This is a genomic window from Mycobacterium sp. (assembly GCF_965229105.1).
Taxonomy (GTDB): domain Bacteria; phylum Actinomycetota; class Actinomycetes; order Mycobacteriales; family Mycobacteriaceae; genus Mycobacterium.
On sequence record NZ_OZ245858.1, the window covers coordinates 1,984,121 to 2,097,742 of the forward strand.

At 64.1% G+C, this 113,622-nt stretch carries 107 protein-coding genes and 1 pseudogene (2 of these 108 only partly in view); 63 read left to right on the forward strand and 45 right to left on the reverse strand.

Features of this window, described 5'->3' with window-relative positions:
- Positions 1-15: 15 nt before the first annotated feature.
- The 3 genes from ADBZ9O_RS09605 to ADBZ9O_RS09615 all read right to left on the reverse strand — a co-directional run bounded on the left by ADBZ9O_RS09605 (position 16) and on the right by ADBZ9O_RS09615 (position 3,224).
- A complete protein-coding gene (locus ADBZ9O_RS09605) occupies positions 16-1,149 on the reverse strand; it encodes a hypothetical protein (protein ID WP_526530597.1) in 1,134 nt (377 codons plus the stop codon).
- A 635-nt stretch (positions 1,150-1,784) separates the two neighbouring features.
- Positions 1,785-2,399, reverse strand: a complete 615-nt coding sequence (locus tag ADBZ9O_RS09610) for a hypothetical protein (protein ID WP_526530599.1) — start codon at positions 2,397-2,399, stop codon at positions 1,785-1,787.
- Positions 2,400-2,414: 15 nt separating this feature from the next.
- A complete protein-coding gene (locus tag ADBZ9O_RS09615) occupies positions 2,415-3,224 on the reverse strand; it encodes a WXG100 family type VII secretion target (protein ID WP_526530601.1) in 810 nt (269 codons plus the stop codon).
- Positions 3,225-3,588: 364 nt separating this feature from the next.
- Between ADBZ9O_RS09615 and ADBZ9O_RS09620 the strand changes: the two genes are divergently transcribed.
- The gene (locus ADBZ9O_RS09620) at positions 3,589-4,266 is read left to right on the forward strand and encodes a response regulator transcription factor (RefSeq protein ID WP_526530603.1); all 678 of its coding nucleotides are present in this window, start codon (positions 3,589-3,591) and stop codon (positions 4,264-4,266) included.
- Positions 4,267-4,277: 11 nt separating this feature from the next.
- Here the strand turns inward: ADBZ9O_RS09620 and ADBZ9O_RS09625 are convergent, their stop codons facing one another.
- The 3 genes from ADBZ9O_RS09625 to ADBZ9O_RS09635 all read right to left on the reverse strand — a co-directional run bounded on the left by ADBZ9O_RS09625 (position 4,278) and on the right by ADBZ9O_RS09635 (position 8,987).
- Positions 4,278-6,515 (reverse strand): DUF7159 family protein, encoded by a 2,238-nt coding sequence (locus ADBZ9O_RS09625; protein ID WP_526530605.1) that lies wholly within the window; start codon positions 6,513-6,515, stop codon positions 4,278-4,280.
- Between the two features lie 248 nt (positions 6,516-6,763).
- Positions 6,764-6,961: a hypothetical protein gene (locus tag ADBZ9O_RS09630; RefSeq protein ID WP_526530607.1), complete on the reverse strand. Its 198-nt coding sequence runs from the start codon at positions 6,959-6,961 to the stop codon at positions 6,764-6,766.
- A 355-nt stretch (positions 6,962-7,316) separates the two neighbouring features.
- Positions 7,317-8,987 carry a vWA domain-containing protein gene (locus ADBZ9O_RS09635; RefSeq protein WP_526530609.1) on the reverse strand — a complete coding sequence of 557 codons (1,671 nt, stop codon included), beginning with the start codon at positions 8,985-8,987 and terminating at the stop codon, positions 7,317-7,319.
- 906 nt (positions 8,988-9,893) lie between these two features.
- On the opposite strand from ADBZ9O_RS09635, the gene ADBZ9O_RS09640 reads away from it, so the two are divergent.
- The 4 genes from ADBZ9O_RS09640 to ADBZ9O_RS09655 all read left to right on the forward strand — a co-directional run bounded on the left by ADBZ9O_RS09640 (position 9,894) and on the right by ADBZ9O_RS09655 (position 16,506).
- A complete protein-coding gene (locus ADBZ9O_RS09640) occupies positions 9,894-10,580 on the forward strand; it encodes an RDD family protein (RefSeq protein WP_526530611.1) in 687 nt (228 codons plus the stop codon).
- Positions 10,580-15,007, forward strand: coding sequence for an FtsK/SpoIIIE domain-containing protein (locus ADBZ9O_RS09645; protein WP_526530613.1), 4,428 nt, complete (start codon positions 10,580-10,582; stop codon positions 15,005-15,007). Before ADBZ9O_RS09640 ends, ADBZ9O_RS09645 begins: the two co-directional genes overlap by 1 nt.
- A 42-nt stretch (positions 15,008-15,049) precedes the next feature.
- Positions 15,050-15,313: a WXG100 family type VII secretion target gene (locus ADBZ9O_RS09650; RefSeq protein WP_526530615.1), complete on the forward strand. Its 264-nt coding sequence runs from the start codon at positions 15,050-15,052 to the stop codon at positions 15,311-15,313.
- A gap of 272 nt (positions 15,314-15,585) precedes the next feature.
- On the forward strand, positions 15,586-16,506 hold the full coding sequence (locus ADBZ9O_RS09655; RefSeq protein ID WP_526530617.1) for a DUF6777 domain-containing protein: 921 nt from the start codon (positions 15,586-15,588) through the stop codon (positions 16,504-16,506).
- Positions 16,507-16,517: 11 nt separating this feature from the next.
- On the opposite strand, the gene ADBZ9O_RS09660 is transcribed toward ADBZ9O_RS09655, so the two are convergent.
- Both ADBZ9O_RS09660 and ADBZ9O_RS09665 read right to left on the reverse strand, forming a co-directional pair.
- The gene (locus ADBZ9O_RS09660) at positions 16,518-17,810 is read right to left on the reverse strand and encodes a protein kinase domain-containing protein (protein ID WP_526530619.1); all 1,293 of its coding nucleotides are present in this window, start codon (positions 17,808-17,810) and stop codon (positions 16,518-16,520) included.
- The gene (locus tag ADBZ9O_RS09665; RefSeq protein ID WP_526530621.1) at positions 17,807-18,508 is read right to left on the reverse strand and encodes a vWA domain-containing protein; all 702 of its coding nucleotides are present in this window, start codon (positions 18,506-18,508) and stop codon (positions 17,807-17,809) included. The genes ADBZ9O_RS09660 and ADBZ9O_RS09665 overlap by 4 nt, the downstream gene beginning before the upstream one ends.
- A 36-nt stretch (positions 18,509-18,544) precedes the next feature.
- On the opposite strand from ADBZ9O_RS09665, the gene ADBZ9O_RS09670 reads away from it, so the two are divergent.
- The 4 genes from ADBZ9O_RS09670 to ADBZ9O_RS09685 all read left to right on the forward strand — a co-directional run bounded on the left by ADBZ9O_RS09670 (position 18,545) and on the right by ADBZ9O_RS09685 (position 23,160).
- Positions 18,545-18,691 (forward strand): hypothetical protein, encoded by a 147-nt coding sequence (locus ADBZ9O_RS09670; RefSeq protein WP_526530623.1) that lies wholly within the window; start codon positions 18,545-18,547, stop codon positions 18,689-18,691.
- A gap of 111 nt (positions 18,692-18,802) precedes the next feature.
- Entirely contained in the window at positions 18,803-20,371 is a 1,569-nt protein-coding gene (locus ADBZ9O_RS09675) for a BamB-related PQQ repeat family beta-propellar protein (protein ID WP_526530625.1), read from the forward strand.
- A gap of 281 nt (positions 20,372-20,652) precedes the next feature.
- Positions 20,653-22,266, forward strand: coding sequence for a DUF7937 domain-containing protein (locus ADBZ9O_RS09680; RefSeq protein ID WP_526530627.1), 1,614 nt, complete (start codon positions 20,653-20,655; stop codon positions 22,264-22,266).
- Between the two features lie 63 nt (positions 22,267-22,329).
- Complete coding sequence (locus ADBZ9O_RS09685) at positions 22,330-23,160, forward strand: N-acetylmuramoyl-L-alanine amidase (RefSeq protein WP_526530629.1); 831 nt, start codon at positions 22,330-22,332, stop codon at positions 23,158-23,160.
- Between the two features lie 23 nt (positions 23,161-23,183).
- Here ADBZ9O_RS09685 and ADBZ9O_RS09690 read toward each other — a convergent pair whose 3' ends face one another.
- Positions 23,184-24,146, reverse strand: a complete 963-nt coding sequence (locus tag ADBZ9O_RS09690; protein ID WP_526530631.1) for a hypothetical protein — start codon at positions 24,144-24,146, stop codon at positions 23,184-23,186.
- Positions 24,147-24,293: 147 nt separating this feature from the next.
- Complete coding sequence (locus ADBZ9O_RS09695) at positions 24,294-26,033, reverse strand: hypothetical protein (protein ID WP_526530633.1); 1,740 nt, start codon at positions 26,031-26,033, stop codon at positions 24,294-24,296.
- 266 nt (positions 26,034-26,299) lie between these two features.
- On the opposite strand from ADBZ9O_RS09695, the gene ADBZ9O_RS09700 reads away from it, so the two are divergent.
- Positions 26,300-26,593 (forward strand): hypothetical protein, encoded by a 294-nt coding sequence (locus ADBZ9O_RS09700; RefSeq protein ID WP_526530635.1) that lies wholly within the window; start codon positions 26,300-26,302, stop codon positions 26,591-26,593.
- A gap of 97 nt (positions 26,594-26,690) precedes the next feature.
- On the opposite strand, the gene ADBZ9O_RS09705 is transcribed toward ADBZ9O_RS09700, so the two are convergent.
- From ADBZ9O_RS09705 to ADBZ9O_RS09720, 4 genes are all read right to left on the reverse strand, one after another.
- Entirely contained in the window at positions 26,691-28,388 is a 1,698-nt protein-coding gene (locus ADBZ9O_RS09705; RefSeq protein WP_526530637.1) for a vWA domain-containing protein, read from the reverse strand.
- Between the two features lie 198 nt (positions 28,389-28,586).
- Entirely contained in the window at positions 28,587-29,810 is a 1,224-nt protein-coding gene (locus ADBZ9O_RS09710) for a YncE family protein (RefSeq protein ID WP_526530639.1), read from the reverse strand.
- 360 nt (positions 29,811-30,170) lie between these two features.
- Entirely contained in the window at positions 30,171-30,986 is an 816-nt protein-coding gene (locus tag ADBZ9O_RS09715; RefSeq protein WP_526530641.1) for a M14 family zinc carboxypeptidase, read from the reverse strand.
- Positions 30,980-32,620, reverse strand: coding sequence for a hypothetical protein (locus tag ADBZ9O_RS09720; RefSeq protein ID WP_526533003.1), 1,641 nt, complete (start codon positions 32,618-32,620; stop codon positions 30,980-30,982). Before ADBZ9O_RS09720 ends, ADBZ9O_RS09715 begins: the two co-directional genes overlap by 7 nt.
- A gap of 867 nt (positions 32,621-33,487) precedes the next feature.
- Between ADBZ9O_RS09720 and ADBZ9O_RS09725 the strand changes: the two genes are divergently transcribed.
- The 4 genes from ADBZ9O_RS09725 (at position 33,488) to ADBZ9O_RS09740 (ending at position 38,070) form a co-directional block, all read left to right on the forward strand.
- The gene (locus ADBZ9O_RS09725) at positions 33,488-33,883 is read left to right on the forward strand and encodes a hypothetical protein (RefSeq protein ID WP_526530643.1); all 396 of its coding nucleotides are present in this window, start codon (positions 33,488-33,490) and stop codon (positions 33,881-33,883) included.
- Positions 33,884-34,502: 619 nt separating this feature from the next.
- Positions 34,503-34,766, forward strand: coding sequence for a helix-turn-helix domain-containing protein (locus tag ADBZ9O_RS09730; protein WP_526530645.1), 264 nt, complete (start codon positions 34,503-34,505; stop codon positions 34,764-34,766).
- A 1,172-nt stretch (positions 34,767-35,938) separates the two neighbouring features.
- The gene (locus tag ADBZ9O_RS09735; protein WP_526530647.1) at positions 35,939-36,376 is read left to right on the forward strand and encodes a hypothetical protein; all 438 of its coding nucleotides are present in this window, start codon (positions 35,939-35,941) and stop codon (positions 36,374-36,376) included.
- A 521-nt stretch (positions 36,377-36,897) separates the two neighbouring features.
- A complete protein-coding gene (locus ADBZ9O_RS09740; protein WP_526530649.1) occupies positions 36,898-38,070 on the forward strand; it encodes a cystathionine gamma-synthase in 1,173 nt (390 codons plus the stop codon).
- A gap of 62 nt (positions 38,071-38,132) precedes the next feature.
- Here the strand turns inward: ADBZ9O_RS09740 and greA are convergent, their stop codons facing one another.
- Together greA and ADBZ9O_RS09750 are read right to left on the reverse strand one after the other, a co-directional pair.
- The gene (gene greA / locus ADBZ9O_RS09745) at positions 38,133-38,627 is read right to left on the reverse strand and encodes a transcription elongation factor GreA (protein WP_526530651.1); all 495 of its coding nucleotides are present in this window, start codon (positions 38,625-38,627) and stop codon (positions 38,133-38,135) included.
- Between the two features lie 261 nt (positions 38,628-38,888).
- Complete coding sequence (locus tag ADBZ9O_RS09750; RefSeq protein WP_526530653.1) at positions 38,889-39,314, reverse strand: DUF4307 domain-containing protein; 426 nt, start codon at positions 39,312-39,314, stop codon at positions 38,889-38,891.
- Positions 39,315-39,435: 121 nt separating this feature from the next.
- Between ADBZ9O_RS09750 and mca the strand changes: the two genes are divergently transcribed.
- Genes mca through ADBZ9O_RS09770 form a run of 4 tightly spaced genes read left to right on the forward strand, consistent with a single transcriptional unit; the run spans position 39,436 to position 42,988 of the window.
- Positions 39,436-40,302: a mycothiol conjugate amidase Mca gene (gene mca / locus ADBZ9O_RS09755; RefSeq protein ID WP_526530655.1), complete on the forward strand. Its 867-nt coding sequence runs from the start codon at positions 39,436-39,438 to the stop codon at positions 40,300-40,302.
- Positions 40,302-40,613 (forward strand): hypothetical protein, encoded by a 312-nt coding sequence (locus ADBZ9O_RS09760; protein ID WP_526533005.1) that lies wholly within the window; start codon positions 40,302-40,304, stop codon positions 40,611-40,613. Before mca ends, ADBZ9O_RS09760 begins: the two co-directional genes overlap by 1 nt.
- Positions 40,540-42,609 (forward strand): thioredoxin domain-containing protein, encoded by a 2,070-nt coding sequence (locus tag ADBZ9O_RS09765; RefSeq protein ID WP_526533007.1) that lies wholly within the window; start codon positions 40,540-40,542, stop codon positions 42,607-42,609. Before ADBZ9O_RS09760 ends, ADBZ9O_RS09765 begins: the two co-directional genes overlap by 74 nt.
- A 10-nt stretch (positions 42,610-42,619) precedes the next feature.
- Complete coding sequence (locus ADBZ9O_RS09770) at positions 42,620-42,988, forward strand: nuclear transport factor 2 family protein (protein WP_526530657.1); 369 nt, start codon at positions 42,620-42,622, stop codon at positions 42,986-42,988.
- A 13-nt stretch (positions 42,989-43,001) separates the two neighbouring features.
- On the opposite strand, the gene trhA is transcribed toward ADBZ9O_RS09770, so the two are convergent.
- Entirely contained in the window at positions 43,002-43,736 is a 735-nt protein-coding gene (gene trhA, locus ADBZ9O_RS09775; protein ID WP_526530659.1) for a PAQR family membrane homeostasis protein TrhA, read from the reverse strand.
- Between the two features lie 70 nt (positions 43,737-43,806).
- On the opposite strand from trhA, the gene ADBZ9O_RS09780 reads away from it, so the two are divergent.
- The 3 genes from ADBZ9O_RS09780 to ADBZ9O_RS09790 all read left to right on the forward strand — a co-directional run bounded on the left by ADBZ9O_RS09780 (position 43,807) and on the right by ADBZ9O_RS09790 (position 46,511).
- Entirely contained in the window at positions 43,807-44,595 is a 789-nt protein-coding gene (locus tag ADBZ9O_RS09780; RefSeq protein ID WP_526530661.1) for a (2Z,6E)-farnesyl diphosphate synthase, read from the forward strand.
- A gap of 21 nt (positions 44,596-44,616) precedes the next feature.
- Complete coding sequence (locus ADBZ9O_RS09785; RefSeq protein WP_526530663.1) at positions 44,617-46,002, forward strand: hypothetical protein; 1,386 nt, start codon at positions 44,617-44,619, stop codon at positions 46,000-46,002.
- A gap of 101 nt (positions 46,003-46,103) precedes the next feature.
- Positions 46,104-46,511 carry a hypothetical protein gene (locus tag ADBZ9O_RS09790; RefSeq protein ID WP_526530665.1) on the forward strand — a complete coding sequence of 136 codons (408 nt, stop codon included), beginning with the start codon at positions 46,104-46,106 and terminating at the stop codon, positions 46,509-46,511.
- Between the two features lie 69 nt (positions 46,512-46,580).
- Here ADBZ9O_RS09790 and coaA read toward each other — a convergent pair whose 3' ends face one another.
- Positions 46,581-47,519, reverse strand: a complete 939-nt coding sequence (gene coaA / locus ADBZ9O_RS09795; protein ID WP_526530667.1) for a type I pantothenate kinase — start codon at positions 47,517-47,519, stop codon at positions 46,581-46,583.
- 94 nt (positions 47,520-47,613) lie between these two features.
- On the opposite strand from coaA, the gene ADBZ9O_RS09800 reads away from it, so the two are divergent.
- From ADBZ9O_RS09800 to ADBZ9O_RS09830, 7 genes are all read left to right on the forward strand, one after another.
- Complete coding sequence (locus ADBZ9O_RS09800) at positions 47,614-48,825, forward strand: DUF885 domain-containing protein (protein ID WP_526530669.1); 1,212 nt, start codon at positions 47,614-47,616, stop codon at positions 48,823-48,825.
- Between the two features lie 36 nt (positions 48,826-48,861).
- On the forward strand, positions 48,862-50,337 hold the full coding sequence (locus ADBZ9O_RS09805; protein WP_526530671.1) for a glycine hydroxymethyltransferase: 1,476 nt from the start codon (positions 48,862-48,864) through the stop codon (positions 50,335-50,337).
- A gap of 107 nt (positions 50,338-50,444) precedes the next feature.
- Positions 50,445-51,272, forward strand: coding sequence for an acyl-ACP desaturase (locus ADBZ9O_RS09810; protein ID WP_526530673.1), 828 nt, complete (start codon positions 50,445-50,447; stop codon positions 51,270-51,272).
- A 213-nt stretch (positions 51,273-51,485) separates the two neighbouring features.
- Positions 51,486-52,787, forward strand: coding sequence for an RNA 5'-3' helicase PhoH2 (gene phoH2 / locus ADBZ9O_RS09815; RefSeq protein ID WP_526533009.1), 1,302 nt, complete (start codon positions 51,486-51,488; stop codon positions 52,785-52,787).
- Between the two features lie 62 nt (positions 52,788-52,849).
- Positions 52,850-53,731: a polysaccharide deacetylase family protein gene (locus ADBZ9O_RS09820; protein ID WP_526533011.1), complete on the forward strand. Its 882-nt coding sequence runs from the start codon at positions 52,850-52,852 to the stop codon at positions 53,729-53,731.
- Between the two features lie 57 nt (positions 53,732-53,788).
- Positions 53,789-55,000, forward strand: a complete 1,212-nt coding sequence (locus ADBZ9O_RS09825) for a cation:proton antiporter (protein WP_526530675.1) — start codon at positions 53,789-53,791, stop codon at positions 54,998-55,000.
- Positions 55,001-55,029: 29 nt separating this feature from the next.
- The gene (locus ADBZ9O_RS09830) at positions 55,030-55,386 is read left to right on the forward strand and encodes a DUF732 domain-containing protein (protein WP_526530677.1); all 357 of its coding nucleotides are present in this window, start codon (positions 55,030-55,032) and stop codon (positions 55,384-55,386) included.
- A gap of 41 nt (positions 55,387-55,427) precedes the next feature.
- Here the strand turns inward: ADBZ9O_RS09830 and ADBZ9O_RS09835 are convergent, their stop codons facing one another.
- Entirely contained in the window at positions 55,428-56,291 is an 864-nt protein-coding gene (locus ADBZ9O_RS09835; protein WP_526530679.1) for an endonuclease domain-containing protein, read from the reverse strand.
- Between the two features lie 125 nt (positions 56,292-56,416).
- Here ADBZ9O_RS09835 and ADBZ9O_RS09840 point away from each other — a divergent pair, with 125 nt between their 5' ends.
- Complete coding sequence (locus ADBZ9O_RS09840; RefSeq protein WP_526528211.1) at positions 56,417-56,851, forward strand: hypothetical protein; 435 nt, start codon at positions 56,417-56,419, stop codon at positions 56,849-56,851.
- A 35-nt stretch (positions 56,852-56,886) separates the two neighbouring features.
- Positions 56,887-57,852 carry a DDE-type integrase/transposase/recombinase gene (locus ADBZ9O_RS09845; RefSeq protein WP_526524875.1) on the forward strand — a complete coding sequence of 322 codons (966 nt, stop codon included), beginning with the start codon at positions 56,887-56,889 and terminating at the stop codon, positions 57,850-57,852.
- Between the two features lie 43 nt (positions 57,853-57,895).
- Here the strand turns inward: ADBZ9O_RS09845 and ADBZ9O_RS09850 are convergent, their stop codons facing one another.
- Positions 57,896-59,302, reverse strand: coding sequence for a class II fumarate hydratase (locus ADBZ9O_RS09850; protein WP_526530681.1), 1,407 nt, complete (start codon positions 59,300-59,302; stop codon positions 57,896-57,898).
- An 18-nt stretch (positions 59,303-59,320) separates the two neighbouring features.
- Entirely contained in the window at positions 59,321-60,358 is a 1,038-nt protein-coding gene (glpX, locus tag ADBZ9O_RS09855) for a class II fructose-bisphosphatase (protein ID WP_526530683.1), read from the reverse strand.
- A 54-nt stretch (positions 60,359-60,412) separates the two neighbouring features.
- Between glpX and ADBZ9O_RS09860 the strand changes: the two genes are divergently transcribed.
- The 3 genes from ADBZ9O_RS09860 (at position 60,413) to ADBZ9O_RS09870 (ending at position 63,444) form a co-directional block, all read left to right on the forward strand.
- Complete coding sequence (locus tag ADBZ9O_RS09860) at positions 60,413-61,063, forward strand: DUF4245 family protein (RefSeq protein WP_526530685.1); 651 nt, start codon at positions 60,413-60,415, stop codon at positions 61,061-61,063.
- A gap of 34 nt (positions 61,064-61,097) precedes the next feature.
- Positions 61,098-61,898, forward strand: coding sequence for a dienelactone hydrolase family protein (locus ADBZ9O_RS09865; protein ID WP_526530687.1), 801 nt, complete (start codon positions 61,098-61,100; stop codon positions 61,896-61,898).
- 136 nt (positions 61,899-62,034) lie between these two features.
- Positions 62,035-63,444: an alpha/beta hydrolase gene (locus tag ADBZ9O_RS09870; RefSeq protein ID WP_526533013.1), complete on the forward strand. Its 1,410-nt coding sequence runs from the start codon at positions 62,035-62,037 to the stop codon at positions 63,442-63,444.
- 2 nt (positions 63,445-63,446) lie between these two features.
- On the opposite strand, the gene ADBZ9O_RS09875 is transcribed toward ADBZ9O_RS09870, so the two are convergent.
- From ADBZ9O_RS09875 to ADBZ9O_RS09890, 4 genes are all read right to left on the reverse strand, one after another.
- Complete coding sequence (locus ADBZ9O_RS09875) at positions 63,447-64,664, reverse strand: AI-2E family transporter (protein ID WP_526530689.1); 1,218 nt, start codon at positions 64,662-64,664, stop codon at positions 63,447-63,449.
- A 22-nt stretch (positions 64,665-64,686) separates the two neighbouring features.
- Positions 64,687-65,493, reverse strand: coding sequence for an SDR family NAD(P)-dependent oxidoreductase (locus ADBZ9O_RS09880; RefSeq protein WP_526530691.1), 807 nt, complete (start codon positions 65,491-65,493; stop codon positions 64,687-64,689).
- Complete coding sequence (locus ADBZ9O_RS09885) at positions 65,457-66,524, reverse strand: NAD-dependent epimerase/dehydratase family protein (RefSeq protein WP_526530693.1); 1,068 nt, start codon at positions 66,522-66,524, stop codon at positions 65,457-65,459. Before ADBZ9O_RS09885 ends, ADBZ9O_RS09880 begins: the two co-directional genes overlap by 37 nt.
- 66 nt (positions 66,525-66,590) lie before the next feature.
- Complete coding sequence (locus ADBZ9O_RS09890) at positions 66,591-67,475, reverse strand: formylglycine-generating enzyme family protein (RefSeq protein ID WP_526530695.1); 885 nt, start codon at positions 67,473-67,475, stop codon at positions 66,591-66,593.
- 78 nt (positions 67,476-67,553) lie between these two features.
- Between ADBZ9O_RS09890 and ADBZ9O_RS09895 the strand changes: the two genes are divergently transcribed.
- Positions 67,554-69,119 (forward strand): Na+/H+ antiporter, encoded by a 1,566-nt coding sequence (locus ADBZ9O_RS09895; RefSeq protein ID WP_526530697.1) that lies wholly within the window; start codon positions 67,554-67,556, stop codon positions 69,117-69,119.
- 5 nt (positions 69,120-69,124) lie between these two features.
- Here the strand turns inward: ADBZ9O_RS09895 and ADBZ9O_RS09900 are convergent, their stop codons facing one another.
- The 5 genes from ADBZ9O_RS09900 to ADBZ9O_RS09920 form a co-directional block, all read right to left on the reverse strand.
- Positions 69,125-70,033, reverse strand: a complete 909-nt coding sequence (locus ADBZ9O_RS09900) for an HAD family hydrolase (RefSeq protein ID WP_526530699.1) — start codon at positions 70,031-70,033, stop codon at positions 69,125-69,127.
- Positions 70,034-70,188: 155 nt separating this feature from the next.
- Positions 70,189-71,286 (reverse strand): 3-beta-hydroxysteroid dehydrogenase, encoded by a 1,098-nt coding sequence (locus ADBZ9O_RS09905; protein ID WP_526530701.1) that lies wholly within the window; start codon positions 71,284-71,286, stop codon positions 70,189-70,191.
- A gap of 72 nt (positions 71,287-71,358) precedes the next feature.
- Positions 71,359-71,571, reverse strand: a complete 213-nt coding sequence (locus ADBZ9O_RS09910; protein WP_526533015.1) for an exodeoxyribonuclease VII small subunit — start codon at positions 71,569-71,571, stop codon at positions 71,359-71,361.
- 19 nt (positions 71,572-71,590) lie between these two features.
- A complete protein-coding gene (gene xseA, locus ADBZ9O_RS09915) occupies positions 71,591-72,850 on the reverse strand; it encodes an exodeoxyribonuclease VII large subunit (RefSeq protein WP_526530703.1) in 1,260 nt (419 codons plus the stop codon).
- A complete protein-coding gene (locus ADBZ9O_RS09920; protein ID WP_526530705.1) occupies positions 72,847-73,416 on the reverse strand; it encodes a lipid droplet-associated protein in 570 nt (189 codons plus the stop codon). Before ADBZ9O_RS09920 ends, xseA begins: the two co-directional genes overlap by 4 nt.
- Before the next feature lie 54 nt (positions 73,417-73,470).
- Here ADBZ9O_RS09920 and ADBZ9O_RS09925 point away from each other — a divergent pair, with 54 nt between their 5' ends.
- Entirely contained in the window at positions 73,471-74,472 is a 1,002-nt protein-coding gene (locus ADBZ9O_RS09925) for a 4-hydroxy-3-methylbut-2-enyl diphosphate reductase (RefSeq protein ID WP_526530707.1), read from the forward strand.
- Here the strand turns inward: ADBZ9O_RS09925 and ADBZ9O_RS09930 are convergent.
- Positions 74,469-75,722: a DUF6542 domain-containing protein gene (locus ADBZ9O_RS09930; protein ID WP_526530709.1), complete on the reverse strand. Its 1,254-nt coding sequence runs from the start codon at positions 75,720-75,722 to the stop codon at positions 74,469-74,471. The genes ADBZ9O_RS09925 and ADBZ9O_RS09930 overlap by 4 nt on opposite strands.
- Before the next feature lie 83 nt (positions 75,723-75,805).
- Here ADBZ9O_RS09930 and ychF point away from each other — a divergent pair, with 83 nt between their 5' ends.
- Together ychF and ADBZ9O_RS09940 are read left to right on the forward strand one after the other, a co-directional pair.
- Positions 75,806-76,885 (forward strand): redox-regulated ATPase YchF, encoded by a 1,080-nt coding sequence (ychF, locus tag ADBZ9O_RS09935; RefSeq protein ID WP_526530711.1) that lies wholly within the window; start codon positions 75,806-75,808, stop codon positions 76,883-76,885.
- 30 nt (positions 76,886-76,915) lie between these two features.
- Positions 76,916-77,053 (forward strand): hypothetical protein, encoded by a 138-nt coding sequence (locus tag ADBZ9O_RS09940; RefSeq protein WP_526530713.1) that lies wholly within the window; start codon positions 76,916-76,918, stop codon positions 77,051-77,053.
- Positions 77,054-77,154: 101 nt separating this feature from the next.
- Here ADBZ9O_RS09940 and ADBZ9O_RS09945 read toward each other — a convergent pair whose 3' ends face one another.
- Positions 77,155-77,370, reverse strand: a complete 216-nt coding sequence (locus ADBZ9O_RS09945; protein ID WP_526530715.1) for a hypothetical protein — start codon at positions 77,368-77,370, stop codon at positions 77,155-77,157.
- An 8-nt stretch (positions 77,371-77,378) separates the two neighbouring features.
- Here ADBZ9O_RS09945 and ADBZ9O_RS09950 point away from each other — a divergent pair, with 8 nt between their 5' ends.
- Positions 77,379-80,087: a hypothetical protein gene (locus ADBZ9O_RS09950; protein WP_526530717.1), complete on the forward strand. Its 2,709-nt coding sequence runs from the start codon at positions 77,379-77,381 to the stop codon at positions 80,085-80,087.
- A gap of 287 nt (positions 80,088-80,374) precedes the next feature.
- Here ADBZ9O_RS09950 and ADBZ9O_RS09955 read toward each other — a convergent pair whose 3' ends face one another.
- Entirely contained in the window at positions 80,375-81,193 is an 819-nt protein-coding gene (locus ADBZ9O_RS09955; protein WP_526530719.1) for a hypothetical protein, read from the reverse strand.
- A 172-nt stretch (positions 81,194-81,365) separates the two neighbouring features.
- Complete coding sequence (locus ADBZ9O_RS09960) at positions 81,366-83,372, reverse strand: hypothetical protein (protein WP_526530721.1); 2,007 nt, start codon at positions 83,370-83,372, stop codon at positions 81,366-81,368.
- 296 nt (positions 83,373-83,668) lie between these two features.
- Between ADBZ9O_RS09960 and ADBZ9O_RS09965 the strand changes: the two genes are divergently transcribed.
- The 4 genes from ADBZ9O_RS09965 (at position 83,669) to ADBZ9O_RS09980 (ending at position 85,789) form a co-directional block, all read left to right on the forward strand.
- On the forward strand, positions 83,669-84,037 hold the full coding sequence (locus ADBZ9O_RS09965) for a zinc ribbon domain-containing protein YjdM (RefSeq protein WP_526530723.1): 369 nt from the start codon (positions 83,669-83,671) through the stop codon (positions 84,035-84,037).
- 204 nt (positions 84,038-84,241) lie between these two features.
- On the forward strand, positions 84,242-84,640 hold the full coding sequence (locus ADBZ9O_RS09970) for a VOC family protein (protein ID WP_526533017.1): 399 nt from the start codon (positions 84,242-84,244) through the stop codon (positions 84,638-84,640).
- Between the two features lie 68 nt (positions 84,641-84,708).
- Positions 84,709-85,281 (forward strand): dihydrofolate reductase family protein, encoded by a 573-nt coding sequence (locus ADBZ9O_RS09975; protein WP_526530725.1) that lies wholly within the window; start codon positions 84,709-84,711, stop codon positions 85,279-85,281.
- 73 nt (positions 85,282-85,354) lie between these two features.
- Positions 85,355-85,789, forward strand: coding sequence for a VOC family protein (locus ADBZ9O_RS09980; protein WP_526530727.1), 435 nt, complete (start codon positions 85,355-85,357; stop codon positions 85,787-85,789).
- A gap of 194 nt (positions 85,790-85,983) precedes the next feature.
- Here ADBZ9O_RS09980 and ADBZ9O_RS09985 read toward each other — a convergent pair whose 3' ends face one another.
- The gene (locus tag ADBZ9O_RS09985; RefSeq protein WP_526530729.1) at positions 85,984-86,349 is read right to left on the reverse strand and encodes an HNH endonuclease signature motif containing protein; all 366 of its coding nucleotides are present in this window, start codon (positions 86,347-86,349) and stop codon (positions 85,984-85,986) included.
- A gap of 74 nt (positions 86,350-86,423) precedes the next feature.
- On the opposite strand from ADBZ9O_RS09985, the gene ADBZ9O_RS09990 reads away from it, so the two are divergent.
- The gene (locus tag ADBZ9O_RS09990) at positions 86,424-87,413 is read left to right on the forward strand and encodes an Rv2253/PknI dimerization domain-containing protein (protein WP_526530731.1); all 990 of its coding nucleotides are present in this window, start codon (positions 86,424-86,426) and stop codon (positions 87,411-87,413) included.
- A gap of 6 nt (positions 87,414-87,419) precedes the next feature.
- On the opposite strand, the gene ADBZ9O_RS09995 is transcribed toward ADBZ9O_RS09990, so the two are convergent.
- Positions 87,420-87,677, reverse strand: a complete 258-nt coding sequence (locus ADBZ9O_RS09995) for a hypothetical protein (protein WP_526530733.1) — start codon at positions 87,675-87,677, stop codon at positions 87,420-87,422.
- 116 nt (positions 87,678-87,793) lie between these two features.
- The gene (locus tag ADBZ9O_RS10000) at positions 87,794-88,240 is read right to left on the reverse strand and encodes a PPOX class F420-dependent oxidoreductase (RefSeq protein WP_526530735.1); all 447 of its coding nucleotides are present in this window, start codon (positions 88,238-88,240) and stop codon (positions 87,794-87,796) included.
- Positions 88,241-88,312: 72 nt separating this feature from the next.
- On the opposite strand from ADBZ9O_RS10000, the gene ADBZ9O_RS10005 reads away from it, so the two are divergent.
- Positions 88,313-88,687 carry a MerR family transcriptional regulator gene (locus tag ADBZ9O_RS10005; RefSeq protein ID WP_526533019.1) on the forward strand — a complete coding sequence of 125 codons (375 nt, stop codon included), beginning with the start codon at positions 88,313-88,315 and terminating at the stop codon, positions 88,685-88,687.
- A gap of 106 nt (positions 88,688-88,793) precedes the next feature.
- On the opposite strand, the gene mspA is transcribed toward ADBZ9O_RS10005, so the two are convergent.
- Both mspA and ADBZ9O_RS10015 read right to left on the reverse strand, forming a co-directional pair.
- A complete protein-coding gene (mspA, locus tag ADBZ9O_RS10010; RefSeq protein ID WP_526530737.1) occupies positions 88,794-89,432 on the reverse strand; it encodes a porin MspA in 639 nt (212 codons plus the stop codon).
- 98 nt (positions 89,433-89,530) lie between these two features.
- Positions 89,531-90,205 (reverse strand): annotated as a pseudogene (locus ADBZ9O_RS10015) (guanylate cyclase).
- Between the two features lie 41 nt (positions 90,206-90,246).
- Here ADBZ9O_RS10015 and ADBZ9O_RS10020 point away from each other — a divergent pair.
- Entirely contained in the window at positions 90,247-90,411 is a 165-nt protein-coding gene (locus ADBZ9O_RS10020) for a hypothetical protein (protein ID WP_526530739.1), read from the forward strand.
- A 12-nt stretch (positions 90,412-90,423) separates the two neighbouring features.
- Here the strand turns inward: ADBZ9O_RS10020 and ADBZ9O_RS10025 are convergent, their stop codons facing one another.
- Positions 90,424-91,032 carry a TetR/AcrR family transcriptional regulator gene (locus ADBZ9O_RS10025; protein WP_526530741.1) on the reverse strand — a complete coding sequence of 203 codons (609 nt, stop codon included), beginning with the start codon at positions 91,030-91,032 and terminating at the stop codon, positions 90,424-90,426.
- A gap of 119 nt (positions 91,033-91,151) precedes the next feature.
- Here ADBZ9O_RS10025 and ADBZ9O_RS10030 point away from each other — a divergent pair, with 119 nt between their 5' ends.
- A complete protein-coding gene (locus tag ADBZ9O_RS10030) occupies positions 91,152-92,120 on the forward strand; it encodes a 2-hydroxyacid dehydrogenase (RefSeq protein WP_526530743.1) in 969 nt (322 codons plus the stop codon).
- Here ADBZ9O_RS10030 and ADBZ9O_RS10035 read toward each other — a convergent pair.
- On the reverse strand, positions 92,074-93,489 hold the full coding sequence (locus ADBZ9O_RS10035; protein ID WP_526530745.1) for a purine-cytosine permease family protein: 1,416 nt from the start codon (positions 93,487-93,489) through the stop codon (positions 92,074-92,076). The genes ADBZ9O_RS10030 and ADBZ9O_RS10035 overlap by 47 nt on opposite strands.
- Before the next feature lie 129 nt (positions 93,490-93,618).
- Here ADBZ9O_RS10035 and ADBZ9O_RS10040 point away from each other — a divergent pair, with 129 nt between their 5' ends.
- The gene (locus tag ADBZ9O_RS10040) at positions 93,619-94,233 is read left to right on the forward strand and encodes a TetR/AcrR family transcriptional regulator (protein ID WP_526530747.1); all 615 of its coding nucleotides are present in this window, start codon (positions 93,619-93,621) and stop codon (positions 94,231-94,233) included.
- On the opposite strand, the gene ADBZ9O_RS10045 is transcribed toward ADBZ9O_RS10040, so the two are convergent.
- Together ADBZ9O_RS10045 and ADBZ9O_RS10050 are read right to left on the reverse strand one after the other, a co-directional pair.
- A complete protein-coding gene (locus ADBZ9O_RS10045) occupies positions 94,230-94,673 on the reverse strand; it encodes a hypothetical protein (RefSeq protein WP_526530749.1) in 444 nt (147 codons plus the stop codon). The two genes, ADBZ9O_RS10040 and ADBZ9O_RS10045, sit on opposite strands and share 4 nt — an antisense overlap.
- A 74-nt stretch (positions 94,674-94,747) precedes the next feature.
- Positions 94,748-95,599 (reverse strand): alpha/beta fold hydrolase, encoded by an 852-nt coding sequence (locus ADBZ9O_RS10050; protein WP_526530751.1) that lies wholly within the window; start codon positions 95,597-95,599, stop codon positions 94,748-94,750.
- 778 nt (positions 95,600-96,377) lie between these two features.
- Here ADBZ9O_RS10050 and ADBZ9O_RS10055 point away from each other — a divergent pair.
- From ADBZ9O_RS10055 to ADBZ9O_RS10110, 12 genes are read left to right on the forward strand one after another with little or no spacing between them, the layout of a single operon-like run.
- A complete protein-coding gene (locus tag ADBZ9O_RS10055) occupies positions 96,378-97,088 on the forward strand; it encodes an MlaE family ABC transporter permease (protein ID WP_526533021.1) in 711 nt (236 codons plus the stop codon).
- Complete coding sequence (locus ADBZ9O_RS10060; protein WP_526530753.1) at positions 97,085-97,936, forward strand: MlaE family ABC transporter permease; 852 nt, start codon at positions 97,085-97,087, stop codon at positions 97,934-97,936. Before ADBZ9O_RS10055 ends, ADBZ9O_RS10060 begins: the two co-directional genes overlap by 4 nt.
- A 15-nt stretch (positions 97,937-97,951) precedes the next feature.
- Positions 97,952-99,439: an MCE family protein gene (locus tag ADBZ9O_RS10065; protein WP_526530755.1), complete on the forward strand. Its 1,488-nt coding sequence runs from the start codon at positions 97,952-97,954 to the stop codon at positions 99,437-99,439.
- Positions 99,440-99,494: 55 nt separating this feature from the next.
- Complete coding sequence (locus tag ADBZ9O_RS10070) at positions 99,495-100,523, forward strand: MCE family protein (RefSeq protein WP_526530757.1); 1,029 nt, start codon at positions 99,495-99,497, stop codon at positions 100,521-100,523.
- Positions 100,520-101,914, forward strand: a complete 1,395-nt coding sequence (locus ADBZ9O_RS10075; RefSeq protein ID WP_526530759.1) for an MCE family protein — start codon at positions 100,520-100,522, stop codon at positions 101,912-101,914. Before ADBZ9O_RS10070 ends, ADBZ9O_RS10075 begins: the two co-directional genes overlap by 4 nt.
- Before the next feature lie 50 nt (positions 101,915-101,964).
- Positions 101,965-103,263, forward strand: coding sequence for an MCE family protein (locus tag ADBZ9O_RS10080; protein ID WP_526533023.1), 1,299 nt, complete (start codon positions 101,965-101,967; stop codon positions 103,261-103,263).
- On the forward strand, positions 103,260-104,402 hold the full coding sequence (locus ADBZ9O_RS10085; protein WP_526530761.1) for a virulence factor Mce family protein: 1,143 nt from the start codon (positions 103,260-103,262) through the stop codon (positions 104,400-104,402). The genes ADBZ9O_RS10080 and ADBZ9O_RS10085 overlap by 4 nt, the downstream gene beginning before the upstream one ends.
- Positions 104,403-104,405: 3 nt before the next feature.
- Positions 104,406-105,863, forward strand: coding sequence for an MCE family protein (locus ADBZ9O_RS10090; protein WP_526530763.1), 1,458 nt, complete (start codon positions 104,406-104,408; stop codon positions 105,861-105,863).
- Positions 105,827-106,525: an Rv1363c family protein gene (locus ADBZ9O_RS10095; protein ID WP_526530765.1), complete on the forward strand. Its 699-nt coding sequence runs from the start codon at positions 105,827-105,829 to the stop codon at positions 106,523-106,525. Before ADBZ9O_RS10090 ends, ADBZ9O_RS10095 begins: the two co-directional genes overlap by 37 nt.
- Positions 106,526-106,578: 53 nt before the next feature.
- Positions 106,579-107,223 carry an Rv1363c family protein gene (locus ADBZ9O_RS10100; RefSeq protein WP_526530767.1) on the forward strand — a complete coding sequence of 215 codons (645 nt, stop codon included), beginning with the start codon at positions 106,579-106,581 and terminating at the stop codon, positions 107,221-107,223.
- Between the two features lie 5 nt (positions 107,224-107,228).
- Positions 107,229-108,161 (forward strand): alpha/beta fold hydrolase, encoded by a 933-nt coding sequence (locus ADBZ9O_RS10105; protein WP_526530769.1) that lies wholly within the window; start codon positions 107,229-107,231, stop codon positions 108,159-108,161.
- Positions 108,158-109,432, forward strand: coding sequence for a WS/DGAT domain-containing protein (locus tag ADBZ9O_RS10110; RefSeq protein WP_526530771.1), 1,275 nt, complete (start codon positions 108,158-108,160; stop codon positions 109,430-109,432). Before ADBZ9O_RS10105 ends, ADBZ9O_RS10110 begins: the two co-directional genes overlap by 4 nt.
- Positions 109,433-109,481: 49 nt before the next feature.
- On the opposite strand, the gene ADBZ9O_RS10115 is transcribed toward ADBZ9O_RS10110, so the two are convergent.
- Positions 109,482-110,081 (reverse strand): TetR/AcrR family transcriptional regulator, encoded by a 600-nt coding sequence (locus ADBZ9O_RS10115; RefSeq protein WP_526530773.1) that lies wholly within the window; start codon positions 110,079-110,081, stop codon positions 109,482-109,484.
- A 57-nt stretch (positions 110,082-110,138) separates the two neighbouring features.
- Between ADBZ9O_RS10115 and ADBZ9O_RS10120 the strand changes: the two genes are divergently transcribed.
- The 4 genes in view from ADBZ9O_RS10120 to ADBZ9O_RS10135 are tightly spaced (at most 54 nt apart) and all read left to right on the forward strand, a layout consistent with a single transcriptional unit that may run on beyond the window.
- Positions 110,139-110,672: a DoxX family protein gene (locus ADBZ9O_RS10120; protein ID WP_526530775.1), complete on the forward strand. Its 534-nt coding sequence runs from the start codon at positions 110,139-110,141 to the stop codon at positions 110,670-110,672.
- 6 nt (positions 110,673-110,678) lie between these two features.
- A complete protein-coding gene (locus ADBZ9O_RS10125) occupies positions 110,679-111,437 on the forward strand; it encodes a DUF427 domain-containing protein (RefSeq protein ID WP_526530777.1) in 759 nt (252 codons plus the stop codon).
- A complete protein-coding gene (locus tag ADBZ9O_RS10130; RefSeq protein WP_526530779.1) occupies positions 111,434-111,844 on the forward strand; it encodes a heme-binding protein in 411 nt (136 codons plus the stop codon). Before ADBZ9O_RS10125 ends, ADBZ9O_RS10130 begins: the two co-directional genes overlap by 4 nt.
- 54 nt (positions 111,845-111,898) lie before the next feature.
- On the forward strand, positions 111,899-113,622 hold the 5' portion of the coding sequence (locus ADBZ9O_RS10135; RefSeq protein WP_526530781.1) for a DUF3556 domain-containing protein. The gene runs 16 nt beyond the window's last position; the window shows 1,724 of its 1,740 coding nt (coding positions 1-1,724); its start codon is at positions 111,899-111,901; the stop codon falls past the right edge of the window.
- On the reverse strand, positions 113,608-113,622 hold the final stretch of the coding sequence (locus ADBZ9O_RS10140; protein WP_526530783.1) for an FAD-dependent oxidoreductase. It continues 1,458 nt past the right edge of the window; only the last 15 of its 1,473 coding nucleotides appear in the window; its start codon lies off the right edge, out of view; it ends in the stop codon at positions 113,608-113,610. The genes ADBZ9O_RS10135 and ADBZ9O_RS10140 overlap by 31 nt on opposite strands.

Genomic DNA, 113,622 nt, shown 5'->3' on the forward strand with positions numbered 1-113,622 from the left:
GAACTGTTGGGTACATCAATTGGTCGCAGTGTTACGAGCCCAGTCGGCAATCAGCTCGTGCTCGTACTGCTCCTGGCGCATCCGTAGGTCCGTGTACACCAGCAGTTGCAGCGTGCGCGTGAAAGCGAGCATGAATGACAGCGCAATGATCATGAACAGCAGCATGCCGATTGGACCGAGGACGAACGAGATTGCGAACGACGGGAGCATGAGGATCGGCATGACGCAGACCGCCCACAGCGCGTGAATCGCCAGGATTCGACCCCAAGCTGATTTCACCAGTTGCATGGACCGTTTGCACGAATCAACGACGCCTCGGTGTTCGATGACCAACACGATCGGCGCAAGGCTGAACATGATGCCCAGGACGAAGTTGGCGGCGAGCAAAACCAAGTAGAAGAAGATGCCCACGGCGTACGATGACGACATCACCGCGGCGATCACGATCGTGTACACCAGCATGTCGGTGACGATGAAGAAGCTGTAATAAGCAAGTGTCAGCCGCGTGACGGCGAACATCCGTTGCCTGGCAAGGGCAAACACTTCCGGCATCCTGATGCGCTCACCGCGTACTGCCTTGTCTGTGGTGATCACGCCCAAGGCGATGAGCAACGCGTCCAAAGGCAGCGAAACGGCATAGATCAGCAGTCCGAAGACCACGAACAGCGCCATGAACGAACCGGCACCTGCGCTCAAAAGCGAATCACCGCTTGAGAGAATGACTTGCACCATGATGTAGCCGAGAAGGCAGCCGGCTAACCCTGCTGCAAGCAGGAGCAGCAACGGAATCCCGACCAGCGTAGGCCAGTTCCGGCTCACCACCTTGAACGCTCCTGTGAAGATCTCGGGAAAGGTCATGGGGCGGAACGGGATATAGGGGACGGGGGCAATGCCGCCCGCAGCAGGTCCCGTCGAGGCGGGAGGTGCGGCAGCGAGTCCGAAACGGCTCAGCACGTCCCGCACGTCCGGCGGCCACTGGGCGCGGCGCTGCCCCAGATACCAGGCCCCAAAGGCGCATCCGCCCACTACCAGGATCCAGGCGACTCCTGATAGCAGTCCAATAAGCCCCGCGATGACGGTGAGCCCCCACATCGCGTGCGATGGCGATAGTTCGAAGCGTTGCGCCGATGCCGGTGTGCCGATCGGCATCCCCAGCTGCGGTGGTGAGGGCGGTGGCATCCAATATTGTTGTGGCGGAACACTCGGTGGTGGGGGCGGTGCGATTGGCATCCCAAATTGTTGTTGCGGAACACTCGGTGGTGGGGGCGGTGCGATTGGCATCCCAAATTGTTGTGGCGGAACAATCGGCGGTGGTGGTGGCATCACCGGCATCGCGTGTTGTTGCGGGGGCATGGGCGACGGCCGTGACGGAATCTGTTGTATGGGTGCAGTTGAGGGCGGCGCGATAACGGGCATCGACAGCTGCTGCGGGGGCGTCGTCGGCGACTGCACGGGAAGCTGTTGTGTCGCTGCGGGATCCGCGTCGGGGATACCGATTGGCATGACCCTCTGCGGTGTCGGCACCGCGGGCGCCGGGGTGGTACTGGTTGCATCGTGGCGTCCGCTGTACGTGGTACCGGCTGTGAAGCGGCTCACCGGTAGAACCGGCAATTGCTGCGTCCAACCAGACTCGACCGGAAGTTGTTCCGTGGCGGCCTCAGGGACGATGTCCGCTTCCCGGCTGATGCGCGGCATCTCCGGAGGCACGGCCGTTCCGAAGATCTGGTCGGTCTGTCGACGATATTCCTGATGCGGATCGTCGCTCGGATTCGTCACGTGGCTTCCTAGCGTTCTGTCGGAGTGAATAGCCCACGGACAAATTCGGAGTTCCATTTGGTGACTTCGATACCATTGACCGTGCCAGATACTGATCCCGCTGCCAGCGCGATGGTGTTCTCGGTGTCCTGCCCGAACCGGATGACGCAGACCCACGCGGTACCGTCCTCCGCGTTTTCGAAAAGTGCCCCGCTGTAGGCGGAATCGGCCAGCGCGAGCACCGCGTCTGCGGCTTCTCCCGCTGTAGCGTTCCGTAACGCATGGATTCCTGCGGCAGTAGCTGTGTCCAGTACCCAACCTTCCGCAGTGCGTGCCGCTGTTACCGCAGCACCGCCCAACACCGACTGATCGGACACGGGAGCTACGTAGGCGCCTACTCGCTCGGTTGCGCTCAGGAAGGCCGAGATGTCGCGGGCGATCCATTCGTGCGGGAGGACGCCCGGTGCGTCGGCGTCTCCGCCCGCTAGCCGACGCACCAGTAGCGATCGCATGCCGCGCACACCCGCACGGGTCAAAGCTTCGGTGGTCGGTTCAACCGTTGTGAGGCTGAGAGGCCAGGGTCGGCCGTCGGCAACGCATAGCGCGACGATCTCGTCGTCGGTGAGCAGCGCGGTGTCTTCCACGGGTATACCTTCCGGTCAGGGCCACAGGTTCGAGAGCAGCTTTGGCACGTAGCCGAGGACGGCGTCCTTTGCGGCATCGAAGGCACCGCCGGGATCGGAGGCAATATAATCCGATGTCGTCTTCACCGCAGCCGGACTGAAATCGGCTTTCGACGCCTCATAGGCCACATCGCCCCATTGAGTAACCGCAACGCCAGACAGATAACCGACTGGTCCGGGGATATCTTTGATAAGGCCGCCGGCGAGGTCGGTCAGTGAATGGTTTGCCTCGACGATTCTGTCGTCAGGGCTCAGGGTGGTATCGCCGGCCAGGCCCATCGCATCGAGCAATGGCAGCACCGGGCCGAGCTCGGGAATTAGGGTGCCGATGGCAAGGCCGTTGTTGATGGGCCACAACGAATTTGCGCCGAGGAAGTCACGAATATCGACGAACGGCGCCAGCGGGGCCCTGAACAAGTCGCCGAATGGATCTGCAGGCAGCCAGTGGGGAAGTAACGAAAAGGCGTTGTTCGGCAGCCCAAAGGACCCGTCTAACTTGCCAGTCAATCCGCCAGGACCCGTTCCCGCGCTGGCAAGTTCCTGTTCGTTCGCGTTGCGCTCGATTTCCGCCCCGGCGGCCCGCAACGCGTTCACCACAGCGCGCACCAACACCACGGATTCGCCCTGCCACTGTGAGCGGAACTGCATCGCGTCCTGGCCGTGCCACGGCGCGGACGACAAGCGTCCGTTCACCTCGCCGGTCATACCCTCAAGACGGTCGGCCGCCTGCGTCAGCTGGCGGGCGAGCGTCCGTAAGTGGTCGACATCGGCACCGACCATTCCCATGAACTTCCATCCCTCCGGCCTTGCGCTCTAGCTCGGGCCAAGTGTGATTGCTAGCACTCATCTCACCAGGTTTTCGCTGGCATTTCTGTCGTTCCACTGACCGACACACGCACATCCTAGGGCGCGCCGCTACCGGTCGATCGGATGAATTCTGCCAGTTGGCGTGCGCAATTGGCTCACCTCGGCGAGGCTGTACGTGTAGGCGTGTTTGTCGGCAGGGGGGCGTCTTAATGGGACCGGCGGTTGGAACCTGCTTAGCCGCTTGCGTATTACATCGCTGGGAGTCCCGATTCCTTACGGTAATTACGATGCGCAGAGTTAATGTAATCTGCGATAACGAAGGTTCGGCGCGGAAAGGGGCCGATTGGTGACCCTGGGGGATTTGCCGCGGCCTGCCACTACTACAGTGGCGATCGTCGACGGCCATGATGTCGTGCACGCGGGTATTGAAGCGTGGTGCGCTGCTGCCGAACCACCGATTCGCGTAGTCGGCGCTTATCACCGACCCGCCGAATGCTTGGCCCAGATATCGAGTGCGGCTGCAGATATCGTGATTCTTGACCTCCAATTCGAGGACATGCGCCCAGATTTCGATGCTGTCCGCCAATTGTGCCAACGAGGTCAGCGGGTAATCGTCTACTCGAACATCACCGCTGATGAGGTAATCCTGACCTGCCTGGACCTCGGCGCCATAACCTATCTTGCGAAGTCAGAAGGTAAGCGTCATCTGATCGACGCCATCAACGACGCGCACAGTTCCTCGCCGTATGTGGGTCCGAGGATGGGGCGGGCGGTGCTCAACGACAGCACGCTGGGCCGCGTCAAATTGTCTGATCGCGAACGCGAAGTACTCGTCGCGTGGTTCCAAACTGAGAGCAAGGAACTGGTCGGCAAGCGGCTGTACATCGCCCCCACGACCGTGCGTACTCATCTGCAAAGGGCACGTGCCAAGTACGCGCTCGTTGGCCGCCCCGCACCGACTAAGTCGGCGTTGTTGGCCCGCGCCATCGAAGACGGCATACTCGGTCCAAACGACCTCTGACGTCCTGTCCGTCACGGCGAACTGAGGACGGTCGTTTCCGGCGTCGAATCGGATGTCCCTGAGCTGGACGAAGACTTTGAATCGCTGGAGCGCGACCCGCTGTCCGAACTTTCGGTGCTGGGTGGTGCAGCGGGCTCCGTTGTGACGACTGGGGCTGGCGCGGGAGGTTCGACTACCGGCTCTGGCGCGGGGGCTTCGACGACGGGCTCGGGCGGCGGTGCGGGTGCCTGTCTGGGTACCGGCGCGGGCTCCGGCGGAGCAGGAGCAGGAGCAGGCGGGGCGGGAGCGGGTGGTGCCGCCGAGGTGACCTTCGGTTCGACGGGAGCGGGCGGTGCTGCCGAGGTGACCTTCGGTGCTGCGCTCGGTAGCTGCGATGAGGTAGTCGGCGGCGTTGTCACCGGCGTCGTCGACGTCGGTGTGGTGCTGGAAGTCGTTGTGGTGCTCGTCGTTTCAGTCGTCGAAGAGGTCGGTGTTGTCGGGGTCGTCGACGTGGTGGTGTGAGTTGTTGTGGTGCTGGTTGTTTCGGTTGCAGGCGTCGTCGACGTGACCTCCGCGGGCTGTGAAGATTCGGTGCTCACCGGCGTGCTTCCCGGAACGCCTGACCCGGTGCTGCCATCCTCCGAACCGTCTGAAGGTGGGTCACTTTCGGCTTCCTCGCCGGACTTGTCGCTCGAAGTATCTCCATCCGGCTTGTCGCTCACCTCCGGATCTTTTGGAGTGTCCGAAGGAATGCAGGACAGCGAGCCCCCTTGTCGGGAGCACCCGAGTTCGGGCTGCTCAGGCTCGTCAGAGGGTTCGGTACCGAGGAAGCTGGTGTTGCGCTGCAGGCATTGCAACGTTCCAGGGCGATTTGGATAGCAACCTGTACTTATGAGAAAGCAAGTCTTGTCTCCCTCTTTGCAGCCGACGAGGCTACTGGGGAAGCTCCCGAGATTGATCACGAGGTTGTCGGGAAACTTCGGCAGCCAATCGCTGAGCTTGAAACCGCCGAGCGGATCAACTACGCCCGGGACGCCGCCAGAAGGAATCTGACCGCCACCGGAGGCGGGTACCGTGCCGGTCCCAACTCCGGTGTTGCCGGAATTCTTGTCAACTCCACCGGAGTCCCCTTGGCGTTTGGGGACATACACCGTGGAGAGCGGAGCCTCAGGCGCGGCGGCAGCCACCGGAACTACCGGTGGCACGTAGTCCGCCGCGTCCTCAACGGGCTCCGTGCCCTGGCCAGGCATCGGCGGCAGGTATTTCCCGGGTACAGCCTCGGGGTCGCGTACAGCCTGCTGGCTGGCCGTTGGCTGGATACTGATGGCGACGCCGACGGCCAGCACCGCGAAACCGACGACGACGATGGCGGCAATCGTGCTTCCCAGCAACAGGATCCGTGGTCGTGCAGCGGTAACGGGTTGATCAAATTCGCTCGGGTCGTTGGTGTGGAAGGCGGCAGCGGTTGCGTTGCTTAAGGAGCCTGTTGACATCTGCAACAGGGATGCGCTGTACTCGCGACTATCTGCGCTACCGAACGGGAGTGACCCAGTGTCGTCTGCCATCGAGTAGGCAAGATGTTGACCCATGACGGGACTCTGCGCCGTGGGGTATTGGGAGGTGGGCCCGGCGGCGGAGAACGAGGCCGCACCGCGGGCGAGTAGATAGGCGGGTTCGTTGGCTGCGTGCATCGGAATTGGTGAGTCGGCTCGGAATCGATCAACCAGGGCAGCCGAGTCGCCGGAAGTACTTAGCAGATAGAGCGTTTGCGCCCCGCCGGTCTCCTCGCGGAGTCTTTCGATCATCGCTGTGCATGCCGAGCCGGGCCCGGTGGGTTCCACAGATTCGACGTCGATGAGGCTGGTGGTGGCGGCATCTGGTCCAACCACCGACAGCGCAGCGGTGGAGTCGTCCACCAACAACAGCGCGGAGGTCGCTTCCCCTGCGTCGCCAGCCGTTGTGCGCACGAACGCGGTAGCTGCGTCGGCAGCGGATACGACCTGCACATTGCCGACGCCTGCGTCGATCAGTGACCGCAGGAGTGCGTCGGCCTGCCTAGTATCAGACCAGCAGATATTGGTCGACGCCAATCGGTTCCCGTCGTTGCTCAATGACCGGGCGGTGTCGACAACGGTGCGCACGAGTTGGACGGTGGATTTCCCAGCGACGCTGATGTCGAATTGGTCGAGCGCGGGATCAGGGTTGTGCACGTCGACGAGGGCCAGGCGCGCCGTGGAATCTGCGACGGCTATCCCGAGGACGAGTTGCATTTACGTCTCCCCCTGCTAATCCGGGCATGCGGCGATCGCACGCTTTGTTATCCCAGATCGTCGGACCCCGTCACGAATTCCGATCGGGCCGACAGTACCGCAACTCCGAAAACTGCGGGAGACGAACGGGAACCTGCGGCTGATGTCCGTTGACGATCTTGTGGCTAACTGCTGCCCGGCATCATCACATGGTCATGGCGTTGAGCGCGTCGTCCATCCGGTCGACATGTGCGACTGAGCGCCCGCGGCTAATGACCGCCGAGGAGGAGCAATCCCACGACGACGGCAGCCAGCACCAGATATGCCGCTCCGATAAACACTGCAGACTTTGCGAGGCCTGCGCCGGCTTGGCCGAGACGTGCACTCTGCCGTCGTGCCGCGACACCCAGCGGGATGGCTACCGGCGCAGCCAATGGGCCAAGAAACACCGCGAGAGCGAAGGCCACGCCGGCAAGTCTGTTCGTCGGTTGTGCTGGGGAAGCAAGGACAGGTGGTGGTGCGCCGGCCGAGGTGTGTCGCGGTGCGCTGGCGTACGGCGCGGGGGGAGTGGGCGCGCCTACGGTGTGGCCCGCCCCGAACCGGCTGGGTGGTAGCGGACGATCAGGCATTGTCGGCTCCCGACCATTTCACAGGGCACGCGTCGACACTGGAAAGCATGTCTGCTCCTTGATGGACACTGCGCATTCAGACTGGTCGGGAAACCGGTGAGCGTTCGGTCCGTGCATTATTGGGGCGAACCGACGCATCCGTCAATCGCCCGTTCTAATGGACACCCGGGGATCGTGTTCCAGCGATCGGTGGTCAGCGCAATGTGTAACCGGAGTCCGAAAATGTGAAGCCGTGACCGACGGTGTCGCCTTCAGCGCCGTCGCACGATATTCCGGAACGGCGAACAACACACGTGTACCCACCACCGGTGATGGATCGGTCATAGTCCAGGGTCTTGGTTTGTTCGTATTCGCCTCGTAGCTCGCTGCGTGCGGCGTCGGTGCTCGGGGCATAGAACGCAAATTTGGCGACAGGCTGCCCTGAGCTCCCACGGAAAATTCCGATGACGTTTGGTGGGTACGGTTGACCGTCAGTCGAGTATGGATCCGTGGCCAACGGTTCGTCAGCGATCCCCAATGTGGCCAGCAGCGCGTCGCCCGCCCCGCCACGGAAACACTTGACGTCACCCTGATCGATGTGGCACCACCATTTTCCGGTGGGATCCATGAAGAACAGACCGTACGAATTCCCTCCTTCGACCAAGTCGTAGTCCATCGGACTTACGGCGACAACCTGTTCGGCCTGCGGTTGGGGTCGACAACGACATAGCACGATGGTCTTGACGGAACCCGTGACACGACCGCCATTCTGGGTGAACTGGTCGACATCGATGCGGTACGCGGCCGTTGATCCTTCGTTTCCGGGATCTGCGCGGTAGATGACCTCATGCTGGTCGGGTTCGACCGATACCGGGTCGCAATACAGTTCGGTCACGCGCGCCATGTCCGTTCCGGCCGTGACCCCGTCGATAGTGCGCCCGCCGTCGTGTGGCGCGATCGAGTCCAGGGCACCGTCGACGAACCCGAAGTCGCAATCGACATAAACGACGGCGACCTTGCCGGTTCGGCCAACATCGGGAAAGTCTGGGTGCGCCTTGCGAATATCGTCGAACCCTTGACCCAGCCTGAGGTCATCGATCCCGTTGTTAGTCAGCGACTTCTTCGCCACGTCGACGTTTTGCACCGCTACCAGCCGGGCGGCCAACTGGTCGGCGTTGTCGGCTTGCACGAAGATTCCGCCCGTACCGCTGGCGATGCACGCCAGCTGCTCGCTGGCCGGTCCATCGGTGCGGAAGCCGACCGTCGAGATGGAAAGGCCTGGATGGGTTTGACGCAGCCGCTGTGCCACGTCGCACGGGGGTTGGCCGCAGGTGTCCTCGCCATCGGAGACCAGCACGATGGCTTGCGGACTGCCGTCTGTGGGCAGAAGCCCGGCTGCGGTGGTCAATGCCAACGCGATCGGTGTGTAGCCCGACGGTGTCAGCAGATCGATCTGCGCATCTGTCGCTGCGCTGTCCACCCGGCCCAGCGGGATCAGGGTGTGCACGTCCTCGCACCCCGCGGCCATCTCGGCTTCGCTGCTGCCCGTGCCGATGCCATAGGTGACGAGCCCCAGCTGTGCACTGTCAGGCAGGCCGTCGACGAGTGTTTTGGCCGCCCGTTTTGCAGCGTCGATTCGAGGCCCTGGCGCATCGGAGGTGGTCATCGACCCCGACGCATCCAGGATCAACACGGTCGGCGGCGGTGCGGCCGGTGCAGGCGACGGGGCCTGCGTGCTGTCCGGCGAAGGCGGTGATAGCCCGGGCGGCAGATGGTCGGGACCTTGGCAGCCAGCGACGCACCCCGCCACCATCGTCGCGCCCACCCCCAGTAACACCCAGTGCCGCAGCACCGCTACCCGCCGCAGCTGATGGTGTGCTCGCATCTGCGAACTCCTCACTGCGCGTAGCGAATCGGCCGAGCGAGAATCTCACCTGCAGATCCTCGGTGCCACACATCGAACGCATAATCCGATAGTCGAGGCCGGTAAGACTGGCCACGCGACTGCTCAGAACGCTTTGATGTTTGGAGTTGTCGACACTGATCGACATACCCCGGCCGGTGCGATCATTCGTGAAGGTCATACCCTGCCCGGTCAGGGTGATCGTCCACACCGCGGACGAATAGGTCTGACCCTCGTCGAGGACTTACTTGCTGTCGGCGCCGATGCCTGGGTCCTCTGAGCCTGTGTTGTTCCAACTCAAAGCGCCTGAATCATCTACCGATACCTCATTCATGTGCTCTCGTGAGTCGACAATGGGTGCCTGCGGAAAGCCTGCCCAGTCTTCGCACCGAACTCCCCGGTCTATGGCGACCATGCATCGGGCTTTTCCCGACGCGGACTCGACAATGGCCCTACCCTGAGCGTCGAGCGCTAGCCCCAACTTCGGTGTCACAACTGCCGGCACCATGGTGGGCGTCTGAGTCATTCCACCTGGACTCGGGGATTGGCTTCCACAACCGACTGCGAGGAAACTCAAAATGGTCGCGATGCAGGTCGCCCGATTCCGCACCTCAGGATGCTACAGAGCTCGGCTGAGGCACTTCGTCATACGAACGACTGACTAGACAAGGGATGGACCTAAGGGTTCGCTGGCCGAGAAGCCACGGTTGATTCTTTCCCGTCGCGCGACGCAACTACACGCAACGTCGGCCTCGCTCTTAACCGCCAAGCAAATTGCCCCACGGTTCGTGGTCATCCGATTTCCGTGCCAATGTCGTACGAACAAACCACGCCGACTGGCACCGGCATTTTGTAGGGTCCATTACGTCGGCTGTGAATGGAGCAAATATGGTGCAGGGGCCATCTGGCGCGGATGGCGATCACTGCCGTCAGTGCGGCACGCTGCTGCGGCCGAACGCGCCCTTCTGTGGTTCTTGCGGGCAGGCGGTGCCGAACCGTCAGTATCAGCAGCCGACGATCCCCTCCCGCCCGGTTGTGGTGTTGCCCCCACAGGTGCAGGCGCCGGACCAGATCGTCGGTGCGGGCCGGGGAGTGCGCTGCGCGAGTTACCTGATGGACATCGCGGTGATGCTCAGCCCGGCGTTGCCGCTGTCGATCGCTGCGGCGGTCCTCGGTGTGGCTGAGATCGTGTACCTCGTGGTTCCTATCGCGTTCGTCGCGGTGTGGGCGTGGATGCAGATGTGGCAGGGCTACACGGGTATGACTTTTGGTAAGTCGATGCTGGGCTTGCGGCTGGTGAGTGTGACGGATTTTAAGCCGCTTGGTCTGGCCGCCTGTGTCACCCGTGGGGGACTCTTCGGGGCGACCGTGGGTGCGGCTGCGTTGCCGGTGGTGCTCAGTGCTGTACCGCGCGACGGGTTACATGACAGGCTTGTCGGGGCGACCACGATCGATGTGGTCCAGGGTGCGAATCCGCTTGGGAAAAAACAGGATCCGGTGTTTCGAAAGTCGCCTGACCGTGGTTTGAACAAGGTCGCCGCGCCGCTGCCGGTGAACGTCTCGGGGCGGCGGTAGTGCAACTCAAGTTCATTCTGCGCCGCGATGACGGTAGCCGGGCGCAGGTAGCGGTTACCGCCGACGCCACCGCGTCGGTCTCCGATCTCGCAACGGCACTGGCGACCGGCGACCCGGACTACCGGCCGGCGCGGGTACAGGGCAGTCTCACACTCAAACTTGAGCAGGCTGCATTCGACAACCCTGCACAGGGCCGGGTGCTCGACCCGGCTCGCAGTCTCATCGAATCGGGGATGCGGTCGGGTTCGACGGTGAGTATCGCCAGTGCGCCAGCGGGGGTGCCCCGGTCCCGCCGCGGCCGTTCCGTTGCCGTTCTGCGGGTCTTGGACGGCCCCGATGTCGGACGTGAATTCTCTCTGGCACCTGGCAATTCCGTAATCGGACGGGGCAGCCGCAACGATGTACAGCTGCAGGATCACGGGATTGCCGATGTCCATGCGGCGATCAGCGTCGGAGAGAGCATTGAGATCTCCAACCTCGCCGGCCCAGCAGCAGTGCAGATTGGCGGCCGTCCCGTCCAGCGTGCAGTTGTTGGATCTGCTGATGTGGTCCAGCTGGCCGGCACGTCGGTGGCAATTCTGCACACGGTCCGCCCCGGAGCCGTTCAAGCAGACAGTGTTGCGATCGAATTCAACCGTTCACCCCGGGTGGTGGCCCGGTTCGAGCACAAGGTCTTCGCCGCACCGAAACCACCGCAACCACCAGAACCGGCGCGCCTTCCATACGTGTCCATGCTGCTGCCACTGTTGCTCGGCCTGGCCATGTTCGCGGTCACCCGCAGCCTGCTGTCGGTGGTGTTCATTGCTTTGAGCCCGCTGCTGATGCTCGGCATGTTCTTCGACACCAAGTACCAGGCGAAGAAGAAATACGACACCGATGTGCAGCGGTTCGCTGATGCTCAACGCCAACTCGCCGCGGACCTCACCAGTGCGCAGCAGGTGGAACGGGCGGTCCGGCGTGGCGAGACGCCCGCGCTGAGCGAGGTGGTCGAGGCGATCCACCGGCTCGGTCCGCTGCTTTGGACGCACCGTCCTGAGAATCCCGAATTCCTCACGGTGCGAATCGGTCTGGGCGATGCGCCGTCGAGGTGTCACATCGAGCTATCCCAGGGCAACGATGCCGAACCGAAATACCTGCAGCAGTTGGTGGAACTGCGTGACGGTTTCGCCGAAGTCAGCGACGTTCCCGTAGTTGCCGATCTCCGTGAGTGCGGTGCTTTGGGTGTGTGCGGTCCTCGCGGCATCGTCGACGGTGTCGCACGCGGCATCGTCATGCAACTGATTGCGCTGCATTCACCTGCTGAATTGACCATCACCGCGTTCGCGTCGCAGCAGTCACGCACGTCGTGGGAATGGTTGGAGTGGCTGCCCCATGCGGGATCGGTGTACAGCCCGTTGTCCGGTAACCATCTGACCGACAGTGAAAACGGCGGTATCGCCCTGCTGTCCCGCTTGGAGGATCTCGTCAAGCGTCGGACTGAGGAATCTGCGGGGCAGGCAACCACATTCGGGGTGATCACCTCTGATACCGGCGACACCGAGATCCGGGCACCATTGACGCTGCCGGCAGTGGTGGTGTTGGTTGATGACACCGCGCCGATCGATCGGTCACGCCTGACCCGGCTAGCTGAACGCGGCGCATCTGTTGGTGTGTACGTGATTTGGGTGGCCACGCAGATCACCAGCCTGCCCGCCGCATGCCGCACCTTCGTGCTGATCGAGAATGCGCAATCTGGATCGACTGTCGGCGAGGTCCGCTACGGCAGACATAGTTACCCGGTCGCGTGTGATGCGATCGATGTTGTGGATGCGCGGCAGGTGGCCCTGCTGTTGGCGCCAATCGTCGATGTCGGAGCCGCCGTCGACGACGCCACCGATCTTCCGCGCGCGGTGTCCTATCTGAGCCTGTCAGGTACGGGGATCGCCTCCGATCCCAATGCCGTGGCGCGACTGTGGATTTCCAATGACTCAGTCACGCCCCGTGATGGTTCGAAGAGACGTCCGGCTAGTAAGCCGGCCACACTCGGGGCATTGGTGGGATCGACGGGCCTTCAGGATTTCTATCTCGACTTGCGTGAGCACGGTCCGCATGCGCTGGTCGGTGGCACCACCGGTTCCGGGAAGAGCGAGTTCCTGCAGTCGTGGATGTTGGGCATGGCCACCGCGCACAGCCCTGATCGGCTGACGTTCCTGCTCGTCGACTACAAGGGTGGAACCGCATTCGCCGAGTGTGCCGAGCTGCCACATACCGTCGGTTTGGTGACTGACCTGTCACCACACCTGGTGCGCCGGGCACTGGACTCGCTGGGTGCTGAGATCAAGCGCCGCGAGAAGCTGCTGAACCATAAGCGCGCCAAGGATCTGGTGTCTCTGGAACAATCCGGCGATCCGGAAGCGCCACCTGCGCTCGTGATCATCGTCGACGAATTCGCTGCCCTGGCCAACGATGTGCCTGACTTCGTCGATGGTGTGATCGACGTCGCCCAGCGGGGACGATCACTGGGCCTGCACCTGATCTTGGCTACCCAGCGGCCGGCCGGCGTCATCAAGGACAATCTGCGCGCGAATACGAACCTGCGAATTGCCCTACGGCTCAACGATATCGATGATTCCGTCAATGTGGTGGGTGATCCGATGGCTGCGCACTTCGCGCCCGAGATGCCTGGCCGCGTGGTGGCCAAGACCGGCCCGGGCAGGCTGACGACATTCCAGGCCGGCTATGTCGGCGGATGGACCGGCGACCAGCCCGATGCTGCACCAATAGATATCTCGGAGTTCGTGTTTGGTCGTCGCCGGCCCTGGAACACCCAGATTTCCGGTGGGGCACGGACGGCTGCCGGCCCGACGGACATCGAGCGGATCGTCACTACTGTCCGGGCCGCCTCCGACCGGCTGCACATTATCGCACCAAGAAAACCCTGGTTGCCTCCCCTTGAGGCCACCTACGCGCTGGAGTCGATTCCGGCACCGGCCGGCCATTTCGTGCTCGGGCGACTCGATCTGCCCGACGAGCAGGAACAGCCGACGGCCACCTATGACCCGGACCAGGGCAACCTTGCGATCATCGGGACCAGCGGCTCGGGGAAGTCCACGGTTCTTCGCACCGTGGCGATCTCCGCTGCACTGGGCGAGGACGGACCTACCCATATCTACTGTGTCGACTTCTCCTCCGGCAGTCTGCAAATGCTGGAATCCTTGCCCAATGTGGCCGCGGTGATCGACGGAGATGACCATGAACGGATCGGCCGGGTGCTGCGGCGCCTGGTGGCGACGATCGACGAACGATCGCGAAAACTCACCCGCGCCAACGCGTCCAACTTGACCGAATACCGAAGCGTCGACCCCAACGAGCCCCGAATCCTGCTTCTCATCGACGGTATCGGTGCCTTCCGTGAGACATACGAACACATCGGGCATTCCACGTATTTCGCGATGTTCAACCAGCTCGTCAGTGACGGAAGGCGCCTTGGCGTGCACGTGGTGCTGACCGGCGACCGCCCCGGCGCACTGTCGACATCGTTGTCATCAATGATGCAACAGCGACTCACGCTGCGGCTGGCTTCCGGTGACGACTACATGCTGATAGGTGAGCCACCGGACATCCTGTCGGTGAACTCACCGCCCGGACGAGGCATCATCGCGGGTAGCGAGGTGCAGGTGGGTGTATTTGGCGGCAACGATAACGTGGCGAAACAGGCACGGGCAATCAACGAACTGGCGGCCCGGATGCGGGAAAAGGCTTTCCCGGCACCCGAACCCGTCGAGCGACTTCCGGAGCACATCGCCCTGGACTCCCTGCCGGCAACAGTCGGCGATGCAGCGTCGATCGGTCTGGCCGACGAGACATTGGCACCGGTGGGTGTTCTGCCGCAGGGTCTACTGATGCTCACCGGCCCGCCTGGAAGTGGACGGACCACTGCCCTGGTGACTTTGGCGCAGGCAGTGCGCAGGGCCAACCCGGGCGCACGGATCGTGCACATGGCGCCTTTGCATTCGGCAATCGCCAAGCAGGGCGTGTTCAACCACAGCGCGGTAGGCGGGCAGGCTGTGCTGGAGTCTGTCGGCCGATTGACCGCGACACTTGCCTTGGGTGCTGACAATCTGACCGTTGTGATCGAGTCAGTCACCGAATTCACCAACTCCGAAGCTGAGAATGACCTCGCCGGTCTACTGAAGTCACTCGCCCGGACGTCGGCATTCGTCATCGGGGAGGCGGAGGTATCGACCTGGAGTCAGGCGTGGACTCTGGCTCAACCGTTCAAATCAGCTCGCCGGGGACTATTGCTGGCGCCCAACGGCATGGAATCAGACTCGCTGCTGAATACGCCGATTGGCGTCATTCGGCGGCACGATTTTCCGCCCGGACGCGGCGTATTGATCGAGAAGGGCAAGGGGGTGTGGGTCCAGGTCGCGCAACCGGTCTTTTGAAATTCTCGAAATTAACAGTTACACAGCGAAAGTAGGTACATCATGGCAATGGTAGGTGCAGACGTCGAACAGCTGAATCAGCTGTCTGCTCAACTCAACAACAAGGCGAACGATATCCAGAACGTCGTCTCACAGCTCACTTCGGCCATCAATTCAGTCGAATGGAAGGGCAATGACGCCAATCAGTTCCGTTCGGACTGGGAGGGCCAGTACGTGAGCCAGCTCAAGCAGGTCATCGACGCACTGCAAACGGCATCGCAGAACGCCAAGCGCAACGCTCAGGAGCAGGCGCAGGCGTCCGGGTAGTTACGGCGAGCAACGGGGCGCTATGGATCCCCAAAACATCGCGTCCAGAGGCAAATACACTCTGACCACCGTGGTGACGGGCGGTTCGCCCGTCATCCGGTATGACAGTCGCGACGCAAACCAACCCTCCCGGTCGGATGCCTAAGTCGATAGCTCGGTCCTACGTTTATGGAATTGCTATCCTGGTGCTGCGCAGGCATTCGATGGTCCGAACGACGGTCGCTTCACAGAGGTGAAGGAGAACATGCAGACATTCGAGGGCACGGTCCCCGTTGTCATCGAATGACGCTGGCGCCGGATGGGTAGACCCGAACCCGCCGGATATCACCGACCCCGTCGCGGGCCGAGCGCTCACCATCGCCGCTACGGCGCTCACCGGGTTGGTACTCCTTACGCTGATCGCCGTCGTCATCGCCAAACACGCAGGGGTGTTCGGCGTTGACGATGACGGCGACGGTCCCCGTGTCGAGCTGGAAGCGGCCAATGTCGCGGGTGCTGACCCGTTTATGCCGTCGGTTGTGGTGGCGCCCATCGATATCGCCGATTCCGTCGCTGGGGATGTCGACTCTTTCACGTCGCAACTGCCGGCATCTGCCGGGCGCGGTGCACGGTTGGTCCCTGGCACCCAGCAAGGTCTTTACGGAACCGTCGGTAAGACCGCGGTCTGTGATGTCCCGGAAGTCGCCAACTACCTCGATGTCCACCCCGAGCGATCCCGGTCGTGGGCGCGGGCGATCAGCATTGCTCCGCAGAAGATTCCGTATTACCTCAACACGTTGACACCGGTCGCGTTGATCGCCGACACCTGGGTGACGTCATCAGCCTTCGTCGACGGTCGCGCCGTGCCGGCGCAGGCCGTTCTCCAGGCGGGTACTGCGGTGCTGATCGATCAGGCGGGCGTGCCCCGGGTGCACTGCGCCACCGGTGATCCGCTCGCACCGCCGGCCAACATGAACTTCGCCGACCTTGACGTTCAGGGTAAGCGCTGGCCAAAGTTCTTGCCCCAGAACGTTATCGCCGTGGCATACGCCAGCGGCGGGACAGCGCAGTCCGCTGTTGCGGAGTTCGCGCTGCGTGATCTGTCGAGCGGAGAAGTCGAAACCCGTGCTGCTGGTGGCACGATCAGTATCGGTGCGGATCCGACTGGCTGGACACCTGATCCGGTGGCGATGAATGTCCCGCCAAGCGGGTGAGCGGGTGGCGACTACGTCGCGCCGAGCGCGCCGAAGGTCAAAGTCCCACTCAGCACCCCCCACACGATGAACGAGGCAAGTGCCACCACCACGACCACGATGATCGCTAGGGTAGTGAGATAGGCGCGGGTGCTGAGACCGAAGATGGTGTCCGGCTGGGATTTCGGTGCGACAGACGGTTGGCGCCAGGAGCGCGACACCGGCGTCGCCGCAACCGAAGCCAGCGGAATGGGGGCACTTGCTGGTTGTCCCCACGCCTGACGCTGACGTCGGGCGGCGCGCTCATCGTCGATACCGCACCACGGACAGGCTGCGCAGCCCGTGGGAATCTGGTGTGTTCCGCGGGGGCAGGTGAGCAACCGGATGCGCATCAGCGCAGTGCGCCACTCGGTGGCGGTCGGTCGGGCAGTCGGATCCGTGGCCCCCTCGGTGAAGGCTCGAACGAAGAACTGCTGCATTTCGGTCGGAAGGAATGTCACCGGAGGGGCCGCCGGGTGCGTGCGAAGGCTCGAGTTCGGGCCGCCGGCCCAGTCGCCGGAACTCGCGAGGGTCAGAGCCTCCGGTCGCTCACCGGTTCCGATCCACTGGCCCCGCAGAAAGGGATGGTTACCCGCCATGAGCAGTTGATGGATGTGTATGGCGAGGGCGAACAGGTCGGATGTCTTTTCCCTGGGCTGCTGACGCAGGTTCAGCCCGATCAGTTCGGGGGCGGTGAACTCGGGCCGGCCAACCGGGCATAGAAAGCGTCTGCCGGTGACATCGGTGAATTGCATTGAGTCACAGTCGACGAGCGTTACCTGTGTGGTGTCGGAAACCAGAATGTTGCGTTCCTGGAAGTCGCCGATTACCGCTTCCACACGATGTACCGCCTCGACCGCCAGACAGAGATTGGCGGCCACGTTGACCAGATGCCCCCACGTCGCACGTCGAGTCCACTGCGGTTCCGACGGCATGGGGTCGGCCCGGTTGGACGGATTGCACACTGTGTGCAATTCCACCGCGGTGGTGGTGTCGATCCGCGGCATGACAAAGCCGACAGGCCCGGAGCCGTCGGTCAGCAGATGTTGGGGCCAGGCCAGGACGATCAATCCGTCGGGTTGGACTGCGCCGGGTGGCGTCGAACCCGTCATTGCGGCGACCTTGTCGAGCTTGTCGGCCAGTCCTTTGAGCCCGGTGTGAAATACCTTGGCGGCCAGATCAGGTCGACCTGCGACGCCATAGACAGTGCCCTCACCGGTGGCCCCGGCCAGCGGTTCACCCAAGTGCAGCGCTTCGCCCGAAGGCAACCACAAGGCGGCAGTCACGCGGTGGTCCAACCGACTATCGGTGGCAGCGGTATGCGATCGGCCAGTGTGCCCAAACCTTCGTCGCTGAGTGCGTGCTCAGAGGAGTTCGACACATTGGTCAACGACGCCGACAGCCATTCGAACAGAGCCTCAAACTTGAGTCCGTCCAGTGGCGCTGGACTTCGCTGCAACGACAATCGGCCCAACTGCTCGTAGTTGACGCGGGGTCCGACCCCAACCGAGAAAACGGTGACACCACGTTCTGTTTCGGCCCGGGTGAGTCGCGCGACGGCAGCGTCGAAACCGTCGATGTTGGCCTTGCCGTCGGTGAGCACCAGGATCCACGGCCGGTAGTACTGCAGGCCGGCCGCCTTATAGGCGTGTTTGCGGTCTTCGATGATGTCCAGTGCCAGATGGATTCCGGCAGCGATATTGGTGGTGCCCCCAGTGGGGAAGTGGACGGGTCGCAGGCTGCGTGCCTCCTGCATCGGCACCAGCACGGAGGCAACGGTGCCGAAGGTGACCACGGCCACCTCGACCCGCTTGGCGGCCAGGGTCTCGTTCTGTAGATAGTGGGTGAATGCGGCAAAGCCGCGCTCGAGGGCGGTGATGGGTTCACCTTCCATCGACCCAGACACATCGACCAGCGCCACACAGGCAACTCTCGGGTCGGGATTCGTGTCGTTGAGTTCGACCGCCCATCGCGACTCGGTCACCAGCGAACCTCTTTCGCGCTTGTTGAAGTTGACGGGGTGATCTTCTCACTCGCGCACCGATCACCTGCACTGAACCTGCAACCTGCAAAGGGTGGGGAGTTGCATTCGGAGTCGGTCAAACGTATGAACTTCGGCTTGGAAACGGCGCTGGCGTTCATTGCCGAATGGCGGGCCACCGGTTAACCCGCCGTGCGATGCGGGTTCGTGTCACAATCGCGTTCAAGCGTCAGTGGGTCAATGCGAGACGGCAATTGTCCGTCGCCCATCAGAAAGGGTTGCCGCAAAGGCGAACCGATGTCAGGTCCATTCTTTAATCCGCCGCCTATGTGGCCCGTGCTACGGGGCTGGACCCCGCCACCGGACTGGGAGCCGGACCCGTCTTGGCCGCCGGCCCCGGCAGGCTGGCAATTTTGGGTCGAGTACTTCGCGCCCATCGAGGAGACCAAGCAGCCTTGGGGGCCGCACCGTGAACCCGGTGCCCCCGGCCGCCGCAAATGGGCGCTCATCGCAGGTGCGGCGACGCTCGTGGTGGCGCTGACCGTGGGGACGGTCGCGGTGGTGTCCTGGCTGAGCAAGGATGATTTGCAGTCAGTCGCCCGCCCGGAGGGCATGCTGCCGGCCACCTATCCCACCGCACCGAAAATCGAGTGGTCAATCGAGGCCGAGGATCTCACGGCGGGGGCGGAGCCGGCGTTTGTCACTCCGTTGTACGGGGCCGCCTATTACGGTTCGACCGGAGCCATCGTCGTCGGGAACCACGTCATCATCCAAGCGGTACCCGACCGAAGCTCGCCGGAAGACGCTCAGCGGATATCGATCAGCCAGTCCGATGGGCGCGTCGAATGGGCCACGCCGTCCAATGCAAGCGACGGGTGCGCCGGTGACCTCTTTGGTGATGTGCTTGCGTGCAAGAATTCCGAGAATTACGGTCGCACCAGTCAACTGGAGTTCATCGATATCAACACCGGCGCGGTGAGATCCACTGCCTCAGTGCCGTTCTACCTCAACATGCTGGCCAGCGATGGCAAAAACCTTTACACGGCGGGATACCGCGAGCCGGAGGGGCTGGTCGTGGCAAAAGGCACAGCTGCGGATCCGACCTCCGGCTGGCAGGTCAGCATTCCTGGCGGAGCGTGCGAAAGCCACGGCAGCGGCGACTCCTACGACCTGCGCGTGCGGGAGGGGATCGTGTACGGATTTCAGGGCGGTGGGGAGTACATCGCACTGCACGCATCCGATGGGTCGCCGATTTTCGATCACCCGGTGTCAGAGGTGTCGGTGCTCGGCGGGCCCACTGTCACCGCCCGACGATGCATTGCGAACGGGGATCTTGACAACTGGCCCACCGAGGTGGCCGACGGTGCCGGGACGTTGTTGTTCACCACCGACGAGCGGTTGGTGGATCCCCCACTGGACGTACGGGTCAGCCCACCGAGCGTTCTGGTCACCGCGAGCGGTGTCGGTCTGGATGCAAAGACGGGTGAGAGGCTATGGCGTCAAAAGCGTTGGCCGACCAACTCGTTGATGACAGCGGTGATCGGGGACACGCTGCTGTATGAGGATGGCGTGGCCGACGCACTTCATGCCGGTGCGCTCGTCGACGGTTCGGAGTTGTGGAACGAGTCCCCGGCAGCGGTTGGCTCTGACGCGTTCACCGACGGACGCAACCTGATTTCCGCATCCAAGGCCGAGATCCGCGCACGGTCGTTGACTGACGGACAGATGCTGTGGTCGACGTTCATCCCGAAGGTATCTGACAACGACTTCCTCGTTCTCAAAGCTACCGACCGGGGTCTGCTCTTTGTTACTGGGACACAGATCGGCATGTACCGGCCCACCGGGCCACCGGCCCCGGTCCCGTGACGCGCCACTATCTCGGCGATATCGAGGGATAAGGCAGTGGCACAATCCATTCTGCTCAGTCAATGCGAGCGCGGCATTCGCCAAATGGTTCCCCGTCGGTCGAGCAGACGATATTTTCCGCCAGGCCGGCGACGTAGTGTGCGTTGTGGTGTTAACTGGGCGCAGCAAAAGGAGACTGGCGCAGTTCGAAACCGGACTTCAGGGGGCAACCAGTGAGCAACGCGCAGACCGAACGGCCAGCGGTTCCAACGAGCGAAGTTCGATGGAACGCAGGCCGGGACGTGGTCGCTGCCGTGTTGTTGGCTGTGGCGGTGCTGTTGCCGTGGAATCTTTGGTTCGGTCTCGGCGTGCCAGGCAGCAGTTCGTTGCTGTTTGGGATTCTGGGCATCGCCACGCTGTCGTCGTGGGTCGCGTTGGGGGCCACGCGATTGTTCCAACGTGGGAAGCGCTCGGCTTCGCCGCCCTCTGGGGGGCCGGCCCGGATTCGACTGATTCTGAGCGCACCTTATTTGCTGGTGGTGGCAGGGTTTGTGGTGTTCGCCTATATCCAGGTGCTGAGGTTCGGCGGCACGGGTGATGTGCCGCCCGGAATTGGGCCGGGGCTGCTCGTAGGCCTGGCCGGTGCGCTGCTCGCGGCGCAACCACCGCTGGGCACCGCCCCCGGCCGATGGCCCGGTATGCCCCGTTTCATCGGTATCGCCGCCGCAGCTCTGGCTTCCGTTGCTGTGCTGGCCAACCTGTACTGGCGGAACAGGTTTCCGTTCGCCGCACTACTTGACGGAATTTACAGCGGGCCCAACATCGCGGTGATTGCGACGACATTCGTCTACGGCGCTGTCGCTTGGGTGGCGGTGCTGGTGGGGCTGCGGTGGTTGGTGGCGGATCGGCTGTCGGCGCGGCTGGCCACTGTCGCGCTGGGTGCTGCCACACTGCTCGGCACTGTCCTGACCTGGCTACTCCCGATCGGTCGCGATATCGACGGCTTTCACGGCATCGCGCAGACAACGTCCACCGCCGCAGTCGGTTTCGAGGGATATGCGGCCTGGGTGGCTGCTGCGGCCATTGTCGGGGCGTGGGCGCTGCGGGCGGCGTCTGCGGTGTTACCCGACGTTGCCGACTGGCGCGACGCGGTGCGAAAGTGCTTGGGGCTCATCGCAGTCTGGTGCGTCGGGTCAGCGCTGCTGCGGGTGTTCGACGTGATTGTCGCGGCGAGCCTCCATATGCCGTTTTCCACATACGACAGTGTCGCGTTGCTGACGTTCGACGCAGTCGCGGCCGCAGCCGCGCTCTGGATTCGGTTCCATGTCAATGGGACTGCGTTGCAACCAGTAGTTCTGTCGGCAGCCGCCGGTGTGCTTCTTGCACTGACGATATGCCGCGTTGCCGTGGGGGTCGGCTTGGCGCCCCGGATCCTGTATGCCGCTGCCCCGGAGGGGCTCACCGATGCGGTATACGGAAACACGTTGGCGCAACAGCTCACCGGGGTGTTCGACGTGGTGATGTGCTGGCTCGCTTTGGCGGTGGTGGTAATTGTGGTATTCGTGTTGCAGCGGGGTAGGTCCAGTCGGTCAGCGCGGGTCAGCGTCCCAGCCCAGGAGGTTGAGCCGCCCCGTGAGAACATCGCGATCAGTGCACCGGCCGTCGACTCGGGGACCCTGCGGTTGGCCCCAGAGAAGGTCGGCTGGACGCCGCCGACAGCCGATCCGAGGACGACGCCAGTAGCTGCAGCGCCGAAAGTCGTCCGCGAAACTGAGTCCGCTACCCCGCAAGAGGGTGGCGGTCGCGCTGACCGAAGGCCCAAAATCAATCGCCTGCTTGAGGAATCGACGAATCGGTTTGGGGCTGGCACTACCTATACCGGGTCGGGGCAGACACCTCAGTCGCCCGAACGTTGAAAGACGTGTTCTGGTGCTGCGGAGTCGGCACGCGGCCCGCAATTGGCCAGTAGGGTTGCCAACATGAACGCGTCCGAGCCGACCGGTGGGCAACCGAAACACTTCAGCCGCAGAGGTGCGCTGTGGCTTGCCGGTGCCGCGGGGTTGGGGGCGGTAGCGAGTGCGTGCTCCACTGGTAGCGGAGAAGCTACCGGCGAGAAACTGGAGAAACCCCCAGCTGCCCCTGCGACACCAACTCCTGCAACTGAAGCCAGCGTGGCGCCGGTGCCACCGCCGACCGCAACCCCGGCGACCATGCTCTGCCGGGAATCCTGGGGTGCGCTGGCCCCGCTGCCCGGCGAGCACCGTCTGAACGCCCCGATCACCCGGCTGACGATTCACCACACCGCAGTGATGTTGGGGGACAACAGCAACGCCCCGGCGCGGTTGCGTCAGCACCAATCCTTTCACCAGAATCAGCGCGGCTGGTTCGACATCGCCTACCACGTGAGCGTGGATCGCAACGGCAACATCTATGAGTTGCGTGACCCCGAGTTCGCCGGAGACACCGCGACGAGCTACGACCCGGCCGGGCACTTCCTGGTTGTGTGCGAAGGAAACTTCGATGAGGAGCAGGTCACTGAGGCCCAACTCAACGGCGCTGCAAAAGCTTTCGCCTGGGCATCTCAGAAGTACGGCGTCTCGCCCGAGGCGCTGGATGGCCATCGGGACAACTCCCACGACACCGCTTGCCCTGGCACGGATCTCTACAGCCACGTCACCTCAGGTGATCTCAAACAACGCGTCAATGACCTGATTGCGACAGGTGGCATTGACCTGCAGAAGGTCTGTGGCCCTGAGGCGGATGCCATCGTTGAGTCGATCGTGAACGGGACACAGCCCCCGCTGTCATAGCGGGCGGCTGTAGTTGCCGACTTTCAGATTTCGCCCGTCGTCCCACTGGGGCTGTCCGGCGCCCAGTCCTGGATGAAGGTCGTGTGACTGGAATCGATTCGAGTGCTGACGCAACTCCGTATCGTGATCCGTTGGTCGGGGCTGATGCCGAGGCTGTCCTCGCTGACCTTGATTTCCAGAGTGGAACCGGTGATATCCGATGAGCCGGTGAGCGATGTCATCTGGAACTGGTTCTCGCAGTCGGCAGTGTGCTTAGAAATTTCGATTCCGCCGGTGTCGTAGTCAACTGACCAGTCCCACGAATCCAGAACGCTGTCTTTGCAAGTCGGCACGGTATCCGGGTCGAGTCGGATGCGGAAGCCGGTCGAGATGAGATTCATCGGGGTGGCTGGGCTGAACTCCATGGTGATCACCAGCAGTCCGTCATCGGAACGGATCGACTGACTGACGATTTCGCTGGGCCCGTGCACCTGCCCGTCGACGGCGTGCGGAACAGAATCGGACCCCGGGTCGGTCACGGTAATCCCGCTGGAATCGGGTGCCTTGGGAGTCGTGGATCCACCCACGCTTGTCGGCCCCGTGGTGTCGATCGCCGTGTGGTCGGGTGTCTTCGGAGCTGTGTACCGACCGGCAAGGAAGCTGCCGAGCGCAAGTACCAGGGCAGCGGCCATCACACCAACAACCAAGGCTCCGTCGTACTTTCGTCCTGCAGTAGGCAGCGGGGATGGGACACCGTAATAGGGCCCAAGAGGATGGGCCGTGTCAAACGCCGGTGGGCCCGAGGGTGTGGGTGACCCCCATGCCGAACCGTCTGTTGGCGCGGCGTATTCCGGTGCCGCGAGCGGGGGCTGGCTGACAGTCGGGTACTCCTGTGCGGGCTGGCCGACGGTGTATCCGGCGCCGAATCGCGACGGGCGAAGTGTGGGGTCCGGTACGCGACCTAGGGCGTCGAATTCGTCGGCGCTGCCATGGTGCGGGTTATCCACTGTCGCAATCCTTCTGGAGGCGAGTGACTTGGCTTGGCTTCGAAGTTTAAGGCTGTGAACCCGGTGCGGATACCCAGGAGCGTGACCGCCGCGCAATTCAGATGTTCGGATTACATGGGGGACGGGTTGACCTCGCGTGGCGGTGGATCAGCACGGAAGTATGAACTTCGGGTCGGTCGTCATATCCAGCCATTTCCCGTAGGCATCTCCGCCGGCCTGGTGAACGGCAGCACAGACTTCTCGGGGAGTGCGGCCCGCTGGTCGGTACACTGTGTAGATCGGGGTGCCCTCGTCGCTGACCTGGCGTAGGGAAGGGCAAGAGTGATCGGTACGCAGATAGGATGCGCCGGGAAAACTGTCCAGTCCGCGCTGGATTTCCGATTCGTAGTTCCCGGGCGTTACTGCGTTGCGTAACACTACGATTCCCAGACCATCGCAGGGCGGCCGCGTGATCGGTGCGCTCACCCTGAGGGCAACGCGCGACGCGTCTGGAGGTGGCGGCGGAGGGGGCGTGGTGGTGGTGGTCGTGGTGGTGACCCCGACACCGCCGGAATTGTCGTCAGATGATGAGGTGGTGGTTATGCCGTCGGATGCTGTCGTGCTGCTGCCACCGCTATTGGTAGCGATGACGATGATGCCGATGATCAGAGCGAGCGCGATTCCGACGGTGGCGATCAGGACCCGACCATTTCCGGAACCGGGGCTTGTGGCGGGCTTCGCTATGAAACCTGTTGTAGGGCGGTGGTACCCGGAGTATTGAGGTGAAGGCGGTGCGGTCACCATTCGCGGGTCAATCGGGTAGACCGCTTGAGCTAGCGGAGCATCGGGCACGGGCCGACTACGTCGGGTGGTTCGTTCGTCATCGATGGTGCACCACGGGCAGCAATCTGCCTCGATCGGGATCTGATGCCCGCGTGCGCAACTGGTTACCCGGACCGCGTGCAATTCCCTACGCCATTCAGCAGCGCTCGGCCGGGCGTCAGGATTGGTGGCACCGTTGGTGAAAGCCCGAACGAAGAGGGATTGCAGCTGGTGTGGCAGGAAGTCGATCGGCGGTGCGAGCGGATGCGTGTGCAACGCTGACCCAGGACCACCAGCCCATTGCCCGGACTTGGCCAGCGTCAACGCATCTGGCTGCTCACCGCCCCCGGTCCAGCTGCCGCGCTGGAACGGATGGTTGCCCCCCACCAGCAGCTGATGGATATGCACCGCCAGTGCAAATAGATCCGACGGCTTCCGTCGCGCGGTGACGGAGAAATTGAGCCCGGCAAGTTCGGGGGCAGTGAACTCCGGGCGCCCCACCGCGCAGAGGAATTGCTCACCTCGATCGGAGGTGAACTGCATCGAGTCGCAGTCCACCAGCGTGACCCGCGTGGTGTCGTTGACCAAAATGTTGCGCTCTTGAAAGTCGCCGATCACGGCATCGACCTTGTGCACGGTCTCCACCGCCAGACACAGATTGGCTGCCACGCTCACCAGGTGATGCCAGGTGATGTGTGGCGTCCACTGCGGCGCTGAGGGCAGCGGATTCATCCTGCCGGATGGATTGCTGACGGAGTGGATCTCAACGGCGTTGGAGGTATCGACGCGGGCCATGATGTAGCCGGCGGTGCCGTCGCCCGCGATCACGTGCAGCGGCCAGGTGAGCACCACGAACCCGTCGGCCTGCATCGTGTTCTCCGGTGGCGCTGCCACCATGGCCGTGACCTTGTTCGTCTTTGCGGCCAGGTCTTTCAGATCGGGGTGAAAGATCTTCGCGACCCAGTCAGATCTGCCAACTACTTCGTAGATGGTGCCCTCGCCGGCACGTGCCAGCACCGCACCCAGCGTTGCCGTCGAGCCGTCATCGACACGCACCATCGACGTCACCGCATACCCCCGTAGCATTCTGCCACCCGACAATTACTCGGGCACTGACCGCGTTCATGGTTGCAGCTTTTCCTTTCGCGCGCGCTGATTTGCCAGTGGGCGTGGCTCGACATAGTCACACCACATGACTGAAATGGGTATTCGTCGAACGGTTGACAGTGCAGAACGGAATCGGGTTCGATATCCCACCGCCCGGCACCCCAACCGGCTACGAAACTCCGACGCGGTGGTGCCGGCCGGATTCCTGACCGTCCGGCTGGCGGCCCGTGTGGGAGTATTCCGCCATGACGACTGTCGACTGGCGTGGGGGGAGTGAGTTGGCGTCAATAGTGCACTTGGCCGACGGGTTGGAAGTGCCTTTGGGGCCCGTGCTGGCACCCGCTGGCGAAGGCGCCGTCTACGCAATCGGCGATCGTAGGGACTGGGCCGCCAAGATGTTTCACGCCGACCTCAATGCTCTGGAAGCCAAGCGAATCAAGGTGAGCGCGATGACCGCGTCGTCGCCCGCCGAGGCGGTCCAGTCTGACGGATTGTGGCGCTGCCGATGCAGCTGGCAAGGTCACCATGAGAGGCTTTGACACCGGCGCCTATGGCGGAGGTTGGGCCCGCAGCGACACCCGCCAAACATTGTGTTGTGCTTGCAGAATCTCTGATGTGTCGACCCTTGACTGGGGTCTAGCGGACGGCGGTCTCGGTTGAGCTCCACTGACCGTTGGTGAACCGATGCGTGACTTCGATCGTCGCGTATGGCGAGTAGCCGAGGTCAGCGGTTGCTCCACTGGTATCGGCATATATCAGCTTTTCGTCGGTGATGATCGCCGAGCCGTCAACGCGCACCTGATCGATGTAGCGCGATTCGCCATAGCTTTCTCCGCGGACCGGTGATTCGCCCGGCATGATGGTTGCGCCTATCTGCCTTGGCGAGGTCGGCGTCGAAAAGTCGAATACGCCCACAAAGTCCAGATTCGAGGAACGTCCCGCGCAACACATGTCGATCGGAGAGCCGATGCAATGGAACGTCACCACTGCGTCCTCAGTGCCGTCTCCGTCAGCGTCGAGCCATCCGGACAGTGCCGTGCTGGTGATGGACGCGCCGGCGAAATCACCGGATGAGGTCCGTGCCTCACCTTCCCCGTCCCTCACGGTGATGGGTGCGGTGTTGTGCCAACTACTAGAACTGTCTCCGCACACGCCGACGGGAAAGGTCATGTTGAGGATGGTGTTGTCGTCTACCCCGGATGGTCTGGTCGGATTCGAGTTCGCGTGCGGGCCGCATCGGCACAGCGTGATGGTCGTGATGCTGCCTGCGGATTTGTCGCCGGATCTGGAGTAGCCGTTAACGGTCATCTTATAGGCGGTGGCAGCTTTGGCATCGGCGGTGAAAGTGAGTGTGCCAGTCTGGCCGTCGATTTCGGCTTCAGTTGGTTCGCCGTAGAGTTGGGTGGCATCGCCGACGGGCGATCCAACGGTGATGCCGTCGACGGTGCGGCCACCGTTGTGTGGACGGATGGATTCGAGTGTGCCGTCGGTGAAGGTGAAGTCGCAGTCGCGCCAGACGACGGTGACTGAATCATTACCCGAGACACCGGGAAAGTCGGAGTGTTTGGCGCGTATGTCGCCGATGGAGGTACCGAGGTCGACGCCGCCGAGACCAGTGGAGGACAACGAGGTATTGGCTTGGTCGATGTTCTGGGTCGCCAGCAGGCGGGCGGCGAGTTGGTCGGCGTTGGCAGCTTGGATGAATACGCCGCCGGTGGTCTCAGCGATGCAGCGCAGCTGTTCGGCTGCCGGGCCGTCGACTTTGAAGCCGACGGTGGAAATGGTCAATCCCGGATGAGTCTGCTCCAGTTGGGCGGCGGTGTCACACGGTATTGCGTCGCATGTTTCTTCTCCGTCGGAGACCAGCACGATGGCTTGGGGCGTGCCGTCGAGGGGGAGTTGGTCTGCGGCACCCTGAAGGGCCAGGCTGATCGGCGTGTAGCCCGACGGGGTGATGCGATCCACGGCGGCGATCATGGTGGCACGGTCGAGTGGCCCGAGCGGGATGAGGGTGATGACGTCGCGGCAGCTGGCCAATTTGTCTTCTGGAGCGGATCCCGTTGTGGTGCCGTAAGTTTGGAGTGCGATGGTGGAGGCGTCGGGTAGCGCGGTGATCAGCCCTCGGGCAGCGTTTTTCGCTGCGTCGATGCGAGTGCCTGGGGCATCGGCTTGACTCATGGACCCTGATCCATCCAAGATCAGCACCGTGGCGACCGAGGATGGTGCCGGAGTCGGAGCAGCGGGCCGTGCGGGAAACGTCATCTGCCGCCCGGTCATGCACCCCGTCAGTGACAGGACGCAAATCACGCCAACAAACACCCACCACCGCCCCATGGGCGCATCATAGCTGCACCGGGTACGTGTGTCCCGGACGATCGGGCCGATCACTCACCAACCCGTCTAACGACGGTGGTTAGCCGCCGATCGCTTGTATCAACGCCGCACGAAGCTTGTCCCACAGTGCTTTCTGATACCTAAAGACCGCTGTCGCCGCGAACCGGTCCGCGATCTCACGCGCTGGATTGACTTCGGCTAGGAGCGTGCGACGACGCGTACCGAATCCTGCGCGTAGTCGGTTGCGTAGATTGTCCCGGTTGAGCCATCGACGGCCATTTGGACCCAGTCGTCGCCCAGTTTTGTCGACGCGAGAATCTGGCAGGACACCGGATCGATGACCAGGAGTTCGCCGCTATCCATCGCGATCAACCCTCCTGATGGATCGACCGCGAACTGGCCGGGTCCGGGGTCGGCCGGGAAACGCTCCTCTGATCGCACATTCCCATCGACGACATCGATGGTGAACAGGGTTTTCGACGATGCGACATAACCGGTGTGCGTGTTGGGATCGACTGCGGCCGCGACGCTGCTCGACCTGACGTCGATGCCGGGGTCGTGTTCGGTCAGTGTGTCTGTGGAAAGCAGCGTAACGCCCATCCACCCGGCGACGAGCGCTGTGTGAGACTTGGGGTCTATCGCCATGTAGTAGGCCGGGAATGACAACTCCACCGTGGTGATCTCGCGGTGCGTGTCTGCATCGAAGACTGTAACCCAGCCGTGTCCCGTATCGGGGGTGTTCTCCTGATTGTCCGGTCGGTTGATTGCGTACACCCGTCGAAGGTCGGGGTCGATGGCCACCGAGAGCACCGAATACGGAAGGGTCTCGGTGTCGACGATGCCGCTCTCGATGTCGACGATGGAGAGCTGCCTGTTTTGCGGGTGGTTGTAGCGGTCGTTGCTGCTGACCCAAGCGCTGTGCGCCTGCGCGTCGAAGGCGACGCTGCTACCGAAGTTGGTCGGCACCGAGAAACTACGCTTTGATGCCGTGTCCTTCGGGTCCACGATCACCAAACCGCTGTCGGTGGCGAGGTAGAGCATGTCTGCGTCGATTCCGATGAAATTGGGTTTCTGACCCAGGTTGATGATCGACGTGAGGCCGAGGCCCTGGGGTGCGCCGGCTGCTTGTTTCGGATTCGTATCGCCGTCGCTGCCGCCCTGGTGCAGAACTACGACGAGAGCAACGACGAGGGCGACGACGGCCGTCGAGGAGATACCCGCCACGACCCACGGTACCCGCGATGCGCGGGGATCTTCTCCCTCGGACGATGCGAATGCGGCTGCTGAGTAACGTGATTCGGTGTCCTCGATCCAGAACTGCCACCCGGGGGGTGCAGGTGGCCACGACGGATCCGGTGCCCAATCCGCGTTCGGTTGCCATCCCGGCGGCAGCGGCCAAGTCGGTGGCGGGTTGAATCTCATCGGGCACTCCCACCGCACGGCGGTCGAGCTAATGGCTGGACGCCAATGGTGTGTGTGACGCGGCGTTTGAACGTCGCACGACGGCTATTGCCAGTGCATGGCGCCTGCATTGAAGCATCGTGGCACAGGCGACGCCGCCCGGCGCCAGTTCGCTGTCAACCGATGATATGAATTTGGTGACCGCCGAGCGTCCGCGCATGTGAGGCCAAGCTGGCGTGAAACAGGCCACCCAACTAAACCCTTCTGGTGCAGGGGCGCCCCTCGCGGCCGTCAAGCCAAACGATCATGTGGTGTGGGGTTCTGACGTGCGACGCTGGGGGCGCCTAACCTGTGACGGCCGGACCCGTCTCACGATGCCGATTAGCCGCCGATCGCTTGAATCAACGCCGCACGGAGCTTGTCCCACAACGCTTTCTGATCGGTGCCTTTCAGGACCTCGATGGTCAGAACGGGAATGCCGCGATCGCGTCCGACATAGGAACCAAGTGACCCTGGTGTCGGGGCAAAATCGGTCGACGCCTCCACCTCCAGGCCGCTGGTTGCCGCGAATCGGTCCGCGATCTCACGCGCCGGACCGTCGAAGTTGATAAATTGGCGTCCGGCCCACGAGTGCGCCACCAGCACCAGATCAGGATGAACACGGTCTACCAGGTCGACCACGGCGCGGGATTCGGGCTGACTCAAGGGCTGGCCGCCATTCGACGGGTTGGTGCTATCGAAGTTCGACGCCGGGAAATTCCGGTTGATATCAACGCCATTGGCGTTGCCGCGAGTATGGGCAGCACGGCCGTCAGGGTTGGCGTCTTCAAGGATGGTCAGCGTGACGGCGTCGGCCAGGCCCGCAGCGTCGAAAGCCGAGGGCAGCTCGGTGGTCGTGTCGGCGCCTTCGGGTTCGTCGCCGTGAATCCCCCCGATGAACAGAACTTTTCGTGGCCCCGTGCCGAAGGTCCGCGCTCGGATGGGCCGGCCCTCCACCGTGGTGGCGACAATTTCCCAGCCGGCGGCATCGACGGGTGCACCCAATTGCATGGTCGGCGCCGGCATCGACGTCGTTGTCTCGACAGACACGGGAGTGGATGCGTCCGCCGTGTGCGGCTGATCCGTGCCGCATGCCGTAAGCACCACGGACCATATGCCGAGAAGGACCATAAGGCCTGCGAGGGTTTCGGTCAGCACGATGGAATGCCCGTTGTCGAGATATTCAAATAAACCGAATTCACGAATGCGCCGTTGTTCAGTCCGAACCAAAGGTTGCTCGAGCCATGGCCTTCGCTGCTGCGGGTATCGCCGGAGGTAACACACACCACGGTGACAGTCATGCCGTCCTGCAGATCATCGGGGACCAGTCGGGGAGCGGCGGTGAACGGCGCGTCGCGTTGTTTCACCCCACAGGAACCACCTTCGTCACACGTGCCGACGACGACGGCAGACCACGACGAGGGAGGTGGCGAGGTCGGTGAGATCGGAGTTGGGTTTATGACGAAGGTTTGCGGTGGAAGTGTCACCTGCGCAGTGCTGTCGCCCTTGCGCTGCCCCGACGTCGTGGAGTCCTCGCTGGACGTCAGTGTCACACCGACCGCCACGATGAGGCCGACACACACCAACGCTGCCAACACCCACAGGATGGTTCGGCTGCCGCTAGCGACGTGAGCGGGGCCCGGCGGCCATGCCGGGGGTGGGGCGGGATCCCATGTCGGGGGTGGTTGAGGCTGATGTCCGAGCGGCGGCAAAGCTTTCTGGGCAGGAGCGAATGCCGATGCCTTCCGCTCCTTTCGCATGGAATCGATCGCACACCAGGGGCATTCGTCGGTGCCTGCGGGGATCTGATGCCGAGGATCGCGGTGGCAACTGATGATCTGGATCCGGGACAGTGCCTGCCGCCACTCGTCGGCCGAGGGACGCGCATTCGGATCCTCAGCACCGTCGGTGAAGCACCGTGCAAAGAGTGACTGAATGTCGTTGGGAAGAAAGCTGATCGGTGGCGCCAGCGGATGAGTGCGAAGTGCCGAACCGGGGCCGCCTGCCCAGTTTCCGCGCGATGCCAAGGTGAGCGCGTCGGGTTGTTCACCCACCCCGCTCCAGACGCCGCGCATGAACGGATGGTTTCCCGCCATGATCAGCAGGTGGATATGCACTGCCAAGGCGAAGAGATCAGAAGTCTTGTTACGAGCAGTAGTTCGCAGGTCTGCCTTGGCCAACTCCGGCGCCGTGAATTCCGGCCGCCCGAGAGGAGAGAGAAACTGCCGTCGGGTGTCATCGGTGAACTGCATTGAATCGCAGTCCACGAGAGTGACGCGAACGGTATTGGCGACCAATATGTTGCGTTCCTGAAAATCGCCGATCACAGCGTCGATATGGTGCACCACGTCGACCGCAAGACACAGATTCGCGGCGGCTGTCAGCAGGTGCGCCCATGTCGCCCCCGCAGTCCATTGCGGCGCAGAGGGCAGCGGGTTGGCTCGGTTCGAGGGATTGCTCAACGAGTGAATTTCGACGGCCTGGGCGGTATCGATGCGGGGCATCACGAACCCGACCGCTGTCCGGCCCTGAAACAAGACGTATTGCGGCCAGGCGAGTACAACGAATCCGTCGTCTTGCACTGCACCCTGTGGCACAGCGCCCACCATCGCCGATACCTTCGCCGCCTTCTCAGCCAGGTCAGGTAGGTCAGTATGAAATATTTTCGCCACCAGATTCGGTCGACTGTTGACCGTGTAGATGGTGCCCTCGCCCGCCTTGGCCAGAACCGGCCCGAGTTCCACCAAGGAACCGTCTGCAAGAGTCAGGCGCACTTGCGGCAACGCAACCATCCGATGCACTGGTGACACCTCGAACGCTGGAACGGCCGTGAAGTTGTCATAGGCGAACGTTAACCAGATGCAGCTCACAGCGGTAGAGGACAAGGCTGAATTCGACCGAATGGAGGACACGGTATCGGCCGTGTCGGCGGACGACGGGTCTGGCGAGTGACAACTGGCTCGATATCCGGTCGAATTACGCTGTGTCAGCGCAAGCCGCATTTCGGCTGCCGAGCCTGAGATGACGCTCACGGCAGCCCGCCTCGCCCCGGCCCGAATCACTCTGGAATCCTCACGGCACTGATCGGATGAATGCTGGCGGGCGATATCTGACGCCGCAGCCACCGTCCCTGCCCGCCAGTCGGCCGCACAGCCCCTTTGCGCCGTCTCTCCGTGAACCGCCCGCACCGCCGGGCCGCGACCGAAACCCCAGACGGCCGCAGTGTCATCCGAACATCGTATTAAGCGATCAGATGCTTTCTGAACGCCGTCACGCGGCGTAGCTTTCCTAGCTGTGAAGCAAAGGCTAGTTCGGAGCCGCGACTGTGCAACTCTGAGATGGTCACGGTGAAGGACGTCGTAAGAGGATCGCGGGATACTCTGTGGCACAAGTTGATTCGTTCGATAAGAAGCCCGCAGACTATCCTCATCTCGCATGCTCAACAATGCGCTAGGGATGACGGCACCGCGGTGGAAGGTGTCAGTTTTCATCGGTGCTCGTGTGCTCGTGTGCGGAAGTCGCTTCGAGGCTGGCACTGATTTCTCGCAAAGAAAGTGACGAGGTACGTGCTCCCGCAACTGCTCAGGTTTTTGAAGACCGCTGTCAGTCAATCAAATTCGGACTCACCACTCGTAGGCACTGACTCTGAGGAGAAGAACATGAGTTGCTCAGCACCGCAGAACCGCGGTCGGCCGCGGTTCGCGGGTGACCGCTATCAGCGCTTCTGCCAGGGCGCGCACGTGCTCGCCACCGACCCGGCAGTGACTGAGGGCGCATACCCGCTCAATCGGGAGGGGCTGCTGCTGTTTTCGGCTGTGGTTGCCGAGCGAGGACTCCTAGATCAGTTGTCGGAGTGGGAATCTGACCTAGTCACGATGATGGTGCTGCTCGATTTCCACAACGGCCCCGGTTGCCTCGCTGAGCGTGTCCAGCAATGGCTAGTAGGTGAGCACGACGACACCATGGCTGCTCATCGGATCTGGATGATTGCGGGCGCCCTCTCCGCGATTCTGGCATCACAGTGCGAGTTGATGGCTGCCTCCGAGGTGCCCTGAGGCGCGCTGTACTCGCGAAAGCTCCAGGTCCCCAGACTCACTTTCCCTGGCCTGCTCTTGCTGAAGGCGACTCTGCGGAGCTGTTCCGCTGTCGGATACGCCTGTCCGTGGCCATGAAAAGTCCTCATCGGTGACAACGCCGACCGGATCTCGTTGACTAAGTCGTCACCAATGCAATCGACCCTGCGCGCGGAGGCGTTAGACCTCATCGGCCAGCTCGCTACCCGCCTCCGCTCATGGGGCCACGAGCCGGACCTTATGGCGGGGATAGGCATTCCACACCTGTGTTCAGATAGCTACGTCCGACTCGCCGCCCGGTCGCGCTGACCAGAACGGTGGCCGATCGACCCGCACCGATCCACGATGGCAGAAGTGCCCTGCCTGTAACCTCGCAGCAACACTGCAGCCGGCTGATAGTCCGACAGCAGGTGCCGTAATTCGCGCAGGTGAGAATCCCAATCGGCATGGACGCGCCGGCGCAGGATCGCAACGACGAACAGCAGCGGCCGTTCGTAGAAGCGGCCACAGAATCGCAAGTAGGCAATTTAAGGCTAGGATCATTAGGCATGGGGGCATAACACTCTGGCCTGTTAGGTCAGAGTCCTATGAGGTAGGAGACATGCCTCAAGACCGACCCCCAGTTTCACTGAACGAGGCGACCAAGGCGTTTGGTGACCGCGTCCGTGAACGGCGCAATCAGCTCGGCATCAGTCAGGAGACTGCAGCCGACCGGATCTCGATCCATTGGAGCGCGCTCGGCAAAATCGAGCGGGGCCAGAGAAGCCTCCGGCTGGAGACGATCCTGAAGATCGCGGCCGGCCTGGAGATCGATCCGGGCGACCTCATCAAAGGCCTTCCGGTGCCTGAGGTGGCTGAAGGCTGAGCCAACGGCCGCGGCAACGCCGCGTGCCATCAGTGCGTGGCACGGGAGCCGCTAGGTAAGCGGGCGCTGCCCGAACCGGGATGCTCTATGACTGCCGGAAATCCATTCGCGGCTGCTTGCAATGCAGCAGTGCTTGCGTGCTAATCCTTGGCTGAGTCACCACCATGGCCGTATGGGCATCGTCAGCCTGCTACTGCACTGACGCGGCAACGGTCCAGCACGTTCGTACCCATGGACGACTCATTCCATCGGCTGGCGGACACGAGGCGGACAGTCTGCGAAGTCGAATTCGTCCTCCGAGGGTGGCCCCAATGCCGCACTCGCATGCGGCCGGAGGGTGATCGACGAGGGCGGTATGGGAGTAATACTGCTGTCATCCGTTCGGCTGAATTCGCAATGCGCCACAGGCGATGCGCTCATTCGGCGCGCCCCTCTCGTGACGGCCGCGTCTGCGAGAGCTGGCGCCGCTGATTCGACGATGCGAGCGCTCCGGCTCGGCCCTGCGATGGCGCGATTACGCGTCCCGGTCATGTTTTCTGAAGCTAACCCCGGCTCTCCCTCGGAGCTGTCCTTGCAGCACCTCGCTCACTCGGATAGGACGAAGCCGTCACCAGCAAACGCCCGGTGGCGCCTTGAAAGCCCCGGGTGCATTCGTCATGCAGACGTCGGCTCCCCGTTGGCAGCGTGGCCGAGTGGATTGTGTCTACGAATACTGTTCATCAGCAACATGTTTGGCGATCAGAGTTCGATCCTGGTCCCACAGCATTCATCGCGGCCATGGGTAGCGGCCTCTACATCCATGCCCGTTCGGCTACTGCTTGGTACTACCGTCGGTGTCGTGTCAAGTGTGTGGATGCGCAAGCCGGCTCCGGCATCCCCATCTAATGCACCCTAGTCAGATCACCTGTCGTTCACCGACGCGACAGCGGCGCGGCATGTCTCCGCGCTAGGGGCGGTCACCACGCGACGCGGCCAAATGAAGTCGGTTGCCCACCAGAGAGTCTCTATCGCATAGGGCGCAGATCTAAATAGCCCATGCTGAATTAACCCATGCGTATTGCACCTAGCCTTAAAAGGCTTTACTCTCACGTTGTCGGCCATCAGGACGGCGCACATAGCGAGTCAATCGGGGAAGGGGTTAGTCGATGTCGGCTACTCGAAGTGAAGAGGGCATGACTGTCAACATTGCGCCAGCCGCCGCCGGACTGTCTGCAGGAGGGCAGATTTCACTCGGTGGGCCCGCTCGCAGAGCCATGCGAACCCTCGGGATGAGTGTCTTCGTTGCCGCCGCGGGGTCGGCGATAGCACTCGTTGGTGCAGCCGCGGCGGTCGCCCAGCCCGGGGTTGTCAGCGGGCAGTCCGGAAGCTCGGTCGATGTCGATGGCACCCAAGGAACCATGGTCCCGGCGCTCACTGGAGATCAGCGCACGCTGACCACGCAAGCGACTGACGGCCACACCATTACAAGTGATGCCTGCTATGGCAGGCCGCATAAGGGTTGCTTGCCGCCTTCGAGTTTCGACCCGACCACCATCTCGGCAACCACCGGCATCAGCGATGACCCCGACAGTGTCCTCGACCCCGACGGCTATCAGACCAACCAGTCTTAAGGCGCGGGCGATCTGCGCGCCTCAGCCCGCTCGGCAAGGGGCGGGCTGAGAGGCGCGACGCGCCGGGGCGTGCTTAGCGATCCAGCCGCGGCGTAGAGGGCTCCCCCTCAATGAGTACAAGCCGTATTGAGCAGCAACGCTCTTGGTGCTCGCCGCAGAATACCCATCTGACCGGGATTCATGTCGGCAACCTGCTGGTACCCGGCGGCATCGCCAGGTGGCGGACCTCAGGAACTAGCCGGAGCTCTACGACGTTAAATCGCTGAGCTGATTTCGCTTCTCGGCATGAGGGGCCAAGCGGTGAATGCCGCAGCTCGCAGTAGCCGCGGATCTCGGTGAGTGGAAGAGTCGGCCTCAGGCGCAGCAGGTGCTTCGCTAGGCGGAATTGTAAGCCGTCACGGAATTTGGGGTGCTTACCCAGCGGCCTTCCGAAGGGCGCACGATGCGTTGTTCTGCGCGGTGTGCGCATTGTGCAATCACGCTCGGATGGCTCCGCCTGCTTCCCCTACTACGCTGATCTCATGAGCGAGCGACGTTCGGCATCAGACTCTGACCGCAGCATGGGTCTCGCGACGCGGGCCATCCATGCGGGCTACCGTCCCGACCCGGCGACCGGTGCGGTCAACGCGCCCATCTATGCCAGTTCCACGTTCGCCCAGGACGGTGTTGGCGGTCTGCGTGGGGGATTCGAGTACGCCAGGACCGGCAACCCCACCCGCGCGGCGCTGGAGGCCGCCCTGGCCGCCGTCGAGGGCGGCACCTACGGCCGGGCGTTCAGTTCGGGGATGGCCGCCACCGACTGCACCTTGCGTGCGGTGCTACGACCCGGTGATCACGTGGTGATCCCCGACGACGCCTACGGCGGCACGTTCCGGTTGATCGACAAGGTGTTCACCCAGTGGGGTATCACGCACACCCCGGTCGCGCTGTCCGATCTGGATGCGGTGCAGGCGGCGCTGACCTCCCAGACCAAGTTGATCTGGGTGGAGACACCGACCAACCCGCTGTTGTCGATCGCCGATATCGCTGCGATCTCGGATCTGGGTGCGCGTCATGGTGCAAAGGTGTTGGTGGACAACACCTTTGCTTCGCCTGCACTGCAGCAGCCGCTGTCGCTCGGTGCCGATATCGTGCTGCACTCGACGACGAAGTACATCGGTGGACACTCCGACGTCGTCGGTGGCGCATTGGTCACCAACGACGAAGAGCTCGACACCGCGTTTGCTTTCCTGCAGAACGGCGCAGGTGCGGTGCCGGGGCCGTTCGACGCCTACCTGACGATGCGTGGGCTCAAGACGCTGGTGCTGCGGATGGCACGGCACAGCGAGAACGGCGCTGCGGTCGCGGCCTTCCTGGCCGAGCATCCCGCGGTGGCTACCGTGCTCTACCCCGGCCTGCCCGATCATCCCGGCCACGCCGTCGCCGCTGCACAGATGAGCGGATTCGGCGGCATGATCTCGGTGCGGATGGCCGGCGGGATCACCGCAGCACGCGAACTCTGCTCGCGGACAGAGATTTTCATCCTCGCCGAGTCGCTCGGCGGAGTGGAATCACTGATCGAGCATCCGGGCGCGATGACCCACGCATCGACGGCCGGATCTCAGCTTGAGGTGCCCGACGACCTGGTCCGACTGTCAGTGGGAATCGAGGACGTCTCGGACCTGATCGGCGATCTGGAACAGGCCCTCACCTAGCTCTGCCGTCCGCCCGGGCGCAGTGCGAATGCATTGCGCCCCAGGCGGATACGTCAGACGGATCAGGCGTGGTAGGGCTCTGCGCTGATCAGCGTGACCTTGACGGTGGTCCCGTTGGGCACGGTGTACTTGCGGGTTTCGCCGACCTTGGCGTCCAGCAGCGCACCGCCCAGCGGTGAGCCGGGGGAGTACACCTCCAGCTTGCCGTCGCTGACACCTTCTTGACGGGTGCCGATCAGGAACGTCTCGCTATCGGACTCGTCATCGTCGTAGTAGACCTTGACCACCGAACCGGGCAGAGCGACGCCGGACTGTTTGGGGGCCTCGCCGACCTTGGCGTTGTTGAGGAGTTCCTGCAGTTGGCGGATGCGCCCTTCCTGCTGGCCCTGCTCCTCGCGGGCGGCGTGGTAGCCGCCGTTCTCGCGCAGGTCGCCTTCTTCGCGGCGGTCGTTGATCTCCGCGGCGATGACGGGCCGGTTCGCGATCAGCTGATCGAGCTCGGCCTTGAGGCGATCGTGAGCTTCCTGTGTCAGCCAGGTCACCTGGGTATCAGTCATCTCCTCGCGCTCCTCCATGTTGTTGGTCCGCGATGTTCGCGTTGGCAGTCTGTTGTCGTCGGTGCCGGGAGCATGCGGGGAATTCCCCTGTGTATTGCCATCTCAACGCCACGGCTAAACGGGCTGCTAAAGAAGCAATACACGGTCCCAGCGGGAACCGTGTACCCACCGATGGTACCACCGGCGGATCAGCGGATTTTCACAATTCCGCAGTTCGGAGTTTGTTGTGCGGTCGCCAGGAGGCCATCTTCGAGGATGCCGTCACGGTGCGATCAAATACGCCGGGACGTCGGTTCCGCAGCCGTAGACATCGCCGATCACTGGCGGCCTGCTCGTCTTGACAGTAGCTTTCACCTGCACCGTTGCCTGATCCGATGGCGCGACGAGCACTTCGCGCCGCCCGGTTTCGGTGCCGTCCTTGGACCGGGCCCGCACGATGCACACCACCGGGCGCCCCGGGTCGGCCCGGGTGACGCTGATGGTCACGTCCACCGTCTGGTCATCGACCAGTTGGTAACCGCCGAGCTTGCCCTCCACATCGGCTGTGCCGAGGCGTTGATAGCCCACGACCGCGACCACAATGCTCGCGGCGACGGCCAGCACCGCAAGCGCGATGATGACGCCACGGCGCGGTAGCTTCTGCTTGCCGTATCGCGACTCGGGGCGGCGCAGGGAATCATCGGTCATTGTGTGTGGTTTGTCTCTGGTCAGGGATCGGGTTTCGAGTCCCGACCGCGGGGATGGAACTATTAGACCAGGGAAAATTATTCACCCTGGACTCCAGCAGACAGTGAAGTGAAGGCGGACGGTGACCGAACTGCGGTTGATGGCGGTGCATGCCCACCCGGATGACGAATCCAGCAAGGGTGCGGCAACGATGGCCAAATATGCCGCGGAGGGCCATCAGGTGCTGGTGGTGTCACTCACCGGCGGCGAGCGGGGCGACATTCTCAACCCGGCGATGGACCTGCCGGAGATACATGGACGCATCGCCGAGGTCAGGCGCGACGAGATGGCGCGGGCCGCCGAAATCCTCGGCGTCCAGCACACCTGGCTGGGCTACGTGGACTCCGGCCTGCCTGAAGGTGACCCGCTGCCGCCGCTGCCCGAGGGCTGTTTTGCCTTGGTTCCGCTGGAGGAAGCAAGCGAGCGACTGGTCCGGGTGATCCGCGAATTCCGGCCCCACGTGATGACCACCTACGACGAGAACGGCGGCTACCCGCATCCCGATCACATTCGGTGCCATCAGGTTTCGGTCGCGGCCTATGAGGCGGCGGCCGACTACCGGCTGTTCCCCGACGCCGGTGATCCGTGGTCGGTTTCCAAGCTGTACTACAACCACGGATTCCTGCGGAAACGCATGCAGGCCTTCCAGGACGAATTCGCCAAACACGGCCAGACCGGTCCGTTCGAGAAGTGGCTCAAGGACTGGGATCCAGAACTCGACGTCACGGCCAACAGGATCACCACCAATATTGAATGTGCCGCCTACTTCCAGCAGCGTGACGACGCGTTGATGGCCCATCGCACCCAGATCGACCCCAGCAGCTTCTTCTTCACCACGCCGATGGAATGGCAACAGAGGTTGTGGCCGACCGAGGAGTACGAGCTGGCCAGGTCGCGGGTTCCGGTGGTGCTGCCGGAGACCGATCTGTTCGCAGGGATCGAACGGTGATCAGCCTCTGGTCCACCCCGTATGCACTGGCCGTGCGGGTGTTGGCCGACGACACCCCCAAGAACACCGGGCCGGACTTCGGTAAAGCCAGCCCCTTCGGCCTGGTCATCGTGATTTTGCTCTTCATCGGGACCGTCTTCCTGGTCTGGTCGATGAACAAGCAATTGAAGAAACTTCCCGACTCCTTCGACCCTGAGCACCCGGAACCGGACCAGGCCGTCGATGACGGCACCGTGGATGTCGATCCGGCGGAGACGCACTCGGAATCAGGTGCTGCCCCGAACGCCGGACCCCGCGAGCCCAGTGACTAACCAGCTGGGCGAGGCCACCAGCCCCTATCTGCGTCAGCACGCCGATAACCCGGTGCACTGGGTGCAGTGGTCGGCGCAAGCTCTCGCCGAGGCGGCCCGCCGCGATGTTCCGATCCTGTTGTCGATCGGGTACGCCGCGTGTCACTGGTGCCATGTGATGGCGCACGAATCGTTCGAATCCGTTGAGGTGGCAGCAGTCGCCAATGCCGGCTTCGTCTGCATCAAAGTCGACCGCGAGGAGCGGCCCGACCTCGACGCCGTCTACATGAATGCCACCGTCGCGATGACCGGACAGGGTGGCTGGCCGATGACGTGTTTCCTGACGCCCGACGGCCGGCCCTTCTTCTGCGGCACCTATTACCCGAAAGAGTCTTTTCTGGAGCTGCTTTCGGCCGTCAAGGACACCTGGCGCGACCGTCGTGACGATGTCGAAAAGGCGTCCGAGGAGATCGCCGGCGAACTACGGGCCATGGCCTCGGGGCTGCCGGGTGGGGGTCCGCCGGTCTCGGCCCAACTCTGCGACCACGCCGCGGCAGCCGTGCTCGCCGACGAGGACGCGACCGCGGGCGGTTTTGGTGGCGCGCCGAAGTTTCCGCCGTCGGCACTGCTGGAGGCGCTGCTGCGCAACTACGAGCGCACCGGTTCCACCGCCACGCTCGGCGCCGTCGAACGTACCTGTACGGCGATGGCGCGCGGCGGTATCTACGACCAGCTGGCCGGCGGTTTCGCCCGCTACAGCGTCGACAATGCTTGGGTGGTACCGCATTTCGAGAAGATGCTGTACGACAATGCGTTGCTGCTACGGGTCTACGCGCACTGGTCCCGACGCGGTGGGGCAGCCCTGGCGCGCCGGGTCGCCGGGCAGACCGCCGACTTTCTGATCCGCGATCTGACTGCTGGTGACATGTTCACCTCGTCGCTGGACGCCGACGCCGCCGGGCGGGAAGGTTCGACGTATGTCTGGACGCCCGAACAGCTGCGCAACGTCCTGGGTGATGACGACGGTGATTGGGCCGCAGGGGTTTTCGGGGTCACCGCAGCGGGCACGTTCGAACACGGTGAGTCGGTGCTGCAGCTGTGGTCCGAGCCTGATGATCCCGCCCGGTTGGCGCGGGTATCGGCCGCGCTACTGACGGCGCGCGCCGACCGGGTCCAACCGGGCCGTGATGACAAGATCGTCACCGCCTGGAATGGGCTGGCCATCACCGCGCTGTGCGAGACCGCCGTCGCATTGGACCGGCCCGACCTGGTGGCCGCCGCCCGGGGCTGCGCGGACGCGCTGCTGCAAGTTCACCTTGTCGATGGGCGCCTACGACGCGCCAGCCTCGGTGGGCGCGTCGGCGAAAGCGCAGCGATCCTTGAGGACTACGCCACCCTGGCCACCGGATTGCTGGCGTTGTATCAGCTGACCGCAGAAGCGGGCTGGCTGGCCGCGGCCACTGGTTTGCTCGATACGGCGCTGACCCACTTCGCCGATCCTGACCGGCCCGGCCGATGGTTCGACACCGCCGACGACGCCGAGCAGCTGATGGTGCGCCCGGCCGATGCGATCGACGGTGCGACACCGTCGGGGGCGTCATCGATCGCCGAGGCGCTGCTGACCGCCGCGCATCTGGTCGGCCCAGACCGCTCGGGGCGGTACTCGCAGACCGCAGCGGAAACCCTGCTGGTGGCCTCGCCGCTGCTGGCGCGTGCGCCCCGCTCGGGCGGTCATTGGCTCGCCGTCGCCGAGGCCGCGGTGCGCGGCCCGCTGCAGATCGCCGTGGCCTGCGATCCGGCCGAGTCGTCGCTGTTGGATGCGGCCCGACGGTTGGCGCCCGGCGGCACGATCGTCGTCGGGGGAGCGGTGGACTCCTCGGAACTACTGACCGGTCGGGACCGGGTGCGCGGGGCCCTAGGGCTGGTGGACGCCGCCTACGTCTGCCATGGGCACGTCTGCGACCTGCCTGTCACGGGCGTGGCGGAACTTGCTGCCGCCCTGGGTGTCTCCGTGTAGCGTGCCGCTGATGACTTTGGATCACGCCGCACTCGTCAACCGCTATCTCGATACCGTCGCCGCCGGCGTCGCGGAGGATGTTGCCGCGCTCTATGCCGAGGACGCCACCCTGGAAGATCCGGTCGGTGGCGGAGAAGTGCATATCGGACGTCAGGCGATCGGCGGGTTCTACAAGAACCTGGCCGCGGGCAAGGTCAGCACCGAACTTCTCGAACTGCGGCCCGGCGGGCACGAAGCCGCCTTCGTCTTCGCCATCACCGTGGAGGCGGGGGACGCCAAGATGGTGATCACACCTATCGAGGTGATGACGTTCAACAGTGACGGTCAGATCACCTCAATGAAGGCGTACTGGTCGCCGGCCGACATCCAGATGCTCTAGCGCGATCGGGCGCCTAGAACACCGCGAACCACATCGCGATGTAGTGACAGGTGGCGGCGACGGCCGTGCACGCGTGGAAGAACTCGTGATGGCCGAACGTACGAGGCCACGGGTTGGGCCATTTGAGGGCGTAGAACACGCCCCCGACGCTGTACAGCGCGCCGCCGACGGCCAGTAACACCAAAGCGGCGACGCCCGCGCCTTCCATGATCGGCACCGCGAACCACACCGCGAGCCAGCCCAGGATCAGATACAGCGGCACCCCGACCCAGCGCGGCGCCGACGGCCAGAACATCTTGAGTATCACTCCGGCGGCCGCACCGCCCCAGACAATCCAAAACAGCTGCATACCGCTGTGCTGGGGCAGTGCCAGCAGGGCGAACGGCGTGTAACTGCCCGCGATGAACACGAAGATCATCGAATGGTCGAGACGCTTCATCCACTTGCGCGCGGTGGCGGACTTCCACGTCACCCGGTGGTAGGTGGCGCTGACGCTGAACATGGCCACGATCGTCGCGGTGTAGAGCAGGGTGGCCAGGCCCGCGCGGGTGGAGTCGCCCGCCCAGGACACCGACACCAGAGCCGCACCCGCGATGGCGGCGACCACGGCCGAGTACAGGTGGATCCAGCCGCGTGCGCGCGGTCGACCCAGGATTTCCGCGACGCCGTCGACGATGGCGTCGGGCAGGTCCTCGGCATGCTCCGCGCGCTGAGTCTGCTCAGCGTGTGTGTTCAGGGGAGAAGTCACAACACCTCCATTGCCCATCGGCCGCACCGTTTTCTGGGGTGTCCTGACGACCACAGTAGTCTTGATTTTCGTGGAGCTCATTCCCCCGCGTCTGAAGGATCCGGTCTACCGGATCTACGAAATGCGGTTACGCCACGAGCTGTTGCGATCCAAGTCACAACTGCCGCGTCATATCGCTGTTTTATGTGATGGAAATCGCCGTTGGGCGCGCGACGCGGGTTACGACGACGTCAGCTACGGCTACCTGATGGGCGCCGCCAAGATCGCCGAAATGCTGCGCTGGTGCCAGGAAGCCGGCATCGAGATGACCACCGTCTACCTGCTGTCCACCGAGAACCTGCAACGCGATCCCGACGAACTGGCCGCTCTGATCGAGATCATCACCAACGTGGTGGAAGAGATCTGCGCGCCGGCCAATCAGTGGAGTGTGCGCACCGTCGGTGATCTGGAACTGCTCGGTGAGGAACCGGCGAGGCGGCTGCGTGAGGCGGTCGACAGCACGGTGCCCAACGGCGGCTTCCACGTCAACGTCGCGGTCGGCTACGGCGGTCGGCAAGAGATCGTCGACGCCGTCCGTGCGCTGCTGTCCAAAGAAATGGCCAACGGCGCCACGCCCGATCAGCTGGTGGAAGCGGTCACCGTGGACGCGATCTCGGAGAACCTCTACACCTCGGGACAACCCGATCCGGATCTGGTCATCCGTACCTCAGGTGAGCAGCGGCTGTCCGGATTTCTGCTGTGGCAGAGCGCGTATTCGGAGATGTGGTTCACCGAGGCGCACTGGCCGGCATTCCGCCGCGTCGACTTCCTACGGGCGCTGCGCGACTACAGCCTGCGGCACCGTCGCTTCGGCGGATAACACACATGCCACACTGAGTGCATGGCTGCGCTCTCAGCTGTGGTGTTCGCGCTGAGCTGGTGGCTGGGTCTGTACCTGCTGGCCCGCGACCCGCGTAAACCCGTGCTGGCACTCGCCGCGGTTGGTCTTGGCAGTTTTGCGGCCGTCGTCGCGTTGGATGCGGTGCGGCTGACCACGACTGCACACGCCGACCTGTTGGGCAGTATCGAGATCTATCTGGTGGCGGTGCCAGGGGTGGCCTGGTTCGCGGTGCTGATCGAGCTGGCCCGCCCCTGTGAGCATTGGCGCAGCCGGGCCGGCGAACTGGTGGCGATTGCGGCGGTGGCTGCGCTCACCGGGGTGGGCGCGACGATGGCCGGTGGCGTCGACGGCCCCCTGCGTGCCGGGCACTGGCTGATGTTCGCGGTCATCTCGTTGTCGTCGCTCGGCGCGATGGTCAGGGCCGTCCTCACGGCGCCGTCGCGGCAGGGCCGGCCCGGTTCGGTGACCGGCGTCGTCGTCGTCGCGACGCTGTTCTTTGCGCTCGGGAACGCGATCCTGGTCATTCCGCTCGGCCTGGTACCCAGCTGGCTCGCGTTGGCGTCGACCGGTTTCGACGTGCTGCTGCTCGGTGTGGCCGTCGCGGTGTGGGACGCGTTCGACGAAGGACAGGTGCTGCGCGCCGATATGCGGCGCTCCTTCGTCGGCACGGCCCTGGTGGCGCTGCTGTTCGGTACACAGGCACTGATCGGGATGGCCCTCATCCCGGCCGGGAATGGCCGGACAGTGCTGACCGCGCTGCTCTTCTCCAGCTTGGCCGTCGCCATCGGGATCAACGTGCTGGCCGACCCGCTGGCCGGGGTGCTGGACCGGCTGGCGTTCTCTCGGTCGCCCACGCTGCGCGCCGATCGGGCTGCGCTGCGCACCACCGAGGCCGCGCTACCGCTGCGCTCGAGCGACCCACTTGAGGACATCGACGATGACACCTTCGTCCGGCTGACCCGCCGCGCGCTCGGTCATTACGGCGATCTGTCCAAACTCGTCGCCAGCCCGCTGACGGCGCTACCCGCGATCGATGAGCGCCTGGCGGCCCGCGGTGCGCCGGATCAGCCGATCGAACGGGCCAATGAACTCAAGGCGCTGTTGGCCGATCGGATCGCCCGTCTCAAACCGCGCGACGGCGGCAACTTCGGCACCACCGAGGAATGGCGGCACTACAACGCGCTGTACTTCCCGTACGTCGTCGGCGTGCGGGCCTATGCGCAGAATGCCACCGCCGCCGGCCTCGACCCGACAGCCAGACAGGCCTGGCAGTGGTTCGTCACCGAGGTGCCGCAGCGGTCGCTGCACAACTGGCAGAACGCGGCCGCCCGATTGATCGCCGCCGATTTACGGGGTGGCCGGATGGTGGCCGGCCACACGCGCTGACCTGCGGTTGGCAGCACTTGGCAGTAGTCGGTATCGAACTGGCAGCGCCCGCTGAGGAGAGTCTGGAGGTGTCAGAGCCGACGACTCGCCAAGGAGTTCAGATGACCGCTACGTCCACCCGCTCACTGTCCCAATCAACCGACTCCCTGTTGCGATTTGCGCTGCGCCTCGACGCGACCCTGAGCGGGCTGTGCGGCGTGGCGATTGCTGCCGCCGCGGATCCGTTGTCGTCTCTGACCGGCCTGACGCCGACCGCTGAGTACATCATCGGTGCCGCGTTCGTGGTGTACGGCCTGGTGGTGTTCGCGCTGGCGGCCCTGCCCGATCTGCGCCGCGTCGGTGTCGGGGTGATGCTGGCCAATGCTGTCGGCACGATCGGGGTGGTCGCGGTGGTCCTGGCCGAGGTGGCTCCGCTGACCCGCGCCGGGGAGATCATCGCGCTGGCGACCGGCGTCTACACCGCGGTATTCGCCGCGCTGCAGTACATCGGAGTGCGCAGGCTGCGTTAGCCACTTCGTCCCGACCGTGCGGGTCCGTCTACCGGCAGAGGTACCGGTGGGCGGCCCGCACTCTGCTGCCTACAGCTTGCGCAGCCGCAGCCGGTTGATCGAATGGTCGGAATCCTTGCGCAGCACCAGAGTGGCGCGCGGCCGGGTCGGCAGAATGTTCTCGATCAGGTTCGGCAGGTTGATCGACTGCCAGATATCGCGCGCCGCGAAGATGGCCTGCTCATCGGTCAGCGTCGAATAGTGGTGGAAATGCGATGCGGGATCGGCGAAGGCACCGGCCCGCATCGACAGGAACCGCGAGATGTACCAGCCCTCGATGTCCTCGATCCGGGCGTCGACATAGACCGAGAAGTCGAAGAGGTCCGACACCATCAGCGTCGGGCCGGTCTGTAAGACGTTGAGACCCTCCAGGATGAGGATGTCGGGGTGGCGCACCGGATGTTTCTCGCCCGGAATGATGTCGTATTGCAGATGCGAGTACACCGGGGCGCACACCTGATCGGCGCCGGATTTCACTGTGGTGACGAATCGCATCAGCGAGCGGCGGTCATAGCTCTCTGGAAAACCCTTGCGGTGCATGATGTTTCGGCGGGCCAGCTCGGCATTGGGATACAGGAAGCCGTCGGTGGTGACCAGGTCGACCCTGGGGTGGTGTTCCCAGCGGGCCAGCAGTGCCTGCAGTACGCGCGCCGTCGTGGACTTTCCGACCGCGACACTGCCTGCCACCCCGATGACGAATGGCACCGGCCGGTCCGGATTCTGATGCGGTTCGCCGAGGAATTCCGCCGTCGTGGCGAACAGGCGCTGACGCGCTGCGACCTGCAGGTGGATCAGCCGCGCCAACGGCAGATAGACCTCTTCGACTTCGAGTAGATCGATCTGCTCACCGAGACCGCGCAGCCCGATCAGCTCATCCTCGGACAGCTTCAGCGGTGTCGACATACGCAAGCTTCGCCATTGCGTACGGTCGAACTCCACGTAGGGGCTCGGCTCGCTCAGCCGTGACATGTGTCAAGTGTTGCAGTACCCGCAGGCGGGGCGACGGCTGGGGCGCGAGTGGCGCGTGGCCGCTGCCCACGATTGACCATTAACCTGGGCAGGCATGGAGCCAGCCACCTTGATCCGTGAGTATCTGCTGCTCGGCCTCCGCTTCGACCGGGTCGAGGAGGGCTACGTCGACTCCTTCACCGGTGACCCGGCGCTGCGCCGCGCGGTGGCCGACGAAACCCCTCCGGACCCGGCCGACCTGGCCCGGCAGGCCGGTCGGCTGCTCCAGGCGTTACCGCAGGTCCCGACAAACGGCGAATTCACCGCCGCGCGCGCCGATTACGTCGGCGCCCATCTGCGCGCGCTGGCCTGCGCAGGCCGCAAGTTCGCCGGCGAACCGGTCGGTTTCGTCGACGAAGTGCGGGACTACTTCGACGTCGAGATCACCAAAGGTGATCCCGACAATTACCGCGACGCGCACCGCAAACTCGACGAGGCCCTTGGCGGTTCCGGCCCGCTGGCCGACCGGATCCAGGCCCACCGCAGCGCGGAGGAGATCCCGCCGGAACGTCTCGGCGAGGCCATCGACGCGTTCTCCAGCGTTCTGCGGGACCGAGTTCGCGCCGAATTTCCGCTGCCCGAACGCGAGACCATCACCTACGAGATCGTCACCGATAAACCGTGGTCGGGGTTCAACTACTACGAAGGGGACTACCGCTCGACGGTCGCGGTCAACGCCGATCTCAAACAGCAGATGTCGAACCTGCCCCGCCTGGTCGCCCATGAGTCCTACCCAGGCCATCACACCGAGCACTGCCGCAAAGAGGCCGGCCTCGTCGAGCGGCAGGGCCAACTCGAGCAGACCATCTTCCTGGTCAACACGCCCCAGTGTCTGATGGCCGAGGGCCTGGCCGACCTCGCGCTGCACGCCGCAATCGGCCCGGGCTGGGGAGCCTGGGCCGCGGAGATTTACGCCGACCTCGGGTTGCGGTTCGACGGTGAGCGCGCCGAGGCCTTGACGGGCGCTGGGCTACTACTCGCTGACGTCCGCCAAGACGCCGCGTTGATGCTGCACGACGAACACCGTGACGTCGACGACGTCGTCGCGTTTTTAGAGCGCTGGCTGCTGGTGGACGCAAGCCGGGCCCGGCAGATGCTGCGATTCCTGTCCTCGCCGCTGTGGCGGGCTTACACCAGTACCTATGTCGAGGGTTATCGCCTGCTGCGGGGATGGCTCGATGCGCGGCCTGCCGAAGTCAGCTTGACCGAGCGGTTCGGCCGACTGCTCGACGAACCGCTGATCCCGTCATCGCTGCGCACAGCCTGAGTCGTTCCTGCGCTCATCGCGGTTTAGGCTGGTGTCATGACCGCTGACTCAGTCACCACGCCGTCCGCCGCGCCCGGCGCCGAGTACGCCGCCACCGCGAGCGAGGCCTACCGCGCGGCACTGGACGTCATCGAATCCGTCGAGCCGCGGATCGCCGCCGCGACGCGCAAAGAGCTTGCCGATCAACGGGATTCGCTGAAGCTGATCGCCAGCGAGAACTACGCATCCCCCGCGGTCCTGCTGACCATGGGCACCTGGCTATCCGATAAGTACGCCGAAGGCACCATCGGACACCGCTTCTACGCCGCCTGCCAGAACGTCGACACCGTCGAATCCGTGGCCGCCGAGCACGCCCGTGAGCTGTTCGGTTCGCCGTATGCCTACGTGCAGCCCCACTCGGGCATTGACGCCAACCTGGTCGCGTTCTGGGCGATCCTGGCCACCCGGGTCGAGGCACCCGGCCTGGCCGAGCTGGGCGCGAAGCATGTCAACGATCTGTCCGAGGCCGACTGGGAGTCTTTGCGCGCCAAGCTCGGCAATCAGCGGCTGCTCGGTATGTCGCTGGACACCGGCGGCCACCTCACGCACGGCTTCCGGCCCAATATCTCGGGCAAGATGTTCCATCAGCGCAGCTACGGCACCGACCCGCAGACCGGGCTGATCGACTACTCCGCCGTCGCCGCCGCCGCCCGCGAGTTCAAGCCGCTGATCCTGGTCGCCGGCTACTCCGCCTACCCGCGGCGGGTGAACTTCGCCAAGATGCGCGAAATCGCCGACGAGGTCGGCGCCACCCTGCTGGTCGATATGGCGCACTTCGCCGGGCTGGTCGCGGGCAAGGTGTTCACCGGTGACGAGGATCCGGTGCCGCACGCTCACGTCACCACGACGACGACGCACAAGTCGCTGCGCGGTCCCCGCGGCGGCATGGTCCTGGCCACCAAGGAGTACTCCGACGCGGTGGACAAGGGCTGCCCGATGGTGCTCGGCGGTCCGCTGTCACACGTGATGGCCGCCAAGGCGGTCGCGCTGGCCGAGGCTCGCCAGCCGTCGTTCCAGGCCTACGCCCAGCGGGTCGCCGATAACGCCAAGGCGCTGGCCGAGGGCTTCCTGTCGCGTGGCGGGCGCCTGGTCACCGGCGGTACCGACAACCACATCGTGCTGCTGGACGTGACGTCCTTCGGGCTGACCGGCAGGCAGGCGGAGTCGGCACTGCTCGACGCGGGCGTCGTCACCAACCGCAACTCGATTCCCAATGACCCCAACGGTGCCTGGTACTCCAGCGGGATCCGGTTCGGCACGCCTGCGCTGACCACTCGTGGTTTTGGTCCCGCCGAATTCGACCGAGTCGCCGAGCTGGTCGTCGACGTGCTGAGCAATACCCAGCCGACGCAGGCCTCGGCGGGACTGTCCAAGGCGAAGTACACGATCGCCGATGGCACCGCCGCTCGGGTGCATGCTGCCGCCGCGGAGATGCTCACCGCCAACCCGCTGTACCCGGGCCTGACGCTGTAACCCGCCCGGCACCCGTAAGTCCGCCGGCTAAGGACTTTAGTCACCGATTGTTCCGACACAACGCGCCCGATTTCAAAGAACATGTGTCTTCGGGTTACAGTTAGTTCATGGCTGAGACTCCAGTTGCTAATCGGCTGACGCTCGACCTCGAGCCCGTTGTCGCCGAGAACTACCAGCGTCACATCGACTCCGCTGAGGACTGGTTCGCTCACGACTTCGTGCCCTTTGACCAGGGGCGCAACTTCGCGTTCCTCGGCGGCGAGGACTGGAAGCCGTCGGAGGTAACGCTGCCGGTGCCCGTCGTCGACGCGCTGGAGATCCTGCTGATCACCAAGGACAATCTCGCCGCGTACCACCGCGAGCTGGTCGAACACTTCATCCTGGACTGGAAGTGGGGCCGATGGATCGGCCGGTGGACCGCCGAGGAGCACATCCACGCCGTGGTGTTGCGTAACTACCTGGTCGTCACCCGCAATTTCGATCCGAGCGCCAACGAGGACGTCCGCGTCGAGCACGTGGTGAACGGTTACCGCGCGGATCAGCTGAGCCAGATCGAGACACTGGTGTTCATGGCGCTGTGGGAGCGGGCGCACGGCGTGTTCTGCCGCAATCTTGCCGCGCAGATCGAGGACCCCACGCTCAAGTCGCTGGTCGAACGGATCGCCAACGACGAGGAGCGCCACGAACTGTTCTTCACCAACATGGTGCGGCACTGCCTGGAGCTCGACGAAGCGGAGACGGTGCGTGCGCTGGCCGCCCAGGCCGTCACGCTCAAGCCTGTCGGCGCGGATATCGCCGCCTACGCAGACAAGCGCGCCGTCGTCGCCGATGCCGGAATCTTCGGGTCTGACCAGCTGCGACAGGTGATCTCCGACGAGATCGTCGCGCTCGGTCTGGCCGAGCGCGCGGAACTGCGGGAGTTCGTCAACTCCTGACCCGGCGCGCCTGACCGGCGGGATCGCGCGGACGGGACTATCTTCAAAATCGATGGCAAGCGACATGCTCAGCTGTCCGGGCGGCACCCGACGTAGCGATACGAAAAGGGCCGGCCCCGGTCCGAGTGCCGCAGCGCCCGCCGACACGCCTCCGCGGGGCCGCTGGAGGTTGAGGAGCGCCACGTGACTGATTCGCCGTCGGTTTCACAGGACATCCGCCGCACCTATGTGCTCGACACATCGGTACTGCTGTCCGATCCGTGGGCATGCAACCGCTTCGCTGAACACGAAGTCGTTGTCCCACTGGTGGTTATCAGTGAACTCGAAGCCAAACGACACCACCACGAACTCGGGTGGTTCGCGCGGCAGGCGCTGCGTATGTTCGACGATCTCCGATTGGAACACGGCCGACTGGATCAACCGATTCCTATTGGAAGCCAAGGCGGTACGCTCCAGATCGAGCTCAACCACAGCGATCCGACGGTGCTGCCGTTGGGCTTCCGCGGTGACAGCAACGACTCCAGGATCCTGACCTGCGCGGCCAACCTCGCCAAAGAGGGCAAGCGAGTCACATTGGTCAGTAAGGACATTCCGCTTCGGGTCAAGGCGGGTGCGGTGGGCCTGCCCGCCGACGAATACCACGCCCAGGACGTCGTCACCTCCGGCTGGACCGGGATGACAGAAGTCGACGTCGCCGCCGATGAGATCGACACTCTGTTCGCCGAGGGTGAAGTCGACCTCGAATCGGCCCGGGATCTGCCGTGCCACACCGGAGTTCGACTCCTTGGCGGCAGCTCGCATGCGCTCGGGCGGGTCAACGCCGAGAAGCGGGTACAGCTGGTTCGTGGTGATCGCGAAGTGTTCGGCCTCCGGGGAAGGTCCGCCGAACAACGCGTCGCACTCGATCTGCTGCTCGACGAATCGGTGGGCATCGTCTCCCTCGGCGGCAAGGCTGGTACCGGCAAGTCCGCACTGGCGTTGTGCGCAGGTCTGGAAGCGGTGCTGGAGCGGCGCACACAGCGCAAGGTCGTGGTGTTCCGCCCGCTCTATGCCGTCGGCGGCCAGGAACTCGGCTACCTGCCCGGTAGCGAGGCCGACAAGATGGGCCCGTGGGCGCAGGCGGTGTTCGACACCCTCGAAGGCCTGGCCAGTCCCGCGGTACTCGAAGAAGTGCTCTCGCGCGGCATGCTCGAGGTGCTCCCACTGACCCATATCCGTGGCAGGTCGTTGCACGATTCGTTCGTGATCGTCGACGAGGCGCAGTCACTGGAACGCAACGTGCTGCTGACGGTGCTGTCGCGCTTGGGCGCAGGCTCGCGGGTGGTGCTCACCCACGACGTCGCCCAGCGCGACAACCTACGGGTCGGACGCCATGACGGTGTGGCGGCCGTCATCGAAAAGCTCAAGGGGCATCCCCTCTTCGCGCACATCACCCTGCTGCGCTCAGAGCGGTCCCCGATTGCCGCGCTGGTCACCGAGATGCTCGAAGAGTTCAGCCCGGGCGCGCTGCCCTGATCGCCGGTGTCCTGACGGTCGCGCTGGGCGCGACCGTCAGGAACGCTCGGTAAGCTGCCATGGTGCGAAGACGTCCCGATAGCCCGTCCTGGGCGTACTGGCGCACCGCAATCGGTGTCTGCGCCGGCGTCGCTGTCGTCGTCATCGGTGGGTTTACCGGCCACGTCAAGGTGGCCAAAGCTGATGAGGTCGACTGTGCGGTGGTCAAATGCATCGCGCTGACCTTCGATGACGGGCCGAGCCCGTACACCGACCGGCTGTTGAAAGTCCTGCAGGACAACGACGCCAAGGCGACGTTCTTCGAGATCGGCAACAAGGTGGCCGCCAACCCGGCGGGTGCCAAGCGGGTGGTCGACGCGGGCATGGAATTGGGCAGCCACACTTGGGAACACCCGAATATGACCACGATCCCGCCCGAGGACATTCCGGCGCAGTTCAGCAAGGCCAGCGATGCCATCGAGGCGGCGACCGGCCAGCGGCCTGTCCTGGTGCGCACCGCCGGCGGGCTGATCAACGACCAGGTGCTGGCCGAGGCGAAGGCGCAGGGCCTGGCCGATATCAATTGGGACGTCATCCCTTTCGATTGGGCCAACGACGCCAACACCGCCGCGACCCGCTACATGCTGATGAGCCAGATCAAGCCTGGTGCTGTCGTCCTCTTTCATGACACCTATTCGTCCACCGTCGACCTGGTCGAACAGTTCATCCCCGTCCTCAAAGCCAATGGCTACCACCTGGTGACCGTCACCCAGATGCTCGGACCGCGGGCACCGGGCAGCACCTACGGCAGCCGTGACAACGGCCCACCCGTCAACGGCCTGATCGATATCCCCGCGGCGGAGATCCCGACGCTGCCCGCGACGCCGTCGCCTGCGCCGATGCCGAACTTCCCGATCACCGATATTCCCGACCAGAATTCCGGCGGACCCAACAACGGCGCGTAGCGCCGGTCGGCGCGCGTTGCCGGGCGCCGGTGGGGTCGGGTCGATAGGTTAGCTCCGATGATCACCGATAGCGCGTTTGTACTCACGATTCTCGTGTTGTGCTACGCGGTGGTCTCCGGACTGGTGCACCGCTGGTACATCGCTCCGGCCCTGATCTTTATGGCCGCCGGAATCGTGTTGGGACCGTTCGGTTTCGGCATTGTCGACAGTGGTCCCGACACCCACGGCTTCACGGTGCTCTCCCAGCTGGCGCTGACGGTGATCCTGTTCAACCAGGCCGCCGAGCTCGATCTACCCGCTCTGGTTCGCCGGGGGCACCTGACGTTCCGGCTGCTCGTCGTCGGGATACCGCTGTCGCTGGTCCTCGGAACCGTCACCGCGCTGCTGGTGCTGCCGGTGATGCCGCTGTGGGAGGCCGTCTGCCTGGCCGCGATCGTCGCGCCGACCGAAGTGGCGTTGATCGACGCCCTGCTCGGTGACCGGCGGATTCCGGAGTCGGTGCGCCACGCCCTGTCCGCTGAGAGTGGGTGCTATGACGGCTTCGCGCTGGCTGCCATGCTCGCAGCGTTGGCCCTGGCCTCGGATCGGGCCGACCCCGATCGGAGTCGATGGGCCCTGTTCCTGTTCCGTACCGAGGTGCTGTCGCTGGGCGTGGGTCTGGCGCTGGGACTGGCCGGCGGCTGGGTGATCGCCCATTCCCGCGCCCGCGGCTGGATGAACGACATCTGGGCGCAGCTCGCCACCGTGGCGGTGGCACTGGTCTGTTTCGAACTGGCCGAGCGACTGCACGGGAGCGGTTTCGTGGCAGCCTTCGCCGGCGGAGTGGCCTTCGCCGTGGTCAACCGGCGTAAGCAGGTGTTGTTGCAGACCCAGTTCTCCGATGCCACCGGGCAGCTGCTGGAGCTGATCGTGTTCGCGCTGTTCGGGGGTTACGCGGTGGTCGTGGGCTGGCGTGACGCCAGTTGGCGGGTCATCCTCTTCGGGGTGTTGGCCGTTGTCGTGGTGCGTTTGATCGCGGTGTCCGTCGCGCTGCTCGGCAGCGATCTGCGCGCCAGGAGTCGGCTGTTCATCGGGTGGTTCGGCCCGCGCGGCATCGGCACCCTGGTGTTGGGCCTGTTGTTGATCGGACGTGGCGAGATCTCGCAGGCTGACCTGATCACCCAGGCGGTGGCCGTCACCGTCACGCTCAGCCTCGTCCTGCACAGCCTGACCGCGCCGCTCGGAATCCGCATGGTTGCCCGCGACCGGCTGGCCACTACCGGTCCGTAGGCCGCCTCGGTGGACTATCTTCAGGCGTTATGAAGGTCAGGACTTTGGCGGCGGCTCTGCTCACGACGACAGCGGGCGCACTCGCGAGTGTGACGTTGGCCCCGACGGCGCAGGCCGATCAACTCGGCTATCTGATCAATGTCACCGTCCGGCCGGTGTATCACTTCGCCAATGCCGACGCGGCGCTGGGCTATGGCTACAGCATGTGCGACCGGTTGGCCGCGGGCGAGGGCTACCCACAGTTGGCGCAGTCGATCAGAAACGATTTCAACACCAACGACGAGTTCTCGGTGTCGTATCTGCTGAGCCAGTCGACCCAGGAACTGTGCCCCGCCCAGATCTGGCAGCTACGCCAGACCGCGGGCGGCTACCGCGCCCCGGCTTAGACCTCTGCGATTTGGGCGCGCAAACCCGCGGTGAGCGCGGCTTAGCGCGCCGAGAGCACGCGACGGATCTCGGCAATCACGCGCTCAGGCTGCTCGGTCAAGTCAAACCAGGTGAACCGCAACACTTGCCACCCCAGCAGTGCGATCTGGTTCTGTCGGGCACGGTCTTCGCGAAATTTGACGGGGTCGCTGTGGAAGGCCCATCCGTCGATTTCGACGACGAGCATGTCGTCTGGAAATGCGACGTCAACTGTGTATCTGCCGATGGGGTAGTTGGCTATCCAGCCGGTGATGCCCGCGGACTTCAGCAGCTGGATCAGCAGCCGCTCAGCGTGTGACCGTGCGCCGTCGGCAGCACCTTGCAAGAGGATTCGCGCGGCCGGCGACCCATGACGCCCTTTGTTCCGCAGATGCGCCTGCCACAATTCGCGAAGGTCGGCGTCGCCCTGTAGAGCGGTGTCCATGATGGCTGCACTGCCGCCGCCTCGTCGCACTGCCGCTTCGATCGCGGTGAGCGCCAACGACGTGACTCGAAGACCTCGCTGCGTGACGACATCGGCTGCGGGCAGGTTTCGACGCCGGACCCGCGACCCCGGGTGACTGCGGCCGTGGCCGGGCCGGGGCACTGTCACTTCGACCAGGCCGGGGACGATGGCTGAGATGCCAAGCCACCACGCTGCGGCCAGACCGCTGGCGGCCGCGTTGGTGCCATAACCCCAGACCGTGGCGCGCACTCGGGCTGCTGGCGTGAACGCCCGGTCGTCGACGAAGTACACACCTTGAGCGCAGCGGCGCCACTGGCCGGACCGAACCTTGCGATCTACGCAGTCCTGGCTCAGCCCAGACCGTCGTGCCTGGGCTGCAGTGATGACTCCGTCATGTCGGCGGAGGTAGTCGTCCAACACACAAGTTGGACTCCATCAAGCCATAAACGGTTCCAACAACTGTGATTTGGGCGCGCAAACCCGCGGTGACCCTCTTTGCCAGGCTGGTTGTGAGTCAGTTGCAGCCAGTGTGAAGAGGTTGGGTTATGTCGATCAGTCCGGGGTTCACCCCCACCGAGATTCGTGAGCTTGTCGTGGACTACCAGCTGTTGGGTCGTGGGCAGAAGGGGCCGTTCCTTGCTGCTGTGGGGGTGTCGAACCGCCAGTTCCGGCGGTGGCAGTCGGCGTTGTTCGACGGTGACCTCGACCGGGGACTGATTCCGCGAGAAGGTGGAGCCATGACAGTTCCCCCAGCGAAACGCAGGGCGTTGGCCAAGGCGGAGGCGGACAAGCACGATCGCGACGAGATCGAACTGGTCCGGCTGCAGGCACGGGTGCGCGAGCTCGAGGTGACCAACGAGGCGTTGGGAAAAGCTATCGGGCTCTTGCACGAGATGAACGTGCACGAGCCCGACGTGACCCCGACGATCCACGATCTCGGTGCTTCCTCGACGCCGAGAACGGACTCGTCGCCGAGCTGACCGCGGCGATCGGATCGCAGCGCCGGGCGCTGGCGATGATCGATCTGTCACGTTCGACGTGGCATTACCGATCGCATCCGCGCACCCCGGTGCCCGACCCGTTGCCGCACCGGGACCGGGCCTACCCGTCGCGTATCGGTGAGGCCGACCGCACCGCGATCCGCGACGAGATCATCGCCGGCTGGCTCGCGGGCACCTCGGTGGACCAGGCGTTCGCCTCGACCTGGGATGCCGGCACGATGCTGGCCTCGCGGCGGTCGTGGTGGCGCATCGCCGCAGCCATCACCGATCAAAGTGTGCGGCCGATCGCACCGACCCGGGCGACGAACCAGACGCCGCGGGTCGCGCCGGTGCTCAAAGCAACGGGACCGCAACAGATCTGGAGTTGGGACATCACCGATCTACGCACCCCGTGGCGCGGGGTGGCGTTCAAGGCGTACTCGGTCATCGACATCTACTCCCGCAAGATCGTGGGCTGGCGGGTCGAGGAACGCGAGTGCGACGACCTCGCCGTGGACATGTTCGAGACCGCGTTCACCGACCACGGACTGCCCACGGTGGTGCACGCCGATTCCGGACCCGCGATGCGCTCGACACTCCTCAAGGACCTGCTGGCCGATCAGGGCGTCGGCCAGACGCACAACCGGCCGCGGGTCAGCAATGACAATCCGTTCTCCGAATCGGAATTCCGCACGATGAAATACCGGCCCAACTACCCGGGCGTCTTCGACGACCTCGAAACCGCCCGGCAGTGGGTGGACGCCTATGTGTCCTGGTACAACCAGCATCACCGCCACACTGGCATCGCACTGTTCACTCCCGACGAGGTCCACAACGGCACCTGGACGCGGCACTGGAATTGCCGCGACCACGCCCTACAGGCCTACTACGACGCCCACCCAGAACGATTCCGCAACCGCCCATCCACAACACAGCCCAGCCCCATCGTCGGCATCAACCTCCCCGCCGAAAACAATCCCGACCGACTCCACGCAGCTTGACAACGCCCGTGAGCGCGGCTTTGCGCGCCCAAATCACACGCAACTACTCGCCGTCGCGGACCTTGGCCATCGCCAGCACGTCGAGGCGCTTGTCGAGCTCGGCCTCCGAGAGCTTGTCGCCGATCAGGCCGCGGTCGATGACCGTCTGCCGGATGGTCTTGCGCTCCTTGAGGGCTTCTTTGGCGACCTTGGCGGCCTCCTCGTAGCCGATCGCCGAGTTCAGCGGTGTGACAATCGACGGTGATGACTCGGCCAGCTCACGCAGATGCGCCTCGTGGGCGACCAGCCCGTCGATGCACTTGGTGGCGAACAGCCGCGACACGTTGGCCAGCAGCGTGAACGACTCCAGGACGTTGCGCGCCATCATCGGGATGTAGACGTTGAGCTCGAAAGCTCCCGATAGCCCACCGACGGTGACGGCCGCATCGTTGCCGATGACCTGCGCAGCCACCTGCGTGACAGCCTCGGGCAGCACGGGATTGACCTTGCCCGGCATGATCGAGCTACCCGGCTGCAGGTCGGGCAGCGCGAGCTCACCGAGACCGGTCAGCGGGCCCGAGCCCATCCAGCGGACGTCGTTGGCGATCTTGGTCAGCGACACCGCGATCGTCTTCAGTGCGCCGGACGCCTCGACCAGCCCGTCGCGCGCGGCCTGAGCCTCGAAAGAGTCTTTCGCCGTTTGCAATTCGGCCAGTCCGGTATCGCTGACGAGCACCTCGACGACCTTCGCGCCGAAACCGTCCGGTGCGTTGAGGCCGGTACCGACCGCGGTACCGCCGATCGCCAGCTCACCGAGGCGGGGCAGGGTGGCCTTCACTCGTTCGATGCCGGCCTCGATCTGACGGGCGTAGCCGCCGAACTCCTGGCCCAGTGTCACCGGGACGGCGTCCATCAGGTGCGTGCGGCCCGACTTGACCACCGTGCGCCACTGCTTGGCCTTGACCGCCAGTGACTCATGCAGCACCTCAAGGGCTGGAATCAGTTGGCGCACAGCAGCTTCGGTGGCCGCGATATGGGTGGCGGTGGGGAAGGTGTCGTTCGAGCTCTGTGACATGTTCACATGGTCGTTGGGGTGCACGGTCACGCCGTTGCTCTCGGCTATCGACGCGATCACCTCATTGGCGTTCATATTCGAGCTGGTGCCTGAGCCGGTCTGGAACACGTCGATGGGGAATTGATCGTCGTGCAAACCGTCGGCGATCTCACCGGCCGCGGCGATGATGGCGTCGGCCTTCTCCGCGTCGAGCAGCCCCAAGTCCTTGTTCACCTGGGCGCAGGCGGCTTTCAGCAGACCGAGCGCCCGGATCTGTGTGCGCTCGAGACCGCGGAACGAGATCGGGAAGTTCTCCACCGCACGCTGGGTCTGGGCCCGCCACAGTGCCGCGACGGGCACCTTGACCTCGCCCATGGTGTCGTGCTCGATGCGGTATTCGACTTCATTGTCGGGCATGTGCTCCCTTTAGCTCGGTTACGGAAGTGGATGTGCTGCAGTCAGATCCCCGGTGAAATCCACCGCGGAGTATTCGTTGAGTTTCGACAACCGGTGATAGGCCTCGATCATCCGGACCGTTCCGGACTTGGATCGCATCACGATCGACTGGGTGGTGCAGCCGCCACCGAAGTAGCGGACGCCTTGGAGCAGGTCACCGTCGGTGACACCGGTGGCAGAGAAGAAGACGTTCTCCCCCGAGACGAGGTCCTCGGTGAACAGCACCTTGTCCAGGTCGTGGCCGGCGTCGATGGCCTTCTGCTTCTCGGCGTCGTCGGTGGGTGCCAGCACCGCCTGGATCGCGCCGCCCATACAGCGGATCGCGGCCGCGGTGATGATGCCTTCGGGGGTGCCGCCGATACCGGCCAGCATGTCGGTGCCCGAGCCGGGGCGGCAGGCCGCGATCGCGCCCGCGACGTCACCGTCGGAGATCAGCCGGATCCGCGCGCCCGCGTCGCGCACATCGTCCATCAGCTGGTTGTGCCGCGGGCGGTCCAGCACGCACACCGTGATGTCGGCGACGGAGGATTTACGGACCTTGGCCACCCGGCGGATGTTCTCGCCGATCGGTGCGGTGATGTCGATGACATCGACGGCGTCGGGGCCTACCGCGATCTTGTTCATGTAGAACACCGCCGACGGATCGAACATCGCCCCGCGCTCAGCCACGGCCAGCACCGAAATCGCATTCGGCATGCCCTTGCTCATCAGGGTGGTGCCGTCGACCGGATCGACGGCGAAATCGCAGTCAGGCCCGTCGCCGTTGCCGACCTCTTCGCCGTTGTAGAGCATCGGCGCGTTGTCTTTCTCGCCCTCGCCGATCACCACCACACCGCGCATCGACACCGAGTTGACCAGTTCGCGCATGGCGTCTACGGCGGCTCCGTCGCCACCCTCCTTGTCGCCACGGCCGACCCACCGGCCGGCCGCCATGGCGCCCGCCTCGGTGACCCGGACCAGTTCGAGAGCGAGGTTACGGTCTGGGGCTTCCCGGCGACGGGGAGTTGCTTCGGTCATGCGGGTGATTCTCCCAGAAAGGGGTTACGTCTAGTGAGCTGGGATACTGCAGATGTGAGTACCCAGCCGCAGCCCGCCCCTCCGCCCGCGAAGTCGCGGTTGTTGCAGGACGGTCGCGACATGTTCTGGTCGATGGCGCCGCTGGTCGTGGTGTGTATTGCGCTGGCAGGACTGGTGGGGATGTGCTCCTTCGCCCCTACCGGGCCGAAGTCCGGGAAGGTCCCCACCTACGACGTGGTGGGCGCCTTGACCTCCGATGCCGAAACGCTGGGCTTCCCCATCCGGATGCCGACGCTGCCGCAGGGGTGGCAATCCAATTCAGGGCGGCGTGCCGGCCTCGATGCGGGTCGCACCGATCCCAAGACCGGGAAAGCCGAGCGGGCACTGGTGTCGACTGTCGGGTACCTGACTCCGACCGGGATGTACGTCAGCCTCACCCAGAGCAACGCAGACGAAGACAAGCTGGTGGGGTCGATCAACGCGGGGATGTATCCGACGGGCGCCCAGGATGTGGCCGGGACGAAATGGATCGTCTACGACGGTGCCAATGCCGACGGCGACGACGCCGAGCCGGTGTGGACGACGCGACTGAGCAGTCCAGGCGGATCGACCCAGATCGCCATCACCGGAGCCGGATCGCCGGAGGAGTTCCGTACGCTGGCGACGGCGACCCAATCGCAGTCGCCGTTACCGACAAAACGCTGAGCCCACCAAACGCTGACAGACGGAACGGATACGCATGACTGCACCGGAAGCCGATCTCACCGGGTGGACCGCGACGCCGTTCACCGGCGCGGGTTACACCCACGACGTGTACTACAAGGGCGACGGCCCCGGCGTCATCCTGATTCCCGAGATTCCCGGCATCCACCCCGGTGTGCTCGGGCTGGGAAATCACTTGGTGGACAACGGTTTCACCGTCGCGATGCCATCGCTGTTCGGCGAGCCGGGCAAGCCCCTCACCCCCGGCTACACGGTGGCGACAATCACCAAGGCCTGTATTGCCAAGGAGTTCTCGGCCTTCGCCACCAATAAGGAGCGACCGGTGGCGCTGTATCTGCGGGCCCTGGCCCGCGATCTCAACGGCCGCACACCCGGGCCCGGTGTCGGCGTCATCGGGATGTGCTTCACCGGTGGGTTCGCGTTGGCAGCGGCCGTCGACGACGCCGTCCTGGCGCCGGTGCTCAGTCAGCCGTCGGTGCCCTTTCCTGTCACACCCGCACAGCGGCGCGACCCCGGGATGTCCGAAGCCGAGTTGAAAATCGTCGTCAACCGGGCCGAGAAGGACGGATTGTGCGCAATCGGACTGCGATTCACCGGTGACAAAGCAGTGCCGGGGGAGCGGTTCGCCACCTTGCGCCAGCGACTCGGCGACGCGTTCGAGGTCATCGAGATCGACTCGTCCCCGGGCAACGAGCATGGCTTTGGTCGGATGGCGCATTCGGTGCTGACCGACCAGGTGCGCGAACGCGACGGCCACCCTGCCTACGAGGCGCGCAAACGAGTCGTCGAGTTCCTCACTGAGCGGTTGACGGGCTAGCCCTTCCCCCGCGCTGACTCACAGCGGGCACACAGTTCGCAACCCGCACAATTGACTTCACTATGACTTGGGCACGAATCACCCGGCATGAGGCTGCGGCCGCCTGTGTCGGCAGGTCACGATGACGCCATGGTTGATGTCTGCGGTGGCGCTGCTGAGCGACGCCGCGCACCACCTCCGCCATCGGATCGCGGACGTCTCGCTGATGCATGGCTGGCTTCCGTCGGCAGTGAACGCGATAGCTGTTGTCCTGCTGGTCTTTACGGTGGGGTGGCGGTCGCGGCGCTGGTGGTGGGCACGGTTGCCCCTAGCCCTGGCGTTCGGGGCGGCGCTGGTGGCGATTCCGTACTGCTATCTCACCGCTACGGGTCTGTCCGGGGAGCCGCCGCCGGCAGCGCTGTGGATGTGGTTGATGCTGGGCGGCTTGGGTTTTGGTGCCGCGGTGATGGGGTGGCGCGGCACGCGATGGCGACGACGGGTATCGGCGCTGTCGGCCGCGGTGTTGTCGCTGCTCAGCGCGGCGCTAGTCGCCAACGCCTGGGTCGGCTACGTCCCGACCGTCTACTCCGCGTGGAACCAAGTCACCGCTGGACCGCTGCCGCACCAGGCCGACGCCGCCACCGTCGCGGCCATGCAACGCACTCGGGTCAGACCTGCCAACGGGGTGATCGTCCCGGTCGAGATCAGCGGTTCGGTGTCGAATTTTCGGCACCGCGGTGAGCTCGTCTACCTACCGCCCGCATGGTTTGCCAGCAACCCGCCGCCACCGCTGCCGGTGGTGATGATGATCGGCGCGGAGATCAACACCCCGGCTGATTGGGTGCGGGCCGGGGGCGCGGCCCATGCGGCCGATGTCTTCGCGGCCGCACATGGTGGTGCCGCACCGATTCTGGTGTTCGTCGATTCCGGCGGCGCGTTCGGCGTCGACACCGAATGCGTCAACGGCACCCGCGGCAACGCCGCGGATCATCTGACCCGGGAGGTGGTGCCGTTCATGATCTCGAACTTCGGCGCCAGCGCCGACAGCGCCCATTGGGGCGTCGCCGGGTTTTCGACGGGCGGTACCTGCGCGCTGGATCTGACCGCGATGCATCCCGAGCTGTTCAGCACGTTCGTGGACATCGCCGGTGACATCGGTCCCAACGCCGGCACCAAGCAGCAGACCATCAATGCGCTCTTCGGTGGCAGCGCCGCACAATGGGCGGCGTTCGACCCGGCGACCGTCATGGTCCGGCACGGGCCGTACCGCGGCGTGTCGGGCTGGTTCGCTATCGCACCGAGCAGCAATCGCGAGGCCAACAGGGGCGGCCAAGACGTCGCGGCCCGGACGTTATGCCTGCTGGGCCGGTCCCAAGGCATCGACTGCGCGGTGGTTGCGGAGCCGGGTAATCACGACTGGCTGTTCGCTACCGCGGCGTTCGAGGCTGCGCTTCCGTGGCTGGCCGGACAGGTGGGCACTCCGGGGGCACCGCAGCTTCGGTTTCCGGCCAGCACTGCTCAGGCTGGGCCGGGACCGACCATCCAGGCCGCAGGCCCAGCGGGCTGACGTTATCGGCCGGCCGGTTCCGGTTCGGGCTCAGGTGGGCCCGGCTCACCGGTGAGCGCCCCCGGTTTGGTCCGCTGCAGCAGGCGGGACAGCCACGCTGTCAACCGCCCTTGCTTCTTGCCGTCTTTCTCGTCGGCATCCTCGTTGTTCACGGTGTCCAGGGGCGCACCTTTGTAGACGGCCAGATACACGCCGATCGTGGTGACGATGATGATCATCAACACCGGGCCGAGCACGATGCCCCAGAACCCGAACATCTTCAGGCCGGCAAAGACCGACATCAGCATCAGCGCCGCGTTGAGATGTGCGCTCTTGGGCACCAGGAACGGCCGCAGGAGGTTGTCGATGCTGGTGACGACGACGATGTGGAAGATGACGACGAACAGACCGCCGGTGATGTTGCCGAACAACGCCATTCCGATACCAAGGGGAATGGTGACGATGCCACTGCCCAATGGGATGAACGAGAGCACCGTCAAGAAGATGACGAACATGAAGAACCCGGCGTGGATGCCGCCGATGTAGATCGAGATGGCGCCGGCCACACCCTGGCAGACCGCGATGATGAACTGGCCGCGGACGGTCGCGGTCACCATGGCGCCGATCTTCGCCAGATAGATGTCAGATACCTGCTGGCCCAAGGGATTCAGATCGCGGAACAGCGCGAGCACCTTGTCGCCGTTGACAATCAGGGCGAGGAACACGTAGAGGAAGATGATCGCCGAGGTCAGGATGCCCGCGAGGCTGCCCACGGAATCCCTGGCGAACTCGAGTGCGATCTGACCGGCACTCTGGCCGACTTTGGCGATGGTCTCGCGGACCGATTCCGGGGTCAAGGTGATGTGCATGAACGGCACCTTGGCCAGCAGCTGATTGACCGACCCCAAGAGCTGCTGACCCACGTGCGTCAAATCGTTCTGCGCCAACCAATGGCTGATTCCGGTGACCATCTGGCTGATCTGCAGGACCGCCAGGAAGATCACTCCGGACAGCGGGATCCCGACGACGGCGATCGCCGCGAGCAGGGTGAAGGTGGCCGAGATTCCGGCGTTGAAGCGTGCGCGCAGTCTGCAGTACACCGGCATGAACAGGTACGCCAGCACCGCCGCGATCGCGATCAGGACCAGGTAGCTGCGTAGGAAATACGCGCCGAAGCCCAGCGCGATCATGGTCATGACGACCAGCGCACGTTTCTGGGTGGTGGAGAATTCGTCGAGCATCAGCCGCAATCCTAGGGGGCGGTCAGTGCTGACCTGCGAATTTCATGATGTGTTCGTACACGTTGGGGTAGCGCTTCAGGTGGGCGCCACCGTTGAGATCCAGCACCTCGCCGGTGATCCACGACGATTTGGGCGAGCAGAGGAATGCGACGGCATCGGCGATGTCCTGCGGTGTGCCGGTGCGACCGAGCGGGGTGTTCTCGACGTAGTCCTCGACCACACCGGGAATCATCGCCGCCGGTTCTGTCAGCGGGGTGGGGACGAAGCCGGGGGAGACGGCATTGACGCGGATACCGCGCGGCCCCAGCTCGAGCGCGGCCACCTCGGTCAGCATGGCCAGGCCGGCCTTGGCCGAGCAGTAGGCGCTCATCCCGATCGCCGGTTGGCGGGCATTCAGGGAGGCCAAAGAGACGATCGCACCGCCATCGCTCAGGTGGGCGCCGGCGTGCTTGATGACGATGAAGGCGCCAGTCAGGCAGACGTCGATCACCTCGCGGAACTGCTCGACGGCTTGGTCGCCGATCAGGCCGAAACCGCTGAACCCGGCACAGTTGACGACGACCTGCAGGGCGCTGGGCACACTACCGGCGCGCTCGAAGAGTGCCTGCACCGATGCCTCATCAGTGACATCGACGGCCGCCGCGGAGTGCGGTGCGCCGAGTTCGGCGGCGCGGGTCTCGGCACCCTCGGCATTGCGGTCGGCGATGATCACGTCTGCGCCCTCGGCGGCCAGCGTTTGCGCGGTGGCCCAGCCGATACCCGACGCGCCGCCGATGACGACTGCTGTGCGCGTCACGCGAGGTTCTCCTTGGGTCGCGGGTCGCCCCATTTGGCGGTCACCGCGCCCCACGGGTCGGCGTAGACGCCGGGTTTCTTGTAGTACGCCGAGCGGCGTTTGAGCACCTCATGCACGATCGGCGCGGCGACCCGAAGCAGGGGCCGCTTCCAGCCGGCGTTCTCGGCCGTCTCGATCAGCATGTCGGGCCACGAATATCGTTGAAATTCAAGCACTTCCTGAGCCCGGTCGGTGTCCATCCAGTCGGTGGCGAACCATTTCTCGGGGCTGCTGGGATCGCCTTTGCGGCCGATCGGCACGCCGCCGACGAGGCCCATCGCGGCCGAGGCGGCCGGGCCGATATCACCCTGGGTGAGGCGGTGTGTCTTATCCCCGCCGATCAGCAGCGTCTCGCCCACACACGCGGCGGTGGTGGCCGCAGCGAACGCGCGGGCGACATCTCGGACATCGACGGTCTGGATGCGGTTGTCGGTCGGCAGCACACCTTCGAAGAAGATGAAGTCGGGATTGATATCGAGGCTCATCGACACGCTGAGGACACCGCCGAGTCGCAGGACCACCCAGTCCAGCCCGGATTCGCGGACCAACTTCTCGGCGGCCACCTTCTGCGCGCCGTAGATGTCGTACGGCGCCACCGGGGTGTCGGCGGTCAGCACATCGCTGATCTGATGCGGATTGCGCGGCCCGTACACGGCGACGCTGGAGGCCAACACAAAGCGGGGCGGGGTGGGTTGGCTGGCCGCGGCGGAGACCAGGTTGGCGGTGCCGCCGACATTGACCTTCTCGGCCAGTGCGTGCCGGCTGTAGCAGTGCGGGGCGATGACGGCCGCGAGATGGATGATCGCCGCGGGGGTGACGGCGCTGAGCAGCGCGCCGACGGCGGTCGGGTCGGTGAGATCGGCGTAACGCACGTCCACCCCGGCGGGCAGGTTGGCGGCGGCCTTACGGTTGGCGTCGATATCGAGGTCGGTGGCGACCACGTGACGTCCATCGGCGACGAGACGCTGCACGGTCGCGGTGCCCACCAGTCCGAACGCACCTGTCACGAGCACAGCGTCTGACATGAGTCTCCTCATTACGCGGAAGAACTGGAACGTGTTGCAGGGAGGGTACTAGGTGGGCTTGCGCCGTCAGACGCTGATGCAGCGGAAGCCGATATGGCTCATGCCGGTATCGACCATCTGCGGGCGCCGAGCGGCCGGGCGGTAGCGCAGGCAGTAACTGTCGGCGCACAGGAAGGAGCCACCCTTGACCACCTTGCGGCCGATCTGGAACTGCGGCTGGCCGGGGTCATAACTGTCTGCTGCGCAACAGGATTCGATGGTCGCCTGGTCTGACCACCAGTCGCAGGTCCACTCCCACACGTTCCCGGCCATGTCGTAGAGCCCGTAGCCGTTGGGTTCGAAGCTGCCCACCGGTGCGGTGCTGCCATAGCCCGTGTCGGGCAGGTAAGGGAACTCGCCGTGCCAGAAGTTCGCCAGCTTGCGTCCCGGCATCTCGGGATCGTCGCCCCAGGTAAAGACGGTGCCGTCGAGTCCGCCCCGCGCGGCGACCTCCCACTGCGCTTCGGTGGGCAGTGCGAGATGTTTCCACTGTGCGTAGGCCACGGCATCGTCGAACGCGATGTGCACGACGGGATGGTGTTCTCGACCCGTTGTCGACGACCGCGGGCCGCGCGGATGCTTCCAACAGGCGCCCGGCGTCCACACCCACCACTGGCTGAGGTGGCGCAGGTCGACAGGTCCTGCGGTGCGGCGGAAAACCATCGAACCCGGCTGCAGGTTCTTCGGCGGGGCGCCCGGGTAGTCCGCGGGGTTCAGCGGCTGCTCAGCGACCGTGCGATAGCCGGTGTCGGCGACGAATGCGGCGAAGTCGGCGTTGGTCACCTGGTGGGCCTGGATCCAGAATCCCGCCACCGTCACGTCCCGGACGGGCCCCTCCTCGGGATAGTGCGCATCGGAACCCAGCCTGGCGGTCTGGCCCGGAATCCACACAAGGTCACCATCGCTGCCCATCCAGCGAAGTTACCGCCTGGTGCTGCCGCGTTTGCGCCCGTGGCGCGAGGGTATCTGTCACCCCATGCGCGGTAGTCCATGGATCAGTTGACCCTTCTGCTTGGGCTGTTTGTCGCAACGGTGGTATTGGCGCCGGTGGCCGAACGCCTCAAGCTGCCCTACCCGGTGCTGCTGCTGGCGTTCGGGTTGGCCATCGCCTTCCTACCCGCGCTGCCCGCCCCGTCGATCAACCCCGAGTTGATCCTCCCGCTGGTGTTGCCGCCGCTGCTGTTCGCCGCCGCACGGCGCACATCGTGGCGGGAGTTCTTGGATAACCGCCGGGCCATCGGGCTGCTCGCGGTCGCACTGGTCGGCGTGACGGCGTTCTCGGTGGCTGTCGTCCTGCAGTCGCTGGTTCCCGGGTTACCGCTGCTCGCCGCGATCGCCCTGGGGGCTGCGGTCGCGCCGCCGGATCCGGTGGCGGCCACCGCGGTTGCGCGGGAGCTGCGGCTGCCGCGCCGACTGCGCACCACGCTGGAGGGCGAGGGGCTGTCCAACGATGCGACGTCACTGGTTCTCTACGAGGTCGCCATCGCCGGGGCGGTCACCGGCACCTTCTCCGCGTGGGGTGCCGTCGGAACGTTGGCGCTGGCCGTGGTCGTCGGTATTGCGGTCGGGCTGCTCATCGCGGTGCTGGTGCGCTGGCTGCTGGGCAAACTGCCCGCTCATCCCGCGGGCAGCGCACTGGTGCTGTTGATGCCGTTCGCGGCATACGGGGCAGCCGACGTCGCCCATGGCAGCGGGGTGCTGGCGGTGGTGACGCTGGCGCTGGGGTTGAGCCGTTACGCGGATGCCGAATCGGCGCAGACCCGGCTGGTCTCGGGAATGGCGTGGGACATCCTGGAACTTCTGGTAACCGGTGTTGCCTTCGCGTTCGTCGGATTGGAATTGCGTGCCGTCGCCGCCTCGGTGCCCGGCGATGTGGGCGAGCTGATCGTCCAGGCGCTGGTGATCACTGCGCTGGTGATCGTCGTTCGATTCGCCTGGATCTTCCCTGTCGCCTCCATCGACCAGAAGCTCAGGGCACGAAAGGATCCCGAAGCCGAACCGGTCGGCTGGCGGGAGCGGATGGTCGCGTCGTGGGCCGGGATGCGCGGCGTGGTCACCCTGGCCGCCGTGCTTGCTCTTCCGGAAGGCTTCCCCGAACGTGACCGTCTCATTTTCATTGCCTTCGTGGTGATTACCGTGACGCTGCTGCTGCAGGGTTTGACGCTGCCGTTCCTGGTCCGCCGACTCGGCGTGCATGCCTCCGCCCATGAGGAGAGCGATATGGAACACGAGCTGACCCGCCGGGCGCGCGATGCCGGGTATCAGCGCCTGGAGGACATCCGCGCCGAGGGTGACATCGACGAAGGCATGATCGACGAAGCCCACGACAACGCCGACAAGGTGTGGCACAAGCTGGCTTTCGACCAGCATGACGGTGACGATGACCAGAAGGCCGCCAGCGTCGAACACACTCTGCGGGCAGCCGATCTGGAAGGGGAGGTCCTGACCGCTGCCCGCGAGGCCATTGTCACCGCGCGGGCAGAGCGGGGCACCGATCCCACGATCGTCGATGGCCTGTTGCGCAAGCTCGACGGGCATGGTGCCCCGCCGGGCTGAGTCCGCTAGTCGGGGAACACCGTCGTCCAGTCGTCCTTGATGCTCACGACGGTCCACGCCTGGCTCTTCGCCAACTCCAGTGCTTTCTCGGCGCCGGCGACGTAGTCGAATTCCCGGTCGGCGTCGTCGTGGCGGATCATCAGACCGAAAGACGGCGCGGTGCTCGCGCCGGCGAACTGCAGCATTTCGATATCGCCGTTGGAGTTGCCTGCCGCGAAGATGGGGCGCCGACCGATACGACTCCACAGCCGTACCGGCTTGACGGGTCCGTCGTCGAGGAATTCCGGTTGGGCGGTGGTGTAGACATTGCCGTCGCGGTAGACCAGGCCCACCGAACTACCCACCACCCGTTCCGGCGGAATCCCGTAGAGCGGCCCGGTGATGGGTCGCATGAAATCGCGGCCGCCGCCGGAGACGATGTAGTTGGTGAAATCTGCTGCCTCCAGATAACGCAGTAACTCCACCATCGGCGTATATCCGCATGCGGTGTACGGCCGATCCAGGGTTGGATGTCTGGCGTCGGCGAAAAAGGTGTTGAACCGGCTGGTGAGCTCATCGACGGTTATTTCGTGCTGAGACGTAAGGATCGCTGCCACAAGGGGTTTGAGGTCGGTGTCGTCGCCCTGATAGTGCTTGGTGACGGCATCGCCCAACCATGTCAGATCGCCGGAGTAAGCGGCTTTGTACGGTTGGGTCTCACGCAGCGACGGGTCTGCCTGCGCCTGCTCTTTGAACCGGCGCAGCAAGAAGTCCAGCTGGATGTACATCGGTTTCTCACACCACAGGGTGCCGTCGTTGTCGAATACCGCGACGCGGGCCTCCGGTGCGACGAAATCCGGGCCATCGGTGGTGACGCGGTCCACGAAGTCGACGATCGCCGACTTTGTGGGCCCGTCAGTCCAGGAGTCCAGCATCTAGTCGCCCCAGATGATCAGAATGTTGGGTAAGCCGTCAGCCATGATGCCGCGCCCCTCGCATTAGATGCCGGATACCGAATCCGCTTGCGAGGACCACGCTATGCGGCCGGGGCGGTGAAGTCTGCCTTCCGCCGGAAATTCTCAGCCGATAGTCACGCGAGCACGGGGGCTACCGCCGGAGCCGCCTTCGCCGCCTTCATCTGATCGAAAAGCTCGGTGTAGTAGGGCAGGCACTCGAGCATTGCGTGCTCGGTGGTGAACAACGGCTGGTAGCCGAGATCACTCTGGGCCTTCGCGATGGAAAAGTAGTTGTCGAGGTAAACCCGTTCTATCGCAAGGGGTTCCAGCGGTGGCTCGGGGAAACCGAAACGGAAATGCAATCGCTGCCAGATGGTCATTATCCACCGCACCAATGGACCCGAGACCCGGAACTTCGGCCAGCTCTGGCCACAGGCCTCGACGACGGGGCGGGCGAATTCGAACATGTTGATCGGCTCGCCGTCGTTGATGAAATACGCCTGACCCGGGGCGGTGCCACCGGGCACCAGGTGCTCGGCGGCCAGGATGAAGCCGTGAATGAGGTTGTGCACATAAGAGTTGTCCAGTTTTGAATCGGCGCTGCCGACAAGGACTTTGACGTGGCCGGCCAGCACGCTGTCGAACAGCTTGCGGAACATCGTCTTATCGCCCCGACCCCAGATGCCGCTGGGCCGAATGGAACAGGTCAGCAAGCCGTGCGCTCCATTTTCTGCGAGGACGAATTTCTCGGCGACCACCTTGGTCTCGGTGTAGAGGTCGTTGAACCGTTCGGTGTAGGGCAGGGTTTCATCCCCGCCGGAGATGACCTGGCCGCCCATCACGACGCTGTTGGATGCGGTGTAGACGAATCGCTTGACGCCTGCGGCCTGTGCGGCGGCGACGAGATTCTTCGTGCCGCCGACGTTCACCCCGAAGCTGCGCTGCCGGTACTCCTGCGTGACCGACGCCCCGCCCATCAAGTCGATGATCGCTGCGGTGTGGAAGATGGTGTCGACGCCGGCGACAGCCGCGGTGACGTGCTCGACCGCACAGATATCACCGACGATGGCCTGCAGGCGCGGATGCTGCGGCAGCGGTGAGGGCACGCGGTCGAAGGACACCACGTGGTGCCCTCGGGTGAGGAGTTCGGTCACCAGGTTGGCACCCACGAAACCGGAGCCGCCGGTGACCAGGACCCGGCCGAGTTCAGTGGTCAGGTGTGCATCACTCATGCCGGACAGCGTACCGAACGAAGTGGAACGTGTTCCAGTTTTCTTCCCTCGGCCGGGAATTTGACCGCGCTATCAGCCCTCTTCGGCTTCCTCGGCAGCGAGCGCATCCTCGACTCGCTTGCGGGCCCCGGCTAAGTGTTCCTCGCATCGTTTGGCGAGCTTCTCGCCCTTTTCCCAGAGCTGTAGCGATGTATCAAGATCAAGTCCGCCACGCTCGAGAAGCTGGACGACCTCGATCAGTTCGTCGCGGCACTCTTCGTACCCCATGGAACTAATGGGTGTCATATTTGTTTCCGGTTGGGCCTTATCGGGCACCTGAATCTCCCTCTGTCACAGCCGTCACAGCGCCGTCGGCGACCCTGACCCGCAGCCGGGTGCCCGCTGGCGCGTCGGCCGTCGATCGGAGAATCTGCGGTTCTCCAGATTCCGGCATTGTCTGCACCACGGCGTATCCGCGCGCCAACGTAGCCGATGGCCCCAGTGTCGCGAGCCTGGCCGCCAGGTGACCGACCCGGTCGTCCTCGGCGCCGATCAGGCGGGTGATATCGCGGCGAATGGTCATCCTGGCCCGGCTGACGTCCTGCGATCGGGCGGTCAGGGCGCTCAAAGGGTCGGCGAGGACCGGGCGGCTGCGGAGTTGCGCGATATGGCGATCTTCCCGGGTGACCCAGTTGCGCAGCGCCCGCGCACTGCGGCGCCGCAGATCGGCGACCAGAGCCTGTTCGGCGGCGGCATCGGGCACGATGCGTTTGGCGGCATCGGTCGGGGTGGCCGCGCGCAGATCGGCGACGAGGTCACAGAGCGGGTTATCGGGTTCGTGGCCGACGGCGCTGACCACGGGCGTCGTGCAGGCTGCGATGGCCCGGCACAGCGTCTCGTCGGAGAACGGCAGCAGGTCCTCGACGCTGCCGCCGCCGCGGGACACCACGATGACGTCGACATCGGGATCCGAGTCGAGATCGCGCAGTGCCTCCACGATCTGAGCGACCGCGTTAGGACCCTGCACCGCGGTGTTGCGGACCGCGAACCGGACGGCGGGCCAACGCGTTGCGGCGACGTGGGTGACGTCACGCTCGGCGGCGCTGGCGCGTCCGGTGATCAGCCCGATGGTGTCGGGCAGGAACGGGATCGGCCGCTTCAACCGCGGGTCGAAGAGGCCTTCGGCGTCGAGCAACCGGCGCAGCCGGTCGATGCGGGCGAGTAGTTCGCCGATGCCGACCGCTCGAATCTCGTTGACGCGCAACGAGAATGTGCCCCTGCCCGTGTAGAAGTTGGGCTTGCCGCACATCACCACCTGCGTGCCCTCGGTCAGCTTGACCGGCGCGTTGAGCACCAGGTCACGCGGGCAGGTGACGGTCAGCGACATATCGGCGGCTGGATCACGCAACACCATGAACACGGTTTTGGCGTCGGGCCGCACGTTCATCTGAGCGATCTGGCCCTCGACCCAGACGGCGCCGAGTTTGTCGATCCAGCCGGCCACCCTGATGGCGACGGCGCGCACCGGGTAGGGATTCTCCGGTGACTGGCCCGGTTGGGGGCTGTCCTGTGCGGCACTGCTCACTTGGCGGTCGCGCGGGTGATCCTGTTGGCGAGCAGCGTCTGAAACGGTGCACGCGCTTTGGTGGCCTCTTCGTAGCTCAGTAGCTCTTCGAGGTCGCCGACCGATAGCGATTGCAGCCGGGCCCGCAGCTGAGCCAGTGTCAGGGCGTCGTAATCGATCTCCCCGACAACCCCGGCCGCGGCGGCTGCGGCGACGTCATCGGCGGCCGCCGCGTCCGGCTTTACGGTTTCGGTCACCCGGCCGTCGTTGTTCTCGGTCACCGAGTACAGCGCGAACCGGCCCTCGGTCATCCGCTCACCGGTATCGGTGGCCTCGTCGATCACGTCCTCGTCGAACGTCGCCCACTCGGCCTGCTCGTCGTGCGGGGGGAACAGGGTTTCCAGCGTGGAGTCCCCCTTGATCACCAGGTCAGCCACGTCCTGCTGAACCTTCATCACCAGCTGGGCAACCTGGCTGACCACCGTCATCGGATACATCATGATGGTTTGCGGCAGCTTCATGGTTTCCTCGACGGCGGTCGCCGCGACTCCCACCAGCAGTCGGACCCCATACGGTGCAGTAGCCATGGGTGCAAGAGTACGGCTGGCCCCCCGGTGGCGGCAGAAAGTACCCTGGAACACATGCCGCCAACCGTCAACATGGGGATTCCCGGTGCCACCGCCTCGCTGGTCGCGCCCATTGCCGGTAAGCGGGTGCTGCTGGCCGAGCCGCGCGGCTACTGCGCCGGAGTAGATCGAGCCGTCGAAACCGTCGAGCGGGCGTTGGAGAAGCACGGGGCGCCCGTCTACGTTCGCCACGAGATCGTGCACAACCGCTACGTGGTGGAGACCCTGGCTAAGGCCGGGGCGGTGTTCGTCGAGCAGACCGACGAGGTGCCCGAAGGGTCCATCGTGGTGTTCTCCGCCCACGGGGTAGCGCCGACGGTTCACGTGGAGGCCGCCGAGCGCAACCTGCACACCATCGACGCCACCTGCCCGCTGGTCACCAAGGTGCACAACGAAGCCAAACGCTTCGCCCGCGATGACTACGACATCCTGCTGGTGGGCCATGAGGGCCACGAAGAGGTCGTCGGGACCGCAGGGGAAGCCCCCGATCATGTGCAGCTGGTCGACGGTCCCGACTCGGTGGACAACGTTGTCGTGCGTGACCTGAACAAGGTGGTCTGGCTCTCGCAGACCACGCTCAGCGTCGACGAGACCATGGAGACCGTGCGGCGGCTGCGGGAACGCTTCCCGACGCTGCAGGATCCGCCCAGCGACGATATCTGCTACGCCACGCAGAACCGTCAGGTCGCGGTCAAGGCGATGGCCCCCGAATGCGAGTTGGTGATCGTCGTCGGCTCCCGAAACTCGTCGAACTCGGTGCGGCTGGTCGAGGTCGCGCTGAATGCCGGCTCGGATGCGTCGTACCTCGTCGACTACGCCGAGGACATCGACCCCGCCTGGCTCGAGGGCGTGACCACTGTCGGTGTCACCTCGGGTGCCTCGGTGCCTGAGGTGTTGGTCCGCGGCGTGCTGGAGCGGCTGGCCGACTACGGCTACGAGACCGTTCAGCCCGTGACGACGGCCAACGAGACGTTGGTGTTTTCACTGCCGCGGGAAATCCGCGCCGCCCGCCACTAGTCGTCGAGGCTGTGCCGCGCCCGGCGCGGCTGGCTGCGATATTCGATGTGCTTATCGCCGTCTTCGGCGTCTGATCCGCGGTAACGGACCTTGGACACCGGGTGGTGCGTGCTGGGTGTCCCACTCGCGCTCGGCCGGGGCCGCGGCGGCTCATAGGGCTCGAACGATTCGGGCTGCTCGTAGCGGTTCGGCCGCCGCGACGGCCGCTCCCTGGGCTCGAGGCGATCGCGAGCTTCGCGTGCGTCGCGCAGGTCTCGCGGATCCCGGGGGTCGCGCCGGTAATCGCGCGGCGGTGGTGTCCGCAGGTCCGGATCGCGTGGGGTCCGCGGGCGACGGCGTGGGCGGGCTTCGGAGTCAGCGCCCTGCCAATCACGGTCATCGCGCTCGGGTCGGGCTGAGCGATCGGCGCGCGCCGGGCGATCGGCGCGGTCTGCGGCGCGGCGCGGCGCACGGTCGTCGGGATCGAATTCGCCACGGGTGTGGCTGGGCCGCCGGGACCGCCGCGGCTCCACCGGCGGTTCGTCGTGGATGGCACCCAAATCGTCGACGGGTGGGCGGGCGTGCCGCGACCGGGTCGCCGCGGTCCGCCTGGTCGGGCGGTCCCTGGCTGAGCTCGTGGAGTTGGCGGACCGCCGAGCGGTGGCCGGGCGCTCGATCCCGTGTTTGAGTGATGCCGCAGCAGCGTCGGCGTCGGCGACATCGTCGGCGGTGGGGCCGCCGAACAACGTGGACACCTTCGCCTTCACCGCGGCTACCGGACCGGCCTCGGCGGTATCGGGCTCGGCAGTCGTCGTCTCCTGCCTGGTTCTGCGGTTGGCGGCACCGAGGTACCAGCGCGCCATGCCGATCAGCAACACCACCACCGACGTCGTGAACATCAGCACGAATCGCTCGATCAGCGGGTAGCCGCAGTTGATCAGGATGTCTTTGATGCCGTGGATTTCGGAGCTGTGGAACAGGTAGTAGGCGCTTGGCACCGCGATGAACAGAACCAGCGGTGGCTGCACGACGGCGGTGAACAGGGCCGACTGGCGAACGGCCAGCACGGCTGCCACACAGCCGATGACGTAGAGCACCGCGAAGGCGGTAGTGAGGTCCTTCTTGCCAGCTCCGGCGTCGAACGCGAAGCCCACCGCGGTCGCTATCACCGCGATCAGCACAGCACCCCACCACGGCACGCCGGGCAGGTTGGGGAGTGCGGAACGATGATCGGCCGCGACCGACGACCTCACCCGTTGTGCTGCTGACACACGTAGACCGTACCGGCTCATCCCGGGCGGCGACTGGCAGCGATACACCCGGCGTGGCCGCTACGTCCTAGACTCTGGACCCTGTGAGCCTCAATCTCGGAATCGTCGGTCTACCCAACGTCGGCAAGTCGACGCTGTTCAATGCGCTCACGCGCAATAACGTGCTGGCGGCCAACTACCCGTTCGCGACCATCGAGCCCAACGAGGGCGTCGTACCGTTGCCGGATCCGCGGTTGGGGCAGCTGGCCAAAATCTTCGGCTCGGAGAAGCTGGTGCCCGCGCCGGTGACGTTCGTCGATATCGCCGGCATCGTGAAGGGCGCCTCCGAGGGGGCCGGACTGGGTAACAAGTTCCTGGCCAATATCCGCGAATGCGATGCCATCTGTCAGGTCGTGCGGGTCTTCGCCGACGATGACGTCGTGCACGTCGACGGCAAGGTCGACCCGAAATCCGATATCGAGGTCATCGAGACCGAGCTGATCCTGGCCGATCTGCAGACGCTGGAAAAGGCGGTGCCCCGCCTGGAGAAGGAAGCCCGCACCAATAAGGAACGCAAGCCGATCCACGAGGTCGCGGTGGCGGCCCAGGAAATCCTCAACGGTGGCACGACGTTGTTCGCCGCGGGATCGAAGATCGATTCGGCGCTGCTGCGTGAGTTGAATCTGATGACGGTCAAACCGTTCCTCTACGTTTTCAACGCCGACGAGTCGGTGCTCACCGACGACGCCAAGCTCGCGGAGCTGCGGGCGTTGGTCGCACCGGCCGACGCGGTGTTCCTCGACGCCAAGATCGAAGCCGAGCTCCAAGAGCTTGACGACGAGTCCGCTGTCGAGCTGCTGGAATCCATCGGCCAGACCGAACGTGGGCTGGATGCGTTGGCGCGCGCCGGTTTTCACACGTTGAACCTGCAGACCTATCTGACAGCCGGGCCCAAGGAATCGCGGGCCTGGACGATCCACAAAGGTGACACCGCTCCGAAAGCCGCCGGTGTCATCCACACCGATTTCGAGAAGGGTTTCATCAAGGCCGAGATCGTCTCTTTCGAGGATCTGCTTGCCGCCGGGTCGATGGCCGCCGCCAAGTCCGCAGGCAAGGTGCGGATGGAAGGCAAGGAATACGTGATGGTCGACGGTGACGTGGTGGAGTTCCGTTTCAACGTCTAGGAGCAAGCGTTGACCGTATGAGGAGTCGATGTGACCGACAAGCCGCTGCCCTTCCAGGACGAGATCGAAGCGATGCTCGTCAACCACACGAGCACCCGTTTCGGGGAAGTGGCGAGAGCTATGAAACGAGGGCTCACCGACGCCGAAATGGCTGAGGAAGCGCGGTGAAGGGGCAGCCCATCGGTGCCGATAGCATTGCCGCGGTGCGCAGGATCGTCCGCTTGACGTTCGACGACAAACTCGTTACCGCACAGTCCGAGGCGGGAGAACTAGGGAATTGCTTCCGAGAGCTGAAGAATCACCGATGTTCGGCCGGACTGTTGCAGCACATCGACACCCGTCTGGCCCAACTGCAGGGTATCGGGCCCAACGCCATGAAAACGTCGGTCGGCGCTGGCCACGTGGGCTCGAACACAGCGTCTCAGCAGCAGAGGCTCGGACCGCTCTGCCCGCAGTGCTTTCAGTTCCATAACGGCGAATGCCATTGAGATGCATGGTATTCCGGTCGAGGGCAGTTGAGTTTCGTGAGAGCCGGGGGGCGGCCAAATTGAAGTGGCGCGACGAAATTCTCCTCGTGGGCTCGCTGATAACGAGCGTGGCACTGCTCGCTGTCGCCCACTACACCGGCGATCCCGGTTGGCTGGCGTGTCATTTGCCGGCTGCCCCCGGGGGTGACGGGATCCTGTGGCAGGTCCAAACAACCTTCCTGTCGGTCGGATTCGCTGGGCTCGCAATAGCCGCACAATTGTTCGCCGAGTCTCCTCTGGCGATCGGGGCCTCTCGAGGGCGAGTGATTGAGTACACCAGAGCTCGCCGGTTCGTCGCCGTTGGTCTGGTGGCGAATGCGGTGATCGCAATCGAGACGATGTGGTTTTCGAGCGGGCTTGGCGTCCTTGGTGTTTCGCTCGTCTGGTTCGTTCCGACGGTTGTCTTGCTCGTGGTGTCAGCGCTCAAGCTAATGAGGCTGTTTGGCCATCCAACGCTTCTGGACGAACTGATTCGCACCTCGCTGGTTGGATCGTTGACGAGTCGTCTCGAAGAGGTGTCGCGCAGGTACTTCGAAGCGGAGAAGCAGCTGAATGGACTCTTCACATCAAGCTGGTCTCTCGTCGGCCAAAGTTCCTCGATCGTCACACTTCGAGTTCCTGTGTCACAGGCCGGCAAGGTCGTCAAAACCATCAACCCGAACGCCGTAAGGCAAGCGCGCTCCCTGCTTGCGTTTTTGGCACCTGACATCTGGCCTGCCGAGGCTGGGAGTGCGGGTAGCTATGTGCCGCCACAAATCGCCCGGGATGTTGAGCCTGGTGACCGCACTCGCCTTGGCGAAACGGCATTCCACGTTTTCACCCCCGGGCCACTGGATGCTCGGCGGCAGGATCTGATCATCCGAATCTTGCAGTCAAGTATCGAGTTCGAACCTGAAGATGAGGTCACGCCAGATGAAGAGATAAGCCGCGAAATCGCCCATCTTAAAGACGCTATCGGCACTAGCGTCCGGTCCGGAGCGTTCTCTACTGCGGAGAGGGCTGTCGAGTTGCTCGGACACGTCATACAAGGTGTCTGGCTGACGAACTTGGCCAATATTGCCTCGTCCCGACGCGGTTCGCTGGCCCGTAGAGACTTGCTGTTTCGCAGCATGGGGGAAGTTGAGCAGGACGCAGCCTTCTCTCCGCGCGCGGCAGGAATGTTCGTCGGCCAAGCTATGAAGAGGGCGCTCGAAGCGCCCCGCACCGGTTCGAGCGAATACGTCGACGAATGTCTCCGCAGCTTCACCCGGACCTGGTCGGACATCCTCCGGCAAGAGGAAGCGGAATTCGATCATATTCCTAGCCGCATTGTCATCTGCGTGCAGAACCTTGCCGCGTACTCCGCTCAAGAGCAGCGTGAGGTCATCTCATCCCGCGCGACGTGGACGATGGTCGAACTCGTCAAACTTGCACTCGATGCGCACAAGCCTGAAGCTGCCATACTCGCTGCCAACGAGCTCGGCGGGCTATTCAAGTACGCCGATCGCGATGGGATTCGGAGAACGCACGTCAGAGCCGGCCAACTCGTTCTTACTGGGTGGCTGGACTACCTCGCAGACAAGGGCGACAACCGAGCTCCGACCGGTGCGAACCTTCGAAAGGTGGTGACGCCTCGCGGCACCTTGACCGAGATCATCGCCGCCCGGAATCTCGCCGAACGAGGCGATATTCCGTTCAGCCGCTGGGACTTATGGGAGACGAGATTCAGCGGTTCTGGGCGTGCTCAGGTCCTGGAGCTCTCGCACTACATTGACAAAGCTCAATTGGCCGCGCTTGCCTCGTCTTACGGGCCGCTTCCCGCCGCCAAGGACCAAGAGACGGCGGCGGAATATCAGCGATTTCTGCGGCTATTCAACGAGCGAGACGGCGACTTGAGCGCAGCCGAGCTCGAACTCAAGGCCAACTTAAGCGGCGAGATTGACAGGTGGGACGCCGCCGAGAACCAGCGGTTAGCTAGCGAATCGCTCTCAGTCACTCGTGTTGATGCTTTGCGAAACGCGCTGACGAAGACTCTCGATGCTGGCCGGCGACTCGCCAACGAAATTCCTTGTGAAGGTGACGTACCAGCAGATGCTGACGTATCGCGGCAAATTCTTAGAATGAACATTCGCATTCCGCGGCACTATCTCGTTGACGAGACCTTCAATCAGACCTATGCCGATCCGGGAGAGATTGGCGACGTGATCGCGCGTGGCATGATCGACGGCGAGGAACACAGAGTCGTCGAACTGCTGCGGACTCTTCAGGACGTACGCCTTGCGCCGTCGGCGCGGGCGATCCGCGAGCAGATTGATGCGCTCGGAGTCGAGGCCAAGCATTACGTCCTCCTGACGCCGTATGGCGGCCTCGTGGAGGTGGATTCGTGGTATTCGGACGAGTTTTCCGAGGCACTCACCCGAGTGATTCACATCGAGACGTCTGCACTAGATGACGAGGCACTACTTTTCGACGGTCGTTCAACTCTGGTTTCCTGCCGCGGACCCGAGGAGAAAGAGGGTCTCGCGCCAGTCGGCGACACTTCAATTGCGCTCGGTGTGTTCGAAGACGTGGAAAGGGGCGACGAGCCGCAGGTCCGAGTTGAAGTCGGCGAGCGCTTCGTTGTCTGGCCAGGTGCTGCTCCTCGCGTGACTCGCTTTGGCATCGATCTGGCGACTCATAGTGGTGCCAATTCTTGATGAAGCAGGATCAGAGATTGTGGGAGTCCTAGGATGAAGTTCTTGACTTCGTGCGTGAGATTTTTACTGTGAGGACGGCGGTAGCGTTGGCTATCCAATCGTCGACGGTGTAGCCGACACTGAGTTGACGCCGCACCACGGGTAGCTTTCACGCGCGAATTTAGTGCTCAAAATAAAAATTTAGTGCTGCTCAAGTAAGATCTGATACCGCGCCGAAGTCAGGCACCCACACCCCTTCAAGGAATAGTGGGGCGGGGGTTCTGTCTCCGTCGCTCCTTGCCGCGCGGCTATTCGTTACGTAGACGCCCCGTGAGATGCTGTGCGATTGATGTTTTTACTACACTCGTCAGCTTTGCCAACTCGCCATATGCGGCACGAACCGCGGGGATGTCCCCAGGCTGCTCGTCTGCCATGATCGCATTCTGCTGCGCGTGCATGATGCTGGTGAACTCTGACTCCCGGCGTTTCATGGAGTCGAGCACTTTACGAATGCTGGGATCGGTGACGACCAAATCTGCCGCGACGAGCTTGCTGTCGAACATGAGAAGGCTGGCAGTCCAACGGTTGTATGCGGTCTGCGCCGAATCGAATTTTCCGATAAGTCGACGATCGCCTGGTGAAATGTCATGCACCAGGCCTAGGTCAGCCAGTGCATCGCACAACTGTTGCGTCGGAATCATCCACGCGCCGAGTGCGCGGACGACTTCGCTCATGGCGGTGATCTGCTCGCGTACATGTTCGCGGTCGAGCAATTGCTCATGTCTCCGCTCAGCGCGTGTGAGCTCTTCCCGGTGCAGCCGACGCGCTTGAGTTAGCGTCTCACGATGCTGTTGTCGGAGTCGCTTCAGATCTTCGCGGTGCTGTTTATCGTTTGTGGTGATCTCGCGACGGGCGTCGAATCGAGCCAACGCGGATTGCAGTAGCGCCACCAGGACTGCCGCAAATGTTCCCACGGCACCCCACTCGGCAGCACCCCACGCGGGAAAGAGGTGGGAGATCAATGGGTGAACCCGCCAACCGGCAAGCGATAGCACGCGCTGTGCCCCAACGATTAAAAAGGCAAAGGTGATAAGTAGGCCGCGTGATAGCCGTTTCGAGTGCAGCACGAGCAGTAAGTCTGCTCGATCACTAGCGAATGCGACAGAGCGTCAGTAGAACCACCCGCGTACGCCGTCCGTATCGCCGTCGACGTCGACGAGGCGATCAGCAGAGGCAAGATCACGGCCCGCCGCGGGTATTGGCTGACGCTCATTGCGGCCGACCCAGGCATGAGTCGGTCTAGGTCGTAGCCGACGAGCTCGTCGAATTGCCCACTAGCGTATTACCGCTGCCTTCGGTCCTCGATTCGGATGCTGCAAGGCAGAAGTCGTCATTAAGCTTGATTACCAGCGCCACTGTCAGTCGCAACGCTGTGATATAGGCGTGGAAGTGGGATTCCTCGCCGTCCCCGTTGCCTTGGATTCCGTGAAGGTACTTGTTCCGCAACTGAGGCCCGTCACTAAAGTCGACCCCATTGAGAAAGTAGTTGAAGTATTGGGCTTCCGCCGTGGTCAGCAACGACGAACGGCGCGTCGCCCAACCCTTCGTGACCATGGCGTCCGCCTCCGCTCTTCCGGCAGTTGAGAGGTGGTAGAAGCTCACCGCCTGGGTGGTGAATAGGGATATGAGGATGGCCAACCGTTCCATGTTCACGAACTCAACACGCGTTCCAGTGTCCTCAAGTATTCCGCGTGCGATGAGGTGGTCGATGCTGGGCCTTTGGTGATTCTTGAAGTCGTTGTATGCAATCCGATTATTCAGAATAAGGGTGGCTGCGTTATGCGCAGTCAGACCCTCGTTGATATAGATCAATGTCGACTGGTCGGAGAACAAAAGATGAAGGATCTTGACTATCTCTTCATCGTCGGACCTATACACATACTTGCCCTCGACAAGACTTGGAATTTCCTTATAGCGGACCTGCTCGGACCGCATCGCGAGCAGGTCGTGGTCGAGTTCGCCATCCTTTACGAACAAGTCAAATTGGCTTGCGGCGCTTTCCATTTCCGCGAATAGATGCCTCACCCTCTGAAGGTATGACGTTCCGCTGTCCGACGGCGTGAATGAGAAATTCTCGGCACCGAAGTCCTCAACGAGGTACTCCTCGAAAAACCAGGCGACGACGCGCTCAAGGTGAATGTTCCGCGACTCTAGAAATTGGTGGTACATGTGCGTCTGCAGAAGGGTACGCATATCGATGTCACGAAACACGGTGCCGATCTTGTATTCGGCTACTCCTGTGGTCCCCATCATTCGTTCCATCACACCTAGATGCGCCGGGTAGGAGGGAAGGGTTAGCAGCGCTTGATGGTCAACGAATTGGAATAAGTGCTGAAAGTTGTTGAGGATGCCACAGTTGTCCGAGGACTCTTCCAACCAGCGACTGCCGTATGTGTATCTAGAATACAAGTCCGAGGTGCCCATCTCGGACACGACTAGTTGATCTTGGGTGCCAGAGACACCCACTTCACATCCAGTCTTGATGCCAATATTCTCGGCGAAGAACTGCGCGGTTATCTCAGCGCTGCGTCGTTTCGCGTGCAGCTTGAGCTTGGCGTCGATTCCGGCCGAACGATTCTCTGCGGCGGTCGCAATCAGCCTGAGATAGTTCGGGTTCGCATCCTCACTCGCGACGTAGGCGTCCAGCAACTCTCGAGCGTCGGCTGGTGTAAAGCTCGGTGGAAGGTGAACGTCTCTTCGCGCATCGATCCAGAGGTACTTCCTTACAAGGTGTTCGGCACCCCCGTTACTTGGAACACGCAGCACGTCGCGAATCTCGGCGTCGTAGGCCACTACAAGCTTCTTTGCCGTGAGCAAATCCCCGAGAGTGACGCCCGCAGTGGCCAGTGCCGGAAGCACCGTCGCGCTGTTGCAGCGCTCGTAGGCCTTGTATCGACCAAGAAGGTCCAGAAGGTCGTCGCGGTAATCATGACCAACATCCGCTACAGCGGCCGCGAACTTAGTGTTATCAATCGTTGAAAAAAACCGCGCTACTGCGGTATGGATCTGTGCAATTCGAGCCCTGGCCTTATTTCGCTGCTCTTCTGTGTAGTCGTTTGGAAAGAAATCGTGTTCGAGGTACTTCTGCACGTTATGGAGTTCAAGGATGTCCTCGATGCGCGTCGGGGTATTCTGAGGATCGAACTGCTCGGCGATTTCGGCTACGCGCCGGACGTGCCAACCGGCGGCCGAGTCATTTGCTCCATAGAAGACAACCCGTAGCGAACTCGCGTCCTCATCAACCACTTGCTGACCTCGCCTCGCCTCGTTTTGCCCCGACGTCTCAATTGTGATGCACAGGTCCGACATATGATGCCCGCGAGTCGCCTGGGTATGCCGACGAGTTGGGTGATGCCAGAGGGTCGTGCCGGTGTCGCACGAGTTGCCGATGTACGAATGGTTGTTGTCGCGATCCCGCGGGTTCCGACCTCGTTCTAGAGCTGATTGGAAAGTTCAGCGAACTTCGAGACCCGGGCGGTCTCGATGGTCGGCCGAAAACGCAGACGGTTATCGGTGGTGGAATGTCGTGGAGTTCCGGTTCAATGTCTGACGTTTTGCCGCCGTGTCCGGCGTGTGCGAATGAGTTCGCTTACGAGTCTGGTGCGCTGCTGGTCTGCTCGATGTGTGCGCACGAGTGGGCGCCGGGCGCGGACGAGGCCGGCACGTCGGGTGACGTGTCGGGTGATGTTGTCACCGATTCGGTGGGAAACCCGCTCGCCGATGGCGACACCGTGACCATCGTGAAGAGTTTGAAGGTCAAGGGTGCCGGTGGTGGGGTCGTCAAGATCGGCACCAAGGTGGCCGGCATCCGCCTGATCTCCGATGGTGTGGGCGATCACGATATCGACGCGAAGGTGCCGGGCTTCGGGCGGATGCAGTTGAAGTCGAGCGTGGTGAAGAAGGTTCTCTGAGCGCCGGGCCGCCTCGCCGCTTCGGATCGACACCTGAACGTCTACGCAGCGGCGGCTGGTACCTGGTTGCAGATTGCGGACGCAGCTTTAGGGCGGTTCGTGTTGGAGTCCCGCTTCAATGTGTCAGCGTCTGCCTCGCAGGGGTGGGCACGTGCGGTAATGAGCGCGCCGGACGTGTCGGTGGTCGGGTCTAGTGTCCGCGGCATGAAGCTTATGTCGATCCGCGTCATCACCGCCGACGTGAAGCGCCTCGTTGGGTTCTACGAGATGGTCACGGGCGTCACCGCGATATGGGGAAACGAGCTCTTCGCGGAGATTCCGACAACCGTCGGCGCGCTGGCCATCGGCAGCGACAAAACCGTCTCCCTGTTTGGGGAAGGATCTGCCGAGCCAGCGGCAAACCGGACGGCAATCATCGAATTCATCGTTGACGACGTAGACGCCGAGTGGGAGCGACTCCGTGGGTACGTCTCCGACGTGGTCACTGAGCCGACAACCATGCCGTGGGGAAACCGTGCACTGTTGTTCCGGGACCCCGACGGAAACCTGATCAACCTGTTCACTCCGGTTACCGACGCGGCTCGAGCCAAGTTCGGAGTTTGACCGTCGATTCCAACCTGTAGCGCTCGCCGGCCGCGATGAGGTCTGCCGATCCCGCGAGTCTCAACAGCATGGGAACTCTGAATTACACCGCGACGGTGTCCGTCGATGGCTACGTCGCCGACGCCGACGGCGACTTCCAGTGGACGGCCCCGAATGGGGCGGTGTTCGCTGCCCATGTCGACCGCATGGCTGAGGTATCGACCGAGGTATTGGGGCGCACGACGTTCGCGCTGATGCAGTACTGGGAGACCGATCCGGACGACGAGGTCTGGACCCCGGCAGAGCAGGAGTTCGCCCGGCGCTGGCGGGGTATCGACAAGGTGGTGGTGTCGTCAACGCTGACCCGCGACGAGATCGGGTCGGACCGAGTCCGTCTCCTGCGCGAGCTGAACGTGGACGAATTGCGGCGGATCGTCGACGACGCGACGGGCAGGGTCGAGATCTTCGGGCCCACCGTCGCCGCCCCGGCGATCCGGGCCGGCCTGGTCGAAGAGTTTCAGTTTTTTGTGGCGCCGAAAATTGTGGGCGGCGGTTTGCGCGCCCTACCCGACGACGTTCGCCTCGATCTGAAGCTTGTCGAGCACCGGATTTTCGACGGCGGCACCGCGCTATTGCGTTATGCGTCAACCAGATTGCGCTGAGGGCTGCGATTCGGCGGATATGACGACCGTGGATGCAATCTCGCCGCGCACCTGGCGTCGCTAGGGTGGGGAAATGGGCACAGTCCGGCAGTTTCAGGTCACCTTCGACTGCGCGGTACCCGAGCGCGTTGCCCGTTTTTGGTGTGAGGCACTCGGCTATGTCGTCCCGCCGCCGCCTGAGGGGTTCACCGATTGGAACGAATTCGACCGCGCCCTGCCCGTCGATAAGCAAGGGTCCGCGTACGCCTGCGTCGATCCAGAAGGTGTCGGGCCGCGGCTGTATTTCCAGCGGGTGTCCGAAGGCAAGGTCGCGAAGAACCGCGTGCATCTCGACGTCAGGGTCGGTACGGGGTTGGTGGGCGCGCAACGCCTGGCCGCACTCGAGGCCGAGTGTGCACGGCTCATCCCACTCGGCGCGACCCGCGTACGGCTCCTGCCTGCCGCCGACGGCGAAGAGTCCTGCATCGTGATGCAGGACATCGAAGGTAACGAGTTCTGCCTCGACTGATGGCTCGCTGATCGAACCGGCCGTTGCCGGGATCTGCCCTGCCTTCCGCGTAGATCCCACGACCGCCAACTCGTTGCTGGGCGCTATGGCCGAGTTCACCACCACGGCTGCTGATGGTCGTGAAATAACGCCGAACGACAGCCATGAACGACCCTGAGGGTGAACTCGGCCATAGCGTCGCGCAGAGACTCTGCCTACTCCGGCGGGAGCACCGCATCCGCGGCGAGAAGATGGCTGATCTCGGCCTGGCGGACCAGGAATCGTCGTTCATCGAGTTTCTTGCGCCGCATCCAGCTGGTCACCTCGGAGTTGCACTTGCTGGTATTGCACGAGCGGCAGCTGGGAACGACGTTGACCAGCCCGTAGTGCCCGCCGCGCGAAATGGGCAGTACGCAGTCCTTCTGCATCGGTGTGCCGACGGCGCCGCAATACGCACAGCCACCCCAGGCGTCCTTGAGTGCGGCCCACTGCGCATCGGTGAGGTCGTGCACCTTCTGCGCCATGCGCCGCTTGCGCCGGCGCGCATATCTGACCGCGCGGGTAGGGCTGCGAGACGGCACGCGCCGAGGCTAACGCGGTCGCACCCCGCCCGGCGCGGTGCGCGCACTGGCGTGTCGCGCCTTATCCTGCGTCGATGAAGGTTGTCCTGGCGCTCACCGCGGCCCTGACCATCACCGTGGCGACAGGATGCTCGGCGGGTACGCCCATCGCGGCGCCTTCACCACCGGCGACGGCAGTCGACGAACCCGTGCTCGACGGGACGTATCGCCTGGACCTCGATGGTAAGCGAGTGTTGGTCAACGGCAAGGTGATGCACGCACCGCCTGCGCCGAGCCTCTTCGCTTTTCGCTCGGCCTGCTCGCACACCGGCTGTGTCGCCACCGGCACGTTGCTGCAGTCCGACAATATGAAGCGCGGCACCAATTTCACCGTGGTCCTCGACTACGTCAACGGCGGATGGCAGATGACGGCAGCCAACACGTTCAGCTGTGCTGACAATTCGACGACGCCAGGGATGGTCGCGTGGTCTATCAAGCCGGGGCCAGATAGGTCATTGGTCGGTACTTACGCAGCCGCCCATGCAGGCGGCCCCGATTGCGTATCCGTCATGCAGGCGCCGATGACGCTGACCAGGGTCGGTGACGTTGACCCCCAGGTATCGGTGGCCGATCCCCTTGCGGTGGAACCTCTTTCGGTGTCTGCGCCAGAGGGGCTGCGCGGCAAGTACAGCCAGTTCATCAGTTACCGCGGCCAAGGGGCGCCGCCGCCCTCCGACGAAATCGAGGTCGAAGCGAAGACTATCGATATGGCGACGATGTGCGTGCGCAACACCGAGCAGTGCTGGGCGTTGGCCACTGCCACCTACGACGGGGCGACGGCGGAGTGGCCGTTGGTATTCGGCGATGGAAAGTGGTCGGTCAGTCGGCGCGCGTCGCGTAATCACAGCTGTCCCAACCACACCTCCACCGAGACGCTCATGCACTCGGACTATCCGATGCCGCTGCCGCCGCTGAACCCGATGCCACGGCTGACGGGAACCGAGACCTTCGACTTCACGAGTGCGAGCAGCCGCTGTGAAGGGGCCACCACGTACGACTCGGTGTTGGAACGCATCGGCGGCTGAATGCACTTAGGAGGGCAGATCTACCGCACCGTTCGTGGTGTCGGCGTTGTCGTGGCCGGGGTCGACATACCCGAGCTGGTAAGGGATCTGGGGATCAGTGCCAAAGGGGACCAGTGGGTCGGTGCCGGCGCTGCCGACGGGCGCAGGCTGACTGGTGGTGGCGACGACGGGCGCAGGGTCCGCTCCGGCGATGGGCGCGAAACCGAGCGAGGCGGCGATCGCTGCTGCTGCGGTCCACGATGCGATGTGGGTGGTCATTCTCATGGTGTTCTCCTGTTGGTTCACTAACCGTTACTGGCTAGACACCATCGTGTCGTTGCAGAGCCGCGATGTCGCCACCGCTGACACCCATGTGGTCGTTACGGCTAGCAGGTAAACCGTCAGGCGAGGTCGATGCGGACGATCGCGCTGTCCTCCCACAGCGTGGCGCTGCGCGCGCGGCGCAGCTTTTCGCGCAGCGGCAGGTGCGCGTGCACATTGGTCACTCCTGGCAGCTTCAGCAGCGGGACGATATTCCACTGCCAGCCGTAGCGCCGGTGCAGCAGGGCATTGCCTGCTTCCGCATCGTCGCCGACCAGGATGGTTGCCCGCCCCGACAGCACGGCGGGAGCGACGATCGCGCCACGGTGATCGCACGGGCGCAGTTCGATATCGGGATGCGAGCGCAAACGAGCTGTCTTGGGCCCGCGCTTGGTCCGGAAGACCAGGCTGGACCCGCTCACGGCGAACCAGATCGGAGTATCGACAGCGGTGCCGTCCGTGCGGCAGCTGCGTAGCAGCGCGTATCGCGATGTGCTCACGGCGGCCACGGACTGTTTGAGGGGCATAGTTTTATTCAACGACTTCAAGTCAACTTGAAGTCAAGGCTCGGTGTGGGTGACCATGAGCGGATGGATTCGATGCTGTCGATCGGCGAGGTTGCCGCGCAGTCCGGTGTACCCGCGTCCACCCTGCGGTACTGGGAGGAGATCGGCCTTCTGCCTGCGCCTGCTCGTGTCGGCGGGCGACGACGGTATGCCGAGTCGATCCTGCGCCGTCTCAAGGTGATTGGTTTGTGCAAAGGAGCCGGGTTCGACCTCGACGAGGTGCACCGCCTGCTCACCGATGCCAGTCCTGGCAGGCCCGCCAGTCGAGCGCTGGCGGCGGACAAGCTGGGGCAGATCGATGCGCAGATGGCGGTGCTCGTGCAGGCGCGCGCGATCATCGAGCTCGGTATGAGATGCGCCTGCCCCAGCATTGACTCATGCACCTGTGAGGTACACGACCGGCTCTAGGTCATGTGCCGAGCACGGCAAAATACAAGCAGCCCCGCCGTTTTCGGCGGGGCTGCTGTACTTCTTCTGCTAGGGAGAAGTTTTAAGGCATGGGCTAGTTCATGTGCTAATTCATATTCCAAGGCTCGCCGTAGGTGGTGACGCTGTCACCGGAGCCGCTGATCAGCCGAGCGAAGGGCCGCAGCAGCACGCCGCCGGCGGCACCGGTGACGGTGCCGTGCGCATTGGAGACTGCGACTGCGCCATTCGGGCCGGAGACGTCGACGGAGAAGGTGGCGACTTCCTGGATGCCGGGGCCGTTGCCCAGGTCAGCCGAGATCGACACGCCGGGGAACAGGTTCGGGGTGATGACCGAGCCCAGCGGGTTGAAACCGGTCGGCGAGAGATCGACATCGTCGAGCAGGATGTTGGGGGTGGAGTAGGAGAAGTTGATGCCCACGCCCAGCGACCACGGGAAGCCAACCTGGTAGCCCAGTTCCAAGGTGCCCGAGAATTCGTCGGAACCGGCGCCGGTCACCGAGTAGACCGCACGACCGGAGTGGAACCACTCACGGGTCAGGCGGTTGCGGTCCAGCGGGAACACACCATTGAGGAAGGTGTCCCACTGCTGGACCGTCAGGGTACGACCCGTGCCGTCTACCAGAGAAAGCTCATTGTCCAGACCGGCATGCGAGGTGCCCGTGCCGACAAACAACGCTGCGACAGCAGCGATGAGCGCGACGAGTACTCGACTGATGGCTTTCATGTTCTCCCTGGTTCGTTGAGGTAGCTGACCACAGCAAGTTAGCAGGAAGTTCACAGGTCGACAATGGCTACGGTCACGGTGAGCTAAATACGCCGACGTCAGGCGACTACCGAAACTTCCTGTCCCAGTTCGTATCCCGGCGCAAGCGGCAACAGGTCACCGCTCCAAAATGAACCAGGGTCGAAGTAGTTCTCGCGCTTCTCGGTGGACATCAACCCCATCTCCTCGTAGGTGATGGCGACCGTCTCTGCGCAGTAGGCAGTGGCCAGCGATGTGCGACGTTCCTGTTTCTCCCGTTCGGCAGACTCGCGGACCTTCTTGTGCACGAACGGCAGGCCGCGGGTCCAGTCGCTGACGGTGGGCAACCGGCCGCGAAACCACCTGGCGGTCAGTCGGGCGGTGGTGGGAAAGGCCGTGCCGTCCATCCTGGCGATCACCTTGAGCAGACGGTCCTCCTACTCACGGTTGGCATACGGCGAGAGCTGACGCAGCCAGCAGCGCTGGTCGTATTTGTTCATCCACTGTTCGACCGCGGCTCGCAGATCGTTGAGTTGGACACCTCGCTGATTGGTGCCGGTCCACATATCGATCAGCCCGTGCCCGAGCTCGGCATGCCAGATCAATGGCGGCAAATCGTCGATCGCGACTGTCATGCCGACGTGATTGACCGGGCTGTTGGTCATCGTCTGAATGGCGCGGTCAGGACCGGACCCGCCGCGGAACAGCCAGATATCGCCGGTCCTGGTGGCCTCGAGCGCCTGATCGAGGGACACTGTGCTCGCTTTCACCAGCGCAGCTTATGCACACTGTTGGTATGCGCAACGTATGGAAGTGGATCGGGCTGGCCGGCGTCGTCGGAGTTGCGGCCACCGGAGCTCTCGTCGCCAGGGACCAGCGGCGCCGTAATGCCTACACTCCTAACGATATTCGTGCCCGCTTGCATCAACGGTTGGCCGAAGCGGAGGCGGAGTCCGATTGACGCGACGACCAACTAAGCGTCCGTCAGCGCGCGCGTCCACAGATCGGTCAGGACCTCGGTGAGTACCTCGGGGGACACGGGTTCGACGGGGTCCAGGGTGGCGCGGTGCACCTGCGCTTCCACGCCGGTCACCAGGAGGGTCGCCACCAGCTGTCGATGTTCGTCCGCTATGCCGAGTCGCTCGAGATGCCAGGCAACTTCGTCGGCCATCGCCGACTCGGCCTCCCGCAGGCGTTTCTGCAACGCCTCGGAACGGGGCGCACTGTCGTAGAGCAGGTGATGCAGATGCGGCTCGTCGATGTGCATACCGACGATGACACCGACCACGGCCCGGATGGATTCTTCTAGGCCGGGTTGCTCTGATCGCAGTCGCGCGAAGACGCTGGCAATGGAGTCGGTTCCGCTGGCCAGGTGCCGTTCGGTGAGCGAATAAAGAAGCGCATCCTTGTCCGGAATGTAGTGGTAGAGCGTGCCAATGGAAATGCCCGCTGCTTCGGCGACCTTGTTGGTGGTGGTGCCGGCGTAACCGAATTCGGCGAAGATTTCGGCTGCGGCGTCGAGCACCCGCTCGTAGGTTTCACGCGAGCGCTGCTGCTGCGGCGCAACTCGGGGCATGGCCATGCGGTCGACTCTCCGGGGGCAGGGGATAAATCGAGTAATGTTCCGCAAACCATGCCGCATATCCACCCTCGGCGCATGTGGTTCGCCTGATTGCTGATGGATCGGCGCATCATGGATGTATGACAGCGCAGAAGACGGACGCGATCCTGCAGGTCGGGACGCTCGAGTCGACCCTGGCCACCGAACTGGCCGCGAGATACGAGACCCTGCGACTGCCGGACGACAGTGCAGAGCGCGCGACGTTTCTGGCAGCGAACGCCGCTACGATCCGGGTGATCATCAGCTCGGGCGGGCCGGGCGTGTCCGCCGATCTCATTGCCGCACTGCCCAATCTCGGGGCGATCGTGAACAACGGCGTCGGCTACGACGCCATCGATATCGAGGCTGCGCGTAAGCACGGGATCGGGGTGAGCAATACCCCCGACGTCCTGACCGACACCGTCGCCGATACCGCTGTTGGTCTGATTCTGATGACCCTGAGGGCTTTTGGGTCGGCCGATCGGTATGTGCGGGCGGGCCGGTGGGCCAGTGACGGCGCCTTCCCGTACACCCGTGACCTCAGCGGTCTGCAGGTCGGCATCCTCGGGCTCGGCCGCATCGGATCGGCGATTGCCAAGCGACTGCTCGGATTCGACTGTGCCATCGCCTATCACAACCGACATGAAATCAGTGACTCCACGTATCGCTACGCGGCATCGCCGCTGGAGCTGGCCGAATCCGTCGATGTGCTGGTGGTGGCAACCGCAGGTGGTCCGCACACCCAAAAACTCGTCAACGCGGATGTTCTGGCGGCCTTGGGCCCTGAGGGTTACCTGATCAACATCGCCCGTGGCAGTGTCGTCGATCAGGATGTGCTGATCGATCTGCTCAGCTCGGGTGGTCTGGCCGGGGCAGGTCTCGATGTCTTTGTCGGCGAGCCCCAGGTACCGGCCCGGCTGCGCGAACTGGACAACGTGGTCCTGCTTCCGCACGTCGGCAGCGCCACCGGACGGACCCGCCGGGCGATGGCGCTGCTGACTCTGCGAAACCTGGAGTCCTACCTCAGCTCCGGTGAACTCGTGACACCAGTGTTGCGCCCACATAGATGACCCCCGCCAGTACCCCGCTGCCGAGTGTGCTGAGGTCGACACCGCCGGCTATCGCGGCGAGCGGGCCGACATACAACGTGGTGTTCACCGCCAGCAGCCCGAATATGGCACCGACGGTCCAGGCCAGTACGGCGGGGATGTGCCACCCACCGGTGAACCAGTAGCTGCCTCCCTTTCGATTCTGTGCGAATGCCTGTAGATCGTGAGTGTTGTACCAGCCCTTGCGATTTCGCAGTGCACCGATCGCCAGTATCGCTACCCAGGGGGTGATGACGGCGTTCAGTGCGACCGTCATCGCGGTGACCGAGTCGACGGCATCGAAGACGAACACGCCCAAGTAGAGCAGCACGATCGCGATTGCCGCCGTGATGATGGTGGTCTGGGTCCGCTTCAGTCGTGGCGTCAGGCCCTCCAGGTCCAGGCCGCTGGCATAGATGCACAGCACGCCCTGGCTCAGCCCGCCGAGCAACGAGATCACCACGATCGGCATCACGTACCAAGCGGGGGACGCAGTGACGAGATTGTCGAGGTAGGACTCTGATGGGTTTGTCAGTGCTCCAAAAGACTCGGCGGTGAAGGCGCCGAAAAGGCTGGGCAGCAGGACTCCGATGAACATGCCGATGCCGAGCGTGCCGACAATCTGGCGATCGCTGAATCGGTGCGACGAGATGCGCCGTGTGTAGTCGCCGATCGTCGGGCCGTAGGACAGGGGAGCGGCGGCGAACAGCACGGCGCACAGCATCCAGGTCTGCCAGAAACCGCCGAGCGCGTATTCGCCGCTCGACGCGTTCGGATCGAATCCACCGGCGAAGGCGACCACCCCGGCGATCATCAGCACCCCGACCACGGGCACCACGATTTTCTGCATGGCGACGATCGTGGCGTGCCCGTATAGCGCCACTGTCACCATCAGTGCCGCGACCGCGGCGTAGGCGATGGCGTGGGCCAGCGGACTCGCCGGCGTGTCCAGTAGCCGATGAGCGGCCGCGACCAGGGCGTCACCACTGGTCCAGACGGTGACGGCGGCGAAGCCAAGCGCAATGGCCAGGGCCAGGAACGAGCCGATGAAGCGGCCGCGGATCCCGAAGAACGCGCCCGACGACACCGTCATGTTGGTGCCGGTGCGCGGTCCGATGATCGCCGTGGGCAGTACCGCCAGGGTGCCGACCGCCGTCCCGACCGCCATCGAGGTCACCGTCTGCCAAAAGCTCAGGCCGAACATCACCGCGAACGCCCCGAATACGACGTTGGTCCAGGTCAGGTTGGCGCCCAGGAAAACGGCGCCGAGGTTGCGGGGGTTGGAATCGCGGGCGTCTTCGGGCAGATATTCGACACCGGACTCCTCGATCGCGCCGACGCGATCGGTCATCGGGGACAAGTCGGAGGTTATCGGCGGAGGCAGGGTGGCGGTCATCATCGGATCCTTGTTGATGGGGGCGTCAATAGTATTGATGTAGTGTTCAATAGGAATCTGGATCCGTCAAGAGGGGAAGTGGACGTGACCGTGTCAGTGCCGCAGGTGGTCGCTCGGGACGCAAAGCGCAAGATGCCCGCCGAACGCCATGGCGAGCTGTTGGCCAAGGCCGTGGAGATCAGCGCAGCCGAGGGACTGTCGGCGGTCACCTTGCGCAAAGTGGCCACGGCATTGGGCGTCACACCCGGGCTGGTCAGCCACTATTTTTCCTCGGCAGAACAGTTGATCACCGCCTCATTCCGGGAGGCGGCGTCGGCGGATCTGGAGACGGCGCGGCAGCGGATGGCGGCCGCCGAGTCGCCGACACAGCGGATCGATGTGCTGATGGATTACGTCCTCGACGACTCCAGTACGGATGCGAGCGCGCTGTGGCTGGATGCCTGGAGCCTCGGGCGCCGCAACCCGGCGCTCGCCGAGCAGGCCAACGCACTGACGGCCGAATGGTTGACGTGCATCGCCGATATCGTCCGGGCGGGCCAGGCCGGGGGAGAGTTTCGGGCCGGCGATCCCGAGGTGGCTGCCAGGCGCTTGCTGACGATGATCGACGGACTCGGCACGCAACAGGTGGTGCGCGCGGTGGCCTCCGATGAGCTCAAACACATCGCTCGCGCGTACGTGGCCTCCGAATTGGGCCTCTAGACGCCGGTGGTCGAACCCGGCCGCACGATCATCAGTACCGTCACCGCCACCCACAGCAGGTTGAATACGCCTGTCGACATACTCAAAGATCTTGCCGCATCGGCATTCCCGGCCAGTGCCCGACGTTGCCCAGGTAGCACGCTCAAGACGAGTACCGCAGCGGCGACGGCGGTGAGTGCGATGGAGATCAGCACCCAGGCATTGGTCAGCACACCCAATGCGACCGCCGTGGCGATGCCGAGCAGAGGCACCGCGATGCCGATCACCGCGTACGTCGCGCAGATCCGGTGGAGCACGCGTGCGGCGGGCAGTGCGCGTTCATGCTCCTCGGCTGTGGCGAGCGCGCGGGCGTAGCGCGGAAACATGCTGCCCGCGACCGCAATCGGCCCAACGACGAGGATGGCGGCAATGACATGGACGCTGAGCAGGACGGCTTTCATTGCGAGTCAGGTTATGAGACTTCTCGCCCGCCCAGGAGTGGCCAGATGGCCACACTGCGCTGAGATTTTGCCAGCTACCCGACGACGAACTGCACGACCGCCTCGCTGAACGCATCGTTATCGTCACCGGCGGCGGTGTGCCCCGCGCCGGAGAGTTCGACGAACTCAGCGCCGGGCACCTTCGCCAGGAAGTCATTGACGCCCGCTGTGCTGACCACGTCGGATAGTTTGCCGCGAATCAGCAGGATCGGAATCTGCAGCCCGATCGCCGCCGCCTCGAGTTTGTCGGTCCGTTCGAATGGGTCGTCATCGGGCTTGGTCAAGAATGCCGGGTCCCAGTGCCAGTACCAGCGGCCCTCACGAAGCCGCAGATTCTTCTTCAGCCCCTCGGGGCTTCGCGGTTTCGACCGGTGCGGCAGGTATTCGGCCACGGCGTCGGCCGCTTCTTCCAGTGAATCGAAGCCGTGCACGTGATTGAACATGAAATCGCGGATGCGGGCGCTGCCGGTCTTTTCGAACCTGGGCACCACATCGACGAGCACCAGTTTCGTCACCTTCTCGGGCCCGGCGAGGCTGGCCACCAGAATGCCGGTGAGCCCGCCCATGCTGGCGCCGATGATCACCACCGGGCGGGCGACCGCATCGATGATGTGCAGCACATCGCCGCTGAGTGACTCAAGCGCATAGTCCGCGCCGGGTGCTCGGTCACTGTCCCCGTGGCCCCGAGTATCGACTGCGATAACGTGAAAGTCCTGGTCAGCCAGGACCTGGCCGGTCTTCTTCCAGGAGTGCCGGTTCTGTCCGCCGCCATGCAGCATGAGGATCGTCGGATGCGCCTCGGTCGCCGCCGCGCCGGGGGTCCACTCGTCGGCGACGAGGGTGATCCCGTCGAATCCGGAAAACTCGACGGTGTGGTGTGTGCTCACGGGCGTCCTCTCGAAACGGCAGGGACCTGACGTTACCCACGGTCATGGTGCGGCCGACATTGGGCGGCATTGCGATATGCGGCACCCGCTTTTCCGCTGGGTTATGCCATCCCCGATGCCGTTGCCGTGCGCCGACAACTCGTCGCAAAAGTGATCGCCCGGTGGCCGCCGACTTCTATCGCGGCGTCTGCCCGCAGAGCCGGATTGCGAGCATCAACGGGCAAGGAAATTGAACGCGAGAATGTCGCAGGATCAGTGGCCGATGGCTGTTCTGCGGCGGCGAACTCTCTGTGGCGGACCCAGGTATCGCAATAGGGCTGGCGCAGGGACGCTCGAAAAAGTCGACAGGCGTCAAGAATCTCCGATAGGGCAGCGCAATTCCCGCCCCGGGCTTTTGTATTTGCTGGGAGTGATTGTCACTGTGGGGCGTCAAACAGAGGCTGGCGAACCAACACCCCGGTGCGCGCGGTATGCGAAGATCTTCTCTGCCACCAAGGGCGCCGGTGGCCTCGTCACGAGGTCTGTGGATCTGTTGCTCGGGGTGAAAACGGTGGTGTACGTTCTTCGGCAGTCCTGTGTCACGAGTCACAGTTTTAACGCAGGAAGCAGGTTCGTGTGTCGGAGGGATATCAACGGCTCGTGATTCGGTGCGCATTGTGACGCCGGCGCTGTCGATCGCGCCGCAGCCCGGGCACGCGACCATGCGGGAGGTGGCCGGCTAGTGGTCAGCTCTGATTCCTTCGCCAAGCCCGTCCGCTCCGTCGGAGGCTTCTTCGCGATGTCGATGGACACCTTCGTGGCGATGTTCAAACCGCCGTTCGCGTGGCGCGAGTTTTTGCTGCAGACCTGGTTCGTCGCGCGGGTATCGATCGTGCCGACCCTGATGCTCTCCATCCCGTTCACCGTGCTGCTGGTGTTCACCTTCAACATCCTGCTGGTCGAATTCGGCGCCGCTGACTTCTCCGGAACCGGTGCGGCCATCGGGACGGTGACCCAGATCGGACCGATCGTGACCGTGCTGGTGGTCGCGGGCGCCGGCGCCACCGCCATGTGTGCCGATTTGGGGTCACGCACCATTCGCGATGAACTCGACGCGCTCCGGGTGATGGGGATCAACCCGATCCAGGCGCTCGTCGTCCCGCGCGTACTCGCCGCCACCCTGGTCGCGCTGCTTCTTTCGGCGTCGGTCGTGGTGGTCGGTATCACCGGCGGCTTCTTCTTCTCCGTCTATATCCAGCACGTCACACCCGGCGCGTTCGTCGCGGGTCTGACCCTGCTCACCGGCCCGGCGGATGTCGTCGTCTGCCTGGTCAAGGCCACGCTCTTCGGTCTGTCGGCCGGGTTGATCGCCTGCTACAAGGGCATCTCCGTCGGTGGCGGACCCGCGGGCGTCGGCAACGCGGTCAACGAGACGGTGGTCTTCACGTTCATCGCGCTGTTCGTGATCAACGTGCTGGCCACCGCTGTCGGCGTGCAGGCCACCATATGACCACCCGCTCGACGACCGGCCGAATACGGCTGCGGCGCAGGCTGGATGGTTGGGCCGGCGGCTGGAACCGCATCGGGCGGCAGACCAAGTTCTACGGCTACACCCTCAAGGGCATCGGGACCGCCTTCGTCTACTACCGCGTCGAGATCGTCCGGCTGATCGCCCAGATGGGTCTCGGTGCCGGAGCGCTGGCCGTCATCGGCGGCACCATCGCGATCGTCGGCTTCCTCACGCTGTCCACGGGCGCGCTGGTGGCAGTGCAGGGCTACAACCAGTTCTCCTCGATCGGCGTCGAGGCGCTGACCGGTTTCGCCTCGGCCTTCTTCAACGTCAGGTTGATCGCACCGCTGACCGCGGGTGTCGGGATGGCGGCCACCATCGGGGCCGGCGCCACTGCCCAGCTGGGCGCGATGCGAATCAACGAGGAGATCGACGCGCTCGAAGTGATCGGGATCCGCACCATTGCCTACCTGGCATCCGCGCGGGTGGTGGCCGGCGTCGTCGTCGTGATCCCGCTTTACTGCGTGGCCGTGTTGATGTCCTTCCTGGCCGCGCGGGTCGGTACGACCTTCATCTACGGGCAGTCGACGGGTGTCTATGACCATTACTTCAGGACGTTCCTCAATCCCGTCGACCTGATCTGGTCCTTCTTGCAGGCAGTGGCGATGGCGTTGGTGATCATGCTGGTTCACACGTACTACGGCTTCACCGCTTCCGGCGGTCCGGCAGGCGTGGGTGAGGCAGTCGGCCGCGCGGTGCGCACCTCACTGATCGTCTCCGCGCTTGTTGTCGTCATGATCTCACTGGCCGTTTACGGTCAGTCCGGCAATTTCAACCTCGCCGGATAGCGCGCGGATATCACTATGGAAGACGACAGCAACGGCCTGCACCCGGCGTGGTGGACCGCAATTCTGCTCGCGGTCATCGTCGGGCTGGTGTACGTGACGGCATCGCTGTTCACCGGATCGTTCAACTCCTATGTGCCGGTGACCCTGACATCGGATCGGGCCGGACTCGTGATGGAGGCCGGCGGCAAGGTCAAGCTGCGCGGTGTGCAGGTCGGCCGGGTCAGCTCGATCTCCGGCGGCGACGCCATGGGGCCGGCGCCGGTATCGCTGCGACTCGAGATCTACCCGGACCAGATTTCACATATCCCGGCCAACGTGCAGGCCAAGATTCGGGCCACCACGGTGTTCGGGGCCAAGTTCGTCGATCTGGTGTATCCCAATGATCCGAGCCCGCAACGGCTTGCGGCCGGCCAGGTGCTTAAATCCGAGAACGTCAGCACCGAGGTCAACACCGTCTTCCAGAACCTGGTCGGCGTGCTCAATCAGGTCGACCCCGCCAAGCTCAACGCGATCCTGTCGGCACTGGCCGAAGGTGTCCGCGGGCAGGGCGAGCGGATCGGACAGGCCACCACCGATTTCAACCAGGTCCTGTTGGCGCTCAACCCGCGTCAAGAGACCGTGCGTGCCGACTGGCAGGCGTTGAAGGGCTTCAGCGATACCTACAGCGCCTCGGCACAGAACATCCTGGCGACACTCGACGCCGCCAGTACCACCAGCGTCACTGTGACGAACAATGCCAAGGCCCTGGATGCGTTGCTACTCAACGTCATCGGCCTGTCCAACAGTGGTATCAGCCTGTTGGCGCCGAACCAGGCGAATCTGATCAAGGCCGTCAACGTGCTCGAGCCGACGACCAATCTGTTGATGAAGTACAACCCGGAATACACCTGCATGCTGGTCGGTGCGAAGTGGCTGCTCGACAACGGTGGTTACGACGCCACCGGTGGCAACGGCCGATCGTTCCTGGTCGACGGCGGAGCGCTCGCCGGTGACGACCAGTACCGCTACCCGCAGAACCTCCCGATCACCGGCGCCAAGGGCGGCCCGGGTGGCCGACCGGGCTGCGGTTCGCTGCCGATCGTCGACAACAACTGGCCGGTGCGCCAGCTCATCACCAACACCGGCTTTGGCACCGGCGTCGACGTCCGGCCCAACCCCGGTATCGGCTTCCCCGGCTACGCCAACTACCTGCCGGTCACCCGTGGTGTGCCCGAACCGCCAAGCATCCGTAACCTTTTCGGCGGCCCCGCGCCCGGACCGTACCCCGGACCGTTGTGGCCCAAGGTGGTCCCGGAACCTGGTGACCAACCCTTCGGTGCGCCGATGTACAACCCCGACGGCACGCCGATCTGGAACAACCTGCCGCCGGCTCCGCCACCAGGGCAGCCGATCGATCCCGGCCCGCGGCCCGGCTCCGAACCGTTCGTGGTGCCGTTCCCCGGGCAAGCGCCCACCCCGCTGCCGCCCCAACCGCTACCGGAGTTCGCCGCACCGGCACCATGACGCTGACCTGAACCCCGACGCACGAGACACCGAATAGACACGAGAGGCAACAACCGTGAAAGACAATCTGGGAGGCGCGATCTGGCGTCTATCCATCTTTGTCGTGGTGTGTCTGCTCGGCATGTTCTCGTTGTTCGCCGTCTTCGGTCAGCTGCGATTCGAGAAGACGCAGACCTACCGCGCGTTGTTCACCAACGTCACCGGGCTTAAGGCCGACGATTTCGTCCGCATCGCCGGTGTCGAGGTCGGCAAGGTCCAAGACCTTGCGGTCCAGGACGATTCGTCGGTGCTGGTGGACTTCACTGCCAACGATTCGGTGGTGCTGACCCAAGGCAGCCGGGCTATCATCCGCTACGACGATCTGATCGGCGGCAGGTATCTGGCGCTCGAGGACGGCGCAGGCGGAACCAAGAAACTCAATCCCGGTGACACCATCCCGATCGATCGGACCGAACCCGCCCTGGATCTGGACGCCCTGATCGGCGGATTCCGTCCGCTGTTCAAGGCGTTGGATCCGACGCAGGTCAACGCGCTGTCCGGCCAGCTGATCAGTGCATTCCAAGGCCAGGGCGCGACGATCGGATCGATCCTCACCCAGACCGCGTCTCTGACCAACACGCTCGCCGACCGGGATCAGTTGATCGGCGATGTCATCACCAACCTCAATACGGTGCTGGGTTCGCTTGCCGGGCAAAGCGATCAGTTCGGCAAGGCGGTGACGTCACTGTCGGATCTCGTGCAAGGACTGGAAGCCCGAAAACAGGACATCGCCAACGGACTGGCCTACACCAACGCCTCAGCAGGCACCATCAGTGACTTGCTCGCCCAGGCCCGCCCGCCGTTGAAGAAGGTCGTCGCCGAGACGGACCGGGCGGCCGGGATCGTCGTTGCCGATCACGATTACTTCGACAATCTGCTCAACACGTTGCCCGACTCCTACCAGGTGCTGCAACGCCAGGGTATTTACGGCGATTACTTCACGTTCTATCTGTGCGACATCATGCTCAAGATGAATGGCAAAGGCGGACAACCTGTTTACATCAAGGTGGCCGGTCAGGACACGGGGAGGTGCGCACCCCGATGAAACCCTTCGGTGAACGCAACCCCTTCATCATCGGCATGGTCGGCATCGTCGGACTTGCCGTCATCATCCTGGGGGCACTGAACTATCAGAAGCTGCCCCTGCTCAACCAGGACAAGAGTTACTCCGCGTTCTTCGCCGAGGCCGGCGGCCTGGCCAACGGTGCCTCGGTACAGGTTTCCGGCCTGGCCTCCGGGCAGGTCACCGGCATCGAGCTGGACGGCCAGCATGTGCTGGTGACCTTCAGGGTCAACAAGAACATCCGCCTCGGTGACCGCACCGAAGCGGCCATCAAGACCAAAAGCCTGTTGGGAACGAAGTTCCTTGAGGTCACTCCGCGTGGTGACGGCGGCCTGGACGGCACCATTCCCGCCGACCGGACCCAATCGCCGTACCAGCTGCCCGATGCGCTCGGCGATCTGACCGTGACGATCAGCGGCCTCAATACCGATCAGCTCTCCAATTCGCTTCGCGTGCTTGCCGACACCTTCTCCGAGACCCCGCCGGATGTGCGGGTGGCGGTCGAAGGGGTCGCCCGGTTCTCGGAAACCCTCAACGAACGTGACGCCGAACTACGCGAGCTGCTGGCCAACGCCAACAAAGCCACCGGCGTGCTCGCAGAGCGCAGCGACCAGGTCGTCAGCCTGGTCCGCAACACCAACTCGCTGTTGGCGGAGCTGCGCCAGCAGAGCAGCGCACTCGACCAGATCTCGGGCAACATCTCGACGCTGAGCAAGCAGCTGCAAGGCTTCATCGCCGAGAACCGCGACACCATGAAACCGGCGCTGGACAAGCTCAACGGCGTGCTGGCCACCATCGACAACCGCAAAGAGCGTGTGCAGAAGTCGATCAAGATGTTGGGCGTCTACGCGATGCAGCTCGGGGAGTCGGTGTCGGGCGGCCCGTTCTTCAAGTCCTATATCGCCAACCTGCTGCCGGGACAGTTCTCGCAGCCGTTCATCGATGCCGCGTTCTCCGATCTGGGCCTCGACCCCAACACCCTGTCGCCCTCGCAACGGGTTGATCCGCAGATCGGCCAGCAGGGCACGCCTGCGTTGCCGGTGCCGTTCCCGAGGACCGGCCAGGGCGGCGAGCCGAACCTGAACCTGCCCGACGCGATCACCGGTAACCCGGGCGATCCCGGTTGCGGTCCGCCGGGGATACCGCTGCCTGGCCCCACCGGCTGCTACCCGTACCGCGAACCGATTCCGCCGGGTCCGCCCGGAGGCCCGCCGCCGGGCCCGCCCGCGGTGGCCCCGCCGGGGATCGCCTCTACCCCGTTACCGACACCGGCCCCGCTGTTCGTGCCCGCGCCCGGTGAAGTGCCCCCCGTGACGCAGACCCTCGGGCCTGCTCCCGGACCTGCCGCTGCGACTGGAGAGGGTGGACAGTGAAGCTCTCTCGTGGAAGCAGAATCGGCTTGGCCGTCGTGCTGGTCCTGACCATGGTCGCGGGCGTCGCGGTGCTGTTACGGCCCGGCGGACCCATCAACCGGACCAATGTCGTGGCGTATTTCGAGAACAGCAATGGCATCTTCGTCGGTGACGATGTGCGCATCCTCGGCGTCGCAGTGGGTCAGATCGCGAGCATCGAACCAGAGCCGCAGCGGGTCAAGATCTCGTTCTGGTACGACAGCAAGTACAAGGTGCCTGCGGATGCCAAGGCGGCGATCCTCTCGCCCGCGCTGGTGACCAGCCGGGCCATCCAGCTCACGCCGGTCTACAGCAGCGGACCCGCGCTGGCCGACAAGGCCGTCATCCCGCAGGACCGCACCGCCGTTCCGGTGGAGTGGGACGATTTCAGGGACCAGCTCGAACGACTGACCGACACCTTGCAGCCGACAGAGCCGGGCGGTGTCAGCACCTTGGGTGCCTTGGTCAACACGACCGCCGACAACCTCCGTGGGCAGGGTGCCGATATCCGGCAGACGATCATCAAGCTCTCACAGGCGTTTTCGGCGCTCGGCGATCACAGCACCGACATCTTCTCGACGGTCAAGAACCTGTCCATTCTGGTCTCGGCCCTGCAGCAGAGCACCGACACGATGCGGGCGCTGAATCAGAACCTGGCCAGCGTGACCGGTCTGCTGTCCGATGATCCAGGCGAAATCGCCAACGCCGTCTCTGATCTCAATGCGGCGGTCGGTGATGTGCAGACGTTCGTCGCCGACAACCGCGAAGCACTGGGCACCACATCGGACAAGCTCGCCTCGGTCAGCACGGCGCTCACTGCCAGCCTGGATGACATCAAGCAGGTGCTGCACGTCGCGCCGAACACGCTGCAGAACTACGTCAACATCTATCAGCCCGCCCAAGGCGCAGCCAGTAGCGCGCTGGCGATCAGCAACTTCAGCAATCCGATCTCGTTCCTCTGCGGGGCTATCCAGGCCGCATCGCGGCTCGGGGCCGAGCAGTCGTCGAAGCTGTGCGTGCAGTACCTGGCGCCGATCATCAAGAACCGCCAGTACAACTTCCCGCCGATCGGACAGAACCTGTTCGTCGGTGCCGCGGCACGGCCGAATGAGCGGACCTACAGCGAGGATTGGCTGCGCCCGGATTATGTACCGCCAGGCGGTGCGGCCCCGGCCGCTCCGCCGGCACCCGATGCGGCTCCGCTCCCCGCCGACAGCCCGCCACTGGCGGCCGAGGCGCCGGTGACACCGCCGCCGGCTGACGTCGTTGTCGCGACCAATCCGAACGACGGGCTCCAAGGCCTGATGGTGCCCGCAGGCGGTGGGTCATGACCGCGACGCGCACCGTACGTGCCGGTATCGGCGGGCTCGTGCTGGCCGCGGCCATGACGCTGTCGGGCTGCGGTGACTGGCAGGGGCTGAATTCACTGCCACTGCCCGGTACCTCGGGTAAAGGCCCGGGCGCCTTCACGATTCAGGCGCAGATGCCGGATGTGAACAACCTTGAGCAGAACTCGCGCGTGCGGGTCGGTGACGTCACCGTCGGTAACGTCACCAAGATCGAGCGCCAAGGGTGGAACGCACTGGTGACGATGACGCTCAACGGCGATGTTGTGCTGCCGGCGAACGCCACAGCCAAGATTGCGCAGACCAGCCTGCTCGGCTCTTTGCACGTCGAGTTGGACCCGCCGAAAGATGTTGCGGCCGAGGGACGTCTGCACGAGGGTTCGCTGATCCCGCTGTCGTCGGCGGGCGCCTACCCGAGCACCGAGCAGACTCTGGCCGCGATCTCCTTCATCCTCAACGGTGGTGGGATCAACCAGATTCAGGACATCACGCAGGCTTTCAGTCAGGCGTTCACCGGTCGTGAAGCGGATCTGCGCAGCCTGATCAATCAGCTCGACATCTTCATCGGCTACGTCAACGACCAGAAGTCCGACATCATCAGCGCCAACGAGAGCCTCAACAATCTGGTCGGCCAGATCGCGGCACAAAAGCCGGTGGTGGACAAGGCGCTCAAGACCATCCCTGATGCACTGGCGGTGCTCAAAGATCAGCGCGAGCAACTCGCCGACGCACTGACTCAGCTCGGTAAATTCAGTGCGCTGGCCGCTGATTCGGTCAACCAGACCAAGGAAGCCCTGGTCCAGGAGCTCAAGGATCTCGGGCCAGTTCTGCAGTCGCTGGCCGATGCCGGGCCCGCACTGACCCGCGCGCTGAGTTTCTATCCCACCTTCCCGTGGCCGAAAGAAACCCTGACCAACTGGATGCGAGGCGACTACGGCAACCTGTCGCTGACCTTCGACCTGACGCTCAGCCGAATCGACTCCGGCTTCTTCACCGGAACCCGTTGGGAGGGCGACCTTACGGAGTTGGAGATGCAGTGGGGCCGCACCATCGGCCAGCTGCCGAGTCCCTACACCGCGGGTAATCCGCTGATCGTGCCCTACCACTGGGATCAGGGGCCTTAAGCCATGAGAATGACGCGAAGGATTTGGATCCAGATCAGCATCTTCATGCTGGTCTCGGTGGTCGCCGGCTCGGTGATGATCTTCAACTTCATGGGGCTGCCGAACCTGTTGTTCGGTGTCGGCCATTACCGGGTGACGCTGGAATTGCCGCAGGCGGGCGGCTTGTACGCCAGGGGCAACGTCACCTATCGCGGCACCGAGGTCGGCCGGGTCGAGGATGTCACGCTCACCGATTCCGGTGTGGCGGCGAAGCTTTCGCTGCGGTCCGATATCGCGATTCCCGCCGATCTGGATGCCCAGGTGCACAGCGTGTCCGCCGTCGGTGAGCAGTACGTCGCGCTGCTGCCGCGCAGCGGTAGCGGACCCTCGCTCAAAGAGGGCGACGTGATTCCGGTCGACCGGACCTTCGTTCCGCCGGATATCAACACGTTGTTGGACGCGACAAACCGCGGTCTGCAGGCGATTCCGCGCGACAATCTGAAGACCACGATCGACGAGGCGTACACCGCTGTCGGCGGTCTTGGTCCCGACCTGTCCCGCTTCGTCAAGGGATCGACGGCGCTGGCCATCGATGCGCGCGCGAATCTGGACTCGTTGACCACGTTGATCGACCAGTCCAAGCCGGTGCTCGACACCCAGACCGACACCGCCGACTCCGTCTCGGCCTGGGCCGCGCATCTGGCCAATATCTCCGGTCAGCTGCAGAGCCAGGACCAGGCGGTCGCCGGTGTCATCAACAAGGGGTCGCCGGCCGCCGATGAGGTGCGGGCCCTGTTCGACCGGTTACAGCCGACGCTGCCGATCGTGCTGGCCAACCTGGTCAGCCTCGGCGAAGTGGCGGTCACCTATCAGCCGAACCTCGAGCAGTTGCTGGTGCTGCTGCCCCAGGGCGCGGCCGTCACGTCGGCCACGGGTACGGCCAACCGGCATCAGAAGCACATCGGTGCCTATCTGGACTTCAACCTGAACCTCAACCTGCCGCCGCCATGTAACACCGGCTATCTGCCACCGCAGCAGCAGCGGGTACCTGCCGATCAGGACTACCCAGACAACCCGGCGGGCGACTTGTACTGCCGGGTGCCGCAGGACTCCCCGTTCAACGTCCGCGGTGCGCGCAATATCCCGTGCGAGACGGTGCCTGGCAAACGTGCACCGACGGTGAAGATGTGCGAGAGCACCGATGTGTACCAACCGTTGAACGACGGCTTCAACTGGAAGGGTGACCCCAACGCCACGTTGTCGGGTCAGCCGATTCCGCAGCTGCCGCCGGGTGCGCCACCTGCGCAAGCGGCTCCGCCTGTGAATCCGGCACCCCCGCCTATCGCGGCTGCCGAATACGACCCAGCCACCGGCACGTACGTTGGACCGGACGGGCGTGTCTACACCCAAGCGAACTTGGCCAGAAATGCCACAGAGGAGCAAACATGGCAGACGATGCTGCTGCCCCCGAAGGGGAACTGAGCGAGCCGGCTCACAAGTCGTCCACCGCTTCCCCCGACGAGACATCGGAATCGCCGACCAAGGCTGATAGCACCGAAGCCGACGAGGTTGTCGATGTTGATGACGACACCGACGATGCCGAGGATTACACCGACGCCGAGCTCGCCGCATTAGCTGCGGGGGAGGCCAAACCGGTGATGTCACATGTGCGAATGGCCACGATCATCGGTCTTGTGGTCGTCGTGGCGCTGGCCGGCCTGGTCGGTTGGCTGGGGTTTCGGGCCTACGAATCGCAAAAGGCCGAGCGACAGCGCGAGCTGTTCCTGCAGGTCGGTCGTCAAGGCGCGTTGAACCTGACGACCATCGACTTCGCCGAGGCGGATGCCGATGTGCAGCGGATTCTCGATTCGGCCACCGACACGTTCTACGACGATTTCGCCAAGCGGTCGCAGCCGTTCGTCGACGTGGTGAAACAGGCGCAGTCCAAATCGGTCGGCACCATCACCTCGGCGGGACTGGAATCCGAGGAGGGCGACCAGGGGCAGGTTCTGGTCGCCGTGACCGTCAAGACCTCGAATGCCGGTGCGGCCGAACAACAGCCACGTGCCTGGCGGATGCGGATCCTGGTCAAGAAGGTCGGCGACGACGAAGCCAAGGTCTCTAACGTCGAGTTCGTCCCGTGACCCCGGGCGCCGACGACACCGATCCGACGACATCAAAAAAGGATGACGACGCTGTGCCCTTGACGACCGGCACCGAGGTTACCGACGCCGCGGAAGCCACCGACGCCACCGACGCTGCTGAGGTCACCGAGTCTGAAGACACCGAACTCACCGGCGTTGACGATGCGGCCGAGGCAGACCCGGCGGCGGTCGCCGTTGTCACCGAGAAGCGGGCGATCAACTGGTCTCGGGTGCTGGCCTACGGCATTCTGCCCGGGCTGGCGTTGATTCTCGCGCTGGGCGCAGGGTTCCTGAAATGGGAGGACTCCTCGGTTCGGGATAACGCTACCGCCCGGACCGAATCCGTTGCAGCGGCGAAGGATTCGACGATCAGGCTGTTGTCGTACAAACCCGATACCGTCGAGAAGGACCTGACGTCGGCGCGTGATCTGCTGACCGGTGATTTCCGAGACTCATACACGCAGTTGACCAACGATGTGGTCATCCCGGGTTCGCAGCAGAAGCAGATCTCTGCGGTGGCAACGGTTCCCGCTGTCGCCTCGGTATCGGCAACCCCGAGTCATGCGGTCGTGCTGGTGTTCGTCAATCAGTCGGTGATCGTCGGGACCGACGCTCCCACGTCCACCGCTTCCAGCGTCCAGGTGACGCTGGACAAGGTGGGCGATCATTGGTTGATCTCTAAGTTCGATCCCGTCTAACGCACGTGGACGCCGAACCCCGGTGGGTTGACGTCGTCACCCCCGCGGTGACGCTACGGGTGCTGGTCTGGGAGCCGCAAGACCGTCCCGACAGCCCGATTGCCTTGTGCCTGCACGGTTTCCCCGATACCGCGCACAGCTTCCGAAAGCTGGCGCCGGTGCTGGTCGCGGCGGGTTATCGGGTGGTGGCACCGTTCATGCGTGGTTATGCACCGTCGTCGATCCCTGCCGATGGCAGCTATCACATCGGGGCAGTCATGGACGACGCGCTAAGGGTGCGTGACGCGCTCGGTGCGTCCGAGCGCGACATCGTGATCGGGCATGACTGGGGCGCAATCGCCGCCACCGGCGTGGCCGCGCTCCCGCCCGGGCACCTGCCGGTCCCGTTCGCCAAAGCGGTCATCATGTCGGTGCCGCCATCGGTGGCCTTCGGTGCACCCGGCGGCATTGCGGACCGGGGCAGGCTCGTCGCCAAGCTGCTGCGCCAGGCGTTGCGGAGCTGGTACATCATGTTCTTCCAGTTGCCTTGGCTGCCAGAACGATCGAGGCGCCGGATGGTGCCGCTGCTGTGGCGGCGGTGGTCACCCGGCTATACCGGAAGCGACCTGAAAGAAGATCTGCGGCACGTCGAGGATGCCATCGGCGCGCCCGACAACTGGCGGGCAGCGCTGGGAACGTATCGAGCGGTGGGCCGCAATACCTCACCGCCCCCCGCTTACGCCGAACTGCATCGGCACTGGCTGGCCGCACCGCTGCTACCGGTGCTGTACCTGCACGGCCACGACGACGGCTGTTTCACAGGAGATTTCACCCCGCAGGTGCAGTCGATCCTGCCGCCGGGCAGTAGTACCGGCATCGTCGCGGACGCGGGGCACTTCCTGCAGTTGGAGCAGCCGCAGCGGGTGGCCGAGCTGATCGTCGACTTCGTCAACCGATGACCGTGCGCCGGCTCACCGCCGTCGATGCGCAGTTTTTCTGGATGTCGGCGCGTATCCCCAACGATCAATTTTTGTTGTACGCGTTCGCCGGTGTCCCGGCCCGACTCGACGCAGTCCTCGCCGACCTCGCGGAGCGGGCCACCGGCTGTGAGGATCTGCGGTTGCGGATCGTCGACGACAACAGGTGGCGCTATCCGCGCTGGGTTCGTGGGCCGGTGGAGCCGGCACAGTTCACCGTGCACGGTGAACGGGACTGGGACGGTTGCCTAGCCGATGTGGCGGCGCTTGCCGACCAGCAATTGGACCCGCGGGTGGCATCGTGGCGGTTACACGTCTTCGCCCCCGTGCACGGGGCACCTGGCGCGTCGTCGGCGGTGACAGTCGTGGTGCTGCACGCGACGCACTCGTTGGCCGACGGCACCCGGATGGCGGAGTTGGCGGGCTGGCTGTTCGGCCGTCCGGTCGCGGTGCCGCCGATTCCGGCCCCCGATCACGGCAGCCTTGTGCTGCGCAGCGTCGCTGCCGCCCGCACCCACCGCGCGATGGTACGCGATCTGCACGCGGGTCGGCTGCCGGCTCCCTATGACCCGCAGCCGCTGTTGCCGACCAATACCCGACCGGCAGGCCGGCGTGGGGTCCGGACGCTGCTGCGTCGGCGGTGGGAGCTATCCCGCGGATCGACGGTGACGGTCGCGGTGCTGGTCGCGGTCGCCGCCGCGCTCGACGGCTATCTACGCGACCGGGGTACCGAACCGCCGCGGTTGAGCGCGGAGGTGCTCTTGGCCAAGCCGGGAATCCGTTTGGCGCAGAACCATTTCCGCACTATCGGGATTGGCCTGCATCCCGAGCTGGACCCGGTTGCGCGCAGTGCGGCGATCAGTGCCGACCTGCAGGCAGGCCGGGCCAGAGCAGAGCATCCGGCTACTCTGGCGGCCGAGCGCGCCTTCGCGGCCACGCCCGCACCGTTGCTGCGCTGGGGTGTCGCCCAGATGGACCCGGCTGCGCCGGCACCCCTGGTTGCCGGTGCCACCGTGGTATCCAGCGTCAACCGCGGACCCGCCGACCTGCACTTCGGGGGAGCGCCCGTGCTGTGGACAGCTGGATATCCGGCGCTATCGCCGATGATGGGCTTGACCCACGGTGTGCACGGTATCGGCGACCGGATCGCGATCAGCGTGCACGCAGCCGAATCTGCGGTCGATATCGACGATTACGTGGGGCGGCTGGACCGCGCACTGGGGGCCGGGGTATTCGGGCCAGCGTCCAGTTAGTGCACACATTCTTGCGAAAACCGTGTCGTAAGTGGACTTTCGGCGACGGTCAGGAGGCGCGCAGTGCGGCGATGCCGACGTCGAGGGCATCTTCGAGATAGCTGAGCTCGCCGGTGGCGAGCAGGACCGACACCCCACCCTGGATTCCGGCCAGTAGCGCACGCGCGGTGACATCGGCCTCGACCGCGGCGGCGACCTTGCGCTGACGCTGCATCTCGCGGATACCGGTGGCGATCTCGGCATGCCACTGATGCATCAGGGCGGCTGTCACGGCTTGCGCGCCGGGCGTGGTGCGCCCGATCTCCGACATCAGCATCGACAGGGGACAGGTCTGCCCTTGTTTGCGGTAGCGGTCGACGACGATATCGCGCCAGCGCTGCCACGCCGCCCATGACGTCAGCGCGCCCAGATACGGCTGCTGATCGGCAAGGACCAGCATCGCCTCCTGCTCGGCCACCGCCAACAGCAACTGCTCCTTTCCGTCGGGAAAGTAATGGAAGAGTTGGCTTTTCGATGTCTGGGTACGCGCCATCACGTCATCGAGGGTCACCGCGGTGACGCCGTTCTGCCTGATTTCGGCGGCCGCACCCGCCACGATCCGCTGCCGGGTGGCAAGGCCCTTTTTCGTCAGTTTCGGTTCTGGACCCACAAGTCCAAACGATACGCGGCTAGCCGATCGGTTAACACATGCCTTAAGTTTTGTTACATGACTGCCTATGACTCCGCCGCCGACGTGGGCCTGCTGATTCTGAGAGTGGTGCTGGGGCTGACGATGGCCGCGCACGGTTACAACAAGTTCTTCGGTAAGGGCGGCCTGGCCGGCACGGCCGGCTGGTTCGACAGCATGGGGATGAAACCCGGCATGTTCCACGCCAGGGTGGCCGCCACCACCGAACTGTCGGCCGGGCTCGGCCTGGCGCTGGGACTGCTGACGCCGATCCCCGCCGCCGGTTTCGTGGCACTGATGTTCGTCGCGGCCTGGACAGTGCACCGGCACAACGGTTTCTTCATCGTCAAAGAGGGCTGGGAGTACAACCTGGTGTTGGCCGTCGGCGCGGTGGTGCTGGCCACCACGGGTGCCGGTCGGCTCAGCCTGGATTACGCGCTGTTTCACACCAGCTCGTGGTATGACCTACTGCACGGCTGGTGGGGTTTGGTGATCGCGGTGGTCCTCGGTCTCGGCGGCGGCATCGGCCAGCTGGTGATTTTCTACCGCCCGCCTGCCAAAACGGCGGGCTGATCGTCCGTGACGGACTATCCGCAGCCGGCTGCCCAGCGCGGACGGATCGAACCCGCGCCGCGACGGGTGCGCGGTTACTGCGGTGGTGCATTGGTCTTCGACACCACCGGCGCCCACTACGTGTGGGAGGTGCCCTACTACCCGCAGTACTACATCCCGCTCGCCGATGTGCGGGCCGAGGTGCTCACCGACGATGACCATCCGCAGAAGGTCCAGCTCGGGCCGTCACGGCTGCACACCTTGACCGCAGGTGGGCAGGTGCACCCGGGTGCGGCCCGGGTATTCGACGCCGGGGACGGTCCGGTGGCGGGCAGTGTGCGCTTCGAATGGGACGCGCTGGCGTGGTACGAGGAGGACGAGCCGATCGTCGGGCATCCCCGGAGCCCGTACGTTCGGGTCGATGCCTTGCGATCGCACCGACACGTCCGCATCGAACTCGACGGCATTCTTCTCGCCGACGCTCACGATCCGGTTCTGCTCTTCGAAACCGGCCTGCCGACCCGGTATTACCTCGACCGCACCGACGTGGTGTTCGACCACCTGGAACCGTCCGACACCCAAACCCTCTGCCCCTACAAGGGCGTGACATCGGGCTACTGGTCGGTGCGCGTCGGCGACACCGTGCACCAGGATCTGGCGTGGACCTATGACTACCCGTTGCCCGATGTCGCACCGATTGCCAGGATGATCGCGTTCTACAACGAGAAGGTGGACATCATCATCGACGGCGTCGCGTTGGCCCGACCGCACACGCATTTCGGGTGACGGCCATCACCATTGATCTGGCCACTGCGGACCGCATGGTCGAGGCCGCCCACGCCGAAGCAGTACGGCGGGGGGTTCTGGTGTCCGCGGCGGTGGTGGACGCCGGCGGGCATCTGATCGCCTTCGGCAGGATGGACGGCGCCGAGATCGCGGGACCCGTGCTTGCCGTGGATAAGGCCTATACCGCCGTGGCCAATCGCATCGCGACCTCCGAATTGGCTGTGCTGGCGGCACCCGGTGGTGAGCTTTTCGGTCTGCAGGCAAATGGTGGTGGCCGGTTCGTCATCTTCGGCGGTGGGGTGCCCATCTTCGTCGCAGGAGCCGTCGTGGGCGGCGTCGGCGTCAGCGGGGCAAGTACGGCCGACGACGAGGCCTGCGCGCTGGCTGGTGTCGCCATCTACGGTTAGGGCAAGTCTGCGATCTCGTAGCGCAGAGACTAGAACACGTTCTAGTCTCTGGCCATGGGATTTCTGAAGCCTGACCTGCCGCAGGTCGATTACCCCGAGTGGAGCAAGGGCACCCGATCCGAACGAATCCAGCCGCTGGCCAGGCACTGGGCCGAGGTGGGGTTCGGCACACCGATCGCGCTGCACCTGTTCTACGTCGTCAAGATTGGGCTCTACATCCTCGGCGGCTGGTTGTTTGCCTTAGCTACCAAGGGAATCGATGGCTTCAGCGACGTCGGCTCCTGGTGGACGGAGCCGATCGTCTTCCAGAAGGTCGTCCTCTACACGATGCTGTTCGAGGTCCTCGGGCTCGGCTGCGGTTTCGGTCCGTTGAACAACCGGTTCTTCCCGCCGATGGGGTCGGTTCTGTACTGGCTGCGCCCGGGCACCATCCGGCTGCCACCGTGGCCGAGCCGCATTCCGCTCACCCGTGGCACCGCCCGCACGCCGCTGGACGCCGCGCTGTACGCGGCCCTGCTGGTCATGCTGCTGGTCGCACTCTTTTCTGACGGCACCGGGCCGATCCCGGCGATCGGGAGCGCGGTCGGCCTGCTGCCGATGTGGCAGATCTGGACGATCCTCGGAATTCTTGCGGTGGTGGGCCTGCGGGACAAGGTGATCTTCCTGGCCGCTCGCGGTGAGGTGTACGGCTCGTTCACGGTGGCGTTCCTTTTCGCCGGCGCTGACATGATCCTGGCCGCGAAATTGGTGTGCATGGTCATCTGGATCGGAGCGGCCACCTCCAAGCTCAACAAGCACTTCCCGTTCGTCATCTCGACGATGATGTCCAACAGCCCGATCGTGCGGACGCGGCGGCTCAAGCGGATGTTCTTCGAGCATTTCCCCGACGATCTACGGCCCGGTCGGGTCTCACGGTTCGTCGCGCACTTCTCCACGGTGGTGGAGGGATTGGTGCCGATCGCACTGTTCTTCTCCCACGGTGGCTGGCCGACCGCGATCGCGGCGTTCGTCATGGTGGTTTTCCACCTCGGCATCCTCAGCTCGATCCCGATGGGCGTCCCGCTGGAGTGGAATGTCTTCATGATCTTCGCTGTGCTGACACTGTTCGTCGGGCATGCCGAGATCGGCCTCTCGGATCTGGGCAGCCCATGGCCGTTGGTGTTATTTGCCGTCCTGGTCGCCACCGTCACAATAGGAAACCTGTTCCCGCGCAAGGTGTCTTTCCTGCCGGGCATGCGGTATTACGCGGGAAACTGGGACACCACGCAGTGGTGCATGAAGCCGTCGGCGTTGGCGAAGATCGATCAGGGTCTGGTGCAGATCGCCAGCATGCCGCAGTCCCAGCTGGAAAAGGTCTACGGCAGTGCCGAACAGGCCGAGGTGATGCTCTACTCCGGCTATGCGTTCCGCTCGATGAACACCCATGGCCGGGCGCTGTTCACTCTGGTCGACCGGGCCATCCCCGCCGGGCATCACGACGAATATGTGGTCACCGAGGGTGAGCGACTCTGCAGCACCGCCGTCGGCTGGAATTTTGGTGACGGCCATATGCACAACGAACAGTTGATCGCCGCCATGCAGGAGCGATGCCACTTCGAACCCGGCGAGGTGCGAGTGGTGATACTCGACGGGCAGCCCATCCATCGCCAGACCCAGCAGTACCGGTTGGTCGATGCGGCCACCGGCGAATTCGAGCGTGGCGAAGTCAACGTCGCCGATATGGTGACCCGCCAGCCGTGGGATTACACGGTGCCGGTGCAGGTTCACCGTGCGGTGGG

Excerpts from the sequence above, each read along its gene's own strand:
- ADBZ9O_RS09735 (WP_526530647.1), top strand. The coding sequence starts at position 35,939 with ATGACTGTCAACATTGCGCCAGCCGCCGCCGGACTGTCTGCAGGAGGG.
- ADBZ9O_RS09880 (WP_526530691.1), bottom strand. The coding sequence starts at position 65,493 with ATGGGGCGACCCGCGACCCAAGGAGAACCTCGCGTGACGCGCACAGCA.
- ADBZ9O_RS09905 (WP_526530701.1), bottom strand. The coding sequence starts at position 71,286 with ATGAGTGATGCACACCTGACCACTGAACTCGGCCGGGTCCTGGTCACC.
- ADBZ9O_RS09805 (WP_526530671.1), top strand. The coding sequence starts at position 48,862 with ATGACCGCTGACTCAGTCACCACGCCGTCCGCCGCGCCCGGCGCCGAG.
- ADBZ9O_RS09895 (WP_526530697.1), top strand. The coding sequence starts at position 67,554 with ATGGATCAGTTGACCCTTCTGCTTGGGCTGTTTGTCGCAACGGTGGTA.
- coaA (WP_526530667.1), bottom strand. The coding sequence starts at position 47,519 with ATGTCACGGCTGAGCGAGCCGAGCCCCTACGTGGAGTTCGACCGTACG.
- ADBZ9O_RS09650 (WP_526530615.1), top strand. The coding sequence starts at position 15,050 with ATGGCAATGGTAGGTGCAGACGTCGAACAGCTGAATCAGCTGTCTGCT.
- ADBZ9O_RS09740 (WP_526530649.1), top strand. The coding sequence starts at position 36,898 with ATGAGCGAGCGACGTTCGGCATCAGACTCTGACCGCAGCATGGGTCTC.
- ADBZ9O_RS09975 (WP_526530725.1), top strand. The coding sequence starts at position 84,709 with ATGGGAACTCTGAATTACACCGCGACGGTGTCCGTCGATGGCTACGTC.
- mspA (WP_526530737.1), bottom strand. The coding sequence starts at position 89,432 with ATGAAAGCCATCAGTCGAGTACTCGTCGCGCTCATCGCTGCTGTCGCA.
- ADBZ9O_RS10095 (WP_526530765.1), top strand. The coding sequence starts at position 105,827 with ATGGCAGACGATGCTGCTGCCCCCGAAGGGGAACTGAGCGAGCCGGCT.
- ADBZ9O_RS10045 (WP_526530749.1), bottom strand. The coding sequence starts at position 94,673 with ATGAAAGCCGTCCTGCTCAGCGTCCATGTCATTGCCGCCATCCTCGTC.
- ADBZ9O_RS09900 (WP_526530699.1), bottom strand. The coding sequence starts at position 70,033 with ATGCTGGACTCCTGGACTGACGGGCCCACAAAGTCGGCGATCGTCGAC.
- ADBZ9O_RS09950 (WP_526530717.1), top strand. The coding sequence starts at position 77,379 with ATGGTATTCCGGTCGAGGGCAGTTGAGTTTCGTGAGAGCCGGGGGGCG.
- ADBZ9O_RS09625 (WP_526530605.1), bottom strand. The coding sequence starts at position 6,515 with ATGCAACTCGTCCTCGGGATAGCCGTCGCAGATTCCACGGCGCGCCTG.
- ADBZ9O_RS09890 (WP_526530695.1), bottom strand. The coding sequence starts at position 67,475 with ATGGGCAGCGATGGTGACCTTGTGTGGATTCCGGGCCAGACCGCCAGG.
- ADBZ9O_RS09640 (WP_526530611.1), top strand. The coding sequence starts at position 9,894 with ATGGTGCAGGGGCCATCTGGCGCGGATGGCGATCACTGCCGTCAGTGC.
- ADBZ9O_RS10020 (WP_526530739.1), top strand. The coding sequence starts at position 90,247 with ATGCGCAACGTATGGAAGTGGATCGGGCTGGCCGGCGTCGTCGGAGTT.
- ADBZ9O_RS09845 (WP_526524875.1), top strand. The coding sequence starts at position 56,887 with ATGATCGATCTGTCACGTTCGACGTGGCATTACCGATCGCATCCGCGC.
- ADBZ9O_RS10080 (WP_526533023.1), top strand. The coding sequence starts at position 101,965 with ATGGTCGCGGGCGTCGCGGTGCTGTTACGGCCCGGCGGACCCATCAAC.
- ADBZ9O_RS10075 (WP_526530759.1), top strand. The coding sequence starts at position 100,520 with ATGAAACCCTTCGGTGAACGCAACCCCTTCATCATCGGCATGGTCGGC.
- ADBZ9O_RS09635 (WP_526530609.1), bottom strand. The coding sequence starts at position 8,987 with ATGCGAGCACACCATCAGCTGCGGCGGGTAGCGGTGCTGCGGCACTGG.
- ADBZ9O_RS09910 (WP_526533015.1), bottom strand. The coding sequence starts at position 71,571 with ATGACACCCATTAGTTCCATGGGGTACGAAGAGTGCCGCGACGAACTG.
- ADBZ9O_RS09685 (WP_526530629.1), top strand. The coding sequence starts at position 22,330 with ATGAACGCGTCCGAGCCGACCGGTGGGCAACCGAAACACTTCAGCCGC.
- greA (WP_526530651.1), bottom strand. The coding sequence starts at position 38,627 with ATGACTGATACCCAGGTGACCTGGCTGACACAGGAAGCTCACGATCGC.
- ADBZ9O_RS09885 (WP_526530693.1), bottom strand. The coding sequence starts at position 66,524 with ATGTCAGACGCTGTGCTCGTGACAGGTGCGTTCGGACTGGTGGGCACC.
- ADBZ9O_RS09750 (WP_526530653.1), bottom strand. The coding sequence starts at position 39,314 with ATGACCGATGATTCCCTGCGCCGCCCCGAGTCGCGATACGGCAAGCAG.
- ADBZ9O_RS09800 (WP_526530669.1), top strand. The coding sequence starts at position 47,614 with ATGGAGCCAGCCACCTTGATCCGTGAGTATCTGCTGCTCGGCCTCCGC.
- ADBZ9O_RS09970 (WP_526533017.1), top strand. The coding sequence starts at position 84,242 with ATGAAGCTTATGTCGATCCGCGTCATCACCGCCGACGTGAAGCGCCTC.
- ADBZ9O_RS09705 (WP_526530637.1), bottom strand. The coding sequence starts at position 28,388 with ATGGGGCGGTGGTGGGTGTTTGTTGGCGTGATTTGCGTCCTGTCACTG.
- ADBZ9O_RS10005 (WP_526533019.1), top strand. The coding sequence starts at position 88,313 with ATGCTGTCGATCGGCGAGGTTGCCGCGCAGTCCGGTGTACCCGCGTCC.
- ADBZ9O_RS10090 (WP_526530763.1), top strand. The coding sequence starts at position 104,406 with ATGAGAATGACGCGAAGGATTTGGATCCAGATCAGCATCTTCATGCTG.
- ADBZ9O_RS09695 (WP_526530633.1), bottom strand. The coding sequence starts at position 26,033 with ATGCTACGGGGGTATGCGGTGACGTCGATGGTGCGTGTCGATGACGGC.
- ADBZ9O_RS09945 (WP_526530715.1), bottom strand. The coding sequence starts at position 77,370 with ATGGCATTCGCCGTTATGGAACTGAAAGCACTGCGGGCAGAGCGGTCC.
- ADBZ9O_RS10035 (WP_526530745.1), bottom strand. The coding sequence starts at position 93,489 with ATGACCGATCGCGTCGGCGCGATCGAGGAGTCCGGTGTCGAATATCTG.
- ADBZ9O_RS09765 (WP_526533007.1), top strand. The coding sequence starts at position 40,540 with ATGTCGATCCGGCGGAGACGCACTCGGAATCAGGTGCTGCCCCGAACG.
- ADBZ9O_RS10055 (WP_526533021.1), top strand. The coding sequence starts at position 96,378 with ATGTCGATGGACACCTTCGTGGCGATGTTCAAACCGCCGTTCGCGTGG.
- ADBZ9O_RS09710 (WP_526530639.1), bottom strand. The coding sequence starts at position 29,810 with ATGAGATTCAACCCGCCACCGACTTGGCCGCTGCCGCCGGGATGGCAA.
- ADBZ9O_RS09810 (WP_526530673.1), top strand. The coding sequence starts at position 50,445 with ATGGCTGAGACTCCAGTTGCTAATCGGCTGACGCTCGACCTCGAGCCC.
- ADBZ9O_RS10025 (WP_526530741.1), bottom strand. The coding sequence starts at position 91,032 with ATGGCCATGCCCCGAGTTGCGCCGCAGCAGCAGCGCTCGCGTGAAACC.
- ADBZ9O_RS09615 (WP_526530601.1), bottom strand. The coding sequence starts at position 3,224 with ATGGGAATGGTCGGTGCCGATGTCGACCACTTACGGACGCTCGCCCGC.
- ADBZ9O_RS09965 (WP_526530723.1), top strand. The coding sequence starts at position 83,669 with ATGTCTGACGTTTTGCCGCCGTGTCCGGCGTGTGCGAATGAGTTCGCT.
- ADBZ9O_RS09790 (WP_526530665.1), top strand. The coding sequence starts at position 46,104 with ATGACCGCTACGTCCACCCGCTCACTGTCCCAATCAACCGACTCCCTG.
- ADBZ9O_RS09830 (WP_526530677.1), top strand. The coding sequence starts at position 55,030 with ATGAAGGTCAGGACTTTGGCGGCGGCTCTGCTCACGACGACAGCGGGC.
- ADBZ9O_RS09700 (WP_526530635.1), top strand. The coding sequence starts at position 26,300 with ATGACGACTGTCGACTGGCGTGGGGGGAGTGAGTTGGCGTCAATAGTG.
- ADBZ9O_RS10060 (WP_526530753.1), top strand. The coding sequence starts at position 97,085 with ATGACCACCCGCTCGACGACCGGCCGAATACGGCTGCGGCGCAGGCTG.
- ADBZ9O_RS09770 (WP_526530657.1), top strand. The coding sequence starts at position 42,620 with ATGACTTTGGATCACGCCGCACTCGTCAACCGCTATCTCGATACCGTC.
- ADBZ9O_RS09920 (WP_526530705.1), bottom strand. The coding sequence starts at position 73,416 with ATGGCTACTGCACCGTATGGGGTCCGACTGCTGGTGGGAGTCGCGGCG.
- ADBZ9O_RS09995 (WP_526530733.1), bottom strand. The coding sequence starts at position 87,677 with ATGAGAATGACCACCCACATCGCATCGTGGACCGCAGCAGCAGCGATC.
- ADBZ9O_RS09865 (WP_526530687.1), top strand. The coding sequence starts at position 61,098 with ATGACTGCACCGGAAGCCGATCTCACCGGGTGGACCGCGACGCCGTTC.
- glpX (WP_526530683.1), bottom strand. The coding sequence starts at position 60,358 with ATGACCGAAGCAACTCCCCGTCGCCGGGAAGCCCCAGACCGTAACCTC.
- ADBZ9O_RS09720 (WP_526533003.1), bottom strand. The coding sequence starts at position 32,620 with ATGGTTGCGTTGCCGCAAGTGCGCCTGACTCTTGCAGACGGTTCCTTG.
- ADBZ9O_RS10065 (WP_526530755.1), top strand. The coding sequence starts at position 97,952 with ATGGAAGACGACAGCAACGGCCTGCACCCGGCGTGGTGGACCGCAATT.
- ADBZ9O_RS09675 (WP_526530625.1), top strand. The coding sequence starts at position 18,803 with ATGTCAGGTCCATTCTTTAATCCGCCGCCTATGTGGCCCGTGCTACGG.
- ADBZ9O_RS09840 (WP_526528211.1), top strand. The coding sequence starts at position 56,417 with ATGTCGATCAGTCCGGGGTTCACCCCCACCGAGATTCGTGAGCTTGTC.
- ADBZ9O_RS09850 (WP_526530681.1), bottom strand. The coding sequence starts at position 59,302 with ATGCCCGACAATGAAGTCGAATACCGCATCGAGCACGACACCATGGGC.
- ADBZ9O_RS09925 (WP_526530707.1), top strand. The coding sequence starts at position 73,471 with ATGCCGCCAACCGTCAACATGGGGATTCCCGGTGCCACCGCCTCGCTG.
- ADBZ9O_RS09785 (WP_526530663.1), top strand. The coding sequence starts at position 44,617 with ATGGCTGCGCTCTCAGCTGTGGTGTTCGCGCTGAGCTGGTGGCTGGGT.
- ADBZ9O_RS10110 (WP_526530771.1), top strand. The coding sequence starts at position 108,158 with ATGACCGTGCGCCGGCTCACCGCCGTCGATGCGCAGTTTTTCTGGATG.
- ADBZ9O_RS09990 (WP_526530731.1), top strand. The coding sequence starts at position 86,424 with ATGAAGGTTGTCCTGGCGCTCACCGCGGCCCTGACCATCACCGTGGCG.
- ADBZ9O_RS09605 (WP_526530597.1), bottom strand. The coding sequence starts at position 1,149 with ATGCCGATCGGCACACCGGCATCGGCGCAACGCTTCGAACTATCGCCA.
- ADBZ9O_RS09870 (WP_526533013.1), top strand. The coding sequence starts at position 62,035 with ATGTCTGCGGTGGCGCTGCTGAGCGACGCCGCGCACCACCTCCGCCAT.
- ADBZ9O_RS10120 (WP_526530775.1), top strand. The coding sequence starts at position 110,139 with ATGACTGCCTATGACTCCGCCGCCGACGTGGGCCTGCTGATTCTGAGA.
- ADBZ9O_RS10030 (WP_526530743.1), top strand. The coding sequence starts at position 91,152 with ATGACAGCGCAGAAGACGGACGCGATCCTGCAGGTCGGGACGCTCGAG.
- ADBZ9O_RS09730 (WP_526530645.1), top strand. The coding sequence starts at position 34,503 with ATGCCTCAAGACCGACCCCCAGTTTCACTGAACGAGGCGACCAAGGCG.
- ADBZ9O_RS09825 (WP_526530675.1), top strand. The coding sequence starts at position 53,789 with ATGATCACCGATAGCGCGTTTGTACTCACGATTCTCGTGTTGTGCTAC.
- ADBZ9O_RS09875 (WP_526530689.1), bottom strand. The coding sequence starts at position 64,664 with ATGCTCGACGAATTCTCCACCACCCAGAAACGTGCGCTGGTCGTCATG.
- ADBZ9O_RS10000 (WP_526530735.1), bottom strand. The coding sequence starts at position 88,240 with ATGCCCCTCAAACAGTCCGTGGCCGCCGTGAGCACATCGCGATACGCG.
- ADBZ9O_RS09980 (WP_526530727.1), top strand. The coding sequence starts at position 85,355 with ATGGGCACAGTCCGGCAGTTTCAGGTCACCTTCGACTGCGCGGTACCC.
- ADBZ9O_RS09725 (WP_526530643.1), top strand. The coding sequence starts at position 33,488 with ATGAGTTGCTCAGCACCGCAGAACCGCGGTCGGCCGCGGTTCGCGGGT.
- ADBZ9O_RS10085 (WP_526530761.1), top strand. The coding sequence starts at position 103,260 with ATGACCGCGACGCGCACCGTACGTGCCGGTATCGGCGGGCTCGTGCTG.